Raw genomic sequence first — 115,343 nt, 5'->3', positions numbered from 1 at the left:
CGTGACTTCTTTCCAAAACGAGAATCGTCTGGCCTCATTCATGGGTCGTTTCAATTATATGTATGACAACCGTTTTATCGCCACCGTGAACTTACGTGCGGACGGTTCCTCTAAATTGGGTATGAATAATAAATGGGGCTTCTTCCCTTCCGCTTCCGCCGCTTGGGTGTTGAATGAGGAGGCTTTCTTGAAAGACGTGGATTGGCTGAGCCAGTTGAAACTACGTGCGGGTTATGGTCTGACCGGTAACCAAGATGCTATCGAGGCTTATAACTCGTTAGCTTTGATGAGCCCGAACGGCGTGACTTCCGTCAATGGAAATTCTACCGCTACCTATGGCTTTACACGTAACTCGAACCCGGACTTGCGTTGGGAGGTGAAAAAGACATTCGATGTGGGTGTGGACGCTGGTATCCTCGATGGCCGCTTTACGTTGACCGCCGATTGGTATACTTCCAAGACTACGGATCTGTTGTATAAATACGCGGTTCCGGTTCCTCCGTTCGTATATCCGGAATTATTGGCGAACTTGGGAGAGATGACCAACTCCGGCGTGGAATTGGCTGTAAGCGGTGGTATCGTGAAGACAAAGGACTTCGATTTTAACATGGGCGTGAATTTCTCTTACCAGAAGAATAAATTGAACTCCTTGAGCGGTTCTTATATGGGACAAGAGTTGCAGGCGAAACAATATATGGATCTGTCCAGTATGAGTGGTGCCGGTTTCGTAGGAAACAACCGTGTGGTTTATCAGATGGTAGGCCAGCCTGTCGGAGTGTTCTACATTCCTCGTTGCTTGGGCTTGACTCCGGCTTTGGATGAGAATGGAAACGCTATCGAAGGCCGCTATATCTACAACTTGGATCAGACGATCGATGGAAAAGAGGGTTTGGATACCAATGATGGTGGCGACCGTTATATCGCCGGACAAGCCATGCCGAAATATTATCTGGGAATGAACTTCAGCTTCCGCTACAAACGCTTTGACTTGATGACGCAGATGAACGGCGCTTTCGGTCATAAGATCTTCAACGGTACATCGCTAGCTTATATGAACTTGAGCCAGTTCCCTACATACAACGCGTTGGCTAAGGCTCCGGAAAGCAAGATCTACGACCAGTCGATCTCTGATTATTGGTTGGAAAAGGGTAATTATTTGAATATCGATTATATTACGTTGGGTTACAACATCGATTGCAAAAAGATCGAGAAATACGTGAAGAATATCCGTGTGACATTCTCGGTGAACAACGTAGCTACGATCACGGGTTACTCCGGTTTGTCTCCGATGATTAACAGTACGACGGTCGATAAAGATAATAATGACCTAGGTATGGATAACAAACGTTTCTATCCGTTATCCCGTACGTATTCATTAGGTTTGAGTGTTAACTTCTAAATCCATTTAAAGAGTCATGAAAAAGAAATTTATATATAGCTTTATGATAGCCGCTGCCGCAGCGGCATTTTCTTCCTGTTCTAATTTTTTGGAAGAGCGTCCTACGGATGCGTTTGATGAGGAGACGGCGTTTCAAAGCCCTACGTTGGTCTATGTAAACACGGTTGCGAGCCTGTACAATAATATGTTCAAGATCATGGGTAACGACCGTCATGTATATGACTTGAATACTTTCTCCAGCGATGAGGCTATGCTTCCTTGCCGTATTGGCGACTGGGAAGATGGCGGTTTATGGCAGAATATTTTCTTACACCGTTGGGGCACGATGAATGATTTGACCAAGAACTCTTGGGATTTCTTGTATGAGCAGATCGGAAAATGCAACCAGAGTGTTGATAAGTTGCAAGCCTTTGCCGAGGAACAACCGGACGTGGAATATTTCAAGGTTTATCTGGAAGAGGTCCGTGCGGTCCGTGCGTTTTTCTATTATGAGTTGTTGGATTTGTTCGCTCGTGTTCCGTTGGTAACTTCCTCTACGACACCGATGTCTGAGGTAAAGCAATCTGAGCGTAGCGTTGTATTTAACTTTGTCCGTTCGGAGTTGGAGGAGGCGTTGCCTTATCTTTCGGATAACCGCAGTAACCAAAAAGGTGAGTATTACGGGCGTATTACCAAGCCGGTGGCTTATATGATCTTGGCTAAGTTGGCGTTGAACGCGGAGGTTTATGCGGACGACAATTGGACGGACGGTAATCGTCCGGATGGAAAGAACATCAAGTTTACCGTTGACGGTAAAGAGATGAACGCTTGGGAAGCTACGATCGCCTATGTGGATAAGTTGGAGGCTTTGGGCTATAAATTGCAGGGAAACTTCTCTGAGAATTTCGCCGTAGCGAACGAGACCTCGGTTGAGAATATTTTCACGGTTCCTATGGACCCGGTCGCTTATCCGGACGCTAAGGACTACAATTTGGTACGTACCCGCCATTATGATCATGCAACCGCTTACGGCCAATCCGGATGGAATGGCTCTTGCGCTACGGTGAAGGCGATGAACGTGTTTAAGTTCGGTACGGCGGATGAGGATCCTCGTTGTAAGCTTACTTATTTTACGGGCGAGGTGACCGGCCCGGATGGAAAGACGATCTATACGGAATGGGACGGACAGAAAGTGCCTTTGAAATATGAGCCGAACGCCCCGAAGGTATATATGGATGCCTCCGATGGTTTGTTGGTGAAGACCGCCGGTGCCCGCATGGCTAAATATGAGTTCGACCAGAATGCTCAGGATGGTGGAAACTTGCATGGAAATGACTGCGTGATCTTCCGTTTCGCCGACGCGTTGCTGATGAAGGCGGAAGCCAAGATTCGTCTGGGACAGAATGGAGACGATGAGGTGAACCAAGTTCGTAACCGTGTAGGCGCCAAACCGCTACAAAACGTAACGCTGGATACGCTATTAGACGAGCGTATGCTTGAATTAGCGTGGGAAGGCGTACGCCGGCAGGATTTGATCCGTTTCGGCAAGTTTACCGAGGCTACGGTAGACCGCTATGTAGGCGTGAAACATTCCGCCAGCTCGCTGGATTATCAAGAGGATAAGACAGGATATACAACGGTATTCTCCATCTATGCCGATATCCTTAGCCTGAATCCTAACTTGACACAGAATCCGGGATATTAATACGATTCATTTTAATCTTTAAGGCTTTATCAGGGGGCTGTCCGTTATTGGGCAGCCCTTTCTTCTTTTTGCTTGATTTTCCCTAGTATCTTCGGGAATTTCCATATAAATAACAACGTACAGCAAATAGCGGCCGTGGCATCCGATACGGCTTCTGCCGCGTATACGCCGGTTACCCCCATAAAATGAGGTAATAGTAATGCCAAAGGAATCAAGAGGATTACTTTACGAAGCAAGGCGATAAAGATAGATATCTTAGCTTGTCCCAACGCTACGAACATATTCTGGCAAGCTCGTTGTAAGCCAAAAATCGTCATACCCGCCAAGAAGATGGGCATGACCCAACGGACGGTATCGATCAACTCCTCGTCGCTTGTAAAAGCGGAGGCTACGGTTGAGGGGAATAAGATCATGAATAGCATGAGTATCAAGTTGAAAGAGAACATAACGATTAGCACGATACGAAAACAATCTTTCACCCGCTGTTTGTCTCCATGTCCGTAATTATAGCTTATGATCGGTACGAATCCTTGGGCGAAACCGGTCAGCGGTACGCTAGCGAATTGCATGGCACTCTGTAAGATAGCCAATGCGCTCACATAGATATCGCCAAAATTTTTCAAACTACTATTCAAGACGAAACCGACCAGACTCTCCGTGCTGGCCATGATGAACGGAGAAATTCCCAAAGCGAACATCGAGAGTACGATTCTTCGGTCCAGTCTCATATACCGCCTTTCCAAAGACAAGGAGGCACGTCTTGAGAAAAGGAAGCTCAATACCCATATGGCACTGCAAGCTTGCGATAGGATCGTGGCGAGCGCGGCGCCTTTTACCCCCATATCCAACCAGAAAATGAAGATAGGGTCTAATACGATATTCAATAAAGCCCCGATCAAAACCGAGCACATAGCGATAGACGGACGCCCTTGTGCGTTGATAAAGGCATTCAAGCCCGTGGATATCTCGACAAACAGAGTGCCCAGTAAATAAATAGAGAGATAATCCACCGCATATCCTAACGTATATTTTGATGCTCCTGTAAAAAGCAGGATCGGTTCCATGAAGGTATAGGTGATGAGGGAAGTGAATATAGTAAATAGGATAAGCAATATAAATCCATTTCCCACTATTTTTCCGGCCCGTTCCCGGTCGCCCTGTCCGAGAGCGATGGCCGCTAACGGCGAACCGCCCGCTCCCACGATAGCGGAGAAAGAGGAGATCAAGATCACGATGGAGGTGGTCACCCCTATACCGGCCAAAGCGTTTGTCCCGATCTCGGGAATATGCCCGATATAGATACGATCTACGATATTATAAAGTAAGTTGACAAATTGGGCCGCTACCGCCGGAAGCGCCATTTTGAAAACCAGCGGTAGCATACGTTCCGTACCTAGCCTAGCCTCGTATTTGTTCTTCATATTCAATCGGGATTTCAATTAAAATGGCTGCAAAGTTACAAGAACTTGTTGGATTATATAATCGAGTTCCATAAATTACCAGTTAATAAAAAACACTTAATATCTACCACATCTACAATTCCTTCTTATATGCCTTATAAATAAACATCTTATATAGTGGTTGTAGATAGAAAATATCTACAATTATCATTCTTTATCTACCATGTTTTGATAGAAAACGCAAGAAACCAAATTATCGTTTAGGTTCGTGTGTCGTAGTGCCTATATATGTAAAAGTAGTTTCTATTAGGGAAAACAAAAGTTTCGTGCTGAAGAAACTTTAGTTTCTATATAGGGAAACAAAAGTTTTCTGCTTGATAAACTTTTGTTTTTTACTATAAAAACTGCAAATGCTTATATGCTAATATTTTAAATACATAATACAACTAGTAGATACGTAGTGTGCCGCATCTCCCTACTGGCTGATTGTATCTCAAAATCACTATTGAAAAACAAATATTTTAGTGGTATTTATAAAATAAATTTTATAACTTGCGTTTAAGTTGTAAACTGTAATCTAAATGAAGAGAACACTAGGACTGACTTTGCTACTTTTCGCTACCCTTTTTTCTTGTATGCGCCAAGAAAAACCATTACCTGCGGAATTATCTCGTGCGGAATCTGTTATGTGGGAGCATCCGGATAGCGCTCTATCTATATTACGTTCTATGCCTCAATCATCACTTTCAAGCGGAAAGAACTATGCTACTTGGGCACTATTGTTGGCACAAGCCCGGGATAAGGTATATGGTAAACGCCTTCCGGATTCGTTGAATATCCCTTTTTCGGATAAGTTGGTTCAAGATGCGATGGATTATTTCGAGAAAGAGGATGACTTGAAAAGGATGGCGCAAGCGTATTATTATAAGGGACAATTATTGGAGGATCAGAAAAAGTTAACGGAAGCGATACCTCTCTTTTTAAAGTCTAAAGATATAATGACAAGGTTGGATGAGCCGCTTTTTACTTATCTGATCTGCCAATCATTAGGAAATACGTATCGTTATCAAGATCTTTATGAAGAATCGTTGGTACAATTAAAGGATGCTTATCAATACGCATTACGATCAGGAAATGGAGAACGGATATCTTATGCTCTATCAGAACTAGGAAGAACTTATGTGCATAAAAATGAAATGGATAGTGCCTTGTTCTATTTTGGTAAATCATTGGAAAATGCTAAAAGATTAGGAAATTTAGAACTTGAAGCTATGGCTATGGGAGAATTGGGGTTTGTCTATGGGAAACTGAGACTGTATGAAAATGCTTTACAATATATAAGAAAAGAGGTCGATATAAAACAAGAAATATCATGTAGAGAATTACCTCAAGCTTATTATGGGCTAGGTTATGTTTTTTTCGATGCTGGTCAGTTAGATTCATCGAAAGTGTATTTTCTTAAATCATTAGAAACAGATAACTTGTATACGATAAAAGGAGCCTATGACTTTTTATCTAAAATAGAGGAAGAGCAAAATAAATATACAGATGCCATATATTACAATAAACAATACCGTATTTATTCTGATTCGATATATGTATTGACTCATACATATGATCTGGCTGAACTTCAAGCAAGATATGATCATGAGAGATTGTTGAATATTGCGAATTCCCTGCAAATGGAAAAATTACAAATTTTAAAAATAGCATTGTTGTTAATTATTTGTTTGCTAATAATCATTTTATTTTATCAGATATATATATTCAAAAAGGAAAGATTGTTGGTTTCTATAAAAGAAAAAATAAATGTGTATGAAGAAAAAATTAAAGAGAATGAATTATTAATAGAAAAAAATAATGCTCGTATAGACTCTTTAACATTGGAGCAATCAAAAGTTTTTGAACTCAATAAGATTAATGAAGATCTCAAAAAACAGAATAGGCTACTTCATGAACAAATAGAAAAAGGGAAACAATCGTTATCTTCTTATTTCGTAAAATTAGGTGATCAAGTTCCTTATTTTTATAGACTAAAACGCATTCGTTCGTGTCCTCATTTTCTAAAAGAAGAGGATTGGTCAGTAATAAGGATTTGGGTGAATTTACAATACAATCAATATGCAGATCGTCTAGAAAAGGATTTTCCTGAATTTACGGAACTGGACATGCAGTATTGTTGGTTGATAAAAATGGGGTTTACAACATCGGAGATAGCGACTTGCATGGCGATCAATTCTGCGTCTTCAACAAAACAGAAGCAACGAATCAAGCAACGGATTAAAAAGAGTGCTCTTGTCTCTCAAAAGGATGATTTCTCTCTAGATCAGTTTATTAAGGAATATTGAAATGATGGTATGTCCATGTCTTATCTTATTTGGTTTTTTTAATTAGTTGAAAATCAGGTGTTTCTTTATGTATTAAGTATAGATGCTGTCCACGTCTTTTTGTTGGTAGTGAAAGAAATTAGTATCATATTTATACCAAAACAAATTCTTATGATACAAATAACAAATAAAATTTCGAGATTATTGCTCGTTTTTTTAGTCAGTAACTTGATTGCAGTGAATATGTATGCAGGAATTATCGGGGGATGTCCAGATAATGAAAATGGTAAGTGGAATGAGGGGAAGCGTTCAGTCTCTTCAGATATACCTATTACTATTTATGTAGAAAATGGACAGTTGGTTATTAAGAGTCATTCTCTGCGATCGGATATAACAATCCGAATAATGGATTCTTCCACCATGGTTTATGAAGAGACCGTTTTAGCGGAAAAAACGGGGTATATATTGATTGATTTGAAAGATAACAAGAGTGGAGTTTATACTTTGAATCTGACAAATCAGTGGGGAGATCATCTTTATGGTGAATTTACATTAGAATAAGAAATCAAAATATAAGGATGAAATGGCTATTATCCTATGAAGAGAAGACTTATTAAAAATATGTATTAATTGAGAAAATATGTAGTGAATATGTTGAATTTATTAAATCTATTGTTATGAAATACTTATTATCTTATTTTATCGTTGGCCTAACATTGCTAGGATGTACAACAAACGAGCTGGAGACAAATGTACAACAGTTGAATATTAGTACAGAAATGGGAGAGTTGGATAATGTCATATATCCACTTTCAAGTAATTATCAACAAAATGGTATTCAAACAAAGGCTGGTGGAGATTTTGGTTCAAATTGGGAAAGTTATTTGAATGTAACATTAGCTTCTGGTAGTAGTGTTGCCACACCATGGAATGAAAGTGGAGCTGTATCACTTTCTGTTCCAAAAGATTTCTGTTTTGATATAAAAAAGCAGGACGGTTGGAATATAATTGCTCACACAATGTTTTCAACAAGTGATAAAGGATTGAATTATATTATATTTTATAATAAATATTCAGGATTGTTGAAAGGCTTTTATTATTTAGAAGGAAGTACTACCCCTAATAATACAGCAATCTGGAATATCTCTATTGAACCTAATCAATCCCTTTTAGATTTCGCAGATAAATTTGCAACAGCGGTTAATAGCAATGTGAAAAACAACTCGGTAGGGATTACGAATATTACAAAAGAAAGTTCTAAAGGATTTCTTCCGGGATGGAATTGTTTTCAACAAGAATTGGCTTATGATCCTAATTTTACAAGTGGTTATTTGTATGTAACTCCTCAAATGGTGACTACTTCATCCATTAATTTGAGTGGTAGTTTTCAATCAAAATCAGAAGGATTTATTGCTTCGCTTGCTAATTCAAAATCAACGAATAAAGTTACTGATGGTATAGTTAATGGCGCCGGTGATGAGGCAGAGAAGTGGTTTAATAAGCAATTAGCTAATGATAAATTTAAAAAAGTTACCGTTCCTATATTAACTGAAGGTGTAAAACAGATTGTTAATTTAGGCCTTAATTCTCTTGTAGGTTCATTTCTGGGTATTTTCTCTCCTGCTAAGCCTAATAATCAAAAACTACAAATATCTACACTAGGATCTGTTGATATTAGTGGTACTATAACTTCGGTGCAAACGGGTTTAGTTTATCCAATACGTATTAATATATCCAAACAAAATGTAGGTACTTTAGGGGTGTGGGGATTAAAAGAAACTCCTATTATTTATTTGGATCCTCTGGCGGAGCATGTTGATAATCCGGGTGATTCTTATGTTCAAGCAACATATAAATTAAGAGGCACGGGTGGAGTTAAATATGAAACCGTAATTAATCCTACAATTAAATCTGAAATTTCGTCTGAGGGTACATCTTATTCTCTTGTCCGATATTCTTCTTTTCCTAAAGGGGTTAATTCAGATAAATATGATTGTGGTTCTTTGGGTAAAGGAATATGGGGAGGTCCCTTGAATGATTCATATTTGTTATATAAAGATAATGATGATGTAGCTATATATATGCAGAATTTTAGTTTTCCTATTACTGTAAGATATGTAAAACCGACAACAACTATCCATCGTAGTATCTTTCTTCCTTATACAAAGGATGATAGGGGAAACAGTATAAAGTTTAAATCGGATCATGTTTGTAAAATGCCCCATAGCTTTAATGTTAATCTTGGTGGAGTAAGTCATACTTTTGTTTCAACAAAGACATTTGTACCTCGATTGGAATGGCATCCAGATTGGTATAATAATTATAAAGATGTATTTCCTTACTCTCTAGATGTAGAAGTTCAAAGTATTAAAAATGAAATATAGATATGATTTTTAGAAGAAGACAACAAAAATGCTGGTTGAGTATAATCGCATTATTAATGCTGGTTTGCAGTTGTTCTGATGATGAACGAAAGGAAATACCTACACCTGCAAAACCTTATTTGAACGTGAAAGACAGTCTGGCTTTGGTGGACATCTATAAACAGGCGCATGGAGAGGGTTGGACACTGGTTGATTGGGATCTGGAAAACATACAGACATGGGGTGGTGTGACTGCTGCCCTAGACACTGTTATGAATGAATATCGGGTAGTTGGTTTTGTGATGCAGGATGGTTCAAATGGTATTTTATCAGATAAGATTGGAGATTTAGTGGAGTTGAGAAGTTTGAGTCTTTATGGGAAAGGTTTGTATGGAGAGCTTCCAAAGACGATTGGAAATTTAGTTAATTTGGAAAGTCTTGTCATTTCTTCTACCTCTTTAAGTGGCGCATTGCCTAAAGAAATTGGCAATTTAAAGAATATAGAAGTGATGCAAATTTATTTCAATGAATTTACTGAAATACCAAAAGAGTTCGGCAATCTTCCCAAATCGGGTGTCTATATGATGCAACACAATAAGTTTGCGGGTGAGGTACCGGAGACGTTGCGGTTTTATGAAAATAGTGATGAATCAAGCGGTATTAGTGGCATCGATCTGAGCTATAACTGCTTTACATCGTTTCCATGGTCTTTTTTCACAGATGATGATGATTGTTTGGTACCTCATTTGTGGGGAAATAGGCTATCTGGAACCATTCCAGATGAGGTATTTAAATCTCCGAAGTGGGAGAGATGGAAAACTCAAATATCACGTCAAGAGAAAGGATATGGATATTCTAATTACCCGCCGGAAGAAGATGAGCATTGAAAAATCGCTAAAAAGACTGTTTGACAATCTGAAGTTAAACAGTCTTTTGTCATGTACATGACTCGTTGAATCATTATTTGGTGGATGTGTTCGGTGGTCCGGATAAGGCGTATGCCTCGTTTTTCCCGATCCAGAAGGCGATCAATTACGCCATGACCTCGTTCTTGACGACCGGTGGTATCAGCAGCGGGAAAAAGAAGCTGGTACATTGCTTACCGGCATTATTCACGTTTTCAGTCTGTCTATTGGTTATCAGTTCATTCTTTTGCCGCTTGTTTCTGGTGCCTCTTATTATTTATGCCCTTTTATTGTTTGTAGACGCAATGTTCCGCAATAAATGTGATTTACGTGTAGGGTTGTTATCCGTAATAGCCTCTTTTACGCAATTATTGGGATATGGTACAGGGTTCCTTAGAAGTATTATGAACTTTCCATGAAGAGGAATCTAATTATAATAATGTGACTTGTATTTCGTTAGAAAAATATCAAAAGTGAAATTGTATCAAATAATTATTGTGGAGATATGAGGGTCATCAAAATTTTCTTGCTGTTTGTTTGTTGTATTTCATTAGATGTACAATCTCAAACATTTTTGTCGGACACATTGGGTATCAATGAGGATGGCTCTGTTATCATTGCTAAAAGTTTGGCTTTACCCGGCTGGATTCTTGGAGTGGATGTGGATTCGACGGATAATTTGCTTTTTATCCGGTATCGGAATTTGTCGAAAAATGAGACTTCCTTGAAAAATAAGGGGGGAATTTCCGTTTACTCCTTGGCTGATCAGAGGATGCTATGGCAACGTCCTGTCAATTATTTTAATCAAGATCCGAAGTTGACTTCAGAGGGAGTTTTGTTCGTGACAATGGGGAAGGCTACATCGTTGCTGGATTTGAAAACAGGTAATGAGGTTTGGAAGAAAAAGAAAATGATTCCTTATTGGGTGGACGCTAAGAACCGGATGTTTTTGGCTTATAAAGGCAGTTATATGAACGGGGTGTCTAACGAGTTGGAAGGCCACAGCCTTGCGACGGGAGAAAAGATGTGGAGCCGGAAAATGAGCCATGTATATGGATGGAATGAGAGTGGTTTACTGGATGACTCTACTCGATTGATTGTCTCCGATGGGATTCATCTGGTTCACATGGGAAATGGGGAAGGGCCGAGTTATGCCATGCCGACTGGGGCAAGTGATTATAAAGAGGCCGTCGCTCTTGGTGCGCTCGGTGTGGTGACGGGTGTCTTAACCGGTTTTGCGGCAGTGCCTACTGGGCCGAAGAAGGTGATGGAACTGGTATCGAATGTTTTATTGGACGACACGGTTTTTTACGTGGCAAGCCGGGAGAATTTGTTTTGCCTGGATCGGCAGTTACAACCTAAATGGGGGTATCCGATACCTGATGGAATGGGATCTCGCTCTCATTTGTTTGCGAGAGGAGATAGCCTTTATATGATTAATATGGGAACTGGGTATCGAAATACTATTTTTGATACTTCTGAGGCTTATGCTCACGAATACTTAAGACTGAAGGTTGGCTGGCCGTTTATCGCCTGTTTCGATAAACGAAAGGGTGAGAAGGTTTGGTTCCGCCAGCTCTCGGATAAGAAAGAGATGGTGGAGGAGTTTGATATAAATTGGGAAGAGGATGCTCTGATGGTATTGTTTTCCGATCGTATCCGGAAATACTCGTTATCCGCGGATTCCTTGTTGAGTGAGGTATTATGGAATACCGAAGTAAACGGGAAATTATTATATCTTACCAATTCTTCTTATTTCTTGCAGGATTTTGGGGATAGTACATCTTATCAGCGATATAAACGCCCGGATTCGATTTATTGTTTGATTACTGATAAGAATGAAATGGTTGAGCTAGACCAGCAACTGAATGTTTTACAAACTTATCCTTTGTCTAAGTTGCGTACGTTTAAGGCTTTACCAAATGGGGATAATTTGATATTCTTGGGAGACAAAACATTGTGGGTTAATTCAAAGGGTGAGAAGAAAGCTTATTTATATACTTCATCCAAGATGTTTAGGGTAGGTGAAAAGTTTTTCATCTATAGTTTGGATGGTAAAAAGATATATGAATTTCCTTTATAAACTGGTATATTTCATGTAAATATGTAATAGATTACTTCATAGTTATGGTTAAATGTATTGCCAAGAAAGATATTTTGGCTATTTTTAATTTTTACCTTCTGAACATTTAGGGGTTCACTCTGTTTTAACAAAGCATTGGATATCCGGCATGTATTTAGTAGTGAATTAATTAAACGTCAAAATTATGAAGGTGAAAATATTATACACGGCTTTAATCTCATTGATCGCAGGAGGAGCGATGGCGCAAGATTGTACGTTCTTCTTTCCGCAAACAGAGGGAACGGTATGGGTCCGTAAAGGATATGACGCGAAGGGAAACTTACAATCTGTTATGAGTTATCAAGTGGATGAGGTGGAAACATTGCCTTCCGGCCAAGAGGTGGAAGCGGACTACGTATATACTAATCCCTCCGGTACGATCGTGAACAAAGGAGATATCAAGGCATACTGCCAGAATGGAGAATTTTTCCTCGACTCGAAAGAGACGCTCTCTTATCCGGGAGTGGTATCGGAAATGAATACGAATGTGGATATCACGGAGAACTTTATAAATTACCCAAATCCGTATGCGGCTAATTTCGATAAGAATAACGTGTATTTCGACGAGGCTTCCGTAAAGATCTACGATAAGAAGAACCGGAAGAATCGTAAGGATATGGCCATTAAGGACCGTGAGTTTATTAAAACGGAAAGCATAACAACTCCTGCCGGTACGTTCGATTGCGCTAAGGTAAAATATAATATCGCTACACGTTCCCCTAAATCAAAGGAGACAATCACTGGGTATGGCTATGAGTGGTACAGCCCGAATGTAGGCTTAGTGCGTACGGAACAATATGATAAGAATAACGTATTACAATCCTATACGGTATTGGAAGAATTAAAATAAAAAGGCGACTACAATCTTATGATTTGTATTAACCGGTTTAAGTGGATACGCTGTTGCTGAGAAGTGACAGCGTATTTTCTTTTATGGGAAAGATTGGGCAATTTTCTTTTTGTTTGACGTTTTTCGTTAACTTGCGGCAAATTTCGAAAAATGGAAAGAGAATATAAATCAAAAGTGGGATGGTGGTATCATCTGGTGATTATCATGGTGGTAATCGGTTGCGTGGCTGCGTTTTTGCGTACCAATATATCGGCTATAGTGGGTATGATGATCGCTGCGTTGGGGGTGCTTCATGTTTTCTTTAATACGTATTACCGGATAACGGAAGATGATATGTTGATAGCGCATTGTAGTATTTTCCCGGAGAAGAAGATCGCTATCGCTGATATAGAGGCGTTGGAATCTACCGTGATGCCGGTGTCCAGCTACGCCCTTTCGTTGGATCGGCTGATCATATGGAGCAATGGGAAACCTTGGATGCTCATATCTCCGACCAACCGGGCTGATTTTATCAAACAGTTGAGAAAGATTAATCCTAATATACAACTTAAATAGATCTAATAGTATGAAATACGATGTCGCTATAATCGGTGGAGGTCCTGCCGGTTATACTGCCGCGGAGAGAGCGGCGCAGGGTGGGCTTTCCACGATTCTTTTTGAGAAAAACGCATTGGGCGGGGTTTGTTTGAATGAGGGATGCGTGCCGACAAAGACGCTTCTTTATTCCGCTAAGACGTATGATAATATCAAGCATGCTTCCAAGTATGCGGTGAAAGCGGAGAATCCTTCTTTTGATCTCCCGAAAATCATCGCCCGTAAGAATAAGGTCGTGAAAAAGCTGACAGCCGGTATCCGTATGAAAATGACGGAGCATGGCGTGGTGATGGTTACGGCGGAAGCTTGTATCCAAGGGCGTGCGGCCGACGGGACGATTACGATCGCCGCCGGAGAAGAGCTATACGAGGCTGCGAACCTTTTGATCTGTACGGGATCAGAAACGATAATTCCTCCTATACCCGGATTGGCGGAGACGGAATATTGGACGAGCCGGGAGGCGTTGCAATCGAAGGAGCTTCCGGCCTCTTTGGTGATAATCGGTGGAGGCGTGATCGGTATGGAGTTCGCTTCTTTCTTCAATAGCCTTGGGGTAGAGGTACATGTCGTGGAGATGTTGGATAAGATATTAGGCCCGATGGATCGTGAGCTGTCCGAAATGTTGCAAGCGGAATACGCTAAACGGGGGATTAAGTTCTATCTAAGTCATAAAGTGACCGGGGTGCATGGAACCGAGGTTTCTGTAGAGAAAGACGGGGAGACATTCACGTTACATGGCGATAAGGTCCTTTTGAGTGTAGGGCGTCGTCCGGTTACGAAAGGTTTTGGCTTGGAGACACTGGCTCCGGAGACTTTTCGTAATGGGGTGAAGGTGAATGAGTACATGCAGACTTCCCTGCCAAATGTATATGCTTGCGGTGATATTACCGCTTTTTCCTTACTGGCGCATACGGCAGTTAGCGAGGCGGAGGTGGCCGTGGATCATCTCTTGGGCAAATCGCGCCCGATGAGTTATAAGGCTATTCCGGGTGTCGTTTATACGAATCCGGAGATCGCCGGTGTCGGGAAGACAGAGGAGGAGTTGCAGGCAGAAGGTATTTCGTATACCGTGAAGAAAATACCGATGGCATTCTCTGGGCGTTTTGTCGCGGAGAATGAGATGGGGAATGGTGTTTGTAAGTTGATCTTGTCGGAGGATGAGACGCTGATCGGTGCCCATATGTTGGGTAATCCGGCCTCGGAGTTGATCGTGATCGCCGGAATCGCTATTGAGAAGGGGATGAAATCGGATGAGTTAAAGTCGTTTGTGTTCCCGCATCCTACGGTAGGAGAGATTATTAAGGAAGCGCTTTATTGAAATAATTATGTACCTTTGTGCCGATAATAGCGGCACATGGGTACATTTGAAGGATATGTAGGGATTCGTTTGTGGGACGGACAATTGGTGGACGATGTGGTCTTTAGCCTTTTGTTCGTCTTATTTATGTGTTTTGCGTTGGTGTTCCGTACCAATTATCGTTTATTCCTGAAGATGATGCGTGATGTGGTATATGTGAAAGAACGTCAAAATTTATTTGAGGTAACGAGGGGGAGCGAATGGCTCTTCCGGAATTTCATGACGTTTCAAGCCTTGTTTCTTTGTAGCGTTTGCCTTTTTGCTATCGCTAGGGCATATGGGTATTTCAACCATTTGCTAGAAAATACGGTGTTGATATCTATTGGGTTGATAATGATGGTATTGATGCTGTTTTATTGGTGTAAGCGCTGTTTCTATTATTTATTGGGGGTTGTTTTTACGGACGCTCCGAAATACAAGTTTTGGAAGACTAATTATAACGCTATTATAGGAGCGTGGGGGATCTGTTTATACATTCCGGCACTTTGGTTGGTATTCGTGGGGAGCAGTATACAGATTCCTGTTTTGTTGTTTGTATTTTTCTATATTCTGTGTCGTTTTGTGATAATTTATAAGACCATACGGATATTTCACAGGAAAAATAGCAGTTTTTTATATATTAGTTTGTACCTTTGCGGCCAAGAAATATTGCCTTTAGTTTTTCTGTATGAAGGCATTATTTATTTGTATAACTTTATCGAGTCAAGTACTCTATGGCATTGAATATTAAAAAATTATTGGTATCACAACCGAAGCCTGCATCGGAGAAATCACCATATTTCGATATTGCAGAAAAATACGGTGTGGAAATAGATTTCCGCCCGTTCATCAAGGTTGAACCTTTATCTTCCAAGGAGTTCAGGCAGCAACGAATCTCGGTTTTGGATCATACCGCCGTTATTTTTACGGCTCGTACGGCTATCGATCATTTCTTTCATTTATGCGAGGAATTGCGTGTGGCTATCCCGGAAACGATGAAGTATTTCTGTATGACAGAGGCGATCGCTGTTTATCTCCAGAAGTATATCGTTTATAGAAAACGTAAGATTTTTTATGGTCAGACCGGTAAGGCAGATGATTTGGTGACTGTTATCGCCAAACATGCGAAGGAGAAATACCTAGTACCTGTTTCCGATGTACATAAAGATGATCTATTCGCTTTGTTAGACGCAAAGAAAATCAACTATACGAAAGCGGTGATGTTCCGTACGGTGAGCAATGATTTCGCGAAGGACGAGAAATTCGATTATGATATGTTGGTTTTCTTTAGTCCGTCGGGTATCTCTTCCTTATTGAAGAACTTCCCGGATTTCAAGCAAGACGATATAAAGATCGGCTGTTTTGGCCCTACTACGGCAAAGGCTGTTAAAGATGCGGGTCTGCGTTTGGACGTTGAGGCTCCCACGGTGGAAGCCCCTTCTATGACTGCTGCTTTGGATTTATATCTGAAAAAACAGCAAGACGGTAAAAAATAATGACGACAAAAAGGTATACCCTTTCAAAAGAAGAACGCCTGTCGTGGAAACGTTACATTGACCTATTATTCGAAAAAGGACAATCGTTCGTGGCGTTTCCACTGCGGGTCGTTTATTTACCGATGGAGGAAGAGATGCCTGCCCGTGCTTCCTTCTTAGTGAGTGTACCGAAGAAAAGATTTAAGAGAGCCGTAAAGCGTAACTTGATCAAACGACAGGTACGTGAGGCTTACCGGGTTCGTAAATATGATTTACTGGAACCGTTGGAAGCGAAGAATAAGGGCATGTTAATCGCTTTCCTGTACCTCGATAAAGAGATCCATCCGTACGCTGCGATGGAAAAGGCAATGAAGAAAGCGATCCATATCCTTCGGGATAAAGAATAATGAGATGCTTTTTTACCACATTACTCTTATTGCCGGTTTATTTCTACAAATATTGTATCTCTCCTATGACACCGGCTTCGTGCAGGTATACGCCCACTTGTTCCGAATATGCGGTGCAAGCCTTGAAGAAATATGGCCCTGTGAAAGGATTGTATCTTGCGGTTAAACGAATACTTCGTTGCCATCCTTGGGGTGGGAGCGGTTATGATCCGGTTCCGTAACGCCATGGGTTATTATGATATACATACGCATCAGATGCCTTTCCATAAGGAGGATATCGCGATTATAAATAGGATCGTGAGTCCAATGGGTGATATGCAGCCGGGTCCACTTCTTGATACGGTTATTCGCTCATATGGTATCCATCCGTGGTATATATATAATGTAAAGGAGCAGATGGACCTACTTAGGGTATTGGTGTCTGGTTCGGGAGTCGTGGCGATCGGAGAGGCTGGACTTGATACACTGGCCGAATCTCCAATGGATTTGCAAAAAGAGGTGTTTCTGGCACAAGCTAATTTAGCGGAGGAAACACATAAGCCATTAATCATCCATTGCGTAAAAGCGTGGGCGGATCTCATTGCCTGTAAAAAGGCCGTGAAACCGGAGATGCCTTGGATTATCCATGGCTTTCGAGGTAATGGTGAACTTGCCTCCCAATTGGTTCGCTTGGGGTTTTATCTCTCCTTTGGAGATCGTTTTAATCCATCGGCTTTGCGTGCCGCATGGCCTGATTTCCTTTTCTTGGAGACCGATGATAAATCGATTGATATCCGCGGGGTCTACCAAAATGTAGCGGAAGCGTTGGGTATTCCGGAAGAAAAGCTGCGGATTCAAATCGCTAAAAACGTTTCTATCTTCCACCTAAACGGATAATTATCAATTATCAATTTTCGATTCTCAATTAAAAAGTCGTACCTTTGCCTCGTATGAGATAAAGTGACAAATATATTAATGTAATACGATATAAATTAATACGATGAATTTTGTAGAAGAATTAAGATGGAGGGGCATGATCGCTGATATGATGCCCGGGACGGAAGAGCAATTGCAGAAAGAGTTGACATCGGCCTATGTGGGGATCGACCCAACGGCAGACTCTTTGCATATCGGACACTTAGTAAGTGTGATGATGCTGAAGCATTTCCAACGTGCCGGTCATCGTCCTATCGCTTTAGTGGGTGGCGCTACCGGTATGATCGGTGACCCGTCTATGAAGTCTGCCGAGCGTAATTTGCTGGACGAGGCTACTCTTCGTCACAATCAGGATTGCATCAAGAAACAATTGGCTAAGTTCCTTGATTTTGACTCCGACGCTCCTAATGCCGCTAAGTTGGTGAACAACTATGACTGGATGAAGGGTTATTCTTTCTTGAATTTTATCCGTGATATCGGTAAGCATATTACCGTGAATTACATGATGGCTAAGGATTCTGTGAAGAAGCGTTTGAGCCGCGAATCCAGTGTAGGTATGTCTTTCACCGAGTTTTCTTATCAATTGCTACAAGGCTACGATTATTTGTATTTGTATGAGCATGAGGGTTGCCGCCTACAGATGGGTGGTACCGATCAGTGGGGTAATATCACGACTGGAACGGAATTGATCCGTCGTACGTTGGGAGGGGAGGCTTATGCCTTGACTTGCCCGTTGATCACGAAGGCCGACGGTGGTAAGTTCGGAAAGACGGAATCCGGTAATATCTGGTTGGATCGTCGCTATACTTCTCCGTATAAATTCTATCAATTCTGGTTGAACGTAAGCGATGCTGACGCCGCCAAGTATATCAAGATCTTCACGGACTTGAGCCAAGAAGAGATCGCCGCTTTGGAGGCGGAGCAAGAGGCCGCTCCTCATTTGCGTCCGTTGCAGAAACGTTTGGCGAAAGAAGTGACTGTTATGGTTCACTCTTTGGAAGATTATGAGGCCGCTGTCGAGGCTTCCAATATCTTGTTTGGTAACTCCACGCACGAGGCTTTGTTGAAATTGGATGAGGACACATTACTAGCCGTATTCGAGGGTGTTCCTCATTTCGATATCTCCCGTGATGAATTGGCCGCAGGAATCAAGGCTGTTGATTTGTGTACTGAAAAAGCCGCTATCTTCCCTTCAAAAGGTGAGATGCGTAAATTGGTACAAAGTGGTGGCGTAAGTTTTAACAAAGAGAAATTAGCGGAGGTTGATACTGTAATCGACTGTTCTTCACTGCTTGACGATAAGTATTTATTGGTTCAAAGAGGTAAGAAAAATTATTATTTGTTGATCGCAAAGTAAAAAAATAATCAAAAAATTTGCAAGGTAAGATTTTATTCTTACCTTTGCATCGCTTTAGTAAAGCAATCGGATTGTCTCATGGTGTAATGGTAGCACTACAGTTTTTGGTTCTGTCTGTCGAGGTTCGAATCCTCGTGAGACAACACACAATCCAGAGAGAGGGATGTCAATTTTGGCATCCTTTTTTTATTTTGTAGCATTTTCCCGTATAGATAGCTTATCCGATAAATCCCTAGGGAAAATGAGGTAGTACTTACTTTGGCAATGAAGTATATCTTCTCTGCCACTTGAAGTATATCTCCTGTGGTATTCGCAGTATAATTGCGGGGATAACCTTGCGGTGTGTTTTTCATCTACACTTTTATTTATTTTTCATATATTTGTGGAAATTCTGATTTAAATCTATATTGTTATGTCACGTTCATTTCTTTTGTTTGGTTTTATCCTATATAGTGTTTTCTTGAGCAGTCTGGCGAATGCTAGTGATATCGATTTGTCTGCACCCATGGATAAAGGCGGGTGGAAATTGATATGGAGTGAGGAGTTTGACTATACGGGATTTCCTGATTCTACGAAATGGTCTTATGATACGGAAGGTAATGTATATCAATGGGGAAATAATGAGGCTCAATATTATACATTCGGCAGAAAGGAGAACGCCTGGGTATCGGATGGGGTGTTGAGGATTACGGCCTTGAAAGAACCGATGGAAGGTCGTTCATATACATCGGCTCGCCTGATTACGAAAGGAAAAGGGGATTGGTTGTACGGACGTTTTGAGATTCGGGCGAAACTTCCGACTGGACGAGGGACATGGCCGGCCATCTGGATGCTTCCAACGGATTGGGAATACGGGGATTGGCCAAAAAGCGGGGAAATAGATATTATGGAAAATGTGGGCTATGATCCCGACACGATCGTAGGTTCTTCGCATACGGAAAAATATAATCATGCGATCGGAACTCAAAAAAATGCTAAAATTGCGTGTCCGGATTGTTATAAAGCGTTTCACGTGTACGCCTTGGAATGGGAGGAAGATGAGTACCGGCTTTATGTAGATGATCAATTATACTTTACATTTAAGAACGAGGGGACAGGCTATGAGGTTTGGCCTTACGATAAACGCTTTCATATCTTGCTGAATCTGGCGATCGGTGGGAATTGGGGAGGCCAAAAGGGTATTGATGATTCTCTTTTTCCACATGTGTTTGAGATTGATTATGTGAGAGTTTATAAGAAGTAGGGTGTAACGTGATGTTTTTTTATTTACTTTTGTGGTACATAACATTCTGTACTATATAGTGAAGGAGATACTTAAGAGGACGTTGGTTCGTATGTTGATTTGTTGCGTTATTGCCTTGTTGTTTTGTATAACGGGGAATGCGAAGGTACCCTATATTCCTAAAATCATCAATTATTCCGTAAGCGATTACAAAGCGGGAAACCAGAATTGGGCCGTCTCCCAAGGTCCGGGAGGAAAGATGTATATTGGTAATAACCGGGGGCTTTTGGTTTTTGACGGTATTCACTGGGATCTTGTGAAATTACCGAATAATCTAGGTGTCCGTGCTTTGTATATATCGAAGGACGGACGTATTTATGTCGGCTCTTTCGAGGAGTTCGGGTATTTTGAGATGGATGATGAGAATGATCTGATTTATCATTCACTCAGTTCGTCTGAGATGAACGTCTATCTGAATAATGATGAGTTCTGGACGATTAATGAATATAAGGGTGAGATTTATTTTCAATCATTCCGGAGCTTTTTTATTTATGACGGGGAAAAAGTAAGAAAAGGTGTATCCGACCTGTCTCCATTGTATATTTTCACATTAGACGATCATCTATACGTTCAGTTCATGGAGGGAGGAAGCTTTTGTCGAATGGATGATGGCCAGTTTACAGAGTTACTATCGAAAAAGGTTTTGGAGGATGATGTGGTTTCGGTCTTGCCATTTGATCATCAGCTATTATTGGTCTCGGCTCGTAGTGGATGTTTTATCTATGATGAGGTGCGTAAAAAATTGTCTGTGTGGAATACACCAGCCAATGAGATATTAAAGGAAGGGATCGCAAACCGGGGAGTCATGATGAAAGATTCTACTTTTATTGTGGGTACGATTTCTAATGGGGTTGTAGCGATTAATAAGCAGGGGGAAACTTTGTGGCATATCAACCGGGAGAATGGCTTGATTAATAATACGGTATTGAGAGTATTTGCTGATAATTCGGATAATTTATGGGTTACATTGGATAATGGTATCGCGCAGATACATGTAAATTCTCCGATCTATTTTTATGAACCGCTTGAGGCCCAGATTGGTATGGTGCATGATATGGTGATAGAGAAGGGTATTGTTTATTTAGCTACGAACCAAGGTCTTTATGCGTTATCTGAGAATGATAGTTATCCAACCTTGATTCCCGGTACTCAAGAACAGACATGGTATATCTCCGATGTCGGAAATCAACTGATTGCCGGACATAATACAGGTACCTTACAGCTAGAGGGCCGAAAAGCTACTCAGATACCGGGGCCCAATGGAGGGGGTACCGCATTACGTAAGACAATTATCCATGGAAAGGAAGTTTTACTCCAGATGTCTTACCGTCCACTCAGTGTTTTCACCCGGGATATGGTTACTAATCGTTGGAAATTTAGCCATAATGTAGAAGGATTCTCTAATTTGATCAAATCGTTTGAGGTTGACCCTACCGGCAATATATGGGCTAGCCATATGTATAAAGGTATCTATCGTCTTCGCTTGAATGAGGATTTGAGGAGCGTGAAAGAGATGGAGTATATCGGAAAACTGGAGGAAGGTAATGAGAGTGGTACGATTAATGTAATGAAATTACGCGGACGTATTGTTTTCTCGGATGGGAGTAAGTTTTATACTTATGAGGATTTGACTGGAAAGATCGTTCCTTATGATTTGTTGAATGAGGATTTTCCCGAGTTAAGCGATACCTATCGGGTTGTTTCCTTGAATAATGATTTATATTGGTTTATCCGGAATTCGGAATATGTATTGTTAGGATATGAGTCTGGGCGATTCCAGTTAAAACAGCGTATTCCTTTTACTTTGTTTGATAATCCGACCATAGAGGATAGGGGAAATATTTATGTGGCTTCCGACGGGACGTCTTATTTTTGTCTAAACGGGGGGATCGCTCGTTATGACAGATACCGGAATTATGTGGATACGACTCGAGTTCCATTAAGTTTGTCGCAGGTAAGGGCCTATAATCGGCATGAAAATGAGTTCGCTCCGCTCCCTTGCAAGGGAGCGGACGCACCGGAAGCCGGTGCGTCCGTATTGAGTTATAGCTATAATACGATTCTTTTTAAGTTTTCGTATCCGGATTTTACGGGGCGCCGTTTCCTGATCTATTATAAACTGGACGGGTTTGATAATGAATGGATAGAAGGCACCAGTAATTTTCAACGGACTTATTCTAATTTACCGTATGGTAATTTTGTGTTACATGCGGTTGTGAAAGACGATCGAGGAAAAGAGCTATCTTCTCTGTCTTATCCATTCAAGATCGAACGTCCATTTTATAGCTCTTGGTGGGCGCTGATCATCTATTTTGCTTTGTTTTTATGTATACTGGTCGTATTAGTGAGAATGTATACGATGTGGATTGTCATGCGTGAGAAAAAAGTTAACGAGGAGCAAAAGAGATTGCAAGAAGAGCAATTGAGGGCGCAAGAGCAATTAATTGTCAAGCTAGAGAATGAAAAATTAGAAAATGACCTTACTTATAAGAGTAAGGAATTAGCCAGTGCTACTTTGTCTGTTATCTCTCATAATGATTTCCTTGAAGGTCTAAAAAAGGAAATACAAGCTCAACAATTATCGGGAAGTTATACGAAACGATTCTTCGATAAACTAATCCGCATGATCGAAGAGAATATATCAGGCGAGGATGAATGGGCCATTTTCCAGACTAATTTCGATCGTATCCACGAAAAGTTCTTTACGAATCTAAAAGAGCGGTATCCCGATTTGACTCCGGGCGATTTACGATTATGCGCTTTATTACGTTTGAATATGCCAACTAAGGATATGGCTCGTATGCAAAATCTTTCCGTACGTGGTATCGAGGCGGCGCGCTATCGATTGCGTAAAAAACTAAATCTACCGGAGGGGCAAAGCTTGGTAGATTTCATGATCCAGTTCCACTAAGAAATTTCATAGTTATGAATGAAAAATATCATAACTATGAAATAAGAAAATCATAACTATGAGTTTTCCTTGTCATTTTTGTTTTCCCATATTTAGTGAAATGTGTTTAATAACATATAATGTTCTCCTTTTGAATTAACAAATGTATTATAACTGAAAATAAGACAATTAATATGTATTGCAGTAGTATAAAAGTAGTAATTTTCTGCTTGCGCAAGGCTTGCAGTAGTGTTGAAGTATACAAAAATTTGCCCTTTTTTAGGTTTGGGTGTTCATTTGCCTCAAATTTAATAATGAGTGTAAAAACAAATGTTCAACTTTAAAACTAGAATGAATGAAAGCTAAATTAATGCTTTGTTTATGCCTGTTACTTGCTGCGACTACTATGTTTGCGCAGAATCTGACAGTTACTGGTGTGGTAACTGAAAAGGCCACAGGATACCCGGCTATCGGGGTAAGTGTTTTGGTTAAGGGTACGACGAATGGTACCATAACCTCTATGGATGGAGACTATACTTTGAGTAATGTTCCCAAGAACGCAACTTTAGTATTTAGTTATGTAGGTATGACTACACAAGAAGTCCCGGTTAACGGACAGACTGTAGTAAATGTTCTTATGAATGAAGATACGCAAAACTTGGAAGAGGTAGTTGTTATCGGTTATGGTACAAGTAAAGCTAAAGATTTAACGGCTCCGATTGCTGTGATCAAAGCTGATGAGATTACAAAACATGCGACTTCATCTCCGATGGGTGCTTTACAAGGAAAAGTACCGGGTGTGCAGATTACTAATAATGGACAACCGGGTTCCGGTCCTTCCGTACGTATCCGTGGTATCGGTTCTATGAATGATGATAGTCAACCATTATATGTTGTAGATGGTATGTTTTTCGATAATATCGACTTCTTGAATAATAGTGATATTCAGGATTTGTCTATTTTGAAAGATGCGTCTGCAGCTTCTATTTATGGTGTGCGTGCCGCTAATGGTGTTGTCTTGGTTACAACAAAGAAGGGTGCTTTGAATCGTCCGGCAACAGTTACTTATGACGGCTACGTCGGCTTCCAGAAAGCGACGAACGTTTTAAAGATGGCAAATAGCGAGCAATACGCTACGATGATTAGTGAGATGGGTAATGAGACCTTGCAGGCCGTTGTTAACAATGCTAAATCTGTATGGGGTACTTTGCCTAATACAAACTGGTATGATGAGATTCTTCGTACAGCTTTGACGCATAACCATTCATTGGATATTTCAGGAGGAACAGAAAAGGCTACTTATTCTGTAGGTGCTTCTTACTTGTATCAAGATGGTATCTTGGACGCTAAAAATGATTATTCTCGTTTCAATTTGCGTACAAAAGCGGATTATAAAGCTTTTGATTGGTTGAAAGTCGGAGCGAATGTCGTGTTGAGTAACTCTACTCAGAATTTACCGAATGGAGAGGTTTGGTTGGCTGCTTTTAGAACTCCATCAATTATCCCGGTTTATGATGAGAATAGTACGCTGAAACCTTACCCAACGAAATATGCTTCTCCTGCACAAGTTGGTTTGAGTGAGTTTTATTACAATCCGGTAGCTCAATCTGAATATTATGATTCTAAAAACCAGTCATTGCGTGTAATGCCTTCTTTTTATGCTCAATTAGATTTCTTGCCTGAGAATAAATTGTTCTTTAAAACCGCTTATAGCCAAGATATTAATATCTTCCAGACGAGAACATATACGCCCGAATATTTGGTAGGTGGAACTCAGCTTCAATCTACTCCTAAGTTGAAAAAGCAGAATGATATTTATCATAGCTGGATTTTGGATAATACATTAACGTATTCGGATACTTTTGGCGATCATGGCTTGACTGTTATGTTAGGTAACTCTGTACGTTCAGAAAATTGGCGTAAACTGTGGGGTGAAGCTACAGGTGTACCGGGAGAGCATGAAGAGTATTACTATTTGAATCAAGGAAATGCGGATGGACGTACCACAGGTGATGATGGAACTACTTATCGTGGTGTGTCTTGGTTCGGTCGTGTTTCTTATGATTATAAAGGTAAATACTTATTATCAGCTACAATGCGTGCGGATGGTTCTTCTAAATATCAGGAAAAATGGGGATATTTCCCGTCTGTAGGTGCCGCTTGGAATATCTCGGAAGAGGATTTCATGAAAGATCAGAAGTGGGTTGATTATATGAAAATTCGCGCTAGCTGGGGTAAGTTAGGTAATGATAAGATCAAGGCTAGTGATGGTTTCGCTTCTATTAAGCAGGAGATGGGTACTTCAGGTGTGTTTGGTGGAAGTGTTGTTCCCGGCTATACGAATTTGGTGTACTTTAGTTGGTTAGGTTGGGAGGTCGTGAACGAAACGAATGTTGGCTTGGATTTCCGTACATTGAATAGCCGATTAACTTTAGAAGCAGACTGGTACTATCGCTTAACACAAAATGCGGTTATCAACGCTCCGCTTCCTATGGGTGCAGGAAACTTATTGGGTAATAATGGTGAGATCTTAAATACCGGTGTTGAATTGTCTTTGAATTGGTCTGATAAGATTGGTAAGGATTTCTCTTACTTTATTGGCGCTAACTTGACTACATTACACAATGAGGTAAAAGACTTGAACGGTCTTTCTTATTTATATGGTGGTACTGCTGAGTTCCGTACGATCTCTAAGGTAGGTGGTGAGTTGAATGCTTATTATGGACATGAGATCGCCGGTGTTTACCAGAATGAGGCTGAGATCGCAGCTGATCCGATCGCTGTGGCTAATGATTTGAAACCAGGTGATTTCAAATATGTTGACCAGAATCAAGATGGTAAGATTGATGATAAGGACCGTGTGACTTTAGGATCTTATATCCCGAACTTTACATATGGTATTAATTTAGGCTTCTCCTATAAGAATTTTGATTTCTCAATGGTGATGCAAGGTGTTACTGGTAATCAGATCGTAAACCGCAAACGTGGTGATCGCCGTTGGCATTCCGAGTTGAACTATGACGCTGATCAGGTTGAAAACCGCTGGACAGGCGAAGGTTCTACGAATAGCTATATGTCTGCCGCAGGGTCAGTTAATCCTTGGAACATCGCTAAGTTCAATTCATTCTACGTAGAGGATGGTTCTTACTTCCGTATCCAGAATGTTCAAGTAGCTTATACTTTCCCGAAGAAAGACTTTGGCAAGTTTAAGATGCCTAGTGTCCGTTTGAGCTTGACGGCAGATCGTCCTTTGACTATTTTCAAGGCGAACAGCTTTAGTCCTGAGTTGGGTGGCGTGAAGAACGAGGATGGCACGATGCCTTCTTCATCTTACGGATTTGATGAGCGGGTATACCCGTTGTCTTCAGCCTATACATTAGGTCTTCGTATCATTTATTAATCTTTAATGCTAATATAGTATATGAAAAATATATTTAAAAAACAGCTTTTATGGGCTATTCCTTTGGCCTTTTCTTTAGTGACTTCCAGCTGTAGTGATTTCTTGGATAAACTCCCCGAGAATTCTGTGGAAGCAGAGACCGTGGACTATTCTAATACAGCAAACATGTATATGCCGGTTTCCGGTATATATGCGACCTCTCGTAGTTATCTGGGGTCTTGGTCTTCGTACGGATGTATCATTGTGCGTGGTGACGATGTGAATAAAGGAGGATCTCCTACGGACCAGATCGAATATGAGTATGCGAGTAAGTTCCAGTATGATCGCTTGACTACCTTCTGGGCATTGAGTGGCCTTTGGGGAAATTGCTATTATGTTGTCTCTACTTCTAATTCGGCATTGGAGTCTTTAGAGAATTACGCTAAACATCTGACGAGTGAGTCGGATAAACAATTGAACGCTAAATATGCCGCTGAAGTCCGCTTTTTCCGGGCATACGCTTATTTCCAGTTGGTAAATTTATTTGGCGATGTACCTCTTTTGTTAGACAATCAAGAACTGAATGTTTATAAGAGCAAGAAGGAAGACGTAGAAAAGTATATCTATGATGAATTAGATTATTGCATCGCTAATTTGCCGGCAATTCGTCCGAATGAGTCAGAACATCCGGGAGCGGTTACGAAATATACCGCTGAATTGTTGAAAGCTAAATTGAAAATGTACAATAATGAGTGGGATGATGTACTTACCTTGACTGATGATATCGTTAATAGTGGTAAGTTTGAGCTCTATAATGATTTCTATGAATTATTCAAAATTCCGGGAAAATTATGTAATGAGTCTTTGTTAGAGTATCAATTTACTGACTTTGGAAACGGAAGTGGTGATATCGTTTCCTCTGATAACTGGTTTGCTTTCCAAGGCCCTCGTGGAGAGGCTCCTATTTCGGGATGGGCATTTATTGAGCCGACGGAGAAAATTCGTAATCTATTCTCTAAACGTGGTGAAACGGTTCGTGCGGAGACAACCTTCTTAATGACGGATGCCACTACTCGTGACGGTGATTATATTCCTGCGGCTCAACCGGGTGAACCGACTGCTTATAATGGTAAGGCCTATACGCCTGCAAACCAAATGACCCCGGGACGTACTGGATATGGCGATAATAATAATATTCGTGTATTCCGCTATGCTGACGTATTGTTAATGAATGCGGAGGCTAAGGTTCGTAAGGGACAAAATGGAGATGCTCCTTTGAACTTGGTTCGTGAACGTGCAGGCTTGGCTCCGATCAAAAATGCGACCTTAGATCAAATCTTGGAAGAACGTCAAGTTGAATTGGCTTTGGAATGGGGCGAACGTTTCTTCGATTTGGTTCGTACAGACAAAGCTACTCAAGAACTTCCGGGCTTCGTGAAAGGAGAGAGCGAATATTATCCGATACCTCAAGATCAGATCGACTTGAATCCGAACTTGGAACTTGAGGCTGGAACGACAGCAGAATAATAAGATTCTCATATATTTACTAGACCTTTGTAGTTTGGCAAGGCGGTGTCAACCCGTTTGGCACCGCCTATTTTATCTCAAATCATATCTTTATTTATATAAATATCAGCATCATGAAACACATCGCATTACTAACTACTCTCTTATTATCCGCCAGCTTGCAAGCGGTGGAGAAACCTTACGACTATGTTTTCTTCGAGAATAGCTTGATGAAAGGGGATTACTTTTATTCTCAAGCGAAATATACCTCACCTTCTTGGATTAAAAATGCGAGACATCATCTTCCAGTTGCCGGCTCTGTCGCTTTTACTCCCGGCAATTCCTTGGAGCTTACCTATGTATCCGCTCCCGGTGGAGATTGGTATAGCGAGATACAATATTGCCCGGTCCGTGGCAATGACTTCTTTCGTGAGCCCTCTACGCTCTCTTTACAAGTACAACTGAGAGAGAGCATGAATGCTGCCGCTCTTCCCAATATCGCTATTCGTTATGCGGACAGCACGTATACTCAATACCTAAACCTGAGAAATTATCTGAAAGATACACGTCCCGGCGTATGGCATTCCGTATCCATTCCTTTGAAGGATTTCGGATTAAACGCCGTGAACGATACGAACATCAAGAAATTAGCGGCCGTAGCCCTTCGTCCCGGTACGGCCGATGGAAACGAATATACGATTTATCTGGACGATATAGAGCTTTTGCCGGCTTCCCTCCCGTCGGTAAGTGCCTTAAACGCTCCGGTCTTGCAGGAAGCCAAGGCGTATGAGCGTCATATCGATATCAAATGGATTCCTCAATCGAAGGAGGATATAAAATACTATCGCATTTACCGTTCTTTCGACGGGGTTACTTACCAACCGGTCGCTATCCGCCGCCCTTGGATGAATCGTTATACCGATTTCTTGGGAGAGGTTGGTAAAAAGGCTTATTATAAGGTGACGGCCGTGGATTATGCGCTGAATGAATCCAATGATTCCCAGACAGTCTCGGCCACTACCTATCCAATGACGGACGAGCAATTGCTGGATATGGTACAGGAAGCGAACTTCCGTTATTATTGGGAGGGAGCAGAGCCGAACAGCGGTCTTGCCCGTGAGAATATTCCCGGACGGAATGATATGATCGCTACCGGGGCTTCCGGCTTCGGTATCATGGCGATCGTGGCGGGTATCGAACGGGGATTTATCACCCGGGAAGAGGGCGTACAGCGTTTCTTGAAAATCACTTCTTTCTTGGAGAAAGCGGATAAATTCCATGGGGCGGTCTCTCACTTTATTGATGGGACAACCGGGAAGACGGTCGCTTTCTTCGGCCCGAAAGATAATGGAGGTGATTTGGTGGAGACCTCTTTCTTATTCCAAGGGCTGTTAACGGCTCGTCAATATTTCAACCAAGAGAATGACAAGGAGAAACAAATCCGTAAGAGCATCGATAATCTATGGAAAAACGTGGAATGGAGCTGGTATAAGCAATTTAAGGACAGCCCATATCTATATTGGCACTGGTCTCCAGATCAGGCGTGGGTGATCAATCATAAATTGATCGGCTGGAATGAGACCATGATTACCTATATGTTGGCTATCATGGGGCCGAAATACGGAATCTCTCCGGAGATGTATTATAGCGGTTGGGCCAGCCAAGAGGAGTATGCGCAGGAATACCGTGCCGGTTGGGGGTGTGTAGAAGATGGTAAGATGTATACGAATGGTAATACCTATTATGGGGAGAACCTAAAAGTGGGCGTCTCTAATGGAGGGCCTCTTTTCTTTATCCATTACTCCTATCTAGGGTTAGATCCACATAAGTTCACGGATAAGTACACGAATTATTTCGAGAACAACCAGAAAATGGCAAAGATCAATCAACGGTATTGTATCGAGAACCAAGGGGGGTATGTAGGTTATGGAGAAGATTGTTGGGGATTGACCGCTAGCGATTTCGCTTGGAACTATCAAGCTCAGGAGCCGATGCCGCACCGGGATAACGGAACGATGGCACCTACGGGCGCTCTGGCTTCTTTCCCTTACACGCCGGACGCTTCCATGAAAGCCTTGCGGAATTATTATCGTAACTACGGCAGCTTCTTATGGGGTGAGTACGGTTTCCGGGATGCTTTCAACTTGACTGTAAATTGGGTATCTCCCTTATTTATGGGATTGAATCAAGCGCCTGTAACGGTTATGATCGAGAATTACCGTACGAATCTGTTGTGGAACCTTTTCATGAGCCATCCGGATGTCCAGAAAGGTATCCAAAAGATTCAATCCATAAAATAATAATGCGACAAAAAACAACAATAACTTATCTTGAACATAATATGCTGGCATGTAATAGAATAAATAGGGCTATCGCTTCTTGGAAAAAACATGTACGTGTTTTCTCGGAAACATGTACGTCTTTTTCGGAAAACACGTACATGTTTTTTCGGAAAGACGTAGGAGTTTCTAGCGCTTCCTTAAAAGCCTACAATAAGTGTATGCTCGTATCACTCCTTGCCTCTTTCTTCGCGGTCTCTACCGTAAACGCTCAAGTAAACGAGCGGGGAGATTCCGTGATCGTGATCAAGGGGCAGGTAAGTGATTACTATATTACCGTATCCCAAAAACATTTTCTGGAAGGTACGATTACCGGACCGGACGGCAAGCCCTTGGAAGGCGCTACGGTGATGTTCACGGCCAGCCCGGTTCATTATACCACCGATGCGACAGGCTATTATAAGATACAAGCAAGCCGCTACGATCATGAGTTATTCGTGTATTATCCGGGGATGAAGTACGCTTATCGCACCTTTGGCGATAACGATACGAAAATAGATATCCGGATGGAGGCCGATCCTCGTGATGTACGGGTAAAAGCTCCTCAGCAAGCCACCCGCTGGTTCGACGCTACGGCCGATCATCCCTCTACCTATTGCAACCCGATGAATTTGAGCTACTGCTTCCGGGCGAATCTGCCGGATTTGGTGAAGAATGGCTCTTTCCGCTCTACGGCCGATCCGATGATGGTCATGTATAAAGGGGAATATTTCCTTTTCGCCACGAACCAAGCCGGATTCTATTATTCCAAGGACTTGAGTAATTGGGAGTTCGTATTCGCCGGTTTCCAACGTTATCCGGAAGATGACGACTTGTGCGCTCCGGCGGCTTTCGTAAGTGGAGATACCTTGTTCTATACCGGTTCTACCTATGCGGGATTGCCTATTTGGTATAGTACGAACCCGAAAAGCGGAAAGTTCAAGCGGTATGTGGAGAAAACGGCTCTTCCTAGCTGGGACCCGGCATTTTTGCTGGATGATGACGGACGTTTGTATATGTACTATGGTTCAAGTAATGAGTTTGCTTTGAAGGGAGTGGAATTGGATCGCCGTGATTTCCACCCGATCAGCAAGATCCAAGAGATCATGATGCTGCGCCCGGAAGAACACGGATGGGAACGTTTCGGGATGAACAATGACGATAGTACGACTTTAGCGCCTTTTACGGAAGGAGCTTTCGTGACCAAGCATAACGGTAAATATTATTTCCAATACGGTGCGCCGGGAACGGAGTTCAAGGTCTATGCGGATGGTGTCTATGTATCCGACAAGCCGATGGGCCCGTTCACCTACCAGAAACATAACCCGATGAGCTATAAGCCGGGAGGTTTCGTACAAGGTGCCGGTCATGGTGGTACTTTCGAGGATGCGTATGGCAATTACTGGCATGTGGCTACTTGCATGCTTTCTTTGAAATATAAGTTTGAGCGTCGTATCGGTTTGTACCCTACGGCATTTGATAAGGATGGCGTGATGTATTCGAACACCGCTTTCGGGGACTATCCTTTGCTTACGCCGAAAGGGAAGGTAGATGATATCGCGAATACGTTTCCCGGCTGGATGTTGCTATCGTATGGAAAACCGGTGATGGCCTCTTCCATGGATAGTACGTTAGTCCCGGAGAATGTAACGGATGAGAGCATGCGTACTTTCTGGTCCGCCCGCTCGGGAGAGCCGGGTGAATGGCTCCAGATCTCTTTAGAGGGATTGAAAGAGGTACGTGCGATCCAGTTGAACTATTACGAGCATAGAGCCGTACAGCATAATAAGGCGATGGACTTGTATCATCAATATCGTATTTATCATTCTATAGATGGACAAAATTGGGAATTGGTAGTCGATAAGAGCGATAACGACAAGGACGTTCCGCACGACTATATCGAGTTGCGTGAGCCTTTGAAAACCCGTTATTTGAAAATAGTGAACGAACATGTGCCTTCGGGCAACTTCGCTATGTCTGGATTTCGTATTTTTGGAAATGGTTTGGGAGAAGCTCCCGCCGCCGTTAAGAACTTAAAGGTGGAACGCTCAAAAGCGGATAAGCGGAATGCGATGATCACTTGGGAGCCGGTAAAAGAGGCGTACGCTTACAATATCTATTATGGTATAGCGCCGGATAAATTGTACAACAGTATCACGGTACTGGGAGATACGATGTACGATTTCAGGGGCTTGGATAAGGATACGGACTATTATTTCTCGATCGAGGCATTGGGAGAGAGCGGCCGTTCACCGATGAGTAAAGTATTGAGACGATAACTATTTTAAATGTATATATCTATGAATACCTATTTCCGTACAGGCGTTGTTACCCTGTTGCTTGGCTTTTCGTTGACCGCTTGTCATGAGGCCAAGAAAAGTGACACATCCGCAGAGTCTACGCCCAATGAGCGTAAGTTGGATTTTCAGTCGGATGATGAATTCTTGACCTATATACAAAAGGCTCACTTTAATTATATGTGGGAAGGTGCGGAGCCTACCTCCGGACTGGCCTGTGAGCGTATCCATACGGATGGCGTGTATCCTGAGAACGATGCTGATATCGTGACCACCGGAGGTAGTGGTTTTGGCATCGCCGGGCTGTTGGTAGGTATTGAGCGTGGCTTTATCACCCGTGAGGAAGGTGTGGCCCGTTTTCATCAAATCGCTGATTACTTGGCGAAGGCCGATCGTTTCCACGGGGTCTGGCCTCACTGGATGCATGGACCTACGGGTAAGGTAAAGCCTTTCGGCCAGAAGGATAACGGAGGCGATTTGGTAGAGAGCGCTTTCTTAATGCAAGGTCTCTTATGCGTACGCCAATATTTCAAGGACGGTAATGCGAGCGAGAAAGCGTTGGCAGCGAAGATTGACCAGCTATGGCGTGAGATGGAATGGACATGGTATTTGAACGGGCAGGATGTATTGTATTGGCATTGGAGCCCGAATTACGCATGGGAGATGAATTTTCCTTTGGAAGGTTACAATGAATGTCTGATTACTTATATTTTGGCGGCGTCTTCGCCTACGTATCCGATCCCGGCTTCCGCTTATCATAACGGATGGGCTCGTAAAGGAGGGATCAAGAGCGATGCAGTCGCTTACGATTTACCTTTGATCTTGAAACATAATTATGCCGAGGAGTACGGCGGTCCGTTGTTCTGGGCACATTATTCTTATATCGGCCTATGTCCGGTCGGCTTATCGGATCGATACGCTAACTACTGGGACTTGAACCGGAATCACGTATTGATCGATTACCGTTATTGCGCGGAGAATCCGAAGGGCTTCAAAGGATATAGCGACGCTTGCTGGGGATTGACCGCCAGCTATTCCGTGAAAGGCTATAACGCGCATATGCCTTCCAACGATCATGGGGTGATTACGCCGACAGCGGCTTTGAGCAGTTATCCGTATACACCGGAGGAATCCTCGAAGGCATTGAAGCATTTCTATTTCAATCTGGGAGATAGCATCTGGGGTAAGTATGGTTTTTACGACGCTTTCAGTGAAGGCGAGAATTGGTATCCGCGTCGTTATCTGGCGATAGACCAATGTACGATCGCACCGATGATCGAGAATTACCGTACGGGCCTTCTGTGGCGTTTGTTTATGAGCTGTCCGGAAATTCAGGACGGTTTGAAGAACTTGGGTTTCACGATCCATAATGCGAGAGAATCTTAATATTTAAATAACATGAGAAAGATTATATTATCATTCGCCGCTTGTTTGGCACTTGCGGCATACGGACAAAAGCCCGTTCAAGATACGAGAGCGATGGATACGTTTATCGATCAGTTGATGGGTAAAATGACTTTGGATGAGAAGATCGGACAGCTGAACTTGTCCGGTGGTGGTGTTCCCGGCATCTTGAGTGGCTCGGAAGGTGCGGACGAGACGATTCGTCGGGGCTGGCTGGGTGCTACGGGAGGCTCGGAGCTGGAGACGTTCCGTAAATTGCAGGAGATAGCGGTTAAGGAATCTCGCTTAGGAATTCCGCTTTTGTTCGGACTGGATGTGATTCATGGATATCATACGATCTTCCCGATCCCATTGGCTTTGTCTTGTAGCTGGGATACGACGTTGATCGAGCAAAGTGCCCGTATCGCCGCTATCGAGGCCAGTTCAAACGGCGTGACATGGACTTATTCCCCGATGGTGGATATCGCCCGTGACGCTCGTTGGGGACGTATCGCCGAGGGTAGTGGAGAGGACCCTTGGTGGGGTGGAAAGATCGCCGCCGCCATGGTGAGAGGTTATCAAGGAGATGACTTGACGAAAGAGAACACGATCTTGTCTTGCTTGAAGCACTTTGCCTTGTATGGCGCTTCCGAGGCCGGTCGTGATTATAATACGGTGGATATGAGCCGTATCAAGATGTTTAATGAGTATTTCCCGCCTTATAAAGCGGCTGTAGAGGCTGGTTGTGCCACGGTTATGTCTTCCTTTAATTTGGTGGAGGCGATTCCGGCTACGGGTAACCGTTGGTTATTGACCGATTTGCTTCGTGATCAATGGGGATTCAATGGGTTTGTCGTTTCCGATTATAATTCGATCGGCGAGATGACTAATCATGGTTTGGGTGATACGCAGACCGTATCGGCCTTGGCTTTGCATGCCGGCTTGGATATGGATATGATGACAAATGGTTATATCACGACCTTGAAGAAGTCGTTGGAAGAGGGCCGTGTGTCTCAAGCGGATATCGATCAGGCTTGCCGCCGTGTATTGGAGGCGAAATATAAATTAGGCTTGTTCGAGGACCCTTATCGCTACTTGGACGCGGATCGTGCGAAAAAGAATACGTTCACGGATGAGCATATGAATACGGCTCGCCATATCGCCGGCAAATCCATTGTCTTGTTGAAGAATGACAAGGGTTTGTTGCCTTTGCGAAAGACAGGGACGATCGCCGTGGTAGGCCCGTTGGCGGATAAGAAGGTTGAGTTGTTCGGGACATGGTGTGGTATCGATACGGCGAAGTCAGCTTCCGTAGTGCAGGCCGTGAAGGAAATGGTTGGCAATAAGGCCCGTGTGATCTTCGCCAAGGGATGTAATTTGACGAACGAGCCGATGTTGGCGAAAGCCAGTGGCTTGAAGGTTGATCCGGTGGAGAATACCCGTTTGGTGAAGGAAGCGGTTGAGCAAGTGAAAGATGCGGATCGTATCATCGCCGTGATGGGTGAGCCGAATAACTGGTCCGGAGAGGCTTGCAGCCGTGCGGATATTAGTTTGCCGGAGAGCCAGAAAGAGCTGTTGAGAGCTTTGTTGGAGACCGGTAAACCGGTGGTGTTGGTCTTGGCGAACGGCCGTCCGTTGACCTTGGAGTGGGAGGATAGCCAATTCTCCGCGATCGTTGAGGCTTGGCATGGAGGTTCCGCCGCAGCTCGCGGATTGGTGGACGTATTGTTCGGCGACGTGAATCCTTCCGGTAAATTGACGACTACATTCCCTCGTAGCGTAGGCCAGATTCCTTTGTATTACAATGCTAAGAAAACAGGCCGCCCAATGAATCCGGATGATCATTTCACTTCTAAATATCTGGATATCACGAACGATCCATTGTATCCGTTTGGCTATGGCTTGAGTTATACGACTTTCTCTTACGGTGATCTTCAGCTGGATAAGACGAGTGTGCAAGGAGAGAACGGTGTATTGACCGCCAGCGTACAGGTGACGAATACGGGCAAGCTAGAGGGCGAGGAAGTCGTACAGTTATATATCGGCGATCCGGCTGCCAGCATCTCCCGTCCGATGAAAGAGTTGAAGAACTTCCAGAAGATCTCCTTGAAACCGGGTGAGAGCCGAAAAGTCTCTTTTACGATTACGCCGGAAGACTTGAAATTTTATAACAGCGCATTGGAATACATCTGGGAACCGGGCTTATTCAATATTTACGTAGGTACGAACTCCCGGGACGTGAAATCGGCGCAGGTAACTTGGAACAAATAATACAGATACGAATAATGAAAAGGTTAACGACTTTTATCGCTGGTGCGGCCGTTGCCGCTACCTTGGGGGGATGCCAGCAGCCCGCTGTAAGCGGTTGGAAAAGCTTCAGCGGCGACAAAAATATTGAACGCCGTGTAGATTCTGTGCTCTCTTTAATGACCTTGGAGGAAAAGGTGGGGCAGATGGCCCAATACTCCTGTAACTGGGATGTGACCGGCCCGGTTATGACGGGGGATTATGAGACTTTGCTGAAACAAGGTCTTGTAGGAAGCTTGTTTAATGTATATACGGTAGATGGCGTACGTAAAATGCAAGAGATGGCTCTGTCCGAGAGCCGTTTGAAGATACCCGTATTGTTTGGTTATGATGTCGTGCACGGCTATCGTACGATTTTCCCGATGCCGTTGGCGGAATCCTGCTCTTGGGATTTGGAGCGGATGCGTAAAAGCGCGGCGATCGCGGCGGATGAGGCGAGCGCTTCCGGTATCGCTTGGACGTTCGCTCCGATGGTGGATATCTCCCGGGATGCCCGTTGGGGACGTGTAATGGAAGGTGCCGGTGAGGACCCGTATTTGGGAAGCTTGATCGCGAAGGCCCGTGTTGAGGGTTTCCAAGGAGGAAACGATTGGCGTTCGTTGGCCGACGTGAATACGGTCTTGGCTTGTTGCAAGCACTTTGCCGCTTATGGGGCCGCTGAGGCCGGACGTGATTATAATACGTCCGAGTTGTCGCAAAATACATTGATGAATTATTATATGCCGCCTTATTTAGCGGCTAAGGAAGCGGGAGTCGCTACGTTCATGGCCTCCTTCAATGAGATCAACGGAGTGCCCAGCACGGGTAATAAATGGTTGATGACCGATTTGTTACGTAAGGACTGGGGCTTCAATGGTTTCGTGGTTACCGATTATACCGGTATCAATGAGATGGTAGCCCATAGTATCGTGCGAAATGACAAGGAGGCTGGGGAACTGGCTGCGAACGCCGGTATCGATATGGATATGACGGGTGGCATCTACAGCCAATATCTTGTACAATCCGTGAAAGAGGGTAAAGTCTCGGAAGAGAATATCAACCGTGCCGTGGCGAGCATCTTGGAGATGAAGTTCCTCTTGGGCTTGTTCGATGATCCGTATCGTTACTTGGACAATGAGCGTGAGAAGAATACGATCATGAAGCCGGAGTTCTTGCAAGAGGCTCGTGAGACTTCCGCTCGCTCGATCGTCCTTTTGAAGAATGATAATAACTTCTTTCCGATCTCGAAGGATAAGCATATTACGGTAGCCTTGATCGGCCCGATGGTAAAAGATAAGATCAACCAGAATGGCGAGTGGGCCGGCCGGGGTGAGCGTGAGGAGAGTATCTCTTTGTTCGAGGGTCTGACCGAGAAATATGCCGGTACGAACGTGAAGTTCATTTATGCCGAGGGATGTGATCTCTTGACTGATGATTCATCTAAATTCGCTGAGGCGATCGCTACGGCTCGCCGTGCGGATATCGTATTGGCGGCTATGGGCGAGGATTTCAACTGGAGTGGTGAGGCGGCTTGCCGTACGGACTTGAAATTGCCGGGCGCTCAACAAGCCTTGTTGAAAGAATTGAAAAAGACGGGTAAACCTCTTGGTTTGATCTTGGTGAACGGACGTCCTTTGGATCTTTCTTGGGAGGATCAGCATGTCGACGGTATCTTGGAGGCTTGGTATCTGGGTACGATGGCAGGTCATGGTATGGCCGATGTGATCAGTGGCGATTATAATCCGTCCGCTCGCCTGACGATGTCTTTCCCTCGTACGGTAGGTCAATTGCCTCTGTATTACAACCAGAAACCGACAGGCCGCCCGGTTCCTCCGGAAGCTCCGGATACGGATTATAAATCCAGATATATGGATGTGCCTAACACACCGTTGTACCCGTTCGGTTATGGCTTGAGCTATACGACTTTCGCCGTGAACTCTATGAAGCTGGATCAGAACTCTTTCACGAAAGGGGGCAAGATCACGGTAACGGCTGAGGTAGAGAATACGGGTAAGGTGGATGGCGAGACGGTCGTCCAGATGTATATCCGCGACTTGGCGGGTAGCGTGACCCGTCCGGTTAAAGAGCTAAAAGGTTTCGAGAAGGTGGCTTTGAAAGCGGGCGAGAAGAAACAAGTCTCTTTCACGATTGACGAAGCTTTGCTGGCTTTCTATGGTATCGATATGCAGAAGAAAGCCGAGCCGGGTGATTTCACGGTTTGGATAGGCTTGAATTCTGCCGACGAGACGAATCAGTCTTCTTTCTCTCTGCGGTAAAAATTAATACATATCAACATGAAACTATTATCAAAATATATCTTTTCGGCTCTGTTCTTGGCTGCTTCCGGAGGTTCCGCCACCGCTCAATCCATGCGGGCGAATACGTATTGTAATCCGCTTAATGTGGATTATACGTATATGATTTATAACTCATCGAACAATCTGTCTTACCGTTCGGGTGCGGACCCCGCTGTCGTAGAATTCCGGGGCGAGTATTATATGTTCGTAACCCGTTCGCATGGCTACTGGCATTCGAAAGATTTGTTGAACTGGGATTTTATCACTCCCGGTAAAAACTGGTATCCTCAGGGTTCCAACGCTCCCGCCGCTCATAATTATAAGGATTCCGTGCTTTATGTGATGGGTGATCCGTCCGGCTCCATGAGCGTTCTTTATACCGATGATCCGAAATCCGGTAATTGGAACGCTACTCCTGCTATACTCCACGACCTACAAGACCCGGATTTATTCATCGATGATGACGGACAAGCTTATTTATTTTGGGGCTCTTCCAATGTTTATCCGCTTCGGGGCAAGAAACTGAATAAGGATGACCGTTTCTTGATCGAGGGCGAGACGGTCGAGCTTTTCGGCTTGGATATGCCGAAGCACGGCTGGGAACGTTTTGGCGAGAACCATACCGATACGGTATTGGGGGGCTATATGGAAGGTGCTTGGCTGACCAAGCACGACGGTAAATATTATATGCAGTATGCCGCCCCCGGCACGGAATTCAACGTATATGCCGATGGTGTTTATGTGGCGGACTCCCCATTAGGTCCGTATAAATACCAATCGCATAACCCGGTAAGCTATAAGCCCGGTGGTTTCATGAATGGTGCCGGACACGGAAGTACCTTGGTGGGGCCGGGAGGTAATTATTGGCATTTCGCATCTATGTCTCTCTCGGCTACGGTGAATTGGGAGCGTCGCCTCTGCATGTATCCTACTTTCTTCGATAAGGAGGGCATTATGTATTGTGATAATAACTTCGGTGATTATCCGCATTACGCTCCCGCCGAGCCGGGAAAGAAAGGAGAGTTTACGGGGTGGATGTTGCTTTCTTATAAAAAGCCGGTGAAAGCTTCCTCGTATGCGGAGGGTTCCGCTCCCGCCGCGCAAGGATTCACGGAATCGAACCGTCCCAAGACTTCCGCCAATTTCCTTCCGGCCAACTTGACGGATGAGGAATGTAAGACATTCTGGATGGCTCGCACGAATGGAGATACCGAATGGGTAGAGATCGATCTGGAGGCTCCCGCTATGGTGTATGCCGTGCAAGTGAATTATCACGATCATCAATCGAATATGTATGGACGTATTCCCGGTTTACGCCACCGTTATGCGGTGGAAGGCTCTTTGGACGGGCAGGATTGGGTAACGTTGGTGGATCGCCGGAATAATTATAAGGATGTCCCGAACGATTACGTACAAGTGGATAATCCGGCTCGTGTCCGTTATGTCCGTTATAAGAATATAGAGGTCCCGACGCCTCATCTGGCGATCTCGGACTTGCGTGTGTTCGGTATCGGTGAGGGCAAGAAGCCTGCGACGGTGAAGAACTTCAAGGTCGTTCGCCAAGCGGATCGCCGTGATGCGATGATTACCTGGGACGCTGTCAAGAACAGCCAAGGCTACAACATCCGTTGGGGTATCGCTCCCGATAAACTATACAACTCATGGCTCCTATACGGAAAGAATGAATTACTATTAAAGAGTCTGTCCACCGACCAGCCTTATTATTTCACCATCGAGGCTTTCAACGAGAACGGTGTCTCAGAAGCGACAAAACCAATCATCCAGTTGTAGAGACGGGGCGTGCCCCGTCTCCCACCGTCTGATAGTATCTTAAAGTTACTATTTTGCTGGGATGAGACGGGGCACGCCCCGTCTCTACAACTAGATATTTTTTAGTATATTCTTTCGCTTCAGAATATATGCTATATTTGTACCTATAAAGAACAATTAACTAAGACACATAACTATGGCAAACCTATATCAAAATCGTTTCCGTATCGAATCTGCCCGTGCCACTTGGCACGATTACAATGGAGGTATTTATTTTATCACGATCTGTACAGCACATAAACAATGTTATTTTGGTCGTGTACTTGGCGGGCAAATGTCGCTAAATCCATTAGGTCACTTCACTCATGATAATTTAGAGCATGCAAATAACCATTATCCATACCTTGAAATCCCTCTATTTGTTGTGATGCCTAATCATGTACATGCCGTGGTCTTTGTGGCGGGAGATGAGGTGTTAGTACCATTGGGGAATAAAGGATTGCTGTCGATAGGGATTGGAGGCATTAAATCTGCTGTCACGGCATATGCACATCAAAATAATCGTATTTTTGCATGGCAACCACGTTTCCATGATCACATTATTCGTGATCATGCTGAAATGAATCGTATAGCAGATTACATTGAAAACAATCCCCTAAACTGGGCAAGTGATTGTTTCTATATATAATCTCCTTAGTTGTAGAGACGGGGCGTGCCCCGTCTCCCACCGTCTGATGGTATCTTAAAGTTACTGTTTTACTGGGATGAGACGGGGCACGCCCCGTCTCTACAACTAAATAATAATGTGTGATTTATTAATAACTTAAATATGATGTTGTATGAAAACACTTAGAAGTATCTTTTTTCTGTCTCTTTGCCTTCTTCTCTCCGTTGCCGGATATGCTGGTGATAAGGCTAGTTTTTTGAAAAAGCAGTTTACGGCTCGTGATGGTTATCAATTGAATTATCGGGTTCTGTATCCCCGAGATTATAATCCGGCGCAGAAATACCCGGTAATCCTGTTCCTGCACGGAGCGGGCGAACGAGGGTCGGATAATGAGGCCCAATTAGTACATGGTGGCGATATGTTCGCTTCTTTCGAGAATCAAACGAAATATCCGGCTATCATTATAGCGCCTCAATGCCCGGCCGAGAAGACTTGGTCTGAATATAAGGGATTGAACGCCGGAAAAGAAGGGAAGCGTTTCTATCCGTTGAATGCCCCGGCCACGCAATCAATGGCCGCAGTCAAGGAATTATTGGATAGTTATATAGCGGAAGGCAAGGTCGATACGAAACGCATTTACGTAACCGGCCTATCGATGGGAGGTATGGGCACGTTCGATATCGTGATGCGTTACCCGAACCTGTTTGCCGCTGCCGCCCCGATCTGTGGTGGAGCGAACTTGCAACGTCTGGCGAACTTTAAGGGCAAGACGGCTTTCAGTATTTATCATGGTGGCTCCGACAGCGTAGTCGATGTACAATTCTCCCGTGACGCTAATGAAGCATTGAAGAAAGCAGGAGCTGATGTCCGTTATAAGGAATTTCCCGGTGTAGACCATAACAGTTGGGATAACGCTTTCGCCGAACCGGATTATCTGGCTTGGATGTTCCAGCATAGCTTGTAAAAACAGAGGTATCATCTCCGGATTTTTTACTTACTAGACATTATTTATCCTTTATAGGTTGTATATCCGGAAAAAGAAGTATATTTGCTGTGATCAACATTTTAAAACCAGAAAGCAGAGTAGAATACCTGCTTCTATTCGGTTGCAGGCATTTTTTTGCCTGTAACCGATCCGATATGACGGTTCCGTACCCCCGTGGAGTGCATTAATGTGCCTCCAGCTTTCTGGTAAAGTGTTGATCAACGGGTCAGGCGGGACCGTTCTTTTTTCCGCCTGCTTACAACTAATATATTATGGAAGAGGAAAAGATCTATTCCGTAACTGAACCTGTCGGTTCAGAGCAAGACGCTCCGGTTTCGAACATGGAAATGTTGAGTGATGTATTTTTTAAGGAAGAGGCACGACGCTTGAAAGAAGCTTTCTGTTTTGAGAGAGATGCGGATGATTTCGATTATCTGAACCATCAGTTGCAAAGCGTGAAAAATCTATTGGTAGGTCTAAAACTGCCGTGGATACAAATAGCACCAATTTTGTACAGATGTATGGCCGTTTATCTGCAGCGTCCCGATCAACATGTAAGTAATATGAAAGTTCGCTACCTGTCAACGCAATTGATGGATGGGGTTTTGCTTTTATCCCAGAACGGACGGCTCATCAATGACTTGCTCATGTTTTTCGACTGCCAGCTTAAGGATATTCAACGCTTGCGGGAAGAGAAGTGTGAGGAAATGGAGAATGTGAGATTGTAATACATATTTGCAGCTCATACATACTTGGTTGTAGAGACGGGGCGTGCCCCGTCTCAGCACCGACTGATAGTATCTTTAAGTTGCCATTTTGTTGGGTTGAGACGGGGCACGCCCCGTCTCTACAATTGGATGAAAGGGCTTATGCGTGTTCCGGTTAGAATATCAATGTGACAATTTGTAAACTAAAGTCCTTGAGAATCGATTATTTCGGGCCAAAGTACGTCTCGCTCCTAAAAACGAAAGAAAAAAACAGCAATCGTCTATCCGCTAGTGACTTGTTGGAAAACGGCCTTTTATTCTAGCGAAATTAATTCATCCTATCTCATATCTTATGCCTTATGGCCCAGTCGTTAGGGGACAACAATGCCCATTATAAGGTAGTCATATCGCCCATTATGACCATATGTGTAGCCTATCGTGACTATATGTGTGGGTTTACGCCTGTACAGGCGTGGGTGAACGGGACTATATGTGTAATCTAACGAGGGTATTCTTATCGAAAAACGGGTCTTTTTGCGTGGAAAAGGCGTATAAATGCCTGCTTTCTCCTTCATGTTCTCGTTTATAGAGCTTTTCTAAATAAAGGTGATGTTATATAAAAGGGGTTATTACTAATAAATAGTTAACATTCCTTGGCTTTTGCTTACGTCTCTGTAAATAGGGGAAAGTGAACCATTATATTTCCGGCTAAATATAAGGTGAAGCATTTCCTATCAATAACTTTCATTACCTTTGCGCCCGCTAAAAATAAACAAATGAGATGAAATCTACTTTATCAATTTCTTCCTTATCCAGACAAGTCCTGCTTCGGGAGACACGGGACTATTTAATGATCGCTCTTGGGATGATCCTTTACGGTATCGGATGGACCGTTTTCCTTTTGCCGAATGACATTACGACAGGTGGAGTGCCGGGTATCGCTTCCATTGTTTTCTGGGCTACGGGATTTCCCGTTCAGTACACTTACTTCCTCATTAATGCCGTCTTGCTGATGCTGGCCTTGAAAATATTAGGTTTTAAGTTCAGTATCAAGACGATCTTCGCCGTGTTTACGCTTACTTTCTTCCTGTCGCTGATCCAGAAGTTGACGGCCGATATGCATTTATTACAAGACCAACCGTTTATGGCATGTGTGCTGGGAGCCTCTTTCTGCGGAAGTGGTATCGGTATCGCTTTCTCCTCGAACGGTAGTACGGGTGGAACGGATATTATTGCCGCTATCATCAATAAATACCGGGATATAACGCTGGGACGGGTCATGATGATCTGCGATATGATTATTATCACCTCCAGTTATTTCGTGCTAAAGGATTGGGAGAAAGTGGTATATGGTTTCGTAACGTTATATGTTTGTAGTTTCGTGCTGGATCAGATCGTGAACAGTGCCCGCCAGTCCGTGCAATTCTTTATCATCTCGAAGAAGTATCAAGAGATTGGTAAGGAGATTAATGCGTTGCACCGAGGGGTTACGGTGATCGATGCTACCGGGTTATATACGGGGCAAGAACAGAAGATGATGTTCGTGCTCGCTAAAAAACGGCAATCCACTACGATTTTCCGTATCATTAATGATATTGATCCGACCGCCTTTGTATCCCAAAGCGCCGTAATCGGGGTTTATGGGGAAGGATTCGATCATTTTAAACTAAAGAAATCAAAGTAGAGACGGGGCACGCCCCGTCTCATCCCCTCAAAATAGTAACTAGGGTTGCATGATAACTTCTACCCGGTTAGCCTGTCCCAAAAGCTTTTGGGCGAATGCCTTTATCTTCTCGGGAGTCAGCGCCTTAACAATCGACTCATAATCCGTATCGGTATCAAATCCTTTATAATAATAATCATCCAATACGTTCAACCAATAGCTGTTCTCCTGCAAGACTTCCGCATGACGTTTCAGCAGGTTATCCTGTGTTTTCTTGAAATCTTCTTGACGAGGGCCTACCTCGGAAAGCCGTTTCAACTCATTGCGGACAATCGTGTTCATCTGCTCCCACTTAGCCGGGTCCGTATCGAAGAATATCTGTAATGTCGTTCTTCCTTCCGGGAAAGGTGAGATTCTAGCGGATACACCGACACCATACGTTCCTCCTTCTTTCTCGCGTACCTTCTCGTAATATACCAAGTCCATAACTTGTTTCAATGCTGTAGCGGTGATGATATTCTCCAGATTGTACTCCATCTGTCCGGTATAGAGGTTGGCTACCGTTACTTTCGGGATTTCCATGGAGCGGTTGAATCGATTCATATAGTCTCCCTTACGCATCGATGGAACCTCCGCCGGATTTCCCTTCTCAATTTTTCCTTGAGATGGCAATGTCGCTAAATACTGCTCTATATACGGACGGATACTATCAATCTGGATATTACCTACAAACGTGAATACGAAACCGGAAGCATCCGAGAAGCGTTCCTTGCGCATCTCCATGATACGAGGATAACTGATATGTTCGAAATCTTGTGGACGAAGACGTGACGCACGAGGATTATCTCCGTAAACCGCTTTAGACAAAGAGTCGCTGAAAGCGACCATCGGATTTAACTCCATATTCTGCAATTGCGCTTTTGTCCGTGTCTCGAAAGATGCGTAGGCCTCCTCGTCCATGCGGGGAGCCGTGAAGCTAAGGTAAATTAACTCGAATAAGGTTCGCAAATCGGAAGGAGCGGCCATTCCGTTCACGTTCTCACTATCTTGACTGAGCGATAGGGCGCAAGATACCTTCTTTCCGGCCAGACGCTTACTTAGATCCGTGGCGGAGAAATTGCCCAATCCACCGATCTCGATCACGTCATTGAAAACTTTTAAGTTATCAATATCCTTCGTGCCGAATAAAGTGCTTCCTCCCGGGCTGGTAGCGGTCATGATGATCTCGTCTTTCTTGAATTCGGTAGGCTTTAATACCACCTTGATACCATTGCTTAAGGTAAATACTGTCGCTCCGAAGCGCTGACCGGTCTTTGTCTCCGTGATCCGGCCCGGGGTCGGCAAGGTCGGGACTAAAGGCTCGTTGGAGACAGTTTCCTTATAAGGCTCTACCGGCATCTGTCGTGCTTTGAGGAACGTACGGAGCAGGTTCTCCTCGGTCGGGTATTTTATACCTTCTTTATCCGGTCCGGTTAACCCGATCACGATATTATCCTCTCCGATCATATCTTGGATATATTGGTTGACTTGCTCTACCGGGATATTCTGGGCGATCTGGTTCAATAGCGTGTATTCCATCTCAATGCCCGGGATATAACCGCCGTTGGTGAAATGGTTCACGTATTCACGGACATAAGCGTCGTTCTTTTGGTTATTCCGCTCGTTGTAAGCGGACTCGTATTGTTTCAACACGTTGATGCGTGCCCGTTCATACTCGGATGGCGTAAAGCCATATTGTTTTACCCGTTGAGTCTCTTTGACTAGCGTGGTCAGTGTGGAATCGATCTCGCCTTCCTTGGCAAGAGCGGCTACGGTCCATGCTCCCTTGCTCTTCGCGATCATGAAATTATCATCGTCGTAGGCTTCCGCATAGATAAACGGAGGATTCGCTTGATGCAAGATGTCATCGAAACGCTCGTCCATGATTGACGCACATATTTGCTGGATATAGTCCTTTACCAATCCGGCAATCGTACGATTCAAGTCGTTGGGCAATTTATCGTGTTTATAGAAGATATAAAGGATCGTATTGGATGCCTCCTTGTCTTTGGCGATCGAGATCAGAGGTAGATCATTGTCGGGAACCGATACTTGTTCCCGTTTTGCCGGGTTGACCGGGGCAGGGACATCGGCGAACATCTTTTTGATCGTTGCCTCCACTTGATCTACATTTACGTCTCCCACGATGATAATCGCTTGCAAGTCCGGACGATACCATTTTTTGTAGTAAGCCCGCAACTCGTCCGGCTTGAAGTTCTCGATCACGTCGATCGAACCGATCGGCATCCGGTTCGCGTAACGGCTTCCCGGGTACATCTTGGGTAGTTGCTGCTCCCATAGACGAGTCTGGGCATCCTGTCGGGTACGCCATTCCTCACGGATGACCCCACGCTCTTTCTGGATAGCCGAGTCGGTCAAGGCTAGGAACCCGGACCAATCGTGAAGGATCAATAAGCAAGAATCAACCACGCCGCTTTTGTTGACAGGGGCGTTGGTAATCATGTAGACGGTCTCATCAAAGGAGGTATAGGCGTTGAAGTTTTCCCCGCTGCGCATACCTACACTCTCGATATATTCGTCCATCCCGTTATTCGGGAAGTTCCTACTGCCGTCGAAAGCCATATGTTCCAAGAAGTGAGCCAAACCTCGTTGATTCTCTTCCTCTAAGATGGAGCCTACGTTTTGGGCGATGTAAAAGTCTGCCCGGTCTTTGGGCTGATCGTTGTGACGGATGTAGTAGGTCAATCCGTTACTCAATTTCCCGTATCGAACCTTAGGATCGATCGGAAGCGGTTCGGGTTCCTGCATCTCTTGTGCCATCACTTGTGTGAAAGCGACGAAACAAAGCAGGATTGCCGTTAAGATAGAATGTCTTTTTATCATATTTGTTTCATTGATAGTGAATCTAGATCACAAAACTAGCAAAAAATCATAGAAAGAGCCCCTTATGGTGAAAAAAGGAGTATCCGATACGGAATACTCCTTTCTATCAAGATGAAACAGACGGGGGGCTGTTTGATACTCAACTATTCTATTAACACTTGAGTGATAAGGTTTGTTTAATATAATTCTAATCTATTCTATATAATTTATAGGGGAATGGAACGTTAGGTATTAAACGTAAATGATTACCTTTGCGGCCGACTGCCCGTGTGGGTATGCAAGTAGAAACAATTAATTATCACACTTATACAAAGTATGGGAAAGTACAAACTAATCAACAACGTGTTGGGGTGGGTCGTTTTTTTGATCGCTTCTACCGTTTATCTGATGACAATGGAACCCACCGCCAGTTTCTGGGATTGTGGTGAGTTTATCTCTTCGGCATACAAATTGGAAGTAGGTCATCCGCCCGGAGCTCCTTTCTTCATGTTAACAGCCAATTTATTTACGCAGTTCGCCTCGGACCCTTCCAAGGTGGCGGTGATGGTCAATACGATGTCCGCCCTCTTTAGCGGCCTGACGATCTTATTCCTTTTCTGGAGTATTACTCATTTGGCTCGTAAGATTATCGTGGAAGACGATAAAACGATGTCTCTGGGACAAATGATTACGATCATGGGTTGCGGTTTGGTAGGTTCTTTGGCTTATACGTTTAGCGATACATTCTGGTTTAGCGCCGTGGAGGGCGAGGTATATGCTTATTCTTCCTTGTTTACCGCCGTGGTATTCTGGTTGATCCTGAAATGGGAAGAAGCCGCCGATCGTCCGCATGCCGATCGTTGGATCGTGCTGATCGCTTATTTGATGGGTCTGAGTATCGGTGTCCATTTGCTGAACTTATTGTGTATCCCGGCTATCGTGCTGGTATATTATTATAAGAAATTCCCGAATCCAACGATGAAGGGTACGCTGATCGCTTTATTGGTGTCGTTCGCTATCGTGGGCTTGATGATGTATGGTGTCGTACAAGGCTTGGTTGAGGTTTGCGGTTATTTCGAGCTGTTGTTTGTCAATACGTTCGGTATGCCGTATAACTCGGGTGTATATGCGTTCGTAATTATCTTGGCGGCTTCCTTGATCTGGGCGATCTGGGAGACGATGCAAGACGAGATCCATCCGGTGCGGATGAAGATATCCTTTATCCTCTCGATCGTATTGTTGGGTATTCCGTTTATCGGTAGCGGTTACGTGATCGCCGTGATCCTCACGGCGGCCTTGACGGCTTATTTGTTCATGAGCAAGAAGGTAAATATCAAGATGCTGAATACGATCTTGGTCTGCTTGATGGTAATTGTAGTGGGTTATTCATCCTATGCCTTGACATTGATCCGTGCGACAGCCGATACGCCTATGAACCAAAACGCTCCGCAAGATATCTTTACCTTGCGTACCTATTTGGCTCGCGAGCAATACGGTAAGACTCCGTTGATCTACGGTCAGACCTATGTATCCGAGGTGAAGCGTGAGAACCAAGGCGGCACTTGCGTACCTGTATCGAAAGAGGGTGAGCCGACTTGGAGCCGTGTCATTAAGAAAGATAAAAACGAGAAGGATCATTATTATATCTCTCGTTACGATACGGAATACGAATACGTGGATGAGTTGAGTATGCTTTTCCCCCGTATGTATAGTAGCGACGGACGTCATGTGGCTGCTTATAAGGAGTGGGCACAAGTGAAAGGTACACCGGTGAAGTTCAACCGTTGCGGTGAGATGGTGACTGTGATGAAACCTACGTTTGCCGAGAATTTGCGTTATTTCTTCGCTTATCAGCTGAATTTCATGTATTGGCGTTATTTCATGTGGAACTTCTCCGGACGGCAGAACGATATACAAGGTAACGGTGAGGTTTCGAATGGTAACTGGATAACCGGTATTCCGTTTATTGATGAGGCTTTAGTGGGCCCGCAAGAGGATATGCCGTTCGATATCGTCAACAATAAGGGGCATAACGTATATTATATGTTACCGCTTCTGTTGGGTATCTTGGGGCTTCTATTCCAAGCTTATGCCGGAAAGAAGGGCATTCAGGGATTCTGGATCACGTTCTTCTTGTTTTTTATGACGGGTATCGCGATCGTGCTTTACTTGAACCAGACGCCGTATCAACCTCGTGAGCGAGACTATGCGTATGCCGGATCATTCTATGCGTTCTGTATATGGATCGGTTTCGGTGTGGCGGCCTTGGCGAAAGGATTGCAGAAGTATGGCAAGTTATCTCCGGTGATAGCGGGTTCTGTCGCTACGGTACTCTGCTTGTTGGTTCCTATCCAGATGGGTGCGCAGAACTGGGACGACCATGATCGCTCGAACCGTTATGTTTGCCGTGATTTCGGTGCGAACTATTTGGAATCTTGCGAGCCGAACGCTGTCATATTTACGAATGGTGATAATGACACGTTCCCGTTGTGGTACGCACAGGAGGTGGAAGGTATCCGTACGGATGTACGTGTATGTAATACGAGCTATTTGCAAACCGACTGGTATATCAACCAAATGAAGAAGCAAGCGTACGAATCCGATCCGCTTCCAATCTCTTGGCAACCGGAGGATTATGTGCAAGGTACTCGTGATGCCGCTTATGTATTCCCGATGACGGATAAATCGATTGATCTGAAGACCGCTCTTGATTTCGTTCGTAGTAACGATCCGAAGTTTAAGAAGATCCCGGGTATCAATCAAGAATTAGATTATATTCCTGCGCAGACATTGACGATGGGGGTAGATTCCGCTGCGGTTATGGCTGCCGGCGTGATCGATACCGCTAACTTGCCGTATTTGCAGAAAGAGATGAAGATTGACTTGAAAGGCAAGGATGTCTTGGGTAAGCAAGAGTTGATTATCTTGGATATGTTGCAGACGAATGACTGGAACCGTCCGATCTATTACGCGATTACCGTAAGCCCGGATCAGTTCGTGAAATTGGATCCGTACTTCCAGCAGACCGGTATGGCTTATCAGATCGTTCCGATGGAGACACAGGGAACTGTTCGTTCGATCAATACGGAGAAGATGTATGACAACGTGATGAATAAGTTCAAATGGGGTGGTGTCAATACGCCGGGTGTGTACTTGGATGAGAATGTAATGCGGATGTGCAAGAGCTATCGTATCGCATTGTTCAGCAAGCTGGCTGCCGCTTTGGTCGCTGAGGGCAAGAATGAGAAAGCACTGAACGTATTGGATAAGGCGATGGAAGTATTGCCTCCCGAGAATGTTCCGTTGGATTATAGCGCTCTTTCTTTAGGTGAGCTGTATTACGAGTTGGGCCAGAAGGAGAAGGCGGAGATGGTTTATAAAGGTATAGCGGACAATGCGTTGCGCAGTATAAACTGGTATTTCCGTTTGCGTCCGGGGCAATTATCATCTGTCGAGAGTGATTTAGGTCATAACTTGGCGGTTCTCCAAGAGGTATTGCGTGTGAGCAAACAATACAATCCGGAGTTCGCTAAGCCTTATCAAGAGGAATTTGATAATTACCGTATGGCGTACGGATCAGTGGCAAAAGACTAACAAAGTATGTTTATAGAACAACCGCCTTGGTTTTACAGGGCACTGTTCCCGGGGGTAACTTGGCGAATACCGGCAGAGAAGAAGTGTGTGTATCTCACCTTCGACGACGGCCCGATTCCCGAGGTTACCCCTTGGGTTTTAGATATATTGGATACGTATGGGATCAAGGCTACCTTTTTTATGGTAGGGGATAATGTACGTAAGCATCCCGAGGTCTTCCAGATGGTGATAGATCGTGGGCACCGTGTCGGTAACCATACGTTCAACCATATCCAAGGTATCAAGTTCTGGACGAAGAATTATTTGGCGAATGTGGAGAAGGCAGCCGAATATATTCCCGGCAATTTATTCCGGCCTCCTCATGGGCATATGCGTTTTCCGCAGGTAGTATGGCTTCGCCGCCATTATCATATCGTGATGTGGGACGTGGTCACCCGTGACTATAGCCCTCATATGACTCCGAACGGTGTCTTCAACGTGGTAAAGAACTATACCCGTAATGGTTCCGTTATCGTCTTCCACGATTCCTTGAAAGCCGAGCGTAATATGCGTGAGGCAATGCCCCGGGCTGTCGAATGGCTCTTAAAGGAAGGCTACGAGTTTAAAGTTTTTGAATAATGGGTATCTCCCAGTTTATAAAAGATAAAGCTATGGAATTAGGCTTTTCCGCTTGCGGTATCGCTGAAGTAGCGAAGGCCGGGAGCGAGGAGGCTTATTTTGACCAATGGATCGCGGAAGGCTACCATGCTGGAATGAAATACATGGAGAATCATCGGGAAATTCGTCTCAATCCGGATGGCTTGGTGGAAGGTGCCAAATCAGTTATCTCAGTAGCCTTGAATTATTATCCGAAAGTTCTCCGGAATCCGGCGGAACCTTATATCTCGTATTATGCGTACGGAGAAGATTATCACGGGGTCGTAAAGGATAAACTTCGCCAATTATGGAAAGCGATAACCGAGCATCATCCCTCCAACAATGAGGCCCGTGTATTCACGGACTCCGCCCCTCTGTTAGAACGTTATTGGGCTTGGAAAGCCGGTTTAGGATGGATCGGAAAGAATACGAATCTAATCATCCCGGGCAAAGGCTCTTTCTTTTTCCTTGGGGAGATCGTGACAACTTTGGTAGTCGATACCTATGATTCCCCCAAAAAGAATCACTGCGGTTCCTGCATCCGCTGTTTGAACGCTTGTCCTACCGGAGCCTTGGAAGGGCCGAAACGTTTGAATGCCCGTAAATGTATCTCTTATCTTACGATCGAGCATCGTGGAGAAATCCCTGTAGAGCAAGCCGTCCTTTTAGGTAACTGCGTCTATGGATGCGACACCTGCCAAGCCGTTTGTCCTTGGAACCGCTTCGCTATGCCTACGGCAGTAGCAGCCTTTCATCCCACCCCTTCTTTGCTCTCTCTTAAAAAAGACGACCTCAAGGCATTGAGCCGTGAGGATTATAATCGTATCTTTGCGCATTCGGCGGTGAAACGCGCCAAATATGAGGGATTATTACGAACAATACAATATCTAAAAGACTAAATTACCATGAGAAGAACATTTAACTTCTTGCTTCTTTTCTTCCTGTCGGTGATGACGGTAATGGCCGCTCCCGGAGATTTACAAGAGAAGCTTGCCGCCCTAAAAGGAATTAGTGGCATTGAAAAACTTCAATCCGATTATTATCCGGAGAAATATGTAGTACGTATTACTCAGCAGGTCGATCCGAAAGACCCCGCCGCCGGAACATTTACGCAACGGGTTATCGTAGGCCATGTAGGTTATGATCGTCCTACCATTATCGTGACCGAAGGATATGGAGCGGCTTATGCGCTCAATCCGAAATATCAGGAAGAACTATCTAAACTATTGAATGCGAACTTAGTGTTTGTGGAGTATCGTTATTTCTTGGAGTCGACGCCGGAACCTAAAAACTGGGATTATCTGACCGCCGAGAACTCTGCGTACGATTTACATAACGTCCGCAATACATTCAAGCAGATCTATCCGGAAAAATGGATCAGTACCGGTATCAGTAAGGGGGGACAGACTACAATGCTTTACCGTGCCTTTTTCCCGGACGACGTGGATTTCTCCGTTCCTTATGTCGGTCCGTTATGTAAAGGTGTAGAGGATGGCCGCCACGAACCTTTCTTACGTAAGGTAGGTACGAAAGCGGAACGCAAGAAGATACAAGATTTTCAATTGGAAGTCTTGAAACGTAAGTCCGATATGCTCCCTTTATTGGAGAGCTATTGTAAGAATAAGAACTTGACATTCCGTATCCCGATGCCCGAGGTATTGGATTATTGCGTACTGGAATATTCATTCGCTCTTTGGCAGTGGGGAACTTCGGTAAGTACGATCCCTTCCAAGTCTGCCGACGATCAGGCGCTCTTCGATCATTTGATGGAAATCAGCGGTCCTGATTATTTCGCCGAGAACCAGCCGAATATCTCTTTCTTCGTACAAGCCGCCCGTGAGCTCGGTTATTATGGCTATGACGTAAAACCTTTCAAGAAATACCTTACGATCGATAGTGCCCACGGATACTTGAACCGTATCATGCTTCCCGGGGAACTGGTCGATAAAGTAGACTTCCGTCCGGCTCTGTACCATAAGATCTATAACTTCTTGAAAGACAACGATCCGAAAATGATCTTCATCTATGGCGAGATCGACCCGTGGAGCGCAGCCATGGTTCCCGCTTTCAAAGGCAAGAAGAACGAGCAAATCTATATCCAGCCCCGAGGTAGCCATCGTGCCCGTATCGGCAATATGCCGGAGGATATGAAGGAGCGGATCCTTACACAGATGAATAAATGGCTGGCCGAGTAAAAATAGAGTAGCCTATTTTTTCCCTATAAATCCCCGTATTATTACTTATCGGTTGTAATACGGGGATTTGTTATGTATATTAAGATATTTCTCGTATATTACGCCCTATTAAAAACTAGATGAAATGTTTACCGGTTCGATGATGAAGTTGAAAAGCATATTATATGGGACGTTACCTTTTTACTATACCAAGGTGTTTGAGCCCTCTTCTCCTAAATTAGCGTATTATGATTATTTTCGAAAAAGAGGATATACACGTTATCCTTATGATTTCGCTGCGGAATATCTGGAGATGTCGATTGCCGTTCTGTGGGATAAGGAGAAAGAATTGCCTTATGTGATGCACCGGGGAAGTAAACGATTATATTTTCCGAGAGAGTATAGCACATCTAAGATCGAGAAATGCTATCGGGCTTTGTTGATCGAGCAAGACGTGAGGCATCCCCATCATTATGCGGATTCCGTGGAGGAGTTTAGGGGAAAGACACTCTTGGATATTGGTTCCGCTGAGGGATTTACCGCTCTGGATACCATCGAGGTTACTCGTTTTGTTTATCTTTTTGAATATGAGGATAAATGGATCGAGGCGCTTCAGGCTACTTTTGAGCCGTGGAAAGAGAAAACGATGATCGTAAAGAAATATATCAGCGATCATGACGATGACGTTAATGCTGCTTTGGATAATTTCTTGAAAGACAAGTCTCGAAAAGATATCTTCTTAAAAATGGATATAGAAGGTGCGGAATGTATGGCTTTACAGGGCTGTATGGAATTATTCGCGAAAGCGGATCACTTGGATTTCGCGATCTGTACGTATCATAAAGAAACTGATGTCGTCCAAATCCCGGCTTTTCTGGACCGGTTTAACTGTTCCTATTCATTTACCGATGGCTATATGTTCGTAAAACATAGTTTACGCAAATGCCTTGTCCGGGGAAGTTGTCAAGCTAGTTCCTGATAACTTTGAATCGTCTCCTTGCTGCCTTATTACCCGATATTCGTTACCTTTGCGAAAATATATATGTGGTATGAAAGAATTTAAAGTATTGATATCGGCTCTTTTCGTTTTGATACTTATGGCCTGCGGCGATAAGCGGACAGATGAGAGGATCGTTTCCGTGACGATTGAGCCGCAACGGTATTTCGCGGAGAAGATAGCCGGAGATAAATTTAAGATTAATTGTGTGGTTCCGGCAGGGCAAAGTCCGGAGACGTATGATCCTACACCGCAGCAAATGGTGCAGGTGGGTAGAAGCCAAGGCTATTTAAGGATCGGATCGATCGGGTTCGAACAGGCTTGGATGGATAATATCCGGAATAATAATCCGGGACTCAAGGTTTTTGACCTGTCCGAAGGAATTGATTTACTTAAAAGCCCCGAGGAAGAAGAGGAACATGATCACCACCACCATCATCATCCCGGAGGCGTCGATCCGCATACGTGGAGCTCTATCTCTGGAGCGAAGGTGATCGCCAAGAACACTTTGGATGCCTTTGTGTCTTTGGACCCGGAGAATAAGGAATATTACCAAGCGAATTATGAACAACTGACGAAAGAAATCGGAGAAACGGAAAAGACCGTTTCCGGTTTGTTACATTCTCTTGACAATAAGATATTTATTATTTACCATCCGGCCTTGACCTATTTGGCCAACGAATATGGCTTGACCCAGCTTTGCATCGAGATGGATGGAAAAGAACCGTCTCCCGCACAATTAAAGGAACTGGTCGAGACCGCACGGGAACATAATGCGAAAGTCGTGTTTATCCAACGGGAGTTTGACCAGAAGAACGCCGAGTTGATCGCGAAAGAAACAGGTTGCCGTCTGATCCCGATCAATCCGCTGGATTACGATTGGAGTAAGGAAATGATTCATATCGCAAAATCGTTAGCCGATGGACAAGCTGATTGAGTTGAGAGAGGTTACCGCCGGATACGGTAATAAGATCGCCTTACGTAACGTAACGCTGGATGTGTGGAAAAATGATTTCTTGGGAATTATCGGACCGAATGGCGGCGGAAAAACGACGCTTTTAAAGGTGATATTAGGTCTATTGCCTCCTATTTCCGGAACGATTCGTTTTTACGATGAAAATGTAGAGGTTCCTTCTTTGAAGATCGGTTATCTACCCCAAATGAGCCAGATCGATAAGAAGTTTCCGATCTCGGTACGGGAAGTGATCTCTTCCGGTTTATCCGCAGAGAAACCCTTGTTCCGTCCATTCAATAGATCCCAGAGAGAGCGTGTAGACGAGGTGATCGTACAGATGGGATTGGAGGAGTTGGCGGGCAGGGCCATCGGTGAGCTTTCCGGCGGCCAGTTGCAGCGGGTCTTATTGGGGCGTTCTATTGTCTCCCGTCCGCAGGTATTGATCTTGGATGAGCCTAATTCGTATGTGGATAAACGATTCGAGTCTCGTTTTTATCAGCTCTTGGAAGAGATCAATAAAGAGAGCGCTATCATCTTGGTTTCCCATGATATCGGTACGGTTCTGACGATGGTGAAAAATATCGCTTGTGTAAACGAGACTTTGCATTATCACCCGGGAGCGAATGTCTCCGAGGAATGGTTAGGCGAGAAATACGCTTGTCCGATCGAGTTGGTGGGGCATGGTGACTTGCCGCACCGAGTCTTGAAGAAACACCAACACGAATAATTCTTTTTCACGAATAACTCTATTTTTATGATACCACAAATCATTTGCTGGATAAGCTTGCCGGAGATCGGTTATATCGTAGGTATTGCCGTAATCCTGTTCGGATGTAAGGCCGTATCGCAAAACCCTTTCATCAGTAAGAAACAAAAGATTCTTTGGATGCTGACGATCCTGTTCTTGAATTGGATCGGGTTGTTGTGGTATTATTATACATTTTATATGAAAGAAAAATGAAGGACAGAAAGATATTGATAACCGGAGCGAGTGGTTTTATCGGCGGTTTCTTGGTAGAGGAGGCGCTTCGCCGTGGCTATGAGACGTGGGCGGGTATCCGTGCAGGTAGCAGTAAAGCGCATCTGCAAGATAAGCGGATTCATTTCATCGACTTGAAATATGGCGATCAGGAAGCGCTTACGGCTCAACTCTCAGACTTTGCCCGTGAGTATGGGGCATGGGATTATGTGATCCATAACGCCGGGTTGACGAAGACATTGGATAAGCGAAACTTTTTCCGTGTGAACGCCGAGAATACGCATCGATTTATCGAGGCTTTAGCCGCCGCCGGTTGCAAACCGAAGAAATTCCTCTTGATGAGCAGCCTAAGCAGCTATGGGCGAGGCGACGAGAAGACTTTCCGCCCGATACGCTTGGACGATCCGCAGCGGCCGGACACGGCTTATGGCCAAAGTAAGCTAGAGGCGGAGAACTACATCCGTAAACAAACCTATTTTCCTTACGTGATCTTGCGGCCTACAGGAGTATACGGGCCGGGTGAGAAGGATTATTTCATGGAAATACAAAGCGTAAAGTCGGGACTCGATTTCGCCGTAGGCGCTATTCCCCAACGAATCACGTTTATCTATGTAAAAGATTTAGCGACCGTGGCCTTCCTTTCCCTTGAGAAAGAGGAGATAGAGAACCGGCATTATTTTGTAGCCGACGGAGATGTCTACACGGATGAGTCTTTTGCCCGTATGATACAAGATATCTTAGGAAAGAAGCGGGTATTGCATGCCCGTATACCGCTGGGATTGGTGCGTATCGCTTGCCACTGTTCAGAATGGATCGGTAAGTTGTTGAAGAAAAGTATGACGCTAAATAGTGATAAATACATCATCTTGAAGCAGCGTAACTGGATTTGCGATGTCACGCCTCTTCAAGATGATTTAGGTTTTATCCCGGCCTATCCTTTACGTAAAGGCTTGGAAGAAAGTATCGAATGGTATAAAAAGGAGGGGTGGTTGTAAGAATCACTCCACCTTCTCGATCTTACCGGAGCCCATTACCTTTTTTTGGATATCTTGGGGATCTCCTTTGTATTTTACGGAACCGCTACCGGCTATCTCTGCCTTGATTTTGTTTACGACAGAGGCTTCTATGTCTCCACTACCGGCAATCTTGCACTCAAGCTCATCCATGGTACAATCGAAAGCACGTACTGTACCGCTACCGGCGATCGAGAATTCAGCTATGCCTACGGTTCCCCCTAGAACGATCGTGTTAGACCCGGCCATATCCCCGTTTAATTCCTCACAATACACTTTATGGCCAACGAAATCTCCGCTACCGGCGATCTCTATCTTTAGGTTTGTAAAAGAGGCCGTGTCGTGGAATTGGATAATCCCGCTACCGGCTAATCCTGCCTCGAACTCCTCGGCTTGTAGAGGGGAATTTATATTTACATGGGTACTGCCTGCCGCCGCTAGTTTCTTTAGATTGCGGGAGTTGGCCGTAACCATGAACTCGGTCGGACGGAAATTCGTATGTTTCCTGAATTCTTTTTTCGGACGGATCTTAAGCTTATGGTTCTCTACATTAAACTCATATTTCTCGAAGATATTCCGGTCTGTCTTTATTTCCAAACCTTCAGGAGCGTCGGATTGCGTGTAATTCACGACCATGCCTCCTCCCTCTAACTCAAGACAGTCATACTCGGAAACCGGGATGTTTTCCGTGGTGATATTGCCGTCTCCTTTTATGGTTTGTGTAGGGATACAGCCTGTCGTAGAGAGGATCACCAGCAGACATAGGTATATAATTCTTGTTTTCATTCTTTTACTTCTTCTACGGTACCTTTACCGATTATTCTCTGTTGAACTGCTGTCGGGCCTTTATAACGGATATTTCCTTTACCGACTACGTTGGCCTTTAAATTATCGGTAGCATGTACTTCCGCTAAGCCATTGCCTGTTACTTTGCAACTTAGCTGAGGAACCGCTAACCCAAAAGCGTGTATATCACCACTGCTGACGATACTGTAGTCTCCTTCTTTCGCGTTACCTTTCTTGATCGTTATAGAGCCGGAGCCATCGATATCACATTCGATCTTGTCGGCTTCCAGATGATTGACAACCATATTTGCGCTACCGGATACATTTAAATCCAGTTTACCGACCGTAACTGTCTCTTTCAGTTGCACCAAGCTATTGGCGTTCGCCTTAATAACGGTCTCGTCTCCGGTAAGCGGACTGTTTACCATGAAGTTGGCATTCCCGGAAACTTTTGCGGCGGCAAGCCATTTAGAATTCGTCTTTACGATAAACTTCGTGAAATGATCTACCTTCGCTCCTTTGAAAGCGATGGTTAAGACACGATCCTTCACCTCGATATTGACATAGGGATGAAGATTCTGGTCTACGGTAACCTCCACGGTGGAAGGATCATCGGATTGCTCGTAATTGAAATCAATTACGCCATCCACCTTAATCTCGTTATAATCGGCGACAGAAATCTTTTTCGAGGTCAATTTACCATCGCCTTTTACATGATCTGCGGCCCAACCGGTAGTGACCCATCCTAGGAAAAATACCATTAATAAGATAGCCTTTGTTTTCATAAGTATCGTTTTTGTGATTCTACTTTTTAATTTAGACTCTATAAATAAAGAGTTGGTTACAAAAATAGCAAGAAAAAGCTACCGGATATCACATCTAGTAGCTTTTTTAAATTTGATAATGTGTGTATTGAAAAAAATGTGTGTGTTCGATCAATTTGCGCCTTGAATGGATCCAGAGCCGGACTTTGATTTATTCACGTTCGCCGGGCCTTTATAGCGGATGTCTCCACTGCCCGAAACCGATAGGTTCATGTTATCTTTGGCATAAACACGGGCATCTCCGCTACCGCTTACCGAGCAACTCAAATCATTGACAGATAAGTCGTATGCTTTTATATCTCCACTGCCCGATACGGAATAGCGGGCCTCGTCCGCCTTACCTTTCAAGGTGATGTCTCCGGAGCCTGAAACCTTGCTGGTAAGATTCTTGCAGTCCAAATCTTCAAAAACCAGATCGCCGGAGCCGGATACCGAGAACTCACCTAATCGTAATTTCACGTTATGTGGGAACTTTACGTCGCTGGAGCCGGAAATCTTGATTTCCAGTTGATCCTCGGAAAAAGCGTTCTGCGCCTCAAAATCCATCGGGCCGGAAGTCTTTAAGTATTTCAGAGTCTTCGAGCTTCCTTCGATTACATACTGGGTCGGTTTGATACGGGTCCCGTCTTGTATGCGGATAGCTAACCGTCCGTTATTGGATTTGATCGAGAGGAGTGGGAATAGATTCTCGTCGATCGTAATTTTCAAGGAAGCGCTTCGTCCATGCGTATATTTGAATACCGGGAATTTCTTGTTGCTTCTATTTCCCCAAAAATTATTGCCGGAATATTCTATATTTCCACCCAGTTCGATCTCGCTATAGTTATCTACCGATATCTCTTTCGTAATTATATTCCCATTTCCTTCTACTTTACTAGCCTCTGCCATGAAGGCACAAAAGATGAGGGCTATTACCGCTACTAATTTTGTTTTCATCGTTCGTATGTATTAAATGTTTATTTGACTTTGTTGATCGAGCCGGAACCCATGATAGACTTACTGATCTCCGGATCTCCTTTATAATGGATCTCGCCACTACCTACGATATTAGCATCCAAGATTTGCGTGGCATATACGCTGATCTCGCCGCTGCTGGCGATATTACACTCTGCTTTACGTGCTTGGCAGTCAAAGGCTTTAATCTCACCACTTCCCGCTACATTGAATGAGGCACGATCTACGGTTCCTATTACCTCGATTTCCCCGCTGCTGGCGAGGCTGCAAGATAGGTTGTCCAGCTGTATATCCTTGGCGATGATATTTCCGCTACCGGCCATGTTACATTCAAGCTTGTAACCTTTTACGGGGCCTCTCAACTCAACGTTTCCACTACCGGCCATATTGATCTCCATCCGGTTTACTTTCGTCGGTTTGCTGATAATGAAACTGCCGGAACCTACCGTATTCAACTCTTTTAGTTCCTTGGAGTTGGATTTTATCTTGTAGACGGTCGGCCTCAAGTCGTAGGAGTTATTATTAAAACCTTTCTTGATAGATTTCGGATAGATCTTTAACGTACCGCCTTCTACTTCGGTCACGAGGTAATCAAATAAGTTCTCATCGATCGTTACGGATAGATAAGGCGCTTTATCCGACTGTTCATACTCGAAATCAGCGGAGCCGACGAACGTAATCTCGTCGTAATCGCTAATCTTTATCTCCCGGGTTTCCGGATTTCCATTTCCATCGATACGTCGGTCGGCGGCGAATCCGCAAACCGCGATCATCTGTATGCAGAATATAAAAAGTGATACTCTCGTCTTCATCGTCTTTAATTTTTTAGGTTCTTTTCTTAATAGACGAGCGAGTATCTGTAAGGGTTGCAGAAATAAGGGACTTTTTTCGAATAAGGATCAATTTATTCCGATTCTATCTAAAATGATTTCCCCTTTATCCTTTTTATTGAAGATAAAGCGGATTTCCTTCAGTTGGTCGATGGATAGGCTATCTCCTTGATTGAAGGAGGATAACGGAATCTCTACATACTGTAGTACTTTCTCAGAAACCTTCTCTTTTCCCAGCGAGAGTAAAGTACTACATTTCGTTAGCTCTGGTTTTAATAACGGAGGAAGCACATAGAATGAAGAGAAATCTTTTTTTACGCTTGTTTCGCCAAACGTTAATTCAAGCGTGAAATCTACCGCATCGATTGTATCCGAGTTATTCCCGATAAAGAAGAACAGATTCTTTACCGTGTTGATATCCAAAGAGGCTAAGGCCGCTGAATCTATTTGAAGCGTATATTCGGCCTGTTGGAGGGAATTCGTATCCTTTTTCTCCCATCCCAGATAAACAGCGGAGGTTAATTGGGATGTGCTCCCATCATCCTTCAGTATTAAGGCATCTTCTTCCCACGTTTTTAAGTTTTGCCCATGAATGCTACAGTCTTTCAATGTAGCTGTAGTTACATCCAGATCTTCTTCGTAATCGGCTATATATTTAAAACCGGAGTCTTCGTATTGGTTGAAATAATATCCTTTGGGAATGATAGCTTTCGCTAGGCGGTAATCTTTTAAGATCGATAGATTTTCTTTCTTGCCTTTTAATGAGGCGTCGAGAAATGCGGATATATAGGTTTGGGCGATCTTGCGTTGACCCTCACCGTCCATTAAAGGGGTCAGATTGAGGAGTGCCGAATAAGGGAAGGGTATATCTTTCCGCCCCCATGCGGTGCTGAATTGTCCATGATTGGCCGCATAGATATATAATACGGACTTGAAATGGAAATTCGTATCCGTGAAGTGAAGGTTGTTATATTTTCGGCTTCCTGCCATGGAAAACACATCTTGATCATACCCTCCCTGTAAAAGTAGATAATCGATATTCTCCAGCTCCAAAGGCTTATCTTTGTGCATGCTATAAAATGCGGTTGGAGCGATCTCTACGATTCCTTTGATGGAGAAATTGAAGTTGAAATCCTGATTGGCATCCTTGTAATATCTTTTTTGCTTGTTGATCACGGTCGCTAGAGGAGCGGCTTGCCCTCCTCTGGAATGTCCGACAAGCGCTATATTATCCATATCAACCGTTTGGTAAAAGGGGGTGTCTTCTTGTTGGTTCCATTCTCTCCAGCATTCCAGATGCTTTAGGATTAGCCAAGCTCTGGTGAATATCTCATTATGGCTATAATCCCCACTCCAATTGCTGTTTAGGAAATTCTCGTCTATCGAGGCGGCGATGTACCCTTTGCTTGCTAATAAAGTGGCGATATATTCGTAGCCGGGGTCTGAATATTCTTGCATAAGATGGTTACCGTGTACGAATATAACCAGCGGGAAAGGGCCTTGGCCCTCAGGATACCATACTCGTCCGTTGATCGGGTAATTGGAGGCGCCGAATCCCCAAAAGATTTCTCTTATCCAATTATCGAATCCGGAAGTCTGGTCGAAAAAGGGAGTGGCATCTACAGAGGAGGTTTTTATATCGCATGAGTTTGCGTATTCATCCCTGTTTTTATCATCCCCATTTCCATATGTCAATGTTTTTACTGTATAGGTTCCTTCGATGGTAGGATCAGGAGCGTTGAATGTAGGGGCTTTTTGGTTCCAATAATTTTCCGAGACCGGGGTCGTATGATCAAATCCTTCATTAGCCAAGAAGTAAACAACGCATGTGTTTAGCCCTAATACGATCAATATCAATGTGATTGATACTTTCTTCTTGATACCGATGTAAACAGAGTATCCTATTAAAGCACCACAAAGCAGTTCGAATCCGATAAACATCCGGCTAGTATCCGGATAAGGAAGAAATCCGACTAATATATAAGTAGATAAACAGATTCCGACAAACCAAGGATTGAATAATCTTATGATCTTAAAGCCCCATGTGCTTAGTAAGGCGAGCAGGCTTGATAGAATGCCCACGGTTATCAATGCGATACTAAGATCCGCGGCGATATTCCGATTTTCAGATAAGATAGGATGATAATTACGAGGTATAAGGTAAAAGTAGCCAATGCTCCTATAGTTGCTCCTTTCCATGATTTTTGGGCGGTCTTGATCATGGTGGCTTCGCAAGCCTGTAAAAAGGAGAAGATTGTGTTTTTTGTCATTCTAATTTGATTTTTTAGTTTAGACGGTGAAAGTAGAGAAGCCGTTACAAATATAAGAGGATTTTTTTTATAATTTTGTGTTTGATAAGAATCAAACAAAGGAATATGAAGACACTTATACACACGGACAAGGAACAGATCGAATCGATTATCCGTCAGAGCGATGTTTGCTTTGTGGGCATGGCGGATACAGATGGAACGCCTTATGTATTACCGATGAATTTCGGTTATAAGGATGGCGTGATTTATTTACACTCGGCGCAGGATGGACGAAGCATCTCTATATTGGAACGTAATCCGAAAGTCTGTATTACGTTTAGTATTGACCATGCCTTGGTTTTCCAGCACCCGGAGGTAGCTTGTAGCTACCGTATGCGTTCGAAGAGCGTGATCGCTTGGGGAAAGGTCGCTTACGAAGAGGATTTCGACAAGAAGGTGGAAGCCTTGGATATTATCATGAAGCAATATTCCGATAAGACTTTCCGTTATAGCGATCCGGCGGTCCGTAACGTGAAGATTTGGACGGTAGATATAGACGAGGTCAGCTGTAAGGAATTTGGTGCTCCTCATAAGAAATCTTATTAAATCAATAAATGATATGAAAAAACTACTTCTTTTATTCGTTCTATGTCTTTGTTTTCCGGTGGTTGACAAGGCTTGTACCTCCATTATAATCACTGGAAAGGCTACTTCCGACGGGCGTCCGTTGATGTGGAAACACCGGGATACCGGCGCTCCGTATAACCATATCGGTTATTTTGACGAAGGTGGCTATCGTTTTCTGGGGCTGGTAAATAGCGATGATCCGGAGGGAGCCGTGTGGACCGGAAGCAATGAGACGGGCTTCTCTATCATGAATACGGCTTCTTATAACTTGAAAGACGATGATATAAAGGAGATGGATCAAGAGGGAAACTTGATGCGAAAAGCCTTGAGAGTCTGTAAGACGGTGCAGGATTTCGAGCATTTCTTGGATACCTTGCCTCGCCCGATGCGTGTGGAGGCTAATTTCGGAGTGATCGATGCTTATGGTGGTGCGGCTTATTATGAGACGAATAATGAGCGATATTATAAGAAAGATGCGAATGATCCGAATCTGGCGCCGGAAGGTTACTTGATTTATACGAATTTCTCTTTCGAGGGGCGTACGGATGAAGGCAAAGGGTATGTACGTTATGAGAATGCGAAAAAGATCTTTAAGGAAATGCGGGACGGAGGATTTACTCCTCAGCGTATCTTTCAACAGGCTTCCCGCTCTTTTTATAATAGCTTGCTGGATATCGATTTGATGGACAAAGAGCAAAGTCCGAACAATCGTACGGGTTGGTTTGTGGAGCAGGATTTCATCCCTCGTCTGGAAAGTACGGCCTCTATCGTAATCCAAGGCGTGAGATCCGGCATGAATCCGGAATTGACAACGATGTGGACTGCCTTGGGATATCCTCCTACCTCTGTCGCTATTCCTCTTTGGGTGAAAATGGGAAAGGAGCAAAGCGCTTTAGTTACTTACGACGCATCCTATAAAACAGCCCTATTAGATTGGTATTCCGTTCAATTACAGAAGAATGTCTACTCCATACATCGTGGTAACGGCCAAAAGTATTTGCATTGGCAACTGTTATGGAATGATGACCAATCTGGTTATATCCAACAGCTTCGTGCGGTAGAGAACCGGATTTTCGATTTATTCGACGCTCATAAGACGGAGTGGGAGCAAAATGGATTGGATACAAAGGAAATACAACGGCTGTATAAGGAAGTCGATAAGCTCGTAAATAAAGCCTTCTTGGGGCTTCAAAAATCATAACCATAAGGTATTTTGTTGATAGTGAAAAATACAGTAAGTATTTAAAATATACGTATTGATAATGTCTTTATAATCAGATTGATAAAAAGTTGATGATGTTTCCGGAAAAACATGTACGTGTTTTTCCGGAAACACGTACGAGAATTTGTGAAAACACGTACGTGTTTTGGGAAACAGATAATGAGGTTTTAAATGCATTTGGAAAAATGTACAATAACTATGTGGAAAATAAACACTGTATCCCCTTCTAATTATCGAAAGTTTTTAGGGTTATATCCCAACAGGCCTTTTTCCCAGTACTACTCCTTCTTTTGTAGAATATATACTTCAACTGCTCTAGGAGATATACTTCATAGGCCAAGGAAGTAGTACTTCTCGTGAATTCCGATTGTGCGCTTAGGAAAACTTGTGCAGTTGGCGTATTTCAAAAAGTTACGTATATTAGCGGTCTGAATCTAATATGAAAAACATGAGAAAACTATATTATTTAGTGATGATAAGTGTGGCTTCCATTTTGACCGCATGCGAGAATCGATCGGAAGAGTGGGACGTGGTGGATTTCGGAAACGATTGTACGGTTGGCTTGCAGGAACATTTGGAATGCAGATTCATTCCTTTGGAGACGAAGGATAGCGTGCTGTTAAAAGATCTCTACCGGGTTTGCTGGGTGGACGATCGTATTTTTGTATTCGATAGAAGTGATGAGATAAATGCGCTTTTTGTATTCAGTGATCAAGGAAATTTTATTACTCGTGTAGGCTTGCGGGGACAAGGGCCGAAAGAGTATCTTTATCTAACTCACTTTTTCGTGGATGAGAAAGAGCGAATCTTGACATTGGTGGATTTTGGTGGGACGGCCTTATTGCGTTATGATCTGGATACCTATCAATATATATCCACGCAAGATGTAGCTGATTATTTTGTGGACTGCGCCCCTTTGGATAAGGAGAATTGGATTTGGTATTATCCTTTGGGATTTGCGACACCGCAAAGGGAAAACTTCTATCTGAAAGCCACGGACAGGAAAGGAGAGCAAGACGCATTGTTGGGATCGGCTTATTTCACGTCCGGCCATACGATCAATGGGAGCAAGACGTTGCATGCCTTTGCTGGGGATTGGTATGCGCATTTCCCCTTTACCCCCGAAGTATGGAAAGTGAAGGACGGGATGTTGGAGCCTGCTTATAAAGTTCGCTTCGGAGATAAAAGTATGCCTCCTATCGAGTATGTCAAGGAGAAAGGGAGAGGCGGGAGAGATTTCTCTGGCGATCTGTTTCGCTCCGGCTATGTAAATTCTTTTGGGCTGCTGGAGACCGAACGGATCCTGCATGCGACCTATATGTGCGATAAGGTAACTTACTTCGGATTTTATGACAAGGATAGGAAAGAGGCATTCTCGTATGCGTTCCCCAACTTCATAAGGGCTACGGGGTTGACAGGCTTTTACGGTATTTGCGGAGTGTATAAAGATTATTTTATCGGGAAGATCAGTTCGACGGTGCTGTTGCGTAATCAGATACATTATGAGGATTTGAGACGGATAGCGGAGAATCGTACACAGGACGATAATCCGATCTTATGTTTATTTAAAATAGAAAGGTCATGAGAGTATTGTATGGGATTATTGTATTCTTCGCTTTGTTTCTTCTCGCTTGTTCCGATGCAGAAAGAGAAGAAAAACGGCTGGAGGGAAATTTGTTAATGAAAGGGGATTCTGGTGTATGCTATGATGGGATTGGTCTTACCGAGTCTTATTTGGTGTTGTTGGCTCGTGGGTGTGATACGATCATTCAAGTATTCGACAAAGATGATTTGTCGCACCTGCATGCGTTTGCGTTGAAAGGATATGGTGCCACTTATTTCTCTAATCCGGAGTTTATGAAGTCAAATACAAAAGAACCCGCCGGAAAGGATGAGTTCTGGATCGTGGATAACCAACTTACATTTAATAAGATGCAGGTGCTGGCGGATTCTTTGCGTTTTGATCGGAAATATATACTAATACCCGAACTTGTTCCCTCTACGCATTATAATGTCACCACGAAAGAAGTTTATGCGGTTCCGATCGTAGAGAAAAATGTTTATGGTCCTTTCTGTTATGCGAATCGGGAAGAGGGAATTTATTGGGTGGAGCCACCAAAAGTAGCAAGAACGTATCGTTCTTGTAAGCACGTCGCTTATTTGCCTAATCTTTGTGTGAATGAGCGGCAAAACAGTGTGGTTGCTGCCTTGCGTTTCTTCAACCAAATTGATTTTTACGATTTGAAGGGAACTTATCAAAGGAGCTTTACGTATGGGAAGGAGCCTATCGTGCCTTTACTGAAGAAGAATGATACCCAAGTGGATGTTCTTGGAACGACAAAATGCTTTATCGATATATTCGGTACGGATCGGTATGTGTATTGCTTGTACGATGGTTCTGTGGATTTTTCGAATTTATCCACATTGCTGGTTCTTTCTTGGGACGGCCAATTAAAGAAACGATTGAATTTTGATCGTTCAATAAAGAGGATTGCCGTAGACCCTTCCGATGGTTTTCTGGTCGCCTTGGCTCTTGATGAAAGTGGAGCATTGGATGTGGTAAAATACCTGTTGTAAATGATATTCTTGACAGGCTGAAACTCCGTTTTCTCGAAAGCGAGTTTCTGATTGGAGATGTAAATAACTTGTGGAAGACAAGAATAGTAATTATCTTTGGAACAAAAGTGAAAAGATAATGACAAACAGTATCGTACGCAAACTGCCGATAGGTATACAGACCTTCGAGAAGATAAGGGAAGGGAATTATGTATATGTGGATAAGACGGAATGGGTGTGGCGGATGGCCTCGTTGGAGACACCGTTTTTCCTAAGTCGTCCCCGTAGGTTTGGAAAGAGCCTTTTGCTTTCTACTTTTGAGGCTTATTTTAAAGGAAGAAAAGATCTGTTTAAGGGATTGGCTATCGAACGGTTGGAACAGGATTGGATTGAGTATCCGGTGATCCATTTGGATTTGAATGCCAAGAAATTTGATACAGGGGAGGATCTGATTCGTCTTGTGGATAGGCAGTTGCTTGTTTACGAGGCTATATATGGTTCTAGTGATGCGGATGAGACGATTGATGACCGTTTGTTTACCTTGTTACGCTTGATTTGTGAACAGACAGGAAAACGGGTGGTCGTTTTAGTGGATGAGTATGATAAGCCTCTTTTGCAATCATTTGATAATGAGAAATTGCAAGAGGAGTATCGCCTAATGTTGAAAGCGTTCTATGGGGTGTTGAAAAGTGCGGATCGCTATTTGCGCTTTGTATTCCTAACCGGGGTGACAAAGTTCTCTCAAGTTAGCGTGTTTAGTGACTTGAACCAGTTGAACGATATTAGCATGGACTGGCAATTCGCAACGCTTTGTGGCATAACACGGGAAGAGTTAGCGACGAATTTTGTACCGGAGATAGAAGCCTTCGGGAAAAAGAATAATTGGTCGTTTGTTGAGGTGGTAGAGCGGATGGAACGTAATTATGATGGGTATCATTTCCATCAAGATGGAGTGGGAGTGTTTAATCCGTTCAGTGTACTGAATGCGTTCAATAAGCTGGAGTTGGAGAGTTATTGGTTTCAGACGGGTACGCCGACCTTTTTGGTGAGCCTCCTCCGTAAAAGTAATTATGATTTACGGCTTTTGATAGATGGTATCGAGGCGCCTGCTGCTTCATTCACTGAATATCGAGTAAACACCAATAATCCGATTCCGTTGATTTATCAGAGTGGATATTTGACGATAAAGGATTATGATCGGGAATTTCGTAATTATTTATTGGAATTTCCGAACGAAGAAGTAAAATATGGTTTTATTAATTTCTTAGTCCCTTACTATACCTCCATTTCCAAGGAAGAGCAGAGTTTTTATATTGGTAAATTTGTACAAGAATTACGGACAAAGGATATAGATGCTTTCCTTTCCCGTCTCCAAGCTTTCTTCGCTGATTTCCCGTATGAGTTGAACGATAAGACCGAACGTCATTATCAAGTGGTTTTCTATTTGGTCTTTAAGTTGATGGGGCAATTTACTGAGGCGGAGGTGCGAAGTGCCAGAGGACGTGCGGATGCGGTGGTTAAAACACCAAAATACATTTACGTCTTTGAGTTCAAGTTGAACGGAACCGCCGAGGAAGCCATATGGCAAATCGATGAGAAAGGTTATTTGATTCCCTATCAGGCGGATGGGCGTAAGTTGATAAAGGTTGGCGTGGAATTTAGCGCTATAGAACGTAATATTAGTCGTTGGCTGTATTTTTGATGCCTCTTCGTGAAGGTGTTCTCAAATAAAATACTATTTTTGCGCATTATAAAGAATATTCCGCAAATAATGGATATACAGAGGCATAGTAGCGTATTGGGCGATACGGTGGAGAAGCTGTCGGATGAGGCATCGTATAAACAATTGTTCCATGCGTACAGGGATGAGGAGGCGCTGCCCTCGGGCGAGGTGCTGAAAGAGATCATCGATCTATGCCGTGCGATCCTGTTCCCCGGTTATTATGGGAATGCCCGTATCAGTAAACAGACGATCCGTTTTCATACGGGCGTAAATGTTGAGACTCTTCATTCTTTATTATCCAAGCAGGTTTATGCGGGACTTTGTTTCGCGGATACATCTTGCGTGACTTGCCCGGAAGAAAAGATCTCCGCTGAGGCAGAGGCTATTTCGGAGGCTTTCATCTCTACGCTTCCGGAGATTCGCGGTCTGCTGGCTACGGATGTGGAGGCGACTTTCAATGGCGATCCCGCCGCTCAAAATCTAGGTGAGGTCATATTTTGTTATCCCGGTTTCCGGGCGATCGGTAATTACCGGATCGCCCATCAATTGTATAAGCTCGGGGTTCCTTATATTCCTCGTATGATTACGGAGATGGCACATTCCGAGACCGGTATCGATATCCATCCGGGCGCGAAGATCGGTCATCATTTCTCGATAGACCACGGGACGGGTACGGTGATCGGCGAGACGAGCGTGATCGGCAATTACGTCCGAATCTTTCAGGGCGTCAGCTTGGCGGGAGAGAAACTTCCCCCCGATGAGAACGGTAACGCTATCCGTGGCGTAGCCCGTCATCCTATCTTGGAAGATCATGTGACAGTATATTCTAATTCCACCTTAATCGGTAAAATCCGGATTGGCAGAGGGGCTACGATATGTGGTAACGTCTGGATAGCGGAGGATGTACCGGCAGGGAGTATGGTTACACAATTGAAAATTGAGAATTGAAAATTATCAAGAGGGTAGCCGGAAGGAGATCGAAGCATGTCAGAGAGCGAAATGAGAATAATTAATAATAAACAACGTAATACGCAATTGGGAATAATTTTCAATTCTCAATTCTCAATTTTCAATTAAAATGAGCGAGACATTTGAAATGGTGGCCAAAACCCTATACGGGTTGGAAGAGATCTTGGCCGAGGAGTTATTAGCTTTAGGTGCCAACGGCTTGCAGATCGGTCGTCGTATGGTTTCCTTTACGGGTGATAAGGAATTGCTTTATAAAGCGAATTTCCACTGCCGTACTGCCCTGCGCATTCTGAAACCGATTTATCATTTCAAGGCCAAAGATGCTGATACCGTTTATAAAGAGGTGAAAAAGGTAGAGTGGGAGAAGTATTTGTCGCTGGACAAGACGTTCGCGATCGACTCGGTGATCTATTCCGAGGATTTCAATCACTCGAAGTTTGTCGCTTACCGTACGAAAGACGCTATCGTGGATTATTTCATCGAGAAGTTCAAGAAGCGTCCGTCCGTTCGTGTCAATAACCCGGACTTATATATCAATATCCATATTTCGCATAACGATTGTACCTTATCTATCGATAGCTCCGGCGAGTCTTTGCATAAGCGTGGTTATCGGGTGGATCAAACGGAAGCTCCGTTGAATGAGGTGTTGGCTGCCGGCATGATCCTAAAAACCGGTTGGAAAGGAGAATCTAATTTCGTAGATCCGATGTGTGGTTCCGGTACATTGTTGATCGAGGCTGCCATGATCGCCTTGAATATCGCTCCGGGTATCCATCGGAAAGAGTTCGCTTTCCAGAAATGGGTGGACTATGATGAGGAATTGTTCGATCGTATTTATAATGATGAGAGCGGGGAGCGTGAGTTCGCTTTCCATTGCTATGGCTCCGATATTTCCCAAGCCGCTATCGATATCGCCTTGGAGAATATCCGTAGCGCTGGCTTGATGAAATATATCGATCTGAAGGTGAAACCGTTCCAACAATATACTGAGGCTCCGAAGCCAGGTATATTGGTGACGAACCCACCTTATGGAGAGCGTATATCATCTCGTGATCTATTGGGATTGTATAATATGATCGGTGAGCGTTTGAAACATGTGTTCATGGGATATAAGGCTTGGATTTTGAGCTATAAAGATGAATGTTTCGATAAGATCGGCTTGCGCCCGAGCGAGAAGATCAAATTGATGAACGGTTCCTTGGAGTGCGAATACCGTTGCTATGAGTTATTTGAGGGAACCAATAAGGACTTCAAAAAGGCATTGAATGAGGATGGAGAGGAGCGTCCGCACAGATCGGAAGGCTCTTTCGAGCGTAGAGGCAATGATCGTCCAAACTTCCGTACGGGTCGTGTGGATCGTCCGGAGCGTCGTTTCGCCGCTGCCCATAGCGAGGATGATGAGGAGCGTTTCGCTTCCATTCCGGGGAAACGTATCTTTGGAGAGGATCGGGGAGAGGACCGTCCGGTCCGCAAGAAATTCGTGGATGCCCCGGTTCGTAAGCCGATCAAGCCAAAAGGAGAACGTCCTGTGAAAATGCGTTATCGGGATGAGGATGACCGTAAGAAAGGGTTTGGCGATCATAAGCGGGATGGAAAGCGCCCATTTAGCAAACCTATAAAGCCTATAAAACGGAGAGGGTATGATGATTATGAGGATTAAATCATCTTTATTCATAAGCCTATGTCTGATTTTATTAACGATGTCGATTACCGCCCAAGATAAGCAACTCTCCTTGCACGACTTGATTCCTGGAGGGAAGACGTATAGCCGCTTCGTACCTCGTGACTTGAAACAGTTACGATGGTGCGGGGACGAGTACTTATATGTTAAGGGAGATAGCGTGTTAGGAGCTAAGCCGGGGAAAAAAGAAGAGGTCCTTTTTTCGTTGGAAAGACTGAATGGGGCCTTGACGGCGGCAAATCTGCAGACGGTTGGTTCCTTGCCTAGCTTTTCGGTGCCCTATGAAAGAGGTTCGGTCTTGGCTTTTACTAGCAAACAGCACCGGATTCATTATGACTATAAGAAGAATAAGGTAGTCGCTGATTATGCTTTGAAGAATAACTGGGCGAATTATGACTTTTGCCCGGCTACGAATAACTTAGCTTTTACGGAGGGAAACAATGTGCATATTTTATCCCCGGATGGACGAAATACGATTGTTACACGTGAAACACAGGATGGAACCGTATGCGGACAGGCTGTCCATCAACGGGAGTTCGGGATTACGAAAGGTATGTTTTGGTCTCCTAAAGGCTCGGCTCTAGCGTTTTATCGTATGGATGAGCGTAGGGTGACCGCTTACCCGCTGGTGAATATCGATACTCGTTGCGCTACGCCGGTTCCTCATAAATATCCGATGGCTGGAATGAAGAGCCATGAGGTTACGGTGGGTGTCTATCAGGTAGCTACCGGGCAGACGGTTTGGTTGGAGACAGGCTTGCCGAAAGAGAAATATTTAACAAATATCGCTTGGAGTCCGGATGAGAAGAGTATTTATATCGCTGAGTTGAATCGTGAGCAGAACGAGATGCATTTGGTGCGGTACTCTGCCTTGACGGGAAAGAAAGAGGCTGATCTGTTTACCGAGACGGATCGTTGTTATGTGGAGCCGCAGCATCCCGTGCTTTTCTTGCCGAACGATCCGGATAAGTTTATCTGGCAGAGTGAGGCGGATGGCTATAACCATCTATATCTGTATGATACGACTGGAAAGGAATTAAGGAAGCTAACCGGTGGGGAATGGGTGGTTACCAAGGTGCTAGGCTTTAGCAAAGACGGAAATAAGGTGATTTTCGAGGGAACGGCACCTCATCCCGTATCTCCGAATATGCAAGGAACGGGGATGCAACGTTATATTTGGGAGACGGATTTGAGAACGGGTGATATCATGAATTGCTTGAGTTGGAAAGTGGGCGTGCACCGTTGGTTGCTGAGTCCCTCCGGCGAATATGCGATTGATTATGTAAGTTCTCCTTCTACCCCGAGGGATATCGATTTAATCCGTGTAAAGGACGCTAAGGTGATTTCTACCTTACTTTCCGCTCCGGATCCCTTTAAATCGTATCGGATGCCGCGGATCAAGGTTGGACATATCCTTGCCGCCGATGGTAAGACTCGCTTGAATTACCGGTTGACTTTACCGCCGGATTTGGATGAGACGAAGAAGTATCCTACGATTGTCTATGTATATGGAGGCCCTAAAGTACAGCTTGTTACGGGCGACTGGCAAAACGGGGCTCGTGGTTGGGACCTCTATATGGCACAGAGAGGTTATGTGATGTTTACCGTGGATAGCCGCGGCTCGGCAAATCGTGGACATGCTTTTGAGAGCGTGATTCATCGTAATTTGGGTATCAATGAGATGGCGGACCAAGTGAAGGGTGTCGAGTTCCTGAAATCTTTGTCTTATGTGGATGCCGACCGTATCGGGGTACATGGCTGGAGTTATGGCGGTTTTATGACAACGAACTTGATGCTGACTTATCCGGAGATCTTTAAGGTGGGCGTGGCCGGAGGGCCGGTTATTGACTGGAGCAATTACGAGATTATGTATGGCGAGCGTTATATGGATCGCCCGCAGGATAATCCGGAAGGTTATAAGAACGCGAACCTGAAACTGAAGGCCGGTAATCTGAAAGGCCATCTGTTGATGATACATGGGGATATCGATCCGGTGGTAGTGTGGCAACACAGCCTTGGTTTCTTAAAGGCTTGCGTAGAGGCTGATACGTATCCGGATTACTTTGTGTATCCTCGCCATGAGCATAATGTGACCGGTAAGGACCGTCCGCATTTGCATGAGAAGATTACGAGGTATTTCGATGACTACCTTGGGTATTGAAAATGGAGAATTGAGAATTGAAAATTAGAAGAGATATGAATATATTGTTATTAGGCTCTGGTGGGCGTGAGCATGCGATCGCTTGGAAGATCGCTCAAAGCCCGAAAGTTGATAAGTTATTTATCGCTCCCGGTAACGCGGGAACAGCGTTGGTAGGAACCAACGTGGATATTAAAGCGGATGATTTTGCCGCTATCAAGGATTTTGCGTTGGCGAACCAAGTGAATATGGTCGTGGTAGGTCCCGAGGATCCATTGGTGAAGGGTGTTTATGATTATTTCAAGAAGGATGAGGCATTAAGCTCCATCCCCGTGATCGGCCCGAGTGGGGAAGGTGCCCAATTGGAAGGTAGCAAGGATTTCGCCAAGGCGTTTATGATGCGTCATCATATCCCGACCGCTCGTTATAAGAGTATTTCCACTGAAAACCTAGAGGAAGGCTATGCGTTCTTGGAATCTCTTTCCGCTCCTTATGTATTGAAAGCGGATGGATTGGCTGCCGGTAAAGGGGTACTGATTATCGATAACTTGGAGGAAGCCAAGAAAGAGTTGGGAGATATGCTGGGCGGAATGTTTGGCGACGCGAGCAAGACGGTAGTGATCGAGGAGTTCTTGGATGGTATCGAATGCTCCGTATTCGTCTTGACGGATGGCAACGATTACAAGGTGCTTCCGGTAGCGAAAGATTATAAGCGTATCGGCGAGGGCAATACGGGTTTAAACACAGGTGGAATGGGAGCTGTTTCCCCGGTTCCTTTCGCTGATGAGGTCTTTATGGCGAAGGTGGACGAGCGTATTATCCGTCCTACCGTAGAGGGATTGAAAGCGGAGCATATCGATTATAAAGGTTTCATCTTCTTGGGTCTGATCAATGTGAAGAATGAGCCGATGGTGATAGAATACAATTGTCGTATGGGCGATCCGGAGACAGAGGTAGTCATGCTTCGTATCCAAAGCGATTTGGTTGATTTGCTGGAAGGGGTAGCGGAAGGCGATTTAGCGGCTCGTACATTGGTACAGGACCCTCGTGCGGCGGTTACGGTTATGTTGGTAAGCGGCGGTTACCCGGAGGCTTACGAGAAGAATAAGGTAATCACGGGATTGGATGGCGTATCCTCGAACAATATAGTGTTCCATGCCGGAACGAAGCTGGTAGACGGCCAGTTCCTGACAAATGGCGGCCGTGTGATCGCGGTCAGTTCGTATGGAGCTAATAAGGAGGAGGCTTTGGCCCAATCTTTCGCCGGAGCTAAGCAGATCGATTTCGATAAGAAGTATTTCCGTCGGGATATCGGATTTGATCTGTAAATGACAATTAGAGAGAATATGCGTATGAAAAAACGAAAACTATTGCTTTTAGGGGTTGTTTGTGCGGCTCTCTATGCATGTTCGACTGATCAGACGAACGAATCGGGGAAGCGTGTCTCCGCATTGGATGATGCCGCTTGGAACCATTCCGAATGGATATCCGTGGCAAATGCACCTGTCATAACGGGTGAGATCAACGGATCGAATGAACGTGCGGCCGATGGTGCCGCTTGGTTCGTGAGTGTCGTAAAGAATGAAAAAGAGATAAACTCGGCACGCTGGATGACCACGGGCTTGGGTGTGTACGAGTTATACGTGAATGGGAAGTTGATCGGAGAAGAGATTCTCAAACCGGGTTTTACGCATCCCTACAAGACGAAGCGTTCGTTTACGTATGAGGTAAGCAATGCCCTGTCGAAACAGGCGGGAGCGGAGAATGTTTTCGCTGTGCAGGTGACACCGGGATGGTGGGCCGATAAGATCATCACATACAGCGGCCAGCAAGGAATGGTGGGTACCAAGGTCGCTTTCCGTGGAGTGCTTGAGCTTACCTATGCGGATGGTAGCAAGGCGTACTTAGGTTCCAATACGAGCGATTGGAAAGCCGGGATCGCCGGACCGGTCAAACATGCCGCTATCTTTGATGGTGAGGAATATGATGCCCGTGAGTTACCGGGATACGATACGCTCGATAAGCTTTCGACACCGGAAAAGAATACGGAATTTGAGGGAGAGATACTTCCTTCAAATGGAGGTGAGGTCTATTTTCGTGAAGATTTGGCGCTTTCTCCTCAAAAGGCCTATCTATGGAAAGGGGTCACCGGAGAGAGTGAAGATGCTTATGGAAAGGTTGTTATAACGAAAGAATATGCGGCTGGCGAGGAAATGGTAGTTCATCCGGGCGAGACACTTGTCGTGGACTTTGGCCAGAATTGTGCGGCGGTTCCTGCTTTCGAGTTCATGGCAAAGGAGGGTACCCAACTAAATTGTCGTCCTTCTGAGATATTGAACGATGGAAATGGTGCGAAGAGCCGAGGAATGGATGGGCCTGAAGGTAGTTGCCATCGCTTGAATCTACGCACTCCGGATACCGGGATGTTACTCGACTATACCTTTGCGGATCATAAGGACTATACGACCTATCGCCCTCATCGCACGTTCTATGGTTATCGCTTCGTATCGATCACGGCCGATCAGGAGGTACGTATCCGGTCGATCCAGTCGATTCCTGTCTCCTCGATTACCCAACAGATGGAGACCGGATCAATAACGACCGGCAACAAACTGGTCAATCAGTTGATCTCAAATACCCTATGGGGACAACGTTCCAACTACCTCTCGGTTCCTACCGACTGTCCGCAGCGCAACGAACGGCTGGGATGGACCGCCGACACGCAGGTATTTGCTGAGACTGGTACTTTCTTTGCCAATACCGCTGATTTCTTCCATAAATGGATGCGTGATATGCGTGACACACAATCACCAACCGGTGCGTATCCCGGTGTCGCTCCATTGGCTCAATACGGTGCGTCTCCTACTGATATGAACCGCTTGGGCTGGTCGGACGCGGGAGTTATCGTGCCTTGGGTTGTCTGGAAACAATTTGGCGACACTCAGATTATCGATGAGAACTGGGCGGCGATGGAGAAATATCTCAATCATATCAACGAGACCAAGTATGACCATCATGCCCTCAGCGCGGAGAATGGCAATTACCAGTGGGCCGACTGGCTCAGTTACGAGCCGCTTGAGAGTTGCAGCGGCAGACATACAGCGAAGGATGGATCCGGAACGCTTCCGGAAACCTATGATTATTGGAATTATCTAAGTGCGAATTACTGGCTTATAGATGCCGGAATGATGAGCGATATGGCTCGTGCGACGGGACGGGATGCCGAGAAATACGAAGCGATGGCTGCTCAAGCGAAACAGTATATATTGGATAAATTCTTGAATGCTGACGGAGAATTTAAGACGGCGATATTCAATACCATGCAGACGCCTGCCCTATTCGCCTTGAAGAACAAGCTGGTCGAAGGGGTAGCCAAGGAGAACACGATGAAACGACTGCGTGACAACTTCGCCGAGCATGGCAATTGCCTTCAGACAGGTTTCTTGGGTACTTCCATCCTGATGCCTACGCTTACGGAGAATGGAATGAGTGATATCGCTTACGAGCTTCTTTTCCAGCGCAAGAATCCGAGTTGGCTGTATTCGGTAGATAATGGGGCGACAACGATTTGGGAGCGTTGGAATAGCTATATGCTTGATAAAGGCATGGGACCGCAAGGCATGAACAGCTTTAATCACTATGCCTATGGATGTGTATGTGAATGGATGTGGGAGACTATGGCTGGTATCTCTGCGGATACGTCGGAGCCAGGATTCAAGCGCATTATCATGAAGCCGATTCCCGATAAGCGTCTGGAGTTCGTAAATGCGGAGTACAATTCGGCGGCAGGGATTATCAAGAGCTCTTGGAAGTATGAGGGAGACCAGTGGATTTGGGATTTCACCGTTCCCGAAGGAGCGGTCGCTCTCGTGACACTTCCGGGCGAAAGCCAAGCTCACGAGTATCGTGCGGGTTCGTATCAGATCGTTAAATAAACAGTTTATACTTGGGGGTGTCAAATCTAATAAACCGGACTTTTGACACCCTCAAGATGTTATTGATAGCTTTCTATCCGATAAGCGATTTGTCATTTTGACAAACTGTAAACGAAACCTCCGGAGAATCGATTTTTCCCTACCCAAGTGCGGCTCGTCGCCAAATTCGCAAGAAAAAATCAGCAATCCTTTCATTGATAGTATAATACCGAAAAAACGCCTTTCATTCTAGCGAAAAGAATTCATCCTAATTCATATCCATTGACTTCTTTGGGCTATCCGATAGGGTTACGACTGGGTTCTAACAGGGTTACGATGCCCATTCACGACTACTAACAACCCTATTCATGACTGTTTATAATGCCCAACGGCAGTATAGACGTTGCCTGACGGTACTATATGTATAGGCTTTTGCCACCTTTCGTGCATGAAAACGAGGATATTTTCATCCAAAAGAGCGTTTTATCGCCGTTCTCGCCTTCTAGTTTGGTCGATTCACGAACAGTTCCTGTCATGATTAATGGTCAATAAGAATCAAAAAGAAAGGAAGTAGATATAAAAAGAATCGTAACGTCAATATCGTAACGTATAGAATCCTCATACGAACAAATAGAAATATTTTCATACCTTTGCCACTTATTTCATTCCTTTAGGATGTGAATATGAAAGAATAAGGTATATGGCAAGAGGAACAACTTCATATTACGGACGTAGATATACTATAGCGACACCTATGACCCATTTGTACATGCTTTGCGCTTGTATTTTTTGTTGGATCGTGGGGTATGTGGATTCGGTAGGCTATCCCGTGTATGGAGAGGTGACGGCTCCTCCTTTATGGAATGCCCTTTGTCTGGTTCTTCCGGGTAAGTTGTTTACCTATTTGATCGGTTTTTTGCTGATGGCCGGTGGTGCGTTTCTGGTGCATCGGGTAAACTATGCGTTGATGTTGATTCGTGAGAAGACATTGCTTCCCTTTCTCTTCTATGCCTTGTTGACAAGTACAAACCCGGATTTCTTTCCCTTGAAATCAACATCTGTCGGGGTGTTTTGTTTGATATTGGCCCTTTATCAGTTATTTACCTCTTATCATGACCCGGACGCTACGGATAAGGCTTATAACGCATCCTTGATTATCAGTATCGGAAGTTTGTTGTGGATACACATCCTTTGGTTCTTTCCGCTGTTTTGGTTGGGGATGTATAATTTCAGGGCATTGAATATCCGGACATTTGCCGCTTCCTTGTTAGGTATCTTGACGGTTTATTGGTTTGTTTTCGGATGGTGTGTCTGGGAACGGGATTTCACGGCATTTACCATACCTTTCACCTCCTTATTCAAGATCCGTTTCCTTGCGGTACTAGGGACGGGAATTATAGATTGGATACAGATCGTTTTAGTGGCGGGATTAACGATCATTGCCTCATTAAATATCGTTACACATGAGTATGAGGATAATTTGCGTACTCGTCAGTTTCTTTCTTTTCTGATTGTCATGGCCATTTGGTCGTTTGGATTGTTCTTTATCTATGAGCAATCATCCGAGGAGTTTCTGGAAATGGCCTGTGTACCGGCGTCTATCCTGATCGCCCATTTTTTTACGGTGAACCGGGGGAAATATATCTTTTGGCTGTTCCATTTCTCGGTAGTTATGTTTATCGCATTATTAATGATACGTATATGGAATTTCTTATAGCCTACGGGTATATCGGGGTGTTTATCGCTTCTTTCTTAGCGGCTACGATCTTGCCGTTTAGCAGCGAGGTCGTATTGACGGGTGTATTATTGGCGGGTTCGGCATATTGGCCTTGCATGATCGCTGCTACGCTTGGTAATTTCTTAGGTGGAATGAGCTGCTATTGGCTGGGGATGCTGGGAAAGGTAGAGTGGATCGAGAAATACCTCAAACTCGATCCGGTAAAACTACAGAAGGTGCAGGATTGGATCAAGGGAAAAGGCTCTTGGATGGGCTTTTTTGTTTTTCTTCCCGGTATCGGTGATTTTATCGCTGTCGCTCTAGGTTTCTTGCGGGCTAATATATGGGTCGTGGCGATCTCCATGTTCTTAGGAAAAGCGATCCGTTATTGGGTTTGGATGGAGTTTGTTTATAAGGTACAGTCCATGTTTTGATAACCCGAGACCTGTATCTTGCACGAAATCATTTCAAGCGTAATTGTCCCCTTTTCCGTGAACTTGATGGCGTTATCGATAAAATTCGTGATAGAATTACAAGGATTTTTGTATATGAATTCTGCAAGCTTGGAAGTCTTTTTTGTTCGGAAGGAACTCATTCCAGCGTGTAAGTGTTTGCCGGGAGAAGACCGTCAATGAGAAAACCAGCATAGAGGTAAAGGCGATACTGGTCGTGATAGCGGAACCTACGACCCCGTAAGACGGGATGAGTAGAAAGCCGGAGATTAATAAGGCAATAAGCCCTACGCACGAGCTTGCCGTACTGTACCGGATCTTTCCGCTGCCGATGAAATAATGGCTGATGATGCTGTTGCAGCCTAACGCTACGATTCCGATCGATAATCCGCCTATCACTTTACGTATGCCTTTGAACTCGGCGCTGAAAAGATAATCCGTATATATCCATTCCGGTACCAATAGGATACATCCCATCACGAGGGCTAAAGCGCAAAAGGTCAATTTGAAAAGCTGTAAGGTAATACGCTTTTGTTCCGTTGCCTCTGAGGTCTTGGCCACGCTACTGTATTCGATGAAACTTACGCTGCGACTAATATTCCATACACTCTCGGAGATCTTGGTCCCAGCATCTAGCAAGCCTACGCTTCCCAACCCGGCGAAACGTTGTATCAAGAAATAATTGAGTCGGGTAGTACAGGTTTCCGCCAACCCGTCCGCGCCGGCCCACAGGCCGTAGGCAAACATTTCTTTTAATAGACCGTAGAGTGATTTGCCGGAAGACCGGGATGTCTCCTTTAAGAAATAAGGAACAAGCATCGATAGGCTGGCAATAAAGGCTATGCCGTTCGTGACATATAATCCCCAGACATACGACCGTACGTCCGGGCGCTTCAATATATAATAGAAATAGAGTAAGACGAAAAATAGCAGTCCTCCTTGCAATATAAACGTGAGATTAAACCCTTTGATATTGTCTTTACCCAACAAGAAGCGGGCATTGGCGTTTACCGTAGAGCTCAAGATCGCCAACAAGAAGATATCCAGCCGATAGCCGGTGGGTAAAAGCCCGGTAAGATACATGAAGCCGCAAGCTAAGGAAGAGCCGATAGGGGTCCACAGATATGCGGGAAGGAAAATTGTCCGCATGGAGTAACGGTTCATGAAATAGACAATCGTATTCCCGCATAAAATCCCGTTGACGATTACCGCTATATTTACCGAGGCCACGATCAACCCGATCATCCCCACGCCCTCGATTCCCAGTACCTTTGCGTTGATGAAGATCAGCGCTAGGTTAAGGAAGGCTATCAGATAACGCGAGCCTATTGTCCCCAGTATCTTTTTTAACATAAGCTATAGTTGTAATCCATTCAGTAACCTTACATAGGTATCGATCGCTTCCCGGATCTCCGGTCCCTTGATGTATTCGTCCGCGGAATGGGAACGTGCCGAGTTTCCCGGCCCTATCTTTACGGAGGGGAAACGCATCAAGGCTTGGTCGCTAAGCGTAGGAGAGCCGAAAGGCTCTTTTCCCATCAAGATCGCCCGTCGCACAAAAGGATGATCCAGATCCGTGCGGGTGGAGCTAAGGCGGAAGCTGCGGGCCTTGATCTCGCAATGAACCTTTTCCTTGATTAGCTCGAATAACAGTTCGTTCGTATAAAATTCGTTGGTGCGGATATCTACCGTGAATTCGCATTTATCGGGAACGACATTGTGTTGCGTACCGGCATGGATGATGGTGACAGTCATTTTCACCGGTCCGAGGAAGTCGCTTTTCTCCGGGAATTGATAGGTGCTGAACCATTCTATATCCTTCATCGCTAAAGTGATGGCATTGATGCCCTCATTACGTGCGGCATGTCCGGCCTTTCCGATAGCGGTGCAATCCAGTACCATTAGCCCTTTCTCGGCTACGGCGGGTTGCATACCCGTAGGTTCACCTACGACAGCGAAGGAGATAGGAGGAAGCTCGGCCAATGCGCTTTCAATGCCATTCTTCCCAGATACCTCTTCCTCACAAGACGCAAGGAAGATTAGATTATAAGGTTGTTCTTTCTCGCTTAAGATACAGAAGGCTTCATAGAGGGAGACTACGCTCGCCCCGGCATCGTTACTGCCCAGTCCATATAATTGATCATCCTCGGTCTCTTCGGGAGTGAACGGGTCTTTGGTCCAACCGGAAGTGGGCTTGACGGTGTCTATATGGGAGTTGAGTAAAAGGGTCGGTTTACCGAAATCGAAATCCGGGGCGATGATCCACAGGTTGTTGCCTTTGCGGAACACCTTTTGTCCGGCCTTTTGCCATTCTGCTTGCAGGAAATCCGCTACGGCGGTCTCGTCCCGGCTGAAAGACGGACGGGAGATCATGCCTTTTAATAAATCAATCGCTTCGTAATATCTTTCCATATTATAATAAATTATTTACGGTGCATCTGTCTTTCTCCAGTTGGGCTTTCAATTCTTCTAAGGAATCGAATTTGATGTCTCCGCGTACGTATTGAACGAATGAGACACGAATGCTATCATTGTAGATATCTCCGGAGAAATCCAGAATGTTGACCTCCATGGATATGTCCTTCCCATTATTGAGTGTCGGACGGTCACCGATATAAAGCATTCCCTTATATCGTTCGCCTTCCACCTCCACCCATACGGCATATACGCCAATACCCGGAATGACTTTAAAAGGCTCATCTACCCGTATATTCGCCGTGGGAAATCCTAGCGTGCGTCCCACTTTATAGCCGCTGACGATATGGCCCAGCAATTGATAGGGATAGGTCAGTAAATAAGCGGCTTCCGCTACATTTCCGGCTTGAAGTAATTTCCGGATCTCGGAAGAGCTGACGGCCGTATTCCCTTCGTCATAGGGAGATGCCTTTAGCACCTCGATACCACATTCGGTGCCATAAACGACATATTGCTCGAAGCCATCCGTCCGATCGTGCCCGAAACGATGGTCATATCCGATCAATAAGGTCTTTACATGCAGGCTCTTCGCTAAAATAGAGGTAATGAATTCCTTGGCCGAGAGCCGGGATAGCTCGATCGTAAAATCCAATACGATGCAATAATCTACTCCGGTAGTCTCTAATTGCTGTAACTTTTCCTCGAAAGAATTTAATAGCTTCGGTTGGTAATCCGCATGCAATACAGCCCGGGGATGTTCCGGGAAGGTGATTACGGCCGATGGCAGGTTACGTGCTTTGGCAATCTCTTTCATCTCGTCGATTAAGAAACGGTGTCCTAGATGCACACCATCGAAAAATCCGATCGTAGCCACCAGTTCCTTTCCTTTCAGTCTGTCAAAATCTCTTACAACAATCATTGCGCCTTATTCGTTTCAATTCCAATCGAAAGACAAATGTACGGGATAATTTTTAATAATCATGTTCTTATCTAAGATACTGGGGTAGCCGTACCAAAATTTGTCTCCTTGTTGGATACGTGTCCGTAGTCCTGTCGGGTCTCCCCGAATAGGGTATCTATGTTAAAAGCTCCTATCTCTCTCACTTATGGAGAGAGATAGGAGCTTTTTATTTAATTAAAAGTTTATCAATGGAAGTCTTTTAACGTTTTCTGTAATTCCTGTCGGGCGAAAAAGATACGGCTTTTTATCGTACCTAGCGGTAAATTTAGCCGTTCAGCTATCTCGTGATATTTATAACCGCTCAGAAACATTGAGAAAGGAGCCTTCAAATCTGCGTTCAAGTTATTGATCGCCTCTGTTATATCATGAATTTGGCAGGTTCCTTCTGGTGAATCAAACCCAGAGTCGTTCAATACGTCTAGATTATATAGGTCAGCATCCCGATTGATCAGGGTTTGCTCACGTACCACTTTGTGATAGTTATTGATAAATATGTTTCTCATTACTGTAAGGACCCATCCTTTGAAGTTCACGTTGTCTACAAACTTCTCTTGGTTACTTAATACCTTGAGAGTCGTGTCTTGTGTCAAATCAAAAGCATCTTCCCGATTCGCTGTAAGCATGAGCGCGAAATTCATCATGTTCTCCTGCATGCTTAATAATTTCTTTTGAAATGTTAATGCGTTCATAGGTTACAAATTGAATAAAAACTTATTATTTATATCACTTATCGTCTTTTAACCATTAAAAGACTTAGCAAATGTATATATTCGGTACAATAACATGTAATTCTTTAATAATTATTGATGTTTAAAATTGTAAGTTAATAATTTCGCTGTAAAAATGGATGAAAATGAATAATATTTTCAAGTTATTCAAGTGCTATTATTTGAAATATTCAAGTATTTGCTTATAATTTTCAACATAATAAATTATGTAAATAGTGATGAATGAAAGATGTGAAGTCTTGAATAGTAGTGTATGTAATTGCGTTCACTGATTAATTAATGTATAATAAATGATGTATTGTTATCGGATTTAATATTCTATTTTATAGAAAATGTTTATTTTTGCACATATTTGAAAAAAACTATGAGTCGTATTAAGATAATATTTGTTCTTATCCTAATTTTGTTAGGAATTTGTGCAGACCTTATGTCGCAACCTCCCCAAAATGAAGATTATATACTCGTTATAAACTCTTACTCAGAAAATTCCCCATGGAGCTATAATTGTACCGTGCCTATTTACGAGACGTTGATAAAAGAGTATGAGGAACTAACGGCCTATACGGAGCACATGAATATGCTATTGATACAGAGTGAAGAGGAATTATCTCTGTTTGAGGAGGATTTTTTTAAAAAGTATAAATCTCCTCCTCGTATGGTCTTGTTGTTGGGAAATCCAGCGTTCGCTTTATTGCTTGATAAGTTAGAAAAGGCTTGGGGACAGCAGATCCCGGTCATATTATATACGAATAAGTTATATGTAGGTTTACGTGAGACTTATTTGCAAGAACGGATTATCACACAGGAGGAAAAGACCCCCATACAAGATTTTATTCGGTTGCATCCGCAGGTGACGGTTCTTTTCATTCCGGATTATATAAAAGAGACAGTTCGATTGATGCGTAGTTTGATACCGGATATGCAAAGGTTATTGTTTCTATCTGACAAGACTTTTCTAGGTTTGCAAAATCAAGAGATAGTAGAGAACCTTATGCGAACTGAACACCCAGATGTACAGCTTACGGTGTTAACAGCGGGAGATACTTCCGTAGGCGATTTGATCGATTCTTTAAGGAATGTAGACAAACAAACGGGGATACTTTTGTCTTCATGGACTTTTAAAAGCCGGCAAGGGAAGTACGTGGTCCAGAGTTCTGATATTTATCAGACGATAAGTTCATATACCTTTTCTCCTATATTCACTTTAAATGACATGGCGATTGATAAGAACGGACTGTTAGGAGGATATTTTTACGTATCGGCTAGCATACATGATATAGTTATAAAGACGGTCCGGTCCGTACTTAATGGTACGCTTGACGGATCTATAGTTTCTCCTGATCATCCAAGGCCGGTATTTGATTATCAAGTGCTGGAAAAAAAAGGATTCTCTCCCTCCGACTGCCCGCTTGATACCTTCTTTTATCTGAAGCCCTCTACTTTTTGGGAACAATATCGCTTGCATATTTCTATGAGTGTTCTATTATTGTTTTTTATTATCTTTTTCCTCCTTTGGCGAATAGAAACCTTAGGCCGTCAGCGAAATTTGCAACGACGTGAGTTAGAACTGATGAAAGATTACCGTGCGCTGAGCCGTAAGCTATCGCTGGCATTAGATGTCGCTAATATTATCCCATGGAGGTGGGATTTGCGGGCTCATCTCATATTCTGTGATATTCAGTGCTCTAATTCGGATTTGAGTAATTTGGAGCAACCTATGCCTAAGAGATCACTTGAGATATCGGAGGAGAAATATTTTAGTAAAATCCGTAAATCTGATAGAGAACGGCTGAGAAGTGTTTGTGAGGCATTGATTAGAGGGGATATCGATAAGGTAAAAGAGGAATTCCTTATCTATAGGTCTGGAAGGAGTAATCCTAATTTTGACTGGATTGAAGTGCAGGCGATCGTAGAGAAAAGAGATGAGCGGGGGTGTCCGATCGTATTGACCGGTTCTTCGCTTAGAATTACCGAGCGAAAAAGGATAGAGGAAGAATTATTACGAGCTAGGGATAAGGCGGAAGAATCAAATCGGTTGAAATCTACTTTTCTTGCGAATATGAGCCATGAAATCCGGACTCCATTAAATGCCATCGTTGGTTTCTCTCAAATATTGACGACTACGGACGATGAAGAGGAAAAGAAACAATTTGTTTCTATCATTGAGAGTAATAATGTGCTTTTGTTGCAATTGATCGGTGATATACTGGATTTGTCGAAAATAGAGGCTGGGACTTTAGAGTTTGTCCGTAATGAAGTGGACTTGAATGTTTTGATGAATGAGCTGGAGAGTTCTATGCGTTTGAAAATAGCAGATACCGTAGAATTACGTTTTACGGATCGTATGCCGAGTTGTCGTCTTTATGTGGATAAGAATAGGTTATCTCAGGTTTTGATCAACTTGTTGACAAATGCGATGAAGTTCACGAAAGAGGGCTATATCCATTTTGGGTATAGATTGGTAGATGAGGATACGCTAGAGTTTTACGTATCCGACACGGGATGTGGAATCCCGAAGGAACAATTGCGAAACATATTTGAGCGTTTCATCAAGTTGAACAATTTCGTGTCGGGAACGGGCTTGGGATTGTCTATTTGCCAAGTAATCGTGGAGCGTATGGGTGGACGAATATGGGTTGAGTCTGACGAGGGGAAGGGAGCTACTTTCTTTTTTACTATCAAATATTTCCCTATCGAAAAGGTATTATAAGGCGAAAATTTAAATGGGTGTCCAGCTTGTTCTTACTTTGCGTAAGTTTCGTTCTAAAAAAATATCTATATTTGCTGGATATGAAAACGAAAGCTCTACTTTTGATAACTATTCTGTCTTTCTGTTTGTCGGGGTCTTTATTCGCGATGGAGGAGATTCTTTTCAATCATCTGGGCGTGAAGGATGGATTATCCTCTAATGAGATTACCTGTATATTGAAGGATCAGAAAGGCTTTATGTGGTTTGGCACGACCTCGGGACTGAACCGCTTTGATGGTTATGAGTTTAGTCGCTATAAGCCGGGAGATATCGATTCCTTTTTTGTTGAGGAAGGTATCTCGGATTTGGTGGAGACCGCCGATGGTAAGATTTGGATTACTTATTATGATGGTAAGATCGGGGTCTATGAGCCTTCAATAGATTGTTTTGTTCCCCAAGAGGAAGTCCTTGATAGCCTACGGCTGGAAAGTCTTCCGGCCCGTATTTTTACGGATCGTGATAAACGATTGTATTATACGACCTACGATAATGGTTTTTATCGATATGACCCATCGCAGGGAAAAGTCAGTCTCTATCCGCTTGATAAGGCAGAGGGCGGTGTATGTGGCATAGGGGATGTAAATGACCGGTTGTACGTGATCCATACCTCCGGAAAGATACAAGGCATTGATAAAGCATCCGGTAAGAGTGTCTTTCAAGATGATTATTTGACCGCTTATGCAAAAGCGCAACCTTTCTATATGTTTGCCGATAGCGAGGGTGAGCTCTGGCTCTTTTTGAACCCCGGGCATAGTGACGGTGTGTTCCGCTTGAATCCAAAAACCAGCGTATGGAAGCATTATACGACTTCCACCCCGATCGCCCTTTCCTCCTCGATGGTCCGTGACGTGAGAGAGGATATGAACGGGAATATATGGATCGCGACGGATCATGGCGGTATCAATATATTGGATAAGACGAAAGAGAAAATGCGTTATCTAAAAAATAATCCTTTCGACTTGACGAGTTTGGGACAGAATAGCGTAGTATGTCTCTATCGGGATGATACGGATATAATGTGGGCCGGGACCTATAAGAATGGCGTTAGTTATTATCATGAGAGCATCTTTAAGTTCCAGACGGTTCGTTATCCGTTGTTGCAGACATTGGACGCCTCGAATAATGATTATAACTGCGTGGTAGAAGATCCTACCGGTGATTTATGGGTGGGGACGAGCGGAAATGGTTTATTGCGCTATAACCGGAAGACTGGTGAATATACCCCTTACCGGGCGGGAAAAGAGAGCGAGAACAAAATTTCCGGTGATGTGGTGATCAGTATGACAAAAGACTTGAACGGGAACCTGTGGATCGGCACCTATATGGAGGGATTGACTTGCTTCGACGGTAAACGGTTTAAACATTACCGGGATATTCCGGGAAGCAAGGATGGCTTGTCCAGTAACAGCGTGTACAGCCTATATGCCGATACCAAGAATCGCTTGTGGATCGGTACCTTGGATGGGGGATTGGATTGTCTGGACTTATCGACGGGTGAGTGGATGTACTATCGTGCCGGTGATAAGCATAATGCGATCCATACGGATATCGTTTACAGTCTTTCAGGAGACTCGAAAGGTGATATTTTTGTGGGAACTTCATCGGGTGTGAATTGGATTGAGCCAGAGACGGGGAAGGTTTCCAGCTTTGACGGGACAAAAGATGGGAGTTTCCGGTTTAAGGACAGAATCATTAACGTGGTATTTTCTGATAGCCGCCAGTTGCTGTGGATAGGGAGTAACCATGGTTTGCATATCTATGATCCGCTTAATGACCGGATTTATCAATTGAATCAATCTACCGGGTTGCCGGATAACAGTATCATGTCTATCCTTGAAGATGAGTATCATACCGTATGGGTCGGGACGAAAAACGGATTACTGAATATCGCCCCGAGCCGAAATGCCAATAATGAGTACCAATTTAACTGGAATAGCTATGATGAGAGTGAGGGTGTGCAAGGACGTGTATTTAATGTGAACAGCGCAGTCCGGTTGGCTTCGGGTGAATTGGCGTTTGGGGGTACCAACGGGCTTACCTTCGTCAATCCTTCCCATATCCATTATAACAGCTATTCCCCGCCGGCTGTGATAACCGGACTTACCGTGAATAATGTGCCGGTCGTACCGAAAGGGAACCGGCTGACTTTAGAGTATGGGGAACGTAATTTCACGTTTAATATATCTTCCTGCTGTTATTTCCTCCCCTTGAAGAATAAGTATGCGTTTAAGATGGAGGGATTCGACCCGGACTGGACGACCGTAGATGCCAAGGGACGGCGGGTCACTTATACGAACTTAAATCCCGGTACTTATACGTTTCAAGTAAAGGCACGAAATAATGACGGGGTCTGGAGCAAAGAGATTACCAGTCTAGAAATAACTATCTTGCCGCCTTTTTGGGCGACTGGATGGGCGATTGCCTTATACATTATAATAGGTTTATTGTTTGCGTATGGAATCATGTGGTTTATCCTTCGTATCCAGCAGAAAAAAATGGAGCAGGAGAAGGAGAAGGCGATCGTGAGAAAGCAGCATGAGGTAGACGAGATGAAACTCCGTTTCTTCACGAACGTGAGCCATGAGTTTCGCACGCCGCTTACGCTGATCTTGACCCCATTAGAGAAATTGATGAAGACGGAGGAGAATGCCGAGACGAAGCAGATATTGAGACTGATCTACCGTAACGCCGATCGCTTACTTAAGCTCGTGAATCAGTTATTGGATTTCCGTAAGATCGATGTGCAAGGGGATACGTTAGTCCTATCTACGGGTGATATCGTGCCGTTTGTCCGTGATGTGGCTTATTCTTTTAAGGAGCTTTCAGAGCAGAAACATATTCGCTTCTCCTTCTCTTCGGTTTTCACTTCGTTACCAATGAGGTTTGATACGGATAAGGTGTTCAAGATCGTATCCAATCTGTTAAGCAACGCTTTTAAGTTTACGCCGGAAGGGGGAATGATTACTGTAACGTTGAGTTTATTGCCGGACAAGGAAGGGCGGAATAAATTACTTATAGAGGTTTCCGATAGCGGTATAGGTATCCCTGCGGATAAACAAGAGGCTATATTCGACCGTTTTTATCAGGTTTCGTCTTCCGATAAGGGAAATCCCGTGATGGGTACAGGTATAGGCTTACACTTGTGCCGTGAATTTGTCCGTATGCATCAAGGCTCGATTGCGATAAAAAGCCAGCCGGGTGTAGGTAGTACGTTTACGGTGACTTTGCCTGTCATCCCGCAGGATCATCAAGATATTATCTCCTCGCCAGATGAGGGAGAGGAAAATGAGAAACGAGTTTCTCTGGTCGAGACTACGCCGGAGACAGCCGATACAGGTGCCGTGAAAACCTCGGAATCTACCTTGCTGGTTGTGGATGATAATGCGGACTTCCTAGAGTTTATGAGACTCAGCTTGAGTGGCGTTTATTCGGTACTCACGGCGGCGGATGGAGAAGATGCGTGGAAACTCATTCCGGAGGAGCTGCCGGATATGGTGATCAGCGACGTGATGATGCCTATCACCGACGGTATCACCTTATGCCGCCGGATCAAGGGAGACATCCGGACTTCCCACATCCCGGTGATCCTACTGACGGCAAAGTCCGCTAAAGATAGCCAACTGGTCGGTCTGGAAGCCGGTGCGGATGATTATATCAGCAAGCCATTCAATATGGAGATGCTTCTCTTGAAGGTGCGGCATTTGATCGAGATGAAGAAGAAGATGCAAAAGGCCTTTATGCAGTCCTCTACCATGGGCATCGCCTTGACGGAGGTACAAGCTAGCTCCATGGATGAGGAGTTGATGCGTAAGGCCATCGGCTATATCGAGGAGCAGATCGCCAATCCGGAGTTGTCCGTAGAACGGTTGAGCCGGGAGATGGGCATGAGTCGTGTGAACTTCTACAAGAAATGCCTTTCCATCACGGGTAAGACTCCGGTGGAGTTGATCCGTACGGTGCGCTTGAAGCGTGCGGCGCAGTTATTGGAGAAGAGCCAGATGCGGGTCAACGAGGTCGCGCTGGAGTGCGGTTTCAATGATGTGAAGTTATTCCGGAAGTATTTTAAGGATGAGTTCGGAAGGCTTCCCTCTGACTATCATAAATAAACTTCTTCTAAATAAATGCCACGTAATTAGGGGATATAACAAAATATCCCCTTAAAATAAACATTCTTCCCCTACCTTTTTACGGTTCTCCCCGTAACCCAAAACATTTATGGCTTCCTGTCCGCCGCGAACCCTTTAATTTTGCCAACGAATGAAGAACCATTTTTCTTGTATGGAAAAACCTGTTCGGACTCATTGCTGATCGGAAATAATTAAAGAATCTATAGAATATGAAACAACACATCGCGGTATTCACGTTAGGGCTTTCCCTGCTGACTTCCTGCATGACTGATTCCGCTTACCGGAAGGTCGAGAATGGCTTGGTCGCCGATATCCGTTCCGGACAGGCGAAGGCTGTTAAATTGGAAGTAATCTCTGATGATATTATCCGGGTAATCGCCTCTCCGGATGGTAAGTTTTCCAACCAAGTGAACTTGATCAAGGACACGAAATCGTTACCCGCCCCATCGTTTCAGATAACGACCTCGGGGGATACGATCATCGTAAGTACGCAAACCACACAGGCCCGTCTTTCACGGGAGACCGGAGAGGTTCGCTTTACCGACGCCAACGGACACACGATCCTTCGTGAGAAGACAAACGGAGGCAAGGAATTTACGCCGATCGAGGTGGAAGGAACCAAAGGCTATACCTTACGTCAGGTATTTGAGAGTGAGGACGAGGAAGGGCTTTACGGCCTAGGACAGCATCAGAGCGATGAGTTCAACTACAAAGGCAAGAACGAGGAGCTTTTCCAATATAACACGAAGGTGAGCGTGCCGTTTATCGTTTCCTCAAAAGGGTATGGTGTACTTTGGCATAACTATTCCTTGAGCCGTTTCGGCGACAAGCGTCCATACGCCGATTTGGGCGATGTCTTTGGCCTATACGGAAAAGACGGGAGGGCAGGGGCGTTGACCGCTACCTACTATACGGATAAGGCGAAGAATTCCGTTTTAATCCAGCGGGATGAAGATAAGGTAGATTATGAGAATCTGAAAACCATCAAGAACCTGCCGGCAGACTTCCCGAAGCCGAGCGCTTCCGCTACTTGGGAGGGCGAGATCGAGGCGAAAGAGACGGGTACTTATCATTTCAAACTACATTACGCTGGTTATACCAAGGTATTTGTGAATAACGAGGAGATCATCCCGGAACGTTGGCGTGCGGCATGGAACCCGAATGATTACAAGGCTACGGCCGATCTGGAAAAGGGCAAACGCTATCCGATCCGTATCGAATGGTTGCCGGATGGCGATGTCTCTTATATCGGCTTGAAGGTATTATCTCCGCTACCGGAGGAGGAGCGGGAGCGGTTGGCTTTCTGGTCGGAAATGGGGGATGATATCGATTACTACTTCATCAACGGAGAGTCTTCCATGGATAAGGTGATCAGCGGTTACCGCACGGTTACGGGCAAGAGCCAGATCATGCCGAAATGGGCGATGGGATTCTGGTTGAGCCGTGAGCGTTATAAGACGCAAGAGGAGCTATTGACCGCCTTGAACGAATACCGCCGGCGGCAGGTTCCCTTGGATGTGATCGTACAGGATTGGAGCTATTGGCCGGTAGACGCATGGGGTAGCCACGAGTTTGATAAGGAACGCTTCCCGGACCCGAAAGGCATGATTCAGGAAATCCACGATAAGGATGCCCGTATCATGATCTCCGTATGGCCGAAGTTCTATTATACGACAGAGCATTATAAAGAGTTGGATGCGCTGGGTGCTATGTATCAGCAGGCGATTAAGGATAGTATCCGCGACTGGATTTATCCGGGTTATATCGGCTCTTTCTATGACGCGTACAACCCGGAGGCCCGCAAGCTTTTCTGGAGACAGATGAACGAGCATCTGTATTCCTTGGGCATCGACGCTTGGTGGATGGACGCTTCCGAGCCGAACGTACAGGATAATACGGACATCGAATACCGGAAGGCGCTTTGCGGACCTACTTATCTGGGCCCTTCTGCGAAATACTTCAACGCTTACGCTTTGGCTAACGCCGAGGCGATCTACGACGGACAACGTAGCGTAAACCCGGATGACCGTGTATTCCTATTGACCCGTTCCGGTTTCGCCGGCCAGCAACGTTATTCTACCGCTACATGGAGTGGCGATATCGGTACTCGCTGGGAGGATATGAAAGCGCAGATCAGCGCCGGCTTGAACTTCGCCATGTCCGGTATCCCTTACTGGACGATGGATATCGGTGGCTTCAGCGTGGAGAACCGTTATATGGCCGCTAAGGAAGGTAGCGAGGATTTGAGGGAATGGAGGGAGTTGAACAACCGTTGGTATCAGTTCGGAGCTTTCTGTCCGTTGTTCCGTAGCCACGGGCAATATCCTTGCCGCGAGATCTATAATATCGCTCCGGAAGGATCGCCTACGTACCAATCGATGAAGTATTATACCGAGTTGCGCTATCAATTGATGCCGTATATCTATAGCTTGGCCTCCAAGACGCATTTTGAGGATTATACGATCATGCGTGCCTTGGTGATGGATTATTCGGACGATGAGAAGACTTACGATATAGACGACCAGTTTATGTTTGGCCCGGCCTTCATGGCATGCCCGGTGTATGAGTATAAGGCTCGCGACCGTGAGGTGTATTTCCCGTCAGGCATTTGGTACGATTACTACAACGGCAAGCGTATACAAGGCGGGACGACAATGCATGTGGATGCTCCTTATGAGCGTATGCCTTTGTTCGTGAGAGCCGGCTCTATCGTACCGAACGGAAAGGTAATCCAGTCTACGAAAGAGGAGCAGAAAGACTTAATCGTCTCTGTTTACGCCGGTGCCGACGGTTCCTTCACCTTATATGAGGATAATGGCGTGACCTACGATTATGAGAAAGGAAATTACGCTACCATCCCGTTTGTTTATGATGATGCGAGGCGAACGCTCACGATCGGCGCACGGGAGGGCGATTATCCGGGCATGATCCGCGAGCGTCAGATCACGGTACGTCTCATCACGCCGGAGAACCCCGCTGGCAAGGACGTGACAATATCTTACCAAGGTAAACCTCTAGTTGTAGAGACGGGACGTACCCCGTCTCAACCCCTCTAAATGGTAACTTTAAATAATACCCATCAGTCTGTGCTAAGACGGGGCACGCCCGGTCTCTACAACTGGGTAGTATCAATTAAACTATATAATCACTAATGATACCACTGATGAATCGGCCACTCGCGTGGCTTCTGGGCCTATTGCTCACCGCCTGTTCCCCCACTGAGGAGCAGGTGCGTGAACGTAGCTCATGGAATGACGATTGGAAATTTGCCTTGTCGGATAGCGTTCAGGATTATTCATCCCCGGACAGCGATGATTCCACTTGGCGTATCTTATCCTTACCGCATGATTGGAGTATCGAGGGGGATTTCTCCCTCGACAACCCGTCTACCCCGGGCGGCGGTGCGCTACCGGGCGGGATTGGTTGGTACCGAAAGACATTTACCCTGCCGGAGACGGATCGGGATAAGGTTATCTATGTGGATTTCGACGGGGTCTACCGAAATAGCGAGGTCTGGATCAATGGTCATTCGCTGGGATTCCGCCCGAATGGTTATGTATCGTTTCGTTATGACTTGACGCCTTACTTGAGGTATGGAAGCCAACCGAACGTGATCGCCGTGAAGGCGGATAATAGCGAGCAACCGAACTCCCGCTGGTATTCCGGCTCCGGTATCTACCGTAACGTATGGTTAGTAAAGGTGAATCCGGTGCATGTGGACAACTGGGGCACTTTCGTGCATGATATGAAGATCTCATCGGAGGAGGCCACATTCGCCTTGGAGGTGAGAGTAAGGAATAGCTCGGAGGCGGATAGGGAGGCCGAAGTCTCTACCTCTATTTACGATGACCGTAATAGAGTTGTTACGGCATCTGTAACAACTCTGTTACGGGTACCGTATACGCCCTGTTACGACACCCGTATGCGGGAGGCATCTGTCGATCATCAGTTCTCGATCCCAAATCCCAAGCTTTGGAGTCCCGATTCTCCCTCGCTCTACACGGCCGTCACGGAAGTGAAAGTGGACGGCAGGGTGGTAGATCGTTACGAGACGGTATTCGGATTGCGTACGTTCCGTTGGGATTCCGCTACTGGCTTTTATTTGAATGATAAGCCTTTGAAGATAAAAGGGGTTTGCCTGCATCATGATTTAGGCTGTCTGGGTGCCGCCGTGAATACACGGGCTATCGAGCGCCAGCTACAGATCATGAAGGAGATGGGTGTGAACGCGATCCGTACCAGCCATAACGCCCCGGCACCCGAGTTGCTGGATCTTTGTGATCGTATGGGGCTTCTGGTACAGGATGAGTCTTTCGATATGTGGGAACGCCGTAAGTCCCCGTACGATTACGCCCGGTATTTCGCGGAGTGGCACGAGCGGGATTTGACGGACGAGATCTTGCGTGACCGGAATCACGCCTCTGTTTTCATGTGGAGTATAGGCAATGAGGTGCTTGAGCAATGGAGCCATGCCGACGCTACCGAGCTGGATCTGCAAGCGGCGAACCTGCTCTTGAATGCCGGCCATGCCATCGATCCCGCTTTGCTGAAGGATACGACCCTTAGCCGTCAATCCTTGATCACCCGTCATTTGGCGGGTATCGTGAAACGTCTGGATACCTCCCGGGTCGTTACCGCCGGCTGTAACGAGGTAAACCCTGCGAATCATCTGTTCCGCTCGGATGCCTTGGACGTGCTGGGCTTCAACTACCATGAGCGATATTTCGAGCCGTTTCTCCGGAATTTCCCCGGAAAGAAACTGATCGTGAGCGAATCTACCTCGGCCTTGATGACCCGTGGCTATTATGAGATGCCGTCCGATCATATTTATATCCGTCCGGAATCGTGGGACAAGCCTTTCGAGGCTCCCGAGCATGTTTGCTCCTCTTATGATAATTGCCATGTACCTTGGGGCTCTACGCACGAGAAGACTTGGCATCTGGTGAAGACGCTTCCGCATGTATCCGGCCTGTTCGTCTGGACGGGTTTCGATTACTTGGGAGAGCCTACCCCCTATTGGTGGCCGAGCCGGAGCAGCTTCTTCGGTATCGTGGATCTGGCGGGTTTCCCGAAGGATGTATATTATATGTATAAAAGCGAGTGGACGAATGAACCCGTATTGCACATTTTCCCGCATTGGAACTGGAAGGAAGGCGAACCGGTGGATATCTGTGGCTATTATAACAATGCCGATGAGGTGGAACTATACCTAAACGGAAAGAGCCTAGGCGTACGACAAAAAACGGACAGTACCTATCATGTCTCTTGGCGTGTGCCTTTCACGCCCGGAACCTTGAGAGCCGTCTCCCGCTTAGGGGGTAAGGAGGTCTTGGTGAAAGAGATCCATACGGCAGGAGAGCCGGCCCGTTTGGTCTTGACACCGGATCGTAGCGTCATCCAAGCGGATGGCTCGGACTTATCGTTTGTAACCGTAGATGTATGCGATATCGATGGTAACCGGGTTCCCGACGCTACCCCGTTGATCCGTTTCTCCGTGGAGGGCCCGGGTGAGATCGCCGGAACGGATAACGGAGATCCGAACGATCCGAACAGCCTCCGTAAACCGAAACGGCAAGCTTACTACGGAAAAGCCTTGGTCGTGATCCGGAACAAGGGCGGACAAGGCGACATCCACTTAAAAGCCATAGCCGAGGGCTTACCCGAGGCGACGGTAACGATTCAAGCGCAATAATAAACCTATAAATAAAGAGGAAATGAAAAAGATAATAGGCGTGATCGCTTGCGGGCTATTTTTTAATGCGGCTGCCGCGAGCTCGCAGGTCACGGATAAAGAGAAGGTACAAATGGAGAAACGTATCGAGAAACTGATTAGGAAGATGACCTTGGAGGAAAAGGTCGGATTATTGCATGGTAACTCAAAATTCTATGTTGCCGGAGTAGAGCGTCTGGGGATTCCCGAGTGGAGCTTGAGCGACGGGCCTCACGGGGTACGTGCGGAGATCAATCGCCACGACTGGGCATATGCGGGTTGGACAAATGATTCCGCCTCTTATTTCCCGACCGGCACGGCTTTCGCCGCCGCTTGGAACCCGGAGTTGGCTTATCGCCGGGGCGAGGTGCTGGGCGAGGAGGCTCGTTGGCGTAAGAAGGACGTATTGTTGGGCCCGGGCGTGAATATCATTCGCTCCCCGCTTTGTGGCCGTAACTTCGAGTATATGAGCGAGGACCCTTATATGAACTCCGTATTGGCGGTCGCTTATATCAAAGGCTTGCAGAGCCGTGACGTAGCTTGTAGCGTAAAGCATTTCGCCGTGAATAACCAAGAGACAAACCGTACGACTGTCGATGTGGAATGTAGCGAGCGTGCCTTGCGTGAGATTTATTTACCCGCTTTCAAGGCGGCCGTACAGGAGGGAGGCGCCTTGACGGTAATGGCCGCTTATAATAAATTCCGTGGGGAGTTCTGCGCGGAGAATAACTACTTGGTTTGCAAGATCCTTCGGAATGAATGGGGATTCGATGGCGTATATGTAACCGACTGGGGAGCCGCCCATAGCACGATTCCTTCTATGGAGGCAGGCTTGGATCTGGAGATGGGCACGCTGATCGATAAATATGAGGATTGGTATTATGCCAACCCCTTGATCGAGGCTGTTAAGTCTGGTAAGATTCCTATGAGCTTGGTGGACGAGAAGGTGGGCGATGTCTTACGTGTGATGATCAAGACGAATGTCTTGGACCCGAAAAAGCGTTTCGGCCCGGGCTCCATGAATACGAAAGAGCATCAGCAAGCCACTTACGACGCGGCTGCCGAAGCCATTGTCTTATTGAAGAACCAGAATAATCTTCTCCCGTTGGATTTCTCCTCGATCAAGAGTCTGGCGGTAATTGGCGATAACGCTACCCGCAAACATTCCAATGGTGGCTTGAGTTCCGAGATCAAGGCGGTTTACGAGGTAACTCCATTAGAGGCGCTTCGTGCGAAATGGGGCGATAAGGTGGATATCCGTTTTGCCCAAGGTTATGAGAAGCTATCTACTTTCGTGGAGGGAAGCAATAATGGGCAAAGCTCTGGTACTTTCTCTTCCAAGACACAGGAAAGCGACGCATTATTGAAAGAGGCGGTAGAGGTTGCCCGTACGAGTGACGTGGCCCTTTTGGTTTGTGGTTTGAACCATGATTATGATACCGAGTCGTTCGACCGTCTGAATATGGATATCCCATACGGGCAGGTTGAGTTGATTCAAGAGGTGGTAAAGGCGAATCCTCGTACGATCGTGGTCATGATCGCCGGATCGCCGTTGAATATGGCCGCCGTGGATATTTGTTCCCCGGCTATCGTTTGGGCTTGGTTCAACGGTATGGAAGGAGGAAATGCCTTGGTAGACGTATTATCCGGCAAGGTGAATCCGAGCGGAAAGATGCCGTTCACCACTCCCGTGAGCTTGGATCAATCTCCGGCGCATGCGTTGGGCAACTTCCCCGGCAGGGATCTGAAAGTGAATTATGAGGAAGATATCTTGGTAGGTTACCGCTGGTTCGATACGAAGGGGCTTCCGGTCGTTTATCCGTTCGGTTACGGCTTATCCTATACGACATTCAACTATTCCAATCTGAATACGGATAAAAAGACGTATGATCAAGCGGACACGATCCAAGCGACTTTCACCCTAACCAATACTGGAGACCGTGAAGGAGCTGAGGTGGCCCAATTGTATGTAAGCGATCTGGTTTGCTCCGTGATGCGTCCGGTCAAGGAGTTAAAAGGCTTCAAGAAGGTATTCCTTAAACCCGGTGAGAGTCGGCGAATCACGTTGGACATCCCCGTATCCTCTTTAGCTTTCTATAGTGAGGCACAAAGCCAATTCGTCGTAGAACCCGGCGAGTTCATCCTCCAACTAGGAGCCTCCACCTCAGATATCAAGCAGAAGATCAGCATCGACGTGAAATAACTACCCAGTTGTAGAGACGGGGCGTGCCCCGTCTTCCACAGACTGATAGTATTCTTTAGTTACTATTTTGAAGGGATGAGACGGGGCACGCCCCGTCTCTACAAATAGATATTGAAAAATAACCGCTAGGACATTTTTCGTTACATTTCCTTGAACAAGAGCGCATCTATAGAGTTATATCCATATAATAACAATATAATTAAAGATGTGCTATGAACTCTCTACAAAATCCATTGAACGCTAACTATCCGCAAGATGTTACCCAAAAACCGGGCGAGAATGCGGTTTTCATTGTCTATGCTCTAAAAGATCTCCCCGACACGATTGATAAGGTAAAGGACGTGTGCGCTAATTTCTCCGCTTTGATACGTAGTATGCGCAATCGCTATCCTGATATGCAATTCAGTTGTACGATAGGATTCGGGGCGGATGCTTGGAAACGCTTCTTTCCGGAGCAAGGAAACCCCAAAGAATTGCAACCGTTTGAAGAGATCAAAGGAGTTAAGCTTACGGCTGTTTCTACCCCCGGGGATTTACTATTCCACATCCGCTGTAAGCAGATGGGACTGTGCTTTGAGTTCGCCTCCATTATAGACCAGAAACTGCGAGGTGTCGTGGAATCGATCGATGAGACCCACGGTTTTCGGTATAGAGACGGTAAGGCGATTATCGGTTTCGTGGACGGTACGGAGAATCCTGCCGTGGATGAAGACCCCTATCGTTTCGCGGTAATAGGCGATGAGGACCCCGAGTTTATGGGCGGAAGTTATGTATTTGTGCAAAAATACATTCATGATATGGTGGCATGGAATGCGCTTCCAGTGGAAGAGCAAGAGAAAGTCATCGGTCGCCGTAAATTCAACGATGTTGAGCTATCAGATGAGGAAAAACCGAAGAACGCTCATAACGCCGTGACGAACATCGGAGACGATCTGAAAATAGTCCGTGCTAACATGCCATTCGCCCATACTTCCAAAGGTGAGTACGGTACCTATTTTATCGCCTATGCCAGCACGTTCAGCACCACCCGACGAATGCTGGAGAATATGTTCGTCGGTGATCCCGTAGGCAATACGGATCGTCTGCTGGACTTCAGCACGCCGATAACGGGAACTCTTTTCTTCGTTCCGTCGTATGAGTTGCTTGATAAGTTAGGGGAATAATTATTTATCCATCCTTAACTATCTAGTTAACAGACTTCCGCAGTGCCAATCATTTTCCATATCGTGGCACGTCAGTGCCATCAGCGTGGCATAGTTGTGCCTTCCTTATGGCAATGGTGTGCCACTAGGATGGCACAGTCGTGCCATCATGATGTGCTTATCTTTTAATGAAAGGCTTGTTGACTGATAAGGTTGGAGTTACGGATAACAGAAGTAAACCGCCTATTATCAATACTTCAAATATCCATAGCGGTTATATAGTGTTGGGAGTGTAGACGCATGTTGTATGTCGTTTGCGGATTTCAACCCGGATTTATGAAGTTAACTTACTTGGTCATTTAAGTTAGCTTACTTTGCCAATGAAGTTAACTTACTTTGCCGTTGAAGCTAACTTACTTTGAAATGTTAGTTAACTGGTAACTTTCTACCTAAAAAAGCCATTTGGTAATGTACCTAATCTTTTTTGCGCTATAAAAGTGTTTTGTAAGGTCATTCCATAAACTTTAGGGTAGTAGTATTCGTACTGTTTGATGGATTGCCATCTTGATTTTTTCCTTAATAATCAATTATAATTAAAGAATATATCATATATTTGCCTAGCTAGTAATTAAGACAGAAAAGCAAAAGGTAAAAGCGTAGGTTTTTATCTACTTATTCTTTCTTTGTTGGTAGTAAAACAATGATAAAATAGAAAACGTATGGATTATTATAGGCTAAAATATTTTTAATACGTATATTTGCGACAATAAAAGGCTTTTAAGTTAGAAGCCTATATGTGTTGCGTGTGATATTTGTGCGATGTGATAAAATCCGCTAAATTTTTCAACATTTGAGAAGCACAAAGAAGGCCCCGCAACCCTTTACCGAATATACGTGTTATCTATGCTGTTAAAGTATGGATAAGATTACTGTATATAGATAAAGGGGGCGTGCGGCTGACTTTACTCAAATGTGGGTCTTAGCGGAACCTTTGTCACGTAATGTTCAGCCAATCGCCCTTTCTTTATTTTATAATGAAAGGCCAGCTCTTCAATATAACGCCAAATAACGCCCTTTTTAAAGATAAATAGTATAAGTTTTACTTTAATCAAATAGTTATGCCTGAGTTTATTACTATTGAAGAAGCAGCTCGTATCACCGGCTTTCCATCTCAAGAAATCCAGCAATGGGCGATATCTAAAAAAATAACATCTTACGTCGTGAAGCAAGGTGTTCGCCTAGTCGATCTGACCAATTTGCGTGAATTCATTTCCCATATCGAGCGTATGGGAATACAAAAGCTATACCTGCAACTTATCATCCAAGACAAGGAAGAAGAGATAAACGAGATCATCTCCCAATTCGATGATTACCTTTTCTGCCTGCGATCCCTTAAAAACATTTCTCCCCTACTTAAACTCATTATCGCCGAACTATCAACATTCATACACGACAAGAAAGACCGACTTATCTTTACGGAAATAACTTCCGGAGCCAAGATAGAAGACGTAGCCAAACGTTGTGGTATATCCTACGACGGAATCTGTCGCCGATATAAGGTCATATCGCTCCGCTTGCAAGAAAACATGGGCTTCCTGACCGAATACAAGAAAACAATCACGAACCAAGACCTTGAGATAGAACGTCTGTGGATAGAGAACAGGAACATGGAATACGAATTGAGAAGATTATATAAAAAGGCGCTCCAAAACGGTCTATGTATCGAATCTCCCCGATCACTTATCCCCGTTCCCTTAAATGCCGCGAAACGGATATGCCAACCCATTACCCGTCTCACCTTAGCGCCCTATATCCGTAAATGCCTTACAACCTTGAAAATAGAAACCATAGAAGATATTCTACGTTACGCCCTCAAAAACGGACTCGACTCTTTATTAGACCTTCCCGGCTTTGGCGCTCTTGGTTTGGCCCAACTGAAATTCCAACTCGAAAAGCATAAGATAATCGATAAAACCGGCCATTCCGACCTTTATCAATATATCATTTGCGAAGCGGATAATTAGTGAGGACATTCTTTGTCCTCAAGTAGAATTTAACTAGATTTCAAGGATACTCATACTGCATTTACATTTTTTTGTATATTTGCGATATGTAATGATGCTTGTTTATATTTGGATATTTATTAGTAACCTTGTACTTGGTTCTGTGCAAACTATGGTCTCTTGAAAAAATACTGTGTGTCTAATTAACAAACAAATTCATTCTATGAAGCACAAATTAACGCTTGTACTACTCTCATTCTTTCTGGGAGTGCAGTGTATGGTCGCCCAGCAAATGAAGGTGACCGGTGTAGTGATTAATGAAGATGATGGGGAGCCTGTTATAGGTGCATCCATCGTAGTAAAAGGAACCACTATTGGAACCATTACCGATTTAGATGGTAAATTTGAGTTAGAAACTCAGAAAGATGCTAAGCTAATTATTTCTTATGTAGGTTTACGGACTCAAGAAACTACAGCTCAGCAAAACATGAGAATTGTTCTTTCTTCAGATTCTCAAGCTATAGATGAAGTTGTTGTCGTAGCTTATGGTACCGCAAAGAAAAGTTCTTTTACAGGTTCCGCATCCACGGTGGGTGCCGCTTTGATGGACAAACGTCCATTGAGTAACGCCCTCTCCGCATTAGAAGGAAACACTTCCGGAGTACAAATGACTTCCTCTATCGGACAACCGGGAGAAGCTGCCAAGGTAACGATCCGTGGTTTTGGTTCAGTAAACGCGGATAATGCTCCTTTATATGTAGTGGATGGTGCCATCTTCAGTGGTGATATCTCTTCTATCAGCCCATCTGATATCGAATCAATGACAATTTTAAAAGATGCCGCTTCTACATCTTTGTATGGATCTAGCGCAGGTAACGGTGTGGTTTTGATCACGACTAAGAAAGGTTCTAGCAGCAGTGGCGCAGGTGTTACCTTGAGTATCTCACAAGGTTGGTCTAGCAGAGCTTATAACGATTACGCAAAAGTAGGTGTATACGATTATTATCCTTTGCAATGGCAAATGTTGAGAAACGCAAATATGTCACTCGGACAAAGTGCTGCCGACGCTGCCGCTAATGCTTCTAAAGATATTATCAACAAATTAAAATATAATCCTTTCGTAGGAATCGCCAATGATGCGATCGTGGGCACAGACGGTTTATTGAATCCATCAGCCTCGGCTTTAAAATGGGGTGAGGACCTTGATTGGGAAGATGCCGCTTACCGTACCGGACATCGCCAAGAATATAATGTAAGCTACAATACAAAAACAGAAAAGAGCGACACATATGCTTCCATAGGCTATCTGAATGATAAGGGATATATGATTAAGACAGACTTTGAGCGTTACAACGCACGCTTGAACTATAATATCTATCCGGTGAAATGGTTCAAGAGTGGATTGAATTTAGGTTTAAGTCGTACAAACTCCAATTATTCTACTTCTACTTCTAGCAACTCCGCTGGTTATGGTAACTTATCTCGTTTCATTCGTTCTATGGCACCGATCTATCCGGTACATAAGCATGATATTGAGACAGGGGCTTATTTGGATAAAGAAGGAAACGTAGTTACTGATCCGGCTTTATATACCTACGATTATGAAGGAGCCCGTATCTCCAGCAATGGACGCGACGGTATCGCTGAGGCCCTGTGGAACGATCGCTTGATGTCTACCACAAACTCTAGTGCCCGTACTTATGTAACGATCACTCCGATCGAAGGATTGAATTTAACAGTGAACTACGCATTTGACAATAAGGATGAACGCCGTAGAGTATATGAGAACCCAGAGGTAGGTGACGGAACCGCAGGACCGGGACGTTTGAACATCCGAAATAGAAACTTCTTAACACAGACATTCAACCAGTTGATTAATTACACAAAGACTTTTGGTAAGCATAACATCGAAGCTTTGTTAGGCCATGAGAACTATAGCTACCGTTTACAATATAACTACGGTATGAAGACTAATGAGATCGTTTCCGGAACGTATGAGTACAGTAACTTCGTAAGCATAAGCTCAATGGATTCTTATACACGCGAATATAAGAAAGAAGGATACTTCGCTCGTTTGAACTATGATTTCGATGATAAATATTATGTAACAGCCTCGTATCGTCGTGACGGTTCCTCTCGCTTTAGCAAGGATAACCGTTGGGGTAACTTCTGGTCATTCGGAGCATCTTGGCGTATCAGCCAAGAAGATTTCATGGAAAACTTGACTTGGGTGGACAATTTGAAACTGAGGGCATCCTACGGTGAAACCGGAAACGATGCCATCTATTATACAGATGATGACACACAACAGGATTACTATCCTTATCAAACCTTGTATAATTTGGGTATCAACAACGGTTTGGAAGCAGGTCTCTACTTCCCGACTATGGCAAACAATAATTTGAAATGGGAGACACAGGTTTCTACCGATGTCGCTTTAGAATTCGGATTGTTCGGTCGCTTGAATGGTACGGTCGAGTTCTTCCGTAAGGCCTCCAGAGACTTGTTATTCAATGTTAGCCAACCGTTATCCAGTGGTGTCGAAAAGATCGTACAAAACATTGGTAAAGTTCGTAACCAAGGGGTGGAAATCGACTTAAACTACCAAGTATTAAAATCAAAAGATTGGAAATTATCAGTCGGCGCAAACGCTACATTCATCAATAATAAGGTGACTCGTCTGCCTGATGCCAACCGGAAAGATGGTATCATCAAAGACTCTAAGAAATTGATGGAGGGACATTCAATCTATGAGTTCTGGTTACGTCAATGGTGGGGTGTTAATCCTGATAACGGAGATGGATTGTATATCTTTGATGCCGAAAACAACACCGATGCGAATGGTAATATTAAAGATGCGGTAAAAAAGACACTTGTAGAGAAAGATGGTCAAGTATTGACAAACTCTTATAGCTATGCGAAATATGATTTCAGTGGTTCTGCCGTTCCGAAAGTATATGGTGGTTTCAATATCAATTTGAGCTATAAGGCATTCGACCTTTCTACCGTATTCTCTTATTCATTAGGAGGCAAGGTGCTTGACTCGAGTTATAGAGGATTGATGGATGTAGGTGAGTTCGGTTATGCGATGTCACCGGATCTACATAACGCATGGACAACTCCGGGCCAGATCACAGATGTACCTCGTTTGGACAATAACTCAGGTCATGCGACTAGCATCGGACAATCCTATTCTACACGTTGGTTGACAAACGCAAATTACTTGAACTTGCGTACTGTCACTTTGGCTTACAACTTGCCTAAGTCTATCCTAAACGTTATCAACATCAAGAGTGCACGCGTCAATGTCAGCGCAGAGAACTTATTCATGTTGAAAGCCCGTCAAGGTTTGAATCCGCAAGCTAACTATGCCGGAGTATCTTACAATGAATATATGCCGGCTAAGAACTTTACGATCGGTTTAAATGTATCGTTCTAAATTCATAATACATCAAACAAAGGAAAAGATATGAAAAATATACAATTATTCAAACACATCGCAGCAGGACTGCTTCTAAGTGGCTCGCTTATCGGCACAAGCTGTTCCAGCGATTATATGGATACAATCCCAACCGAGAACGTTTCATTCACGACAGTATCCACTTCGCTCGACAATCTTTATCTTGCACTGAACGGTATTCATCGTAAGATGGTATCTCAAGACTTAGGCAACCAAGGTTTGGGAGGTGAGCCCGGTTTCATCATCGGTCGAGAAGCGTTAGCTGATGATTTGACATGGGACACGCAGACTTGGCATCAAGGTTTCTTAAACTGGAGTTATCCAACGAACGCAACAAGTTCGTACAACTCCGGTGAGTGGGAAACTTATTATAAGTTCATTTTGAATGCAAACAACATCTTGAAAGCGTTGAATGATAACTTTAGCGATGAGTCAAAACTCACAGATAGCGAAAAAGCGCTTGCGAACCATATCAAGGGCGAGTGTTTGGCAATTCGTGCATGGAGTCATTTCAATCTAGTACAATATTATGCGAAACCATATCGTAACGGACAGGACAACTCTCAACCGGGAGTTCCTTATCGTACGAGTCCGGAAATCGAGCCTATGGCACGTAATACGGTAGAAGAGGTGTACACGAAGATTCACGGGGACTTAGACGAAGCGTTGAACTTATTGGCAGACTATGAGCCAAATGATAAGAATCATTATAGCCTAGCATCGGTTTACGGATTGAAAGCACGTGCTCTTCTGACTCAACAGAAATACGCAGACGCAGCTACGGCCGCAGTGAATTCTATCAATGAAGCAGAGAAAGATGGCTGTAAGATCATGTCTCAGTCTGAATTGATGAATGGTTTCGCTAATATCACTTCCGCTACGAAAGAGGCTATGTATGCCGCTATGACGCAGAATGACCAAACGGTTTATTTCTACTCTTTCTATGCGTATATGTCTTGGAACTTCAACTCCAGCTCTATCCGCACAGGTATCAAATGTATCAGCCAAAGTACTTACGACTTAATGTCGCCAACCGATCTTCGCCGTCAATGGTGGGATCCGACAGGAAAGGCAGAAGTACCCGCAACTTCTTACAACCAGCGTGTTTATCAGAACCGCAAGTTCACGGCACGCTCTACAGCTGATGCTGTAGGTGATTTTGCCTTCATGCGTATCAGCGAAATGTACTTGACTGCAGCCGAGGCTTTCGCTCGTTCCAATCAAGACGCAAAAGCAAAGGAATATTTGCAAGCCTTGTTGAAAGAACGTGATCCAGAGTACAAGGATTTGGGTAACACTGGCGCAAAACTAGCGGATGAGATCATGACACATCGCCGTATCGAACTTTGGGGCGAAGGTTTCCGTTGGTTCGACTTGAAACGTCTAGGTTTGCCATTGGATAGAACCGGGTCTAATTTTGACGCTACTTTCTGTGGTTTCTTGCACAAGGATCCGAATGCTGATGGTTGGATCTTCGAGATTCCAAAAAAGGAAACAGATTTCAACGACTTGATCGAAAAGAACTATTAACACTCTTTTTACGTTAACTTACATTAATCACAATCCCCAAAGTATACTTTAACAGGTTATCTTTGGGGATTTCTTATATCACTATTTATGAAAACAAATCATTTATTTTCAGCTCTGCTCTCTTTAGCGCTTATATGCCCTGGAATAGCGCAAGAAACACATTATCAACGTCCTCCTGCAGTTATCGAGGAAGTGGCCTTGGCCAAGCTTTCTCCTATCATCCGAATTAGTGATAACAATCAGTGGGCACTCCAGTTAGAGCGTTCCCCGTACCGGTCTATCGCCAAGCTTGCGCAACCGGAGCTTAAATTAGCGGGAATGCGTATCAGTCCCGAAACATTCAATACGAGCCGGCAAGCCGAATATACGGGTGCCAGTTTAATGAACATCGCTACTCAAGAAGAAATCAAGATAGAAGGAATTCCTGACAATGCGGTAATCACAGAAGCCTCATTCTCTCCTTCATCCAATAAGGTAGCTCTATTCGTGGAAGAAGCGGATGGCGTATACCTTTATATCTGTACCCCGGAACAGCCCGTAGCACAGAAAGTAAGTACCCGTAAAATCAACGCAACAAGTGGAGCGGAGATCTTATGGATTAGCGACAATGAGTTTATTACGCTTATGGTTCCGGAAAATAGGGAGAAGGCACCAGAGAAACCCACAGTCCCATCCGGTCCTATCATTCAAGAAAGTACCGGAAAGGTGATGCCCGCTCGTACCTATCAAGACTTGCTGAAAAATCCGTACGACGAGCAATTATTCGACTATTATTTCACCTCCCAATTGGTACGCATAAAAGAGGGCATTGTGTACGAGATCGGGAAACCGGCAATCTACGGCAGTACGCTTTCATTATCCCCGGATAAATCTTTGCTACTTATTGCGACAGTCCATCGCCCCTATTCCTATCAAGTACCGATCTATAACTTCCCACAAAAGTTCGAGGTCATAGACTTACAAGGTAATTCCATTTATACGTTAGCGGATAATCCAACCATTAATATACCGATGGGATATGACACGACCTCGCCTTATCCTCGCCAATTCGGATGGAGATCGGATCAACCGGCTACCGTTTACTGGGCGGAAGCGCAAGATAAAGGAGATCCTAAGCAAAACAAGACCGATTTCATGGATATTATCTACCAAATAAGCTATCCGTTCAACAGCGAGAAACAGGAAGTCGCAAAGACAGAGAAACGTTTCCGCAACATCCTGTGGAATGACGATGCTTTCGCTTTATTGATCGAGACTTCCCGGGAGACTCGAAAAAACAGGACATTTACTTTTAAGCCTTGCTCTTCTGAGTCTCCGGTTCTATTATTCGATGTATCCACCGACGATAATTACAACAATCCGGGAAATCCACTTACGGTTAAAAATGCGTATGGCAAATATATCGTTTATACCAATAAAGCCCACAATGAGTTATTGATGCTTGCCCAAGGTGCCTCTCCTAAAGGGGATATGCCTTACCTTAGCCGTTACAATTTGAAAACAAAAAAGAACACGGAACTTTGGCGCTGCGAGGACGGATATTATGAGACCATCCTAAAGGTAGCGAATCCGGAAAAGCTGCAATTGATCACTTCACGTCAATCCATTACAGAACCGGCGAATCTCTGCTCTCGTGACTTGAAAAAGAAAAAATTCGCTCAATTGACTCATTTCGCCAATCCATATCCGGCCATGGCAAACGTTAGCAAACAAAAGATCAAGTATAAACGTGCGGATGGTTTGGATCTAACAGCGACCGTATACCTCCCTGCCGGATATGATAAAGCGAAGGACGGTCCATTACCTGTCTTAATGTGGGCCTATCCGAGAGAATATAAAAGCAAGGCCGAGGCTTCTCAGGTACGAGGTTCTCAATACATGTTTACGAATATCAACTATGGTTCTCCCGTCTATTGGGTTTTACGTGGATTCTGTATAATGGAAAATGTCGAGATGCCGATCGTTAGTACCAGTGAGGGAGCGGAGCCGAACGATGATTTCATTGAGCAATTGACAATGAACGCCGAGGCGGCCGTAAAAGTTATTTCCGAGATGGGTGTAGGTGATCCGAATCGTGTAGCCGTAGGAGGACATTCCTATGGAGCTTTCATGACAGCGAATCTATTAACACATACCAAACTGTTCAAAGCCGGCATCGCACGTAGCGGAGCTTACAACCGTACGCTTACCCCGTTCGGCTTCCAAACAGAGACCCGTACTTATTGGGAAGTACCGGAAATATATAACGCCATGTCGCCATTCATGTCTGCCGATAAACTACATGGAGCATTATTAATCATACATGGTGAGATGGATAACAACTCCGGAACCTTTCCGATCCAATCCGAGCGCCTGTTCAGTGCCCTAAAAGGCCACGGGGCGATCGCACGTTATGTGGTATTGCCCTATGAGAGTCATGGCTACGCCGCCAAAGAGAACATATTACATCTATTGTATGAATGTGACCTATGGCTGGATCGTTACGTCAAGAACGCAAAAAAGTAAGTAGTACTGACTTTGTCAATGAAGTATATATCCTCTGACAGGAAAAGTATATTTCCTCTAACCAGTGAAGTATATCTTCTATGAGGAAGCCAGCCGGCAGCCACCAATTGCCCTAAAACAACGATGCCCATCGTAAGGTTATAAGAATGCCCATCGTAAACTCCTTACAATGGGCATTCTTAACTCCTTATGATGGGCATTCAAAGAAAGCCCTATCTGAGATTCGTTTATTTTAGCAATGAACAAGGACAAAGATGATCCTTCTCGATATCCTTGAAATAGTTATAAGTACCTACCTTAAGATCCGCGCAAGCCGCCTCATCGCAAACAATGATTCCCTTCGGATGCAACTGCAAGGCGGTAATTGTCCACATTTGGTTCACGGCGCCCTCAACGGCTTGTTGCAACGCACGAGCCTTGTTATGACCATTTACCATGATCAATACCTCCTTAGCGTCAAGAACCGTACCTACACCAACCGTTACAGAAGTCTTCGGAACTTTATTCACGTCATTATCAAAGAAACGGGAGTTAGCGATAATCGTATCTGTAGTTAACGTCTTGATACGAGTACGAGAACTCAAAGATGAACCCGGCTCATTGAACGCGATATGGCCATCAGGACCGATACCACCCAAGAACAGGTCTACGCCACCGACCGCTTTCATGCGAGCCTCATAAGACGCACACTCAGCCTCCAAATCCTCGGCGTTACCATTCAAGATATTTACGTTCTCCGGTTTGATATCGATATGACTGAAGAAATTATTCCACATGAAAGAATGATAGCTTTCCGGATGATCTTTCGGAAGGCCGACATACTCATCCATATTGAAAGTGATCACGTTCTGGAACGATACGACACCCTGCTTGTTCAATTCAATCAGGTTCTTGTACATACCCAGCGGAGAAGATCCGGTAGGCAAGCCCAGTACGAATGGTTTTTCAGCGGTTGGATTCGCGGCTTTGATCTTCGCTGCTACATAATTGGCAGCCCATTTTGAGAGTTGCTCGTAATTAGGTTCGATAATTAATCTCATAACGTTATGTTTTTTAATTGAAAGTTGTATCAACTTTCTTGTTTATAAATTAGATTTGTCGTTAATTGTTTTCAATTTCCCAGCCATTTCCTTGCCCAAAGCTAAACACTCCTCGTATTTAGTAGCGCTTAAACCTTGCTTCTGCTCAACCGGCGTACCGACAGTCTCCCACTTCATCTTCTCGCCAAAAGCCGCCAAACGTTTCACGGCGGCTCCAGCCCATGTGAAAGACCCGAAATAACCGAAAATACGATTTTTCACCTCACGCAACTCGATCTTACTCAACACAGCTTCCACCTCTGGGAACAATTGATTGCTATAAGTCGGGCTACCTACGATAACTCCCTTATATTTGAACACATCTTTCAAGATATAAGAAGAAGGGCTTTTGCTAACATTATGCATCACGATATTCTTGATGCCATTATCAGCCAAAGAAGCGGCGATCGCCTCAGCCATCTGCTCCGTGTTACCATACATGCTGCCATAAATAATAACCACGCCTTCCTCACCTTCGTAGCGGCTCATACGGTCATAGATATCGATCGCTTTCGACGCGTATTCACGCCAAACAGGTCCATGGGTAGAGCAAATCGTCCGGATATCCAAGCCCGAAAGCTTCTGTAATGCCCTTTGTACTGGACTTCCATATTTTCCGACAATGTTGGAGTAATAGCGAATCATCTCTTCCCAATAATGCTCCACGTTCATCTCCGTATCGATCACACCACCATCCAATGTGCCATACGTACCGAACGCATCCGCGGAGAATACGATTTTATCCGTAACGTCATAAGTAACCATCACTTCCGGCCAATGCACCATCGGAGCCATATAAAATACAAGCTCATGACGACCCGTATTCAAGGTATCACCCTCTTTCACCTCAAACAAGCCTTCCTTGATGCCATGATATCCTTCCAGCATTCCGAAAGTCTTATTGTTTCCGACAATCTGTACGTCCGGATATTGCTGACGCAACAAACGGATACTTCCCGCATGATCCGGCTCCATATGATTTACCACGAGATAATCCAAAGAACGTCCGTCCAAGGCATCCGCTACTTTTTTCAAGAAAATATCAGAGTAACAAACATCGACCGTATCGATCAATACGGTTTTCTCGTCTACGATCAAGTACGAGTTATAGGAAACGCCGTATGGCAACGGCCACATATTCTCGAAGAGGGCCTTTTGACGGTCATTAACTCCTACATAATAAACTTTATCCGCAATTTCTTTTAACTTGTACATCTTTTTTAATTGATAATTGATAATTAAAAATTGAAAATAACAAAGCGTGTGCTCTCTAATTTTCAATTCTCAATTTTTAATTTTCCATTTCTTAGCGCTCTCCAGACAAACCAGCACCCTGCCAAAACAAACGGGATACTTAGCCATTGCCCCATATTCAACATCATTCCAGCCTCGAAAGGCTCTTGGTCATTTTTCACGAATTCGATGAAGAAACGAGACCCGAATACGCATATCATAAATACGCCGAAGATAAGTCCTTGCTTTTTCCATGCCTCTTTCTTGAAATATAGCCACATACAGATAGCGAACGTCACCAGATAACAAGCGGCCTCATACAATTGCGTCGGATGGCTCGGAGCTGTAAAAATAGGCTCCGCCCCCATTCTCCATGCGTGTAAATTATCGATAAAACGAAATCCCCAAGGCAAATCAGTGGAATGACCGTAAATCTCATGATTCATCAGGTTTCCCAGACGAATCATAGCAGCAACCAATCCTGTCGGAACCACCAACTTATCGAAAGCCCATAACATACTTTTATGGCTTACTCGCTTCGAGTAGAAATAAATGGCGATAATTATACCTAACGTACCACCATGGCTAGCCAATCCTCCCTCCCAAATCTTGAAAATCTCAATCGGGTTGGCTAAATAATATTCCGGCGCATAAAACAAACAATGCCCCAAACGGGCACCAATCACCGTACCGAGCATCGTATAAATCAAAAGGGAATCGATCCATGCGGGCGGCAGTCCCTCTTTTTTCCACATCCGCTCTACAATCATATAGCCAATAGCGAAACCGATCGCAAAAGCCAATCCATACCAACGAATCTCCCGGGAACCGATGGTAAAGATAGCGGGATCGGCAGTCCATGTAATAAAATCAAGCATAATTATTTCAGTTGGCAATTGACAATTGACAGTCGACAATCGCAAGTCAGGATTTCCCGAACTGTCAATTGCCAGCTGTCAACCATCAACTTATATTAAACGAGTCTTCTAATTAAGTTCTCTCTCTCGCCGTACAGCATATCGATTATCGGCAATTCGATCATCGTATATGCACCCGGTTGTTGCTTCAAGCTCGCACGGGCGACAGAAACTAAGATCTGAGCAGTCAAGGCAGGGTTATTGATCTTCATATCGAATTCGATCAACTGGTTCTGAGTCTTACCCGATACACCTTTACGAACCAAGTTCACACCATGTCCCATATCCAACAGGTTATCAACACATTCAACCTGCATTACATGAGTCTCATCATGAGCGAAATAATCATCCGCCTTGATAGCGGCAGACACTTGCTTGAAATCGTATCCGTCTTCCACCTCGATATAAACCATACGACGGTGCACGCCCGTTCCCAAAGGAATCGTCATACTTAAAGCCGCTTTCACGCCTTCGATAGCCTTCACGGCAACCGTATGCCCCATACTCATACCCGGACCGAAGTTCGTATAAGTAATACCTTTCGGCACCATCGCTTCTAACAAAGCACGTACCACTGAGTCGCTTCCCGGATCCCAACCGGCAGAAATTACAGCTACCGTATTATGAGCCTTCGCTACAGCGTCCAAAGAACGACGTAAATCCACGATACCTCCGTGGATATCGAAACTATCGACCGTATTGATGCCTAAAGCCAGAATCTCTTTCGCATGCTCTTCCACGCTGCGTGTAGGAGTAGCCAAAACCGCTACGTCAACCTTATCTAACTTGGTGATGCTATCAGTAACCGTGTATGCCTTCAACTCGTCCGGAATATCATTCGGATTACGACGAATAATACCTGCTACCTCAAAATCCGGGGCAGCTTCAAGGGCCTCTAACACATATTTCCCGATGTTGCCATAACCTACGATGGCGGCTCTAATTTTCTTCATACTTTAGTTTTTACTTTTCAACCAACCGCAAAGTTAGATATAATTTAGAGCTTTAACAATAAGGAATACAGTTTTTATATCATTTTCAGAATGATATAGATCCTCACTCTTTCACGAATGAATCCGGATAGGTAGTAAGCTGCTCTACACCGGCTTTCGTACGAATCCAAGTCTTGAAGGTACGAACTCCCTCATTCAACTCGATCACACGTGCTCCATTTGGTATATGGATGTATTCCGTCGGGCCTCCGGTAAAACGGCCGTAAGCCAATAGGACATCATGCCAGCAAACCGCATAATCGTCATCATGATCATGACCGACAAATATACCCATCACGTCCCCGTTCTCCTTAATCGCCGTAAATAAGCCGGAATTCAAGGCCGGAGCGCATGCCTTTTCTCTACGTATGCCATATAGTTGGGCATTCTCATCGGAAGCCGCTTGATTAAACTCCGGCAACGCAATATGGAAGAAAGCCAAAGAAGGAACCGGCTCTCCCCCGTTATTCCGGGTAAACTCCGCGCTTTTCTTACAATACCAATCGATCTGGTCACGCTTAATATAATCGTATCCTTTTACCCCCTTGATAGTTGAATAGGTATTCGAATCGATGCAATACAAGACGAAAGCATCTTTCTTTCCGTCGGAGGAACGTACGGTCAAGGCGTAATTACCCACGCCTGAGATTTCGGGAACCTCATCCGCCGTTAAACTATACGGTAGGCTTTCGGCTACTTTCAGCAACTCCTCTTTTGTCGCCCCCTGCTCATTATCATGATTTCCGAAAACAATGGAGAATGGTATTTTACGGTCGGAGACTGTCTTCAATACATTCCGCATATTTTCCAACGCAGGCTTGCTATAGATAATATCTCCCGTAAAAATCACCAAGTCCGGTTTCTCGTCATCCAACACTTGGTTCATACGCTCAAAAGCGATGTCCGAACGAGGGTCTTGCCATTTCACATGCAAGTCCGTAAACTGTACAATCTTAAACTTCTTATCCGGATTAAACTTCAACCCCGGTTTTTGGGCAAATCCCAAAGAACTCAAGCCGGCGGCCAATAACAAGGCCCCGGCAAACATCCACTTTCTCACACTCATCAAATCTCGTGTTTTTTGTAATTAATAATTATTTATTCCTTTCCGAAACAAGCGTCGAACGCATGTGCGGAAGGTTGGAAATCCACTCTCTTCACCAATTCGCAA

The 115,343-nt window shown here is 44.5% G+C and carries 78 protein-coding genes and 1 pseudogene (2 of these 79 cut by a window edge); 62 read left to right on the top strand and 17 right to left on the bottom strand.

The window, feature by feature from the left end; all coding sequences use genetic code 11:
• Together D7V92_RS08755 and D7V92_RS08750 are read left to right on the top strand one after the other, a co-directional pair.
• On the top strand, positions 1-1,399 hold the 3' end of the coding sequence (locus D7V92_RS08755) for a TonB-dependent receptor (RefSeq protein ID WP_121772702.1). It extends 1,616 nt beyond the left edge of the window; the window shows 1,399 of its 3,015 coding nt (coding positions 1,617-3,015); the start codon falls outside the window, past its left edge; it ends in the stop codon at positions 1,397-1,399.
• Positions 1,400-1,415: 16 nt separating this feature from the next.
• Positions 1,416-3,083: a RagB/SusD family nutrient uptake outer membrane protein gene (locus D7V92_RS08750; RefSeq protein WP_121772701.1), complete on the top strand. Its 1,668-nt coding sequence runs from the start codon at positions 1,416-1,418 to the stop codon at positions 3,081-3,083.
• A gap of 44 nt (positions 3,084-3,127) precedes the next feature.
• Here D7V92_RS08750 and D7V92_RS08745 read toward each other — a convergent pair whose 3' ends face one another.
• The gene (locus tag D7V92_RS08745) at positions 3,128-4,504 is read right to left on the bottom strand and encodes an MATE family efflux transporter (RefSeq protein ID WP_087346916.1); all 1,377 of its coding nucleotides are present in this window, start codon (positions 4,502-4,504) and stop codon (positions 3,128-3,130) included.
• Between the two features lie 560 nt (positions 4,505-5,064).
• On the opposite strand from D7V92_RS08745, the gene D7V92_RS08740 reads away from it, so the two are divergent.
• The 29 genes and pseudogenes from D7V92_RS08740 (at position 5,065) to D7V92_RS08595 (ending at position 44,585) form a co-directional block, all read left to right on the top strand.
• Entirely contained in the window at positions 5,065-6,831 is a 1,767-nt protein-coding gene (locus D7V92_RS08740; RefSeq protein ID WP_121772700.1) for a tetratricopeptide repeat protein, read from the top strand.
• 150 nt (positions 6,832-6,981) lie between these two features.
• Positions 6,982-7,371 carry a DUF3244 domain-containing protein gene (locus D7V92_RS08735; RefSeq protein WP_229045769.1) on the top strand — a complete coding sequence of 130 codons (390 nt, stop codon included), beginning with the start codon at positions 6,982-6,984 and terminating at the stop codon, positions 7,369-7,371.
• Positions 7,372-7,487: 116 nt separating this feature from the next.
• Entirely contained in the window at positions 7,488-9,194 is a 1,707-nt protein-coding gene (locus D7V92_RS08730; protein ID WP_121772699.1) for a hypothetical protein, read from the top strand.
• Positions 9,195-9,196: 2 nt separating this feature from the next.
• Positions 9,197-10,060 carry a leucine-rich repeat domain-containing protein gene (locus D7V92_RS08725; protein ID WP_057329586.1) on the top strand — a complete coding sequence of 288 codons (864 nt, stop codon included), beginning with the start codon at positions 9,197-9,199 and terminating at the stop codon, positions 10,058-10,060.
• Between the two features lie 50 nt (positions 10,061-10,110).
• A pseudogene (locus tag D7V92_RS08720) lies at positions 10,111-10,497 on the top strand (glycosyl transferase family 2); the annotation flags it as partial.
• Positions 10,498-10,583: 86 nt separating this feature from the next.
• Positions 10,584-12,161 (top strand): PQQ-binding-like beta-propeller repeat protein, encoded by a 1,578-nt coding sequence (locus D7V92_RS08715; RefSeq protein WP_121772698.1) that lies wholly within the window; start codon positions 10,584-10,586, stop codon positions 12,159-12,161.
• Between the two features lie 184 nt (positions 12,162-12,345).
• Positions 12,346-13,050: a hypothetical protein gene (locus D7V92_RS08710; protein WP_005860303.1), complete on the top strand. Its 705-nt coding sequence runs from the start codon at positions 12,346-12,348 to the stop codon at positions 13,048-13,050.
• Between the two features lie 150 nt (positions 13,051-13,200).
• Positions 13,201-13,605, top strand: a complete 405-nt coding sequence (locus tag D7V92_RS08705; RefSeq protein WP_005863668.1) for a PH domain-containing protein — start codon at positions 13,201-13,203, stop codon at positions 13,603-13,605.
• Between the two features lie 10 nt (positions 13,606-13,615).
• Positions 13,616-14,962 carry a dihydrolipoyl dehydrogenase gene (gene lpdA / locus D7V92_RS08700; RefSeq protein WP_121772697.1) on the top strand — a complete coding sequence of 449 codons (1,347 nt, stop codon included), beginning with the start codon at positions 13,616-13,618 and terminating at the stop codon, positions 14,960-14,962.
• Between the two features lie 36 nt (positions 14,963-14,998).
• The gene (locus tag D7V92_RS08695; RefSeq protein WP_008773164.1) at positions 14,999-15,724 is read left to right on the top strand and encodes a DUF4271 domain-containing protein; all 726 of its coding nucleotides are present in this window, start codon (positions 14,999-15,001) and stop codon (positions 15,722-15,724) included.
• Positions 15,721-16,476: a uroporphyrinogen-III synthase gene (locus D7V92_RS08690; RefSeq protein WP_029257164.1), complete on the top strand. Its 756-nt coding sequence runs from the start codon at positions 15,721-15,723 to the stop codon at positions 16,474-16,476. The genes D7V92_RS08695 and D7V92_RS08690 overlap by 4 nt, the downstream gene beginning before the upstream one ends.
• Positions 16,476-16,862, top strand: a complete 387-nt coding sequence (gene rnpA / locus D7V92_RS08685) for a ribonuclease P protein component (RefSeq protein WP_005860298.1) — start codon at positions 16,476-16,478, stop codon at positions 16,860-16,862. Before D7V92_RS08690 ends, rnpA begins: the two co-directional genes overlap by 1 nt.
• Entirely contained in the window at positions 16,862-17,083 is a 222-nt protein-coding gene (gene yidD, locus D7V92_RS08680) for a membrane protein insertion efficiency factor YidD (RefSeq protein ID WP_057329579.1), read from the top strand. The genes rnpA and yidD overlap by 1 nt, the downstream gene beginning before the upstream one ends.
• Positions 17,067-17,738 (top strand): TatD family hydrolase, encoded by a 672-nt coding sequence (locus D7V92_RS08675; RefSeq protein WP_121772696.1) that lies wholly within the window; start codon positions 17,067-17,069, stop codon positions 17,736-17,738. Before yidD ends, D7V92_RS08675 begins: the two co-directional genes overlap by 17 nt.
• Before the next feature lie 103 nt (positions 17,739-17,841).
• Positions 17,842-19,134 (top strand): tyrosine--tRNA ligase, encoded by a 1,293-nt coding sequence (gene tyrS / locus D7V92_RS08670; RefSeq protein WP_008778966.1) that lies wholly within the window; start codon positions 17,842-17,844, stop codon positions 19,132-19,134.
• A 412-nt stretch (positions 19,135-19,546) separates the two neighbouring features.
• On the top strand, positions 19,547-20,377 hold the full coding sequence (locus D7V92_RS08660; RefSeq protein WP_087346151.1) for a family 16 glycosylhydrolase: 831 nt from the start codon (positions 19,547-19,549) through the stop codon (positions 20,375-20,377).
• Between the two features lie 91 nt (positions 20,378-20,468).
• A complete protein-coding gene (locus D7V92_RS08655; RefSeq protein ID WP_008773160.1) occupies positions 20,469-23,327 on the top strand; it encodes a triple tyrosine motif-containing protein in 2,859 nt (952 codons plus the stop codon).
• A gap of 334 nt (positions 23,328-23,661) precedes the next feature.
• A complete protein-coding gene (locus D7V92_RS08650; RefSeq protein WP_036614457.1) occupies positions 23,662-26,706 on the top strand; it encodes a TonB-dependent receptor in 3,045 nt (1,014 codons plus the stop codon).
• A gap of 21 nt (positions 26,707-26,727) precedes the next feature.
• Entirely contained in the window at positions 26,728-28,212 is a 1,485-nt protein-coding gene (locus D7V92_RS08645) for a RagB/SusD family nutrient uptake outer membrane protein (protein ID WP_087346156.1), read from the top strand.
• Between the two features lie 113 nt (positions 28,213-28,325).
• Positions 28,326-30,491, top strand: a complete 2,166-nt coding sequence (locus D7V92_RS08640) for a glucoamylase family protein (RefSeq protein WP_121772695.1) — start codon at positions 28,326-28,328, stop codon at positions 30,489-30,491.
• 140 nt (positions 30,492-30,631) lie between these two features.
• Positions 30,632-32,788, top strand: a complete 2,157-nt coding sequence (locus tag D7V92_RS08635; RefSeq protein ID WP_121772712.1) for a family 43 glycosylhydrolase — start codon at positions 30,632-30,634, stop codon at positions 32,786-32,788.
• A 9-nt stretch (positions 32,789-32,797) separates the two neighbouring features.
• Complete coding sequence (locus tag D7V92_RS08630; protein ID WP_036614468.1) at positions 32,798-34,192, top strand: glucoamylase family protein; 1,395 nt, start codon at positions 32,798-32,800, stop codon at positions 34,190-34,192.
• A 12-nt stretch (positions 34,193-34,204) separates the two neighbouring features.
• Entirely contained in the window at positions 34,205-36,460 is a 2,256-nt protein-coding gene (gene bglX / locus D7V92_RS08625) for a beta-glucosidase BglX (protein WP_005863643.1), read from the top strand.
• Between the two features lie 14 nt (positions 36,461-36,474).
• On the top strand, positions 36,475-38,751 hold the full coding sequence (gene bglX, locus D7V92_RS08620) for a beta-glucosidase BglX (RefSeq protein ID WP_121772694.1): 2,277 nt from the start codon (positions 36,475-36,477) through the stop codon (positions 38,749-38,751).
• Positions 38,752-38,769: 18 nt separating this feature from the next.
• The gene (locus tag D7V92_RS08615; RefSeq protein ID WP_057329573.1) at positions 38,770-40,563 is read left to right on the top strand and encodes a family 43 glycosylhydrolase; all 1,794 of its coding nucleotides are present in this window, start codon (positions 38,770-38,772) and stop codon (positions 40,561-40,563) included.
• A 175-nt stretch (positions 40,564-40,738) separates the two neighbouring features.
• Positions 40,739-41,230, top strand: a complete 492-nt coding sequence (locus D7V92_RS08610) for a transposase (protein WP_036614477.1) — start codon at positions 40,739-40,741, stop codon at positions 41,228-41,230.
• Between the two features lie 151 nt (positions 41,231-41,381).
• Positions 41,382-42,173, top strand: coding sequence for a prolyl oligopeptidase family serine peptidase (locus D7V92_RS08605; RefSeq protein ID WP_005863639.1), 792 nt, complete (start codon positions 41,382-41,384; stop codon positions 42,171-42,173).
• Positions 42,174-42,466: 293 nt separating this feature from the next.
• Positions 42,467-42,922 carry a hypothetical protein gene (locus D7V92_RS08600; RefSeq protein ID WP_121772693.1) on the top strand — a complete coding sequence of 152 codons (456 nt, stop codon included), beginning with the start codon at positions 42,467-42,469 and terminating at the stop codon, positions 42,920-42,922.
• 760 nt (positions 42,923-43,682) lie between these two features.
• Complete coding sequence (locus D7V92_RS08595; RefSeq protein ID WP_005863632.1) at positions 43,683-44,585, top strand: YitT family protein; 903 nt, start codon at positions 43,683-43,685, stop codon at positions 44,583-44,585.
• Positions 44,586-44,624: 39 nt separating this feature from the next.
• Here the strand turns inward: D7V92_RS08595 and D7V92_RS08590 are convergent, their stop codons facing one another.
• The gene (locus tag D7V92_RS08590) at positions 44,625-47,447 is read right to left on the bottom strand and encodes a pitrilysin family protein (RefSeq protein WP_121772692.1); all 2,823 of its coding nucleotides are present in this window, start codon (positions 47,445-47,447) and stop codon (positions 44,625-44,627) included.
• Positions 47,448-47,762: 315 nt separating this feature from the next.
• Between D7V92_RS08590 and D7V92_RS08585 the strand changes: the two genes are divergently transcribed.
• The 9 genes from D7V92_RS08585 to D7V92_RS08545 all read left to right on the top strand — a co-directional run bounded on the left by D7V92_RS08585 (position 47,763) and on the right by D7V92_RS08545 (position 57,756).
• Positions 47,763-51,020: a DUF2723 domain-containing protein gene (locus D7V92_RS08585; protein ID WP_121772691.1), complete on the top strand. Its 3,258-nt coding sequence runs from the start codon at positions 47,763-47,765 to the stop codon at positions 51,018-51,020.
• A gap of 6 nt (positions 51,021-51,026) precedes the next feature.
• Positions 51,027-51,638 carry a polysaccharide deacetylase family protein gene (locus tag D7V92_RS08580; RefSeq protein WP_121772690.1) on the top strand — a complete coding sequence of 204 codons (612 nt, stop codon included), beginning with the start codon at positions 51,027-51,029 and terminating at the stop codon, positions 51,636-51,638.
• Positions 51,638-52,555, top strand: a complete 918-nt coding sequence (gene queG / locus D7V92_RS08575; RefSeq protein WP_121772689.1) for a tRNA epoxyqueuosine(34) reductase QueG — start codon at positions 51,638-51,640, stop codon at positions 52,553-52,555. Before D7V92_RS08580 ends, queG begins: the two co-directional genes overlap by 1 nt.
• Positions 52,556-52,561: 6 nt before the next feature.
• On the top strand, positions 52,562-53,851 hold the full coding sequence (locus D7V92_RS08570) for a S28 family serine protease (protein ID WP_121772688.1): 1,290 nt from the start codon (positions 52,562-52,564) through the stop codon (positions 53,849-53,851).
• 139 nt (positions 53,852-53,990) lie between these two features.
• Complete coding sequence (locus tag D7V92_RS08565; protein WP_227793785.1) at positions 53,991-54,809, top strand: FkbM family methyltransferase; 819 nt, start codon at positions 53,991-53,993, stop codon at positions 54,807-54,809.
• A 70-nt stretch (positions 54,810-54,879) separates the two neighbouring features.
• Entirely contained in the window at positions 54,880-55,764 is an 885-nt protein-coding gene (locus D7V92_RS08560; protein WP_121772687.1) for a metal ABC transporter solute-binding protein, Zn/Mn family, read from the top strand.
• On the top strand, positions 55,748-56,509 hold the full coding sequence (locus tag D7V92_RS08555) for a metal ABC transporter ATP-binding protein (protein WP_008773137.1): 762 nt from the start codon (positions 55,748-55,750) through the stop codon (positions 56,507-56,509). Before D7V92_RS08560 ends, D7V92_RS08555 begins: the two co-directional genes overlap by 17 nt.
• A gap of 27 nt (positions 56,510-56,536) precedes the next feature.
• Positions 56,537-56,743: a hypothetical protein gene (locus tag D7V92_RS08550; protein ID WP_005860253.1), complete on the top strand. Its 207-nt coding sequence runs from the start codon at positions 56,537-56,539 to the stop codon at positions 56,741-56,743.
• A complete protein-coding gene (locus D7V92_RS08545; RefSeq protein ID WP_121772686.1) occupies positions 56,740-57,756 on the top strand; it encodes an NAD(P)-dependent oxidoreductase in 1,017 nt (338 codons plus the stop codon). Before D7V92_RS08550 ends, D7V92_RS08545 begins: the two co-directional genes overlap by 4 nt.
• A 3-nt stretch (positions 57,757-57,759) precedes the next feature.
• On the opposite strand, the gene D7V92_RS08540 is transcribed toward D7V92_RS08545, so the two are convergent.
• From D7V92_RS08540 to D7V92_RS08520, 5 genes are all read right to left on the bottom strand, one after another.
• Entirely contained in the window at positions 57,760-58,560 is an 801-nt protein-coding gene (locus tag D7V92_RS08540) for a head GIN domain-containing protein (protein ID WP_005863614.1), read from the bottom strand.
• Positions 58,557-59,345, bottom strand: coding sequence for a head GIN domain-containing protein (locus D7V92_RS08535; RefSeq protein WP_005860248.1), 789 nt, complete (start codon positions 59,343-59,345; stop codon positions 58,557-58,559). The genes D7V92_RS08540 and D7V92_RS08535 overlap by 4 nt, the downstream gene beginning before the upstream one ends.
• 150 nt (positions 59,346-59,495) lie before the next feature.
• Complete coding sequence (locus D7V92_RS08530) at positions 59,496-60,320, bottom strand: head GIN domain-containing protein (RefSeq protein ID WP_005863610.1); 825 nt, start codon at positions 60,318-60,320, stop codon at positions 59,496-59,498.
• A gap of 20 nt (positions 60,321-60,340) precedes the next feature.
• On the bottom strand, positions 60,341-61,150 hold the full coding sequence (locus D7V92_RS08525; RefSeq protein WP_008773133.1) for a head GIN domain-containing protein: 810 nt from the start codon (positions 61,148-61,150) through the stop codon (positions 60,341-60,343).
• Between the two features lie 87 nt (positions 61,151-61,237).
• The gene (locus D7V92_RS08520) at positions 61,238-63,367 is read right to left on the bottom strand and encodes an alpha/beta hydrolase (protein WP_233572820.1); all 2,130 of its coding nucleotides are present in this window, start codon (positions 63,365-63,367) and stop codon (positions 61,238-61,240) included.
• Between the two features lie 176 nt (positions 63,368-63,543).
• Here D7V92_RS08520 and D7V92_RS08515 point away from each other — a divergent pair, with 176 nt between their 5' ends.
• From D7V92_RS08515 to D7V92_RS08460, 12 genes are all read left to right on the top strand, one after another.
• Positions 63,544-64,023, top strand: a complete 480-nt coding sequence (locus D7V92_RS08515) for a pyridoxamine 5'-phosphate oxidase family protein (protein WP_005860241.1) — start codon at positions 63,544-63,546, stop codon at positions 64,021-64,023.
• 13 nt (positions 64,024-64,036) lie between these two features.
• On the top strand, positions 64,037-65,245 hold the full coding sequence (locus D7V92_RS08510) for a hypothetical protein (protein WP_121772685.1): 1,209 nt from the start codon (positions 64,037-64,039) through the stop codon (positions 65,243-65,245).
• A gap of 469 nt (positions 65,246-65,714) precedes the next feature.
• Positions 65,715-66,851: a 6-bladed beta-propeller gene (locus tag D7V92_RS08505; RefSeq protein WP_121772711.1), complete on the top strand. Its 1,137-nt coding sequence runs from the start codon at positions 65,715-65,717 to the stop codon at positions 66,849-66,851.
• The gene (locus tag D7V92_RS08500) at positions 66,848-67,843 is read left to right on the top strand and encodes a hypothetical protein (protein WP_036614523.1); all 996 of its coding nucleotides are present in this window, start codon (positions 66,848-66,850) and stop codon (positions 67,841-67,843) included. Before D7V92_RS08505 ends, D7V92_RS08500 begins: the two co-directional genes overlap by 4 nt.
• Positions 67,844-67,961: 118 nt before the next feature.
• Complete coding sequence (locus D7V92_RS08495) at positions 67,962-69,524, top strand: ATP-binding protein (protein ID WP_121772710.1); 1,563 nt, start codon at positions 67,962-67,964, stop codon at positions 69,522-69,524.
• 69 nt (positions 69,525-69,593) lie between these two features.
• Positions 69,594-70,493, top strand: coding sequence for a serine O-acetyltransferase (locus D7V92_RS08490; protein WP_121772684.1), 900 nt, complete (start codon positions 69,594-69,596; stop codon positions 70,491-70,493).
• Positions 70,494-70,623: 130 nt separating this feature from the next.
• Positions 70,624-72,174 carry a class I SAM-dependent RNA methyltransferase gene (locus tag D7V92_RS08485; RefSeq protein WP_121772683.1) on the top strand — a complete coding sequence of 517 codons (1,551 nt, stop codon included), beginning with the start codon at positions 70,624-70,626 and terminating at the stop codon, positions 72,172-72,174.
• On the top strand, positions 72,155-74,356 hold the full coding sequence (locus D7V92_RS08480; RefSeq protein WP_121772682.1) for a S9 family peptidase: 2,202 nt from the start codon (positions 72,155-72,157) through the stop codon (positions 74,354-74,356). Before D7V92_RS08485 ends, D7V92_RS08480 begins: the two co-directional genes overlap by 20 nt.
• Before the next feature lie 35 nt (positions 74,357-74,391).
• Positions 74,392-75,663, top strand: coding sequence for a phosphoribosylamine--glycine ligase (gene purD, locus D7V92_RS08475; RefSeq protein ID WP_121772681.1), 1,272 nt, complete (start codon positions 74,392-74,394; stop codon positions 75,661-75,663).
• Between the two features lie 24 nt (positions 75,664-75,687).
• Positions 75,688-78,270, top strand: a complete 2,583-nt coding sequence (locus D7V92_RS08470; protein WP_233572819.1) for a family 78 glycoside hydrolase catalytic domain — start codon at positions 75,688-75,690, stop codon at positions 78,268-78,270.
• A gap of 679 nt (positions 78,271-78,949) precedes the next feature.
• The gene (locus D7V92_RS08465; protein WP_036614534.1) at positions 78,950-79,966 is read left to right on the top strand and encodes a hypothetical protein; all 1,017 of its coding nucleotides are present in this window, start codon (positions 78,950-78,952) and stop codon (positions 79,964-79,966) included.
• Positions 79,951-80,400 (top strand): YqaA family protein, encoded by a 450-nt coding sequence (locus D7V92_RS08460; RefSeq protein WP_005863579.1) that lies wholly within the window; start codon positions 79,951-79,953, stop codon positions 80,398-80,400. Before D7V92_RS08465 ends, D7V92_RS08460 begins: the two co-directional genes overlap by 16 nt.
• A 96-nt stretch (positions 80,401-80,496) precedes the next feature.
• On the opposite strand, the gene D7V92_RS08455 is transcribed toward D7V92_RS08460, so the two are convergent.
• The 4 genes from D7V92_RS08455 to D7V92_RS08440 all read right to left on the bottom strand — a co-directional run bounded on the left by D7V92_RS08455 (position 80,497) and on the right by D7V92_RS08440 (position 84,483).
• Positions 80,497-81,771, bottom strand: coding sequence for a lipopolysaccharide biosynthesis protein (locus tag D7V92_RS08455; protein ID WP_005863577.1), 1,275 nt, complete (start codon positions 81,769-81,771; stop codon positions 80,497-80,499).
• A 3-nt stretch (positions 81,772-81,774) separates the two neighbouring features.
• Positions 81,775-82,830, bottom strand: coding sequence for a M20 family metallo-hydrolase (locus tag D7V92_RS08450; protein ID WP_121772679.1), 1,056 nt, complete (start codon positions 82,828-82,830; stop codon positions 81,775-81,777).
• 1 nt (position 82,831) lies between these two features.
• On the bottom strand, positions 82,832-83,752 hold the full coding sequence (gene ribF, locus D7V92_RS08445) for a riboflavin biosynthesis protein RibF (RefSeq protein WP_005860214.1): 921 nt from the start codon (positions 83,750-83,752) through the stop codon (positions 82,832-82,834).
• 227 nt (positions 83,753-83,979) lie between these two features.
• On the bottom strand, positions 83,980-84,483 hold the full coding sequence (locus D7V92_RS08440) for an RNA polymerase sigma factor (protein WP_036614544.1): 504 nt from the start codon (positions 84,481-84,483) through the stop codon (positions 83,980-83,982).
• A gap of 550 nt (positions 84,484-85,033) precedes the next feature.
• Here D7V92_RS08440 and D7V92_RS08435 point away from each other — a divergent pair.
• The 10 genes from D7V92_RS08435 (at position 85,034) to D7V92_RS08385 (ending at position 109,951) form a co-directional block, all read left to right on the top strand.
• Positions 85,034-87,232, top strand: a complete 2,199-nt coding sequence (locus D7V92_RS08435; RefSeq protein WP_158598882.1) for an ATP-binding protein — start codon at positions 85,034-85,036, stop codon at positions 87,230-87,232.
• 80 nt (positions 87,233-87,312) lie between these two features.
• Entirely contained in the window at positions 87,313-91,377 is a 4,065-nt protein-coding gene (locus D7V92_RS08430) for a two-component regulator propeller domain-containing protein (RefSeq protein WP_121772678.1), read from the top strand.
• Positions 91,378-91,607: 230 nt separating this feature from the next.
• On the top strand, positions 91,608-94,454 hold the full coding sequence (locus tag D7V92_RS08425) for a TIM-barrel domain-containing protein (protein WP_121772677.1): 2,847 nt from the start codon (positions 91,608-91,610) through the stop codon (positions 94,452-94,454).
• Between the two features lie 107 nt (positions 94,455-94,561).
• Positions 94,562-97,090 carry a sugar-binding domain-containing protein gene (locus D7V92_RS08420; RefSeq protein ID WP_121772676.1) on the top strand — a complete coding sequence of 843 codons (2,529 nt, stop codon included), beginning with the start codon at positions 94,562-94,564 and terminating at the stop codon, positions 97,088-97,090.
• A gap of 22 nt (positions 97,091-97,112) precedes the next feature.
• Positions 97,113-99,311 carry a glycoside hydrolase family 3 C-terminal domain-containing protein gene (locus tag D7V92_RS08415; protein WP_121772675.1) on the top strand — a complete coding sequence of 733 codons (2,199 nt, stop codon included), beginning with the start codon at positions 97,113-97,115 and terminating at the stop codon, positions 99,309-99,311.
• Between the two features lie 212 nt (positions 99,312-99,523).
• The gene (locus D7V92_RS08410; protein WP_005860205.1) at positions 99,524-100,474 is read left to right on the top strand and encodes a Dyp-type peroxidase; all 951 of its coding nucleotides are present in this window, start codon (positions 99,524-99,526) and stop codon (positions 100,472-100,474) included.
• A 1,097-nt stretch (positions 100,475-101,571) separates the two neighbouring features.
• Positions 101,572-102,477 carry a hypothetical protein gene (locus D7V92_RS08400; protein ID WP_005860203.1) on the top strand — a complete coding sequence of 302 codons (906 nt, stop codon included), beginning with the start codon at positions 101,572-101,574 and terminating at the stop codon, positions 102,475-102,477.
• A 202-nt stretch (positions 102,478-102,679) separates the two neighbouring features.
• A complete protein-coding gene (locus D7V92_RS08395) occupies positions 102,680-105,895 on the top strand; it encodes a TonB-dependent receptor (RefSeq protein WP_121736559.1) in 3,216 nt (1,071 codons plus the stop codon).
• A 30-nt stretch (positions 105,896-105,925) separates the two neighbouring features.
• Positions 105,926-107,446 carry a RagB/SusD family nutrient uptake outer membrane protein gene (locus D7V92_RS08390; protein WP_005859319.1) on the top strand — a complete coding sequence of 507 codons (1,521 nt, stop codon included), beginning with the start codon at positions 105,926-105,928 and terminating at the stop codon, positions 107,444-107,446.
• A gap of 87 nt (positions 107,447-107,533) precedes the next feature.
• Positions 107,534-109,951, top strand: a complete 2,418-nt coding sequence (locus tag D7V92_RS08385; RefSeq protein WP_057328908.1) for a S9 family peptidase — start codon at positions 107,534-107,536, stop codon at positions 109,949-109,951.
• A 227-nt stretch (positions 109,952-110,178) separates the two neighbouring features.
• Here D7V92_RS08385 and nagB read toward each other — a convergent pair whose 3' ends face one another.
• From nagB to D7V92_RS08355, 6 genes are all read right to left on the bottom strand, one after another.
• Positions 110,179-110,991, bottom strand: a complete 813-nt coding sequence (nagB, locus tag D7V92_RS08380; protein ID WP_005859323.1) for a glucosamine-6-phosphate deaminase — start codon at positions 110,989-110,991, stop codon at positions 110,179-110,181.
• A 42-nt stretch (positions 110,992-111,033) separates the two neighbouring features.
• Positions 111,034-112,245, bottom strand: coding sequence for an FprA family A-type flavoprotein (locus D7V92_RS08375; RefSeq protein WP_008772759.1), 1,212 nt, complete (start codon positions 112,243-112,245; stop codon positions 111,034-111,036).
• A 62-nt stretch (positions 112,246-112,307) separates the two neighbouring features.
• Positions 112,308-113,141, bottom strand: a complete 834-nt coding sequence (gene lgt, locus D7V92_RS08370) for a prolipoprotein diacylglyceryl transferase (protein WP_005859327.1) — start codon at positions 113,139-113,141, stop codon at positions 112,308-112,310.
• A gap of 95 nt (positions 113,142-113,236) precedes the next feature.
• Positions 113,237-114,133, bottom strand: coding sequence for a diaminopimelate dehydrogenase (locus D7V92_RS08365; RefSeq protein WP_005867618.1), 897 nt, complete (start codon positions 114,131-114,133; stop codon positions 113,237-113,239).
• Between the two features lie 103 nt (positions 114,134-114,236).
• Positions 114,237-115,238: a metallophosphoesterase family protein gene (locus D7V92_RS08360; protein WP_121772674.1), complete on the bottom strand. Its 1,002-nt coding sequence runs from the start codon at positions 115,236-115,238 to the stop codon at positions 114,237-114,239.
• Between the two features lie 32 nt (positions 115,239-115,270).
• On the bottom strand, positions 115,271-115,343 hold the 3' end of the coding sequence (locus D7V92_RS08355; RefSeq protein ID WP_005859333.1) for a sugar phosphate isomerase/epimerase. 920 nt of this gene lie beyond the right edge of the window; only the last 73 of its 993 coding nucleotides appear in the window; its start codon lies off the right edge, out of view — the gene reads right to left on this strand; its stop codon occupies positions 115,271-115,273.

The sequence above is a fragment of the Parabacteroides sp. CH2-D42-20 genome (assembly GCF_003670185.1).
Classification (GTDB): domain Bacteria; phylum Bacteroidota; class Bacteroidia; order Bacteroidales; family Tannerellaceae; genus Parabacteroides; species Parabacteroides distasonis.
Note: the sequence above shows the minus strand (reverse complement) of the source record. Positions and strands in the feature narration are given on the sequence as shown.

Bases quoted from the DNA above. Each gene is read 5' to 3' on its own strand.
- D7V92_RS08750 (WP_121772701.1), top strand. From the start codon at position 1,416: ATGAAAAAGAAATTTATATATAGCTTTATGATAGCCGCTGCCGCAGCG.
- D7V92_RS08745 (WP_087346916.1), bottom strand. From the start codon at position 4,504: ATGAAGAACAAATACGAGGCTAGGCTAGGTACGGAACGTATGCTACCG.
- D7V92_RS08740 (WP_121772700.1), top strand. From the start codon at position 5,065: ATGAAGAGAACACTAGGACTGACTTTGCTACTTTTCGCTACCCTTTTT.
- D7V92_RS08735 (WP_229045769.1), top strand. From the start codon at position 6,982: ATGATACAAATAACAAATAAAATTTCGAGATTATTGCTCGTTTTTTTA.
- D7V92_RS08730 (WP_121772699.1), top strand. From the start codon at position 7,488: ATGAAATACTTATTATCTTATTTTATCGTTGGCCTAACATTGCTAGGA.
- D7V92_RS08725 (WP_057329586.1), top strand. From the start codon at position 9,197: ATGATTTTTAGAAGAAGACAACAAAAATGCTGGTTGAGTATAATCGCA.
- D7V92_RS08715 (WP_121772698.1), top strand. From the start codon at position 10,584: ATGAGGGTCATCAAAATTTTCTTGCTGTTTGTTTGTTGTATTTCATTA.
- D7V92_RS08710 (WP_005860303.1), top strand. From the start codon at position 12,346: ATGAAGGTGAAAATATTATACACGGCTTTAATCTCATTGATCGCAGGA.
- D7V92_RS08705 (WP_005863668.1), top strand. From the start codon at position 13,201: ATGGAAAGAGAATATAAATCAAAAGTGGGATGGTGGTATCATCTGGTG.
- lpdA (WP_121772697.1), top strand. From the start codon at position 13,616: ATGAAATACGATGTCGCTATAATCGGTGGAGGTCCTGCCGGTTATACT.
- D7V92_RS08695 (WP_008773164.1), top strand. From the start codon at position 14,999: ATGGGTACATTTGAAGGATATGTAGGGATTCGTTTGTGGGACGGACAA.
- rnpA (WP_005860298.1), top strand. From the start codon at position 16,476: ATGACGACAAAAAGGTATACCCTTTCAAAAGAAGAACGCCTGTCGTGG.
- yidD (WP_057329579.1), top strand. From the start codon at position 16,862: ATGAGATGCTTTTTTACCACATTACTCTTATTGCCGGTTTATTTCTAC.
- D7V92_RS08675 (WP_121772696.1), top strand. From the start codon at position 17,067: ATGATCCGGTTCCGTAACGCCATGGGTTATTATGATATACATACGCAT.
- tyrS (WP_008778966.1), top strand. From the start codon at position 17,842: ATGAATTTTGTAGAAGAATTAAGATGGAGGGGCATGATCGCTGATATG.
- D7V92_RS08660 (WP_087346151.1), top strand. From the start codon at position 19,547: ATGTCACGTTCATTTCTTTTGTTTGGTTTTATCCTATATAGTGTTTTC.
- D7V92_RS08655 (WP_008773160.1), top strand. From the start codon at position 20,469: ATGTTGATTTGTTGCGTTATTGCCTTGTTGTTTTGTATAACGGGGAAT.
- D7V92_RS08650 (WP_036614457.1), top strand. From the start codon at position 23,662: ATGAAAGCTAAATTAATGCTTTGTTTATGCCTGTTACTTGCTGCGACT.
- D7V92_RS08645 (WP_087346156.1), top strand. From the start codon at position 26,728: ATGAAAAATATATTTAAAAAACAGCTTTTATGGGCTATTCCTTTGGCC.
- D7V92_RS08640 (WP_121772695.1), top strand. From the start codon at position 28,326: ATGAAACACATCGCATTACTAACTACTCTCTTATTATCCGCCAGCTTG.
- D7V92_RS08635 (WP_121772712.1), top strand. From the start codon at position 30,632: ATGTTTTTTCGGAAAGACGTAGGAGTTTCTAGCGCTTCCTTAAAAGCC.
- D7V92_RS08630 (WP_036614468.1), top strand. From the start codon at position 32,798: ATGTATATATCTATGAATACCTATTTCCGTACAGGCGTTGTTACCCTG.
- bglX (WP_005863643.1), top strand. From the start codon at position 34,205: ATGAGAAAGATTATATTATCATTCGCCGCTTGTTTGGCACTTGCGGCA.
- bglX (WP_121772694.1), top strand. From the start codon at position 36,475: ATGAAAAGGTTAACGACTTTTATCGCTGGTGCGGCCGTTGCCGCTACC.
- D7V92_RS08615 (WP_057329573.1), top strand. From the start codon at position 38,770: ATGAAACTATTATCAAAATATATCTTTTCGGCTCTGTTCTTGGCTGCT.
- D7V92_RS08610 (WP_036614477.1), top strand. From the start codon at position 40,739: ATGGCAAACCTATATCAAAATCGTTTCCGTATCGAATCTGCCCGTGCC.
- D7V92_RS08605 (WP_005863639.1), top strand. From the start codon at position 41,382: ATGAAAACACTTAGAAGTATCTTTTTTCTGTCTCTTTGCCTTCTTCTC.
- D7V92_RS08600 (WP_121772693.1), top strand. From the start codon at position 42,467: ATGGAAGAGGAAAAGATCTATTCCGTAACTGAACCTGTCGGTTCAGAG.
- D7V92_RS08595 (WP_005863632.1), top strand. From the start codon at position 43,683: ATGAAATCTACTTTATCAATTTCTTCCTTATCCAGACAAGTCCTGCTT.
- D7V92_RS08590 (WP_121772692.1), bottom strand. From the start codon at position 47,447: ATGATAAAAAGACATTCTATCTTAACGGCAATCCTGCTTTGTTTCGTC.
- D7V92_RS08585 (WP_121772691.1), top strand. From the start codon at position 47,763: ATGGGAAAGTACAAACTAATCAACAACGTGTTGGGGTGGGTCGTTTTT.
- D7V92_RS08580 (WP_121772690.1), top strand. From the start codon at position 51,027: ATGTTTATAGAACAACCGCCTTGGTTTTACAGGGCACTGTTCCCGGGG.
- queG (WP_121772689.1), top strand. From the start codon at position 51,638: ATGGGTATCTCCCAGTTTATAAAAGATAAAGCTATGGAATTAGGCTTT.
- D7V92_RS08570 (WP_121772688.1), top strand. From the start codon at position 52,562: ATGAGAAGAACATTTAACTTCTTGCTTCTTTTCTTCCTGTCGGTGATG.
- D7V92_RS08565 (WP_227793785.1), top strand. From the start codon at position 53,991: ATGATGAAGTTGAAAAGCATATTATATGGGACGTTACCTTTTTACTAT.
- D7V92_RS08560 (WP_121772687.1), top strand. From the start codon at position 54,880: ATGAAAGAATTTAAAGTATTGATATCGGCTCTTTTCGTTTTGATACTT.
- D7V92_RS08555 (WP_008773137.1), top strand. From the start codon at position 55,748: ATGGACAAGCTGATTGAGTTGAGAGAGGTTACCGCCGGATACGGTAAT.
- D7V92_RS08550 (WP_005860253.1), top strand. From the start codon at position 56,537: ATGATACCACAAATCATTTGCTGGATAAGCTTGCCGGAGATCGGTTAT.
- D7V92_RS08545 (WP_121772686.1), top strand. From the start codon at position 56,740: ATGAAGGACAGAAAGATATTGATAACCGGAGCGAGTGGTTTTATCGGC.
- D7V92_RS08540 (WP_005863614.1), bottom strand. From the start codon at position 58,560: ATGAAAACAAGAATTATATACCTATGTCTGCTGGTGATCCTCTCTACG.
- D7V92_RS08535 (WP_005860248.1), bottom strand. From the start codon at position 59,345: ATGAAAACAAAGGCTATCTTATTAATGGTATTTTTCCTAGGATGGGTC.
- D7V92_RS08530 (WP_005863610.1), bottom strand. From the start codon at position 60,320: ATGAAAACAAAATTAGTAGCGGTAATAGCCCTCATCTTTTGTGCCTTC.
- D7V92_RS08525 (WP_008773133.1), bottom strand. From the start codon at position 61,150: ATGAAGACGAGAGTATCACTTTTTATATTCTGCATACAGATGATCGCG.
- D7V92_RS08520 (WP_233572820.1), bottom strand. From the start codon at position 63,367: ATGGAAAGGAGCAACTATAGGAGCATTGGCTACTTTTACCTTATACCT.
- D7V92_RS08515 (WP_005860241.1), top strand. From the start codon at position 63,544: ATGAAGACACTTATACACACGGACAAGGAACAGATCGAATCGATTATC.
- D7V92_RS08510 (WP_121772685.1), top strand. From the start codon at position 64,037: ATGAAAAAACTACTTCTTTTATTCGTTCTATGTCTTTGTTTTCCGGTG.
- D7V92_RS08505 (WP_121772711.1), top strand. From the start codon at position 65,715: ATGAGAAAACTATATTATTTAGTGATGATAAGTGTGGCTTCCATTTTG.
- D7V92_RS08500 (WP_036614523.1), top strand. From the start codon at position 66,848: ATGAGAGTATTGTATGGGATTATTGTATTCTTCGCTTTGTTTCTTCTC.
- D7V92_RS08495 (WP_121772710.1), top strand. From the start codon at position 67,962: ATGACAAACAGTATCGTACGCAAACTGCCGATAGGTATACAGACCTTC.
- D7V92_RS08490 (WP_121772684.1), top strand. From the start codon at position 69,594: ATGGATATACAGAGGCATAGTAGCGTATTGGGCGATACGGTGGAGAAG.
- D7V92_RS08485 (WP_121772683.1), top strand. From the start codon at position 70,624: ATGAGCGAGACATTTGAAATGGTGGCCAAAACCCTATACGGGTTGGAA.
- D7V92_RS08480 (WP_121772682.1), top strand. From the start codon at position 72,155: ATGATGATTATGAGGATTAAATCATCTTTATTCATAAGCCTATGTCTG.
- purD (WP_121772681.1), top strand. From the start codon at position 74,392: ATGAATATATTGTTATTAGGCTCTGGTGGGCGTGAGCATGCGATCGCT.
- D7V92_RS08470 (WP_233572819.1), top strand. From the start codon at position 75,688: ATGAAAAAACGAAAACTATTGCTTTTAGGGGTTGTTTGTGCGGCTCTC.
- D7V92_RS08465 (WP_036614534.1), top strand. From the start codon at position 78,950: ATGGCAAGAGGAACAACTTCATATTACGGACGTAGATATACTATAGCG.
- D7V92_RS08460 (WP_005863579.1), top strand. From the start codon at position 79,951: ATGGAATTTCTTATAGCCTACGGGTATATCGGGGTGTTTATCGCTTCT.
- D7V92_RS08455 (WP_005863577.1), bottom strand. From the start codon at position 81,771: ATGTTAAAAAAGATACTGGGGACAATAGGCTCGCGTTATCTGATAGCC.
- D7V92_RS08450 (WP_121772679.1), bottom strand. From the start codon at position 82,830: ATGGAAAGATATTACGAAGCGATTGATTTATTAAAAGGCATGATCTCC.
- ribF (WP_005860214.1), bottom strand. From the start codon at position 83,752: ATGATTGTTGTAAGAGATTTTGACAGACTGAAAGGAAAGGAACTGGTG.
- D7V92_RS08440 (WP_036614544.1), bottom strand. From the start codon at position 84,483: ATGAACGCATTAACATTTCAAAAGAAATTATTAAGCATGCAGGAGAAC.
- D7V92_RS08430 (WP_121772678.1), top strand. From the start codon at position 87,313: ATGAAAACGAAAGCTCTACTTTTGATAACTATTCTGTCTTTCTGTTTG.
- D7V92_RS08425 (WP_121772677.1), top strand. From the start codon at position 91,608: ATGAAACAACACATCGCGGTATTCACGTTAGGGCTTTCCCTGCTGACT.
- D7V92_RS08420 (WP_121772676.1), top strand. From the start codon at position 94,562: ATGAATCGGCCACTCGCGTGGCTTCTGGGCCTATTGCTCACCGCCTGT.
- D7V92_RS08415 (WP_121772675.1), top strand. From the start codon at position 97,113: ATGAAAAAGATAATAGGCGTGATCGCTTGCGGGCTATTTTTTAATGCG.
- D7V92_RS08410 (WP_005860205.1), top strand. From the start codon at position 99,524: ATGAACTCTCTACAAAATCCATTGAACGCTAACTATCCGCAAGATGTT.
- D7V92_RS08400 (WP_005860203.1), top strand. From the start codon at position 101,572: ATGCCTGAGTTTATTACTATTGAAGAAGCAGCTCGTATCACCGGCTTT.
- D7V92_RS08395 (WP_121736559.1), top strand. From the start codon at position 102,680: ATGAAGCACAAATTAACGCTTGTACTACTCTCATTCTTTCTGGGAGTG.
- D7V92_RS08390 (WP_005859319.1), top strand. From the start codon at position 105,926: ATGAAAAATATACAATTATTCAAACACATCGCAGCAGGACTGCTTCTA.
- D7V92_RS08385 (WP_057328908.1), top strand. From the start codon at position 107,534: ATGAAAACAAATCATTTATTTTCAGCTCTGCTCTCTTTAGCGCTTATA.
- nagB (WP_005859323.1), bottom strand. From the start codon at position 110,991: ATGAGATTAATTATCGAACCTAATTACGAGCAACTCTCAAAATGGGCT.
- D7V92_RS08375 (WP_008772759.1), bottom strand. From the start codon at position 112,245: ATGTACAAGTTAAAAGAAATTGCGGATAAAGTTTATTATGTAGGAGTT.
- lgt (WP_005859327.1), bottom strand. From the start codon at position 113,141: ATGCTTGATTTTATTACATGGACTGCCGATCCCGCTATCTTTACCATC.
- D7V92_RS08365 (WP_005867618.1), bottom strand. From the start codon at position 114,133: ATGAAGAAAATTAGAGCCGCCATCGTAGGTTATGGCAACATCGGGAAA.
- D7V92_RS08360 (WP_121772674.1), bottom strand. From the start codon at position 115,238: ATGAGTGTGAGAAAGTGGATGTTTGCCGGGGCCTTGTTATTGGCCGCC.